The 111,824-nt window shown below is 67.7% G+C and carries 102 protein-coding genes, 1 tRNA gene and 2 pseudogenes (2 of these 105 only partly in view); 57 read left to right on the top strand and 48 right to left on the bottom strand.

The genetic code is table 11. The features are described from left to right. Both fabI and AC1Q7H_RS05505 read right to left on the bottom strand, forming a co-directional pair. Positions 1-363, bottom strand: the beginning of a protein-coding gene (fabI, locus tag AC1Q7H_RS05510) for an enoyl-ACP reductase FabI (protein ID WP_013955711.1). The gene continues 417 nt to the left of window position 1, outside the view; only the first 363 of its 780 coding nucleotides appear in the window; the start codon lies at positions 361-363; its stop codon lies beyond the left edge, outside the window. A 41-nt stretch (positions 364-404) separates the two neighbouring features. Continuing rightward, on the bottom strand, positions 405-2,789 hold the full coding sequence (locus AC1Q7H_RS05505) for a DUF3141 domain-containing protein (protein ID WP_211980765.1): 2,385 nt from the start codon (positions 2,787-2,789) through the stop codon (positions 405-407). A gap of 355 nt (positions 2,790-3,144) precedes the next feature. On the opposite strand from AC1Q7H_RS05505, the gene AC1Q7H_RS05500 reads away from it, so the two are divergent. Beyond that, on the top strand, positions 3,145-4,107 hold the full coding sequence (locus AC1Q7H_RS05500; protein ID WP_492381045.1) for a phosphate acetyltransferase: 963 nt from the start codon (positions 3,145-3,147) through the stop codon (positions 4,105-4,107). 47 nt (positions 4,108-4,154) lie between these two features. Further along, positions 4,155-5,390: an acetate/propionate family kinase gene (locus AC1Q7H_RS05495; protein WP_211980763.1), complete on the top strand. Its 1,236-nt coding sequence runs from the start codon at positions 4,155-4,157 to the stop codon at positions 5,388-5,390. A gap of 1 nt (position 5,391) precedes the next feature. On the opposite strand, the gene AC1Q7H_RS05490 is transcribed toward AC1Q7H_RS05495, so the two are convergent. Continuing rightward, the gene (locus AC1Q7H_RS05490) at positions 5,392-6,213 is read right to left on the bottom strand and encodes a tyrosine-protein phosphatase (RefSeq protein WP_492379755.1); all 822 of its coding nucleotides are present in this window, start codon (positions 6,211-6,213) and stop codon (positions 5,392-5,394) included. Between the two features lie 50 nt (positions 6,214-6,263). Next, positions 6,264-6,509: a hypothetical protein gene (locus AC1Q7H_RS05485; RefSeq protein WP_013955706.1), complete on the bottom strand. Its 246-nt coding sequence runs from the start codon at positions 6,507-6,509 to the stop codon at positions 6,264-6,266. Positions 6,510-6,945: 436 nt separating this feature from the next. Between AC1Q7H_RS05485 and AC1Q7H_RS05480 the strand changes: the two genes are divergently transcribed. From AC1Q7H_RS05480 to AC1Q7H_RS05470, 3 genes are read left to right on the top strand one after another with little or no spacing between them, the layout of a single operon-like run. After that, positions 6,946-8,469 (top strand): anion permease, encoded by a 1,524-nt coding sequence (locus tag AC1Q7H_RS05480; protein ID WP_492381028.1) that lies wholly within the window; start codon positions 6,946-6,948, stop codon positions 8,467-8,469. A 13-nt stretch (positions 8,470-8,482) separates the two neighbouring features. Beyond that, entirely contained in the window at positions 8,483-9,532 is a 1,050-nt protein-coding gene (locus AC1Q7H_RS05475; RefSeq protein ID WP_492381027.1) for an Ldh family oxidoreductase, read from the top strand. 56 nt (positions 9,533-9,588) lie between these two features. Further along, complete coding sequence (locus AC1Q7H_RS05470; RefSeq protein WP_492381026.1) at positions 9,589-10,284, top strand: transglycosylase domain-containing protein; 696 nt, start codon at positions 9,589-9,591, stop codon at positions 10,282-10,284. A gap of 54 nt (positions 10,285-10,338) precedes the next feature. Here the strand turns inward: AC1Q7H_RS05470 and AC1Q7H_RS05465 are convergent, their stop codons facing one another. Genes AC1Q7H_RS05465 through AC1Q7H_RS05445 form a run of 5 tightly spaced genes read right to left on the bottom strand, consistent with a single transcriptional unit; the run spans position 10,339 to position 16,443 of the window. Next, positions 10,339-10,563 (bottom strand): formate dehydrogenase subunit delta, encoded by a 225-nt coding sequence (locus tag AC1Q7H_RS05465; protein WP_010811246.1) that lies wholly within the window; start codon positions 10,561-10,563, stop codon positions 10,339-10,341. Continuing rightward, positions 10,560-11,426: a formate dehydrogenase accessory sulfurtransferase FdhD gene (gene fdhD / locus AC1Q7H_RS05460; RefSeq protein WP_492381025.1), complete on the bottom strand. Its 867-nt coding sequence runs from the start codon at positions 11,424-11,426 to the stop codon at positions 10,560-10,562. The genes AC1Q7H_RS05465 and fdhD overlap by 4 nt, the downstream gene beginning before the upstream one ends. A gap of 15 nt (positions 11,427-11,441) precedes the next feature. Continuing rightward, positions 11,442-14,321 carry a formate dehydrogenase subunit alpha gene (gene fdhF / locus AC1Q7H_RS05455; protein ID WP_492381024.1) on the bottom strand — a complete coding sequence of 960 codons (2,880 nt, stop codon included), beginning with the start codon at positions 14,319-14,321 and terminating at the stop codon, positions 11,442-11,444. 35 nt (positions 14,322-14,356) lie between these two features. Further along, entirely contained in the window at positions 14,357-15,919 is a 1,563-nt protein-coding gene (locus AC1Q7H_RS05450) for a formate dehydrogenase beta subunit (RefSeq protein ID WP_114131253.1), read from the bottom strand. Further along, positions 15,916-16,443: a formate dehydrogenase subunit gamma gene (locus tag AC1Q7H_RS05445; RefSeq protein ID WP_013955698.1), complete on the bottom strand. Its 528-nt coding sequence runs from the start codon at positions 16,441-16,443 to the stop codon at positions 15,916-15,918. The genes AC1Q7H_RS05450 and AC1Q7H_RS05445 overlap by 4 nt, the downstream gene beginning before the upstream one ends. 149 nt (positions 16,444-16,592) lie before the next feature. Here AC1Q7H_RS05445 and AC1Q7H_RS05440 point away from each other — a divergent pair, with 149 nt between their 5' ends. Beyond that, a complete protein-coding gene (locus AC1Q7H_RS05440; RefSeq protein ID WP_013955697.1) occupies positions 16,593-17,687 on the top strand; it encodes a substrate-binding domain-containing protein in 1,095 nt (364 codons plus the stop codon). Here AC1Q7H_RS05440 and fdxA read toward each other — a convergent pair. Beyond that, positions 17,684-18,013, bottom strand: a complete 330-nt coding sequence (fdxA, locus tag AC1Q7H_RS05435; RefSeq protein WP_211980758.1) for a ferredoxin FdxA — start codon at positions 18,011-18,013, stop codon at positions 17,684-17,686. The genes AC1Q7H_RS05440 and fdxA overlap by 4 nt on opposite strands. Here fdxA and AC1Q7H_RS05430 point away from each other — a divergent pair. Both AC1Q7H_RS05430 and AC1Q7H_RS05425 read left to right on the top strand, forming a co-directional pair. Continuing rightward, complete coding sequence (locus tag AC1Q7H_RS05430; RefSeq protein WP_492381023.1) at positions 17,985-18,548, top strand: tripartite tricarboxylate transporter substrate-binding protein; 564 nt, start codon at positions 17,985-17,987, stop codon at positions 18,546-18,548. The genes fdxA and AC1Q7H_RS05430 overlap by 29 nt on opposite strands. A gap of 291 nt (positions 18,549-18,839) precedes the next feature. Further along, positions 18,840-19,319 carry a GNAT family N-acetyltransferase gene (locus AC1Q7H_RS05425; protein ID WP_153955678.1) on the top strand — a complete coding sequence of 160 codons (480 nt, stop codon included), beginning with the start codon at positions 18,840-18,842 and terminating at the stop codon, positions 19,317-19,319. 65 nt (positions 19,320-19,384) lie between these two features. Here the strand turns inward: AC1Q7H_RS05425 and AC1Q7H_RS05420 are convergent, their stop codons facing one another. The 3 genes from AC1Q7H_RS05420 to xseA form a co-directional block, all read right to left on the bottom strand. Next, the gene (locus AC1Q7H_RS05420; protein ID WP_228772608.1) at positions 19,385-20,761 is read right to left on the bottom strand and encodes an alginate export family protein; all 1,377 of its coding nucleotides are present in this window, start codon (positions 20,759-20,761) and stop codon (positions 19,385-19,387) included. Positions 20,762-21,049: 288 nt separating this feature from the next. Continuing rightward, the gene (gene sodB, locus AC1Q7H_RS05415; protein WP_013955690.1) at positions 21,050-21,631 is read right to left on the bottom strand and encodes a superoxide dismutase [Fe]; all 582 of its coding nucleotides are present in this window, start codon (positions 21,629-21,631) and stop codon (positions 21,050-21,052) included. 211 nt (positions 21,632-21,842) lie between these two features. Next, the gene (xseA, locus tag AC1Q7H_RS05410) at positions 21,843-23,228 is read right to left on the bottom strand and encodes an exodeoxyribonuclease VII large subunit (protein WP_194946888.1); all 1,386 of its coding nucleotides are present in this window, start codon (positions 23,226-23,228) and stop codon (positions 21,843-21,845) included. Between the two features lie 1,062 nt (positions 23,229-24,290). Here xseA and AC1Q7H_RS05405 point away from each other — a divergent pair. The 7 genes from AC1Q7H_RS05405 to AC1Q7H_RS05375 all read left to right on the top strand — a co-directional run bounded on the left by AC1Q7H_RS05405 (position 24,291) and on the right by AC1Q7H_RS05375 (position 29,612). Further along, positions 24,291-24,911, top strand: coding sequence for a MotA/TolQ/ExbB proton channel family protein (locus tag AC1Q7H_RS05405; RefSeq protein WP_041228296.1), 621 nt, complete (start codon positions 24,291-24,293; stop codon positions 24,909-24,911). A 21-nt stretch (positions 24,912-24,932) separates the two neighbouring features. Further along, positions 24,933-25,364 carry an ExbD/TolR family protein gene (locus AC1Q7H_RS05400; RefSeq protein WP_013955686.1) on the top strand — a complete coding sequence of 144 codons (432 nt, stop codon included), beginning with the start codon at positions 24,933-24,935 and terminating at the stop codon, positions 25,362-25,364. A gap of 150 nt (positions 25,365-25,514) precedes the next feature. Next, positions 25,515-26,618: a tetraacyldisaccharide 4'-kinase gene (gene lpxK, locus AC1Q7H_RS05395; RefSeq protein WP_492381022.1), complete on the top strand. Its 1,104-nt coding sequence runs from the start codon at positions 25,515-25,517 to the stop codon at positions 26,616-26,618. Next, positions 26,599-26,805: a Trm112 family protein gene (locus tag AC1Q7H_RS05390; protein WP_013955684.1), complete on the top strand. Its 207-nt coding sequence runs from the start codon at positions 26,599-26,601 to the stop codon at positions 26,803-26,805. Before lpxK ends, AC1Q7H_RS05390 begins: the two co-directional genes overlap by 20 nt. 9 nt (positions 26,806-26,814) lie before the next feature. Further along, entirely contained in the window at positions 26,815-27,624 is an 810-nt protein-coding gene (gene kdsB, locus AC1Q7H_RS05385) for a 3-deoxy-manno-octulosonate cytidylyltransferase (RefSeq protein WP_153955662.1), read from the top strand. A 383-nt stretch (positions 27,625-28,007) separates the two neighbouring features. Then, complete coding sequence (gene adk / locus AC1Q7H_RS05380; RefSeq protein WP_211980755.1) at positions 28,008-28,673, top strand: adenylate kinase; 666 nt, start codon at positions 28,008-28,010, stop codon at positions 28,671-28,673. Positions 28,674-28,853: 180 nt separating this feature from the next. Next, a complete protein-coding gene (locus AC1Q7H_RS05375; RefSeq protein WP_492381021.1) occupies positions 28,854-29,612 on the top strand; it encodes a 3-hydroxyacyl-CoA dehydrogenase in 759 nt (252 codons plus the stop codon). An 18-nt stretch (positions 29,613-29,630) separates the two neighbouring features. Here the strand turns inward: AC1Q7H_RS05375 and AC1Q7H_RS05370 are convergent, their stop codons facing one another. Beyond that, complete coding sequence (locus AC1Q7H_RS05370) at positions 29,631-30,443, bottom strand: MmyB family transcriptional regulator (RefSeq protein WP_153955661.1); 813 nt, start codon at positions 30,441-30,443, stop codon at positions 29,631-29,633. Positions 30,444-30,595: 152 nt separating this feature from the next. On the opposite strand from AC1Q7H_RS05370, the gene AC1Q7H_RS05365 reads away from it, so the two are divergent. Together AC1Q7H_RS05365 and AC1Q7H_RS05360 are read left to right on the top strand one after the other, a co-directional pair. Next, entirely contained in the window at positions 30,596-31,375 is a 780-nt protein-coding gene (locus AC1Q7H_RS05365; protein WP_153955660.1) for a class I SAM-dependent methyltransferase, read from the top strand. A 235-nt stretch (positions 31,376-31,610) separates the two neighbouring features. Beyond that, a pseudogene (locus AC1Q7H_RS05360) lies at positions 31,611-31,877 on the top strand (helix-turn-helix domain-containing protein); the annotation flags it as partial. On the opposite strand, the gene AC1Q7H_RS05355 reads toward AC1Q7H_RS05360, so the two are convergent. Beyond that, entirely contained in the window at positions 31,877-32,794 is a 918-nt protein-coding gene (locus AC1Q7H_RS05355) for a LysR family transcriptional regulator (protein ID WP_013955677.1), read from the bottom strand. The pseudogene AC1Q7H_RS05360 and the gene AC1Q7H_RS05355 overlap by 1 nt on opposite strands. 103 nt (positions 32,795-32,897) lie before the next feature. Between AC1Q7H_RS05355 and AC1Q7H_RS05350 the strand changes: the two genes are divergently transcribed. Further along, complete coding sequence (locus AC1Q7H_RS05350) at positions 32,898-33,923, top strand: bile acid:sodium symporter family protein (protein ID WP_492381020.1); 1,026 nt, start codon at positions 32,898-32,900, stop codon at positions 33,921-33,923. A 57-nt stretch (positions 33,924-33,980) separates the two neighbouring features. On the opposite strand, the gene AC1Q7H_RS05345 is transcribed toward AC1Q7H_RS05350, so the two are convergent. Next, the gene (locus tag AC1Q7H_RS05345) at positions 33,981-35,483 is read right to left on the bottom strand and encodes an N-acetylmuramoyl-L-alanine amidase (RefSeq protein ID WP_013955675.1); all 1,503 of its coding nucleotides are present in this window, start codon (positions 35,481-35,483) and stop codon (positions 33,981-33,983) included. Next, complete coding sequence (gene tsaE / locus AC1Q7H_RS05340) at positions 35,477-35,989, bottom strand: tRNA (adenosine(37)-N6)-threonylcarbamoyltransferase complex ATPase subunit type 1 TsaE (protein WP_153955658.1); 513 nt, start codon at positions 35,987-35,989, stop codon at positions 35,477-35,479. The genes AC1Q7H_RS05345 and tsaE overlap by 7 nt, the downstream gene beginning before the upstream one ends. A 16-nt stretch (positions 35,990-36,005) precedes the next feature. On the opposite strand from tsaE, the gene queG reads away from it, so the two are divergent. Next, on the top strand, positions 36,006-37,217 hold the full coding sequence (gene queG, locus AC1Q7H_RS05335; RefSeq protein ID WP_041227760.1) for a tRNA epoxyqueuosine(34) reductase QueG: 1,212 nt from the start codon (positions 36,006-36,008) through the stop codon (positions 37,215-37,217). Here queG and AC1Q7H_RS05330 read toward each other — a convergent pair. Next, positions 37,210-38,103 carry an AEC family transporter gene (locus tag AC1Q7H_RS05330; RefSeq protein ID WP_010812244.1) on the bottom strand — a complete coding sequence of 298 codons (894 nt, stop codon included), beginning with the start codon at positions 38,101-38,103 and terminating at the stop codon, positions 37,210-37,212. The genes queG and AC1Q7H_RS05330 overlap by 8 nt on opposite strands. Before the next feature lie 186 nt (positions 38,104-38,289). Here AC1Q7H_RS05330 and AC1Q7H_RS05325 point away from each other — a divergent pair, with 186 nt between their 5' ends. The 6 genes from AC1Q7H_RS05325 to plsY all read left to right on the top strand — a co-directional run bounded on the left by AC1Q7H_RS05325 (position 38,290) and on the right by plsY (position 42,800). Then, the gene (locus AC1Q7H_RS05325; RefSeq protein ID WP_228772607.1) at positions 38,290-38,961 is read left to right on the top strand and encodes a chalcone isomerase family protein; all 672 of its coding nucleotides are present in this window, start codon (positions 38,290-38,292) and stop codon (positions 38,959-38,961) included. 103 nt (positions 38,962-39,064) lie between these two features. Beyond that, positions 39,065-40,033 carry a tripartite tricarboxylate transporter substrate binding protein BugE gene (locus AC1Q7H_RS05320; RefSeq protein WP_013955671.1) on the top strand — a complete coding sequence of 323 codons (969 nt, stop codon included), beginning with the start codon at positions 39,065-39,067 and terminating at the stop codon, positions 40,031-40,033. A 106-nt stretch (positions 40,034-40,139) separates the two neighbouring features. Further along, complete coding sequence (locus tag AC1Q7H_RS05315; protein WP_013955670.1) at positions 40,140-40,619, top strand: methylated-DNA--[protein]-cysteine S-methyltransferase; 480 nt, start codon at positions 40,140-40,142, stop codon at positions 40,617-40,619. After that, entirely contained in the window at positions 40,616-41,554 is a 939-nt protein-coding gene (gene xerD / locus AC1Q7H_RS05310; protein ID WP_492381019.1) for a site-specific tyrosine recombinase XerD, read from the top strand. Before AC1Q7H_RS05315 ends, xerD begins: the two co-directional genes overlap by 4 nt. Before the next feature lie 23 nt (positions 41,555-41,577). Next, positions 41,578-42,069 (top strand): aminoacyl-tRNA deacylase, encoded by a 492-nt coding sequence (locus AC1Q7H_RS05305; protein WP_153955656.1) that lies wholly within the window; start codon positions 41,578-41,580, stop codon positions 42,067-42,069. A gap of 122 nt (positions 42,070-42,191) precedes the next feature. After that, positions 42,192-42,800 (top strand): glycerol-3-phosphate 1-O-acyltransferase PlsY, encoded by a 609-nt coding sequence (plsY, locus tag AC1Q7H_RS05300; RefSeq protein WP_013955667.1) that lies wholly within the window; start codon positions 42,192-42,194, stop codon positions 42,798-42,800. 28 nt (positions 42,801-42,828) lie between these two features. Here the strand turns inward: plsY and AC1Q7H_RS05295 are convergent, their stop codons facing one another. Together AC1Q7H_RS05295 and AC1Q7H_RS05290 are read right to left on the bottom strand one after the other, a co-directional pair. Beyond that, positions 42,829-44,100, bottom strand: a complete 1,272-nt coding sequence (locus tag AC1Q7H_RS05295; RefSeq protein ID WP_013955666.1) for an ATP-binding protein — start codon at positions 44,098-44,100, stop codon at positions 42,829-42,831. A gap of 52 nt (positions 44,101-44,152) precedes the next feature. Continuing rightward, positions 44,153-44,896, bottom strand: coding sequence for a response regulator (locus AC1Q7H_RS05290; protein WP_013955665.1), 744 nt, complete (start codon positions 44,894-44,896; stop codon positions 44,153-44,155). A 339-nt stretch (positions 44,897-45,235) separates the two neighbouring features. Between AC1Q7H_RS05290 and AC1Q7H_RS05285 the strand changes: the two genes are divergently transcribed. Genes AC1Q7H_RS05285 through AC1Q7H_RS05270 form a run of 4 tightly spaced genes read left to right on the top strand, consistent with a single transcriptional unit; the run spans position 45,236 to position 54,617 of the window. Further along, the gene (locus tag AC1Q7H_RS05285) at positions 45,236-46,687 is read left to right on the top strand and encodes an MdtA/MuxA family multidrug efflux RND transporter periplasmic adaptor subunit (protein ID WP_153955654.1); all 1,452 of its coding nucleotides are present in this window, start codon (positions 45,236-45,238) and stop codon (positions 46,685-46,687) included. A gap of 9 nt (positions 46,688-46,696) precedes the next feature. Further along, on the top strand, positions 46,697-49,819 hold the full coding sequence (locus AC1Q7H_RS05280; protein WP_211980753.1) for an MdtB/MuxB family multidrug efflux RND transporter permease subunit: 3,123 nt from the start codon (positions 46,697-46,699) through the stop codon (positions 49,817-49,819). A gap of 2 nt (positions 49,820-49,821) precedes the next feature. Next, positions 49,822-53,121, top strand: a complete 3,300-nt coding sequence (locus AC1Q7H_RS05275) for an efflux RND transporter permease subunit (protein WP_211980752.1) — start codon at positions 49,822-49,824, stop codon at positions 53,119-53,121. Positions 53,122-53,138: 17 nt separating this feature from the next. After that, a complete protein-coding gene (locus tag AC1Q7H_RS05270) occupies positions 53,139-54,617 on the top strand; it encodes an efflux transporter outer membrane subunit (RefSeq protein ID WP_211980751.1) in 1,479 nt (492 codons plus the stop codon). Here AC1Q7H_RS05270 and AC1Q7H_RS05265 read toward each other — a convergent pair. Further along, entirely contained in the window at positions 54,604-55,509 is a 906-nt protein-coding gene (locus AC1Q7H_RS05265; RefSeq protein ID WP_013955660.1) for a LysR family transcriptional regulator, read from the bottom strand. The two genes, AC1Q7H_RS05270 and AC1Q7H_RS05265, sit on opposite strands and share 14 nt — an antisense overlap. A 111-nt stretch (positions 55,510-55,620) precedes the next feature. Between AC1Q7H_RS05265 and AC1Q7H_RS05260 the strand changes: the two genes are divergently transcribed. From AC1Q7H_RS05260 to AC1Q7H_RS05230, 7 genes are all read left to right on the top strand, one after another. After that, positions 55,621-56,073 (top strand): PACE efflux transporter, encoded by a 453-nt coding sequence (locus AC1Q7H_RS05260; protein ID WP_013955659.1) that lies wholly within the window; start codon positions 55,621-55,623, stop codon positions 56,071-56,073. 156 nt (positions 56,074-56,229) lie between these two features. Beyond that, positions 56,230-57,483 (top strand): flavin-dependent oxidoreductase, encoded by a 1,254-nt coding sequence (locus tag AC1Q7H_RS05255; RefSeq protein ID WP_492379740.1) that lies wholly within the window; start codon positions 56,230-56,232, stop codon positions 57,481-57,483. A 50-nt stretch (positions 57,484-57,533) separates the two neighbouring features. Next, positions 57,534-58,685, top strand: coding sequence for an ABC transporter substrate-binding protein (locus AC1Q7H_RS05250; protein WP_194946887.1), 1,152 nt, complete (start codon positions 57,534-57,536; stop codon positions 58,683-58,685). Beyond that, complete coding sequence (locus tag AC1Q7H_RS05245; protein ID WP_492381018.1) at positions 58,682-59,269, top strand: MarR family winged helix-turn-helix transcriptional regulator; 588 nt, start codon at positions 58,682-58,684, stop codon at positions 59,267-59,269. The genes AC1Q7H_RS05250 and AC1Q7H_RS05245 overlap by 4 nt, the downstream gene beginning before the upstream one ends. Positions 59,270-59,317: 48 nt before the next feature. Beyond that, positions 59,318-60,892: a D-alanyl-D-alanine carboxypeptidase/D-alanyl-D-alanine endopeptidase gene (dacB, locus tag AC1Q7H_RS05240; RefSeq protein ID WP_211980748.1), complete on the top strand. Its 1,575-nt coding sequence runs from the start codon at positions 59,318-59,320 to the stop codon at positions 60,890-60,892. A 189-nt stretch (positions 60,893-61,081) separates the two neighbouring features. Continuing rightward, positions 61,082-61,909, top strand: a complete 828-nt coding sequence (locus tag AC1Q7H_RS05235; RefSeq protein ID WP_153955647.1) for an AzlC family ABC transporter permease — start codon at positions 61,082-61,084, stop codon at positions 61,907-61,909. Further along, positions 61,906-62,232, top strand: coding sequence for an AzlD domain-containing protein (locus AC1Q7H_RS05230; RefSeq protein ID WP_013955653.1), 327 nt, complete (start codon positions 61,906-61,908; stop codon positions 62,230-62,232). The genes AC1Q7H_RS05235 and AC1Q7H_RS05230 overlap by 4 nt, the downstream gene beginning before the upstream one ends. A 7-nt stretch (positions 62,233-62,239) precedes the next feature. Here AC1Q7H_RS05230 and AC1Q7H_RS05225 read toward each other — a convergent pair whose 3' ends face one another. From AC1Q7H_RS05225 to AC1Q7H_RS05195, 7 genes are all read right to left on the bottom strand, one after another. Further along, the gene (locus AC1Q7H_RS05225) at positions 62,240-63,229 is read right to left on the bottom strand and encodes an L-threonylcarbamoyladenylate synthase (protein WP_013955652.1); all 990 of its coding nucleotides are present in this window, start codon (positions 63,227-63,229) and stop codon (positions 62,240-62,242) included. A gap of 22 nt (positions 63,230-63,251) precedes the next feature. Next, positions 63,252-64,496 carry a 5-(carboxyamino)imidazole ribonucleotide synthase gene (locus tag AC1Q7H_RS05220; protein WP_211980747.1) on the bottom strand — a complete coding sequence of 415 codons (1,245 nt, stop codon included), beginning with the start codon at positions 64,494-64,496 and terminating at the stop codon, positions 63,252-63,254. A gap of 28 nt (positions 64,497-64,524) precedes the next feature. Further along, on the bottom strand, positions 64,525-65,022 hold the full coding sequence (purE, locus tag AC1Q7H_RS05215; RefSeq protein WP_010812195.1) for a 5-(carboxyamino)imidazole ribonucleotide mutase: 498 nt from the start codon (positions 65,020-65,022) through the stop codon (positions 64,525-64,527). Between the two features lie 53 nt (positions 65,023-65,075). Then, positions 65,076-65,984: a phosphoribosylaminoimidazolesuccinocarboxamide synthase gene (locus AC1Q7H_RS05210; protein ID WP_211980746.1), complete on the bottom strand. Its 909-nt coding sequence runs from the start codon at positions 65,982-65,984 to the stop codon at positions 65,076-65,078. Positions 65,985-66,088: 104 nt separating this feature from the next. Further along, positions 66,089-67,153 (bottom strand): class II fructose-bisphosphate aldolase, encoded by a 1,065-nt coding sequence (gene fba / locus AC1Q7H_RS05205; protein WP_211980745.1) that lies wholly within the window; start codon positions 67,151-67,153, stop codon positions 66,089-66,091. Between the two features lie 168 nt (positions 67,154-67,321). Next, complete coding sequence (gene pyk / locus AC1Q7H_RS05200; RefSeq protein WP_211980744.1) at positions 67,322-68,758, bottom strand: pyruvate kinase; 1,437 nt, start codon at positions 68,756-68,758, stop codon at positions 67,322-67,324. 54 nt (positions 68,759-68,812) lie between these two features. Then, positions 68,813-70,009, bottom strand: coding sequence for a phosphoglycerate kinase (locus AC1Q7H_RS05195; protein WP_492381017.1), 1,197 nt, complete (start codon positions 70,007-70,009; stop codon positions 68,813-68,815). A 382-nt stretch (positions 70,010-70,391) separates the two neighbouring features. On the opposite strand from AC1Q7H_RS05195, the gene AC1Q7H_RS05190 reads away from it, so the two are divergent. Beyond that, positions 70,392-71,498 (top strand): helix-turn-helix transcriptional regulator, encoded by a 1,107-nt coding sequence (locus tag AC1Q7H_RS05190; protein WP_492381016.1) that lies wholly within the window; start codon positions 70,392-70,394, stop codon positions 71,496-71,498. A 101-nt stretch (positions 71,499-71,599) separates the two neighbouring features. After that, positions 71,600-72,742, top strand: a complete 1,143-nt coding sequence (locus tag AC1Q7H_RS05185) for a helix-turn-helix transcriptional regulator (RefSeq protein ID WP_492381015.1) — start codon at positions 71,600-71,602, stop codon at positions 72,740-72,742. A gap of 76 nt (positions 72,743-72,818) precedes the next feature. Here AC1Q7H_RS05185 and AC1Q7H_RS05180 read toward each other — a convergent pair whose 3' ends face one another. Together AC1Q7H_RS05180 and AC1Q7H_RS05175 are read right to left on the bottom strand one after the other, a co-directional pair. Continuing rightward, positions 72,819-73,838, bottom strand: a complete 1,020-nt coding sequence (locus AC1Q7H_RS05180) for a Bug family tripartite tricarboxylate transporter substrate binding protein (RefSeq protein ID WP_013955642.1) — start codon at positions 73,836-73,838, stop codon at positions 72,819-72,821. Positions 73,839-73,978: 140 nt separating this feature from the next. Further along, entirely contained in the window at positions 73,979-76,975 is a 2,997-nt protein-coding gene (locus AC1Q7H_RS05175; protein WP_492381014.1) for a DEAD/DEAH box helicase, read from the bottom strand. A gap of 182 nt (positions 76,976-77,157) precedes the next feature. On the opposite strand from AC1Q7H_RS05175, the gene AC1Q7H_RS05170 reads away from it, so the two are divergent. From AC1Q7H_RS05170 to AC1Q7H_RS05145, 6 genes are all read left to right on the top strand, one after another. Beyond that, positions 77,158-78,078, top strand: coding sequence for a branched-chain amino acid transaminase (locus AC1Q7H_RS05170; protein ID WP_013955640.1), 921 nt, complete (start codon positions 77,158-77,160; stop codon positions 78,076-78,078). Between the two features lie 97 nt (positions 78,079-78,175). Beyond that, positions 78,176-78,370 (top strand): zinc-finger domain-containing protein, encoded by a 195-nt coding sequence (locus tag AC1Q7H_RS05165; RefSeq protein WP_013955639.1) that lies wholly within the window; start codon positions 78,176-78,178, stop codon positions 78,368-78,370. 112 nt (positions 78,371-78,482) lie between these two features. After that, positions 78,483-79,505 carry a lipopolysaccharide heptosyltransferase II gene (waaF, locus tag AC1Q7H_RS05160; RefSeq protein WP_013955638.1) on the top strand — a complete coding sequence of 341 codons (1,023 nt, stop codon included), beginning with the start codon at positions 78,483-78,485 and terminating at the stop codon, positions 79,503-79,505. 31 nt (positions 79,506-79,536) lie between these two features. Then, on the top strand, positions 79,537-79,977 hold the full coding sequence (locus AC1Q7H_RS05155; RefSeq protein WP_013955637.1) for a YybH family protein: 441 nt from the start codon (positions 79,537-79,539) through the stop codon (positions 79,975-79,977). Positions 79,978-80,021: 44 nt separating this feature from the next. Beyond that, positions 80,022-81,116: a YheT family hydrolase gene (locus AC1Q7H_RS05150; protein WP_153955643.1), complete on the top strand. Its 1,095-nt coding sequence runs from the start codon at positions 80,022-80,024 to the stop codon at positions 81,114-81,116. A 48-nt stretch (positions 81,117-81,164) separates the two neighbouring features. Then, positions 81,165-81,746 carry a DUF2946 family protein gene (locus AC1Q7H_RS05145; protein ID WP_013955635.1) on the top strand — a complete coding sequence of 194 codons (582 nt, stop codon included), beginning with the start codon at positions 81,165-81,167 and terminating at the stop codon, positions 81,744-81,746. A 299-nt stretch (positions 81,747-82,045) separates the two neighbouring features. Here AC1Q7H_RS05145 and AC1Q7H_RS05140 read toward each other — a convergent pair. After that, positions 82,046-82,324, bottom strand: a pseudogene (locus tag AC1Q7H_RS05140) (transposase); the annotation flags it as partial. Beyond that, positions 82,234-82,476, bottom strand: coding sequence for a hypothetical protein (locus AC1Q7H_RS05135; protein ID WP_492381013.1), 243 nt, complete (start codon positions 82,474-82,476; stop codon positions 82,234-82,236). The gene AC1Q7H_RS05135 and the pseudogene AC1Q7H_RS05140, both read right to left, overlap by 91 nt. A gap of 311 nt (positions 82,477-82,787) precedes the next feature. Here AC1Q7H_RS05135 and AC1Q7H_RS05130 point away from each other — a divergent pair, with 311 nt between their 5' ends. Continuing rightward, positions 82,788-83,696 (top strand): AraC family transcriptional regulator, encoded by a 909-nt coding sequence (locus AC1Q7H_RS05130; RefSeq protein WP_492381012.1) that lies wholly within the window; start codon positions 82,788-82,790, stop codon positions 83,694-83,696. A gap of 80 nt (positions 83,697-83,776) precedes the next feature. On the opposite strand, the gene AC1Q7H_RS05125 is transcribed toward AC1Q7H_RS05130, so the two are convergent. After that, positions 83,777-85,615 carry a beta-barrel assembly-enhancing protease gene (locus AC1Q7H_RS05125; RefSeq protein WP_492381011.1) on the bottom strand — a complete coding sequence of 613 codons (1,839 nt, stop codon included), beginning with the start codon at positions 85,613-85,615 and terminating at the stop codon, positions 83,777-83,779. A gap of 97 nt (positions 85,616-85,712) precedes the next feature. Between AC1Q7H_RS05125 and moaC the strand changes: the two genes are divergently transcribed. The 3 genes from moaC to AC1Q7H_RS05110 all read left to right on the top strand — a co-directional run bounded on the left by moaC (position 85,713) and on the right by AC1Q7H_RS05110 (position 87,376). Beyond that, on the top strand, positions 85,713-86,192 hold the full coding sequence (gene moaC, locus AC1Q7H_RS05120) for a cyclic pyranopterin monophosphate synthase MoaC (RefSeq protein ID WP_492381010.1): 480 nt from the start codon (positions 85,713-85,715) through the stop codon (positions 86,190-86,192). A gap of 228 nt (positions 86,193-86,420) precedes the next feature. Beyond that, entirely contained in the window at positions 86,421-86,855 is a 435-nt protein-coding gene (locus tag AC1Q7H_RS05115) for a hypothetical protein (RefSeq protein ID WP_013955628.1), read from the top strand. A 14-nt stretch (positions 86,856-86,869) separates the two neighbouring features. Beyond that, the gene (locus tag AC1Q7H_RS05110; RefSeq protein ID WP_211980738.1) at positions 86,870-87,376 is read left to right on the top strand and encodes a hypothetical protein; all 507 of its coding nucleotides are present in this window, start codon (positions 86,870-86,872) and stop codon (positions 87,374-87,376) included. 1 nt (position 87,377) lies between these two features. On the opposite strand, the gene AC1Q7H_RS05105 is transcribed toward AC1Q7H_RS05110, so the two are convergent. From AC1Q7H_RS05105 to recA, 8 genes are all read right to left on the bottom strand, one after another. Beyond that, positions 87,378-89,180, bottom strand: a complete 1,803-nt coding sequence (locus tag AC1Q7H_RS05105; RefSeq protein ID WP_492381009.1) for a PglL family O-oligosaccharyltransferase — start codon at positions 89,178-89,180, stop codon at positions 87,378-87,380. 99 nt (positions 89,181-89,279) lie between these two features. Beyond that, positions 89,280-89,768, bottom strand: a complete 489-nt coding sequence (locus AC1Q7H_RS05100; RefSeq protein ID WP_492381008.1) for a pilin — start codon at positions 89,766-89,768, stop codon at positions 89,280-89,282. A 321-nt stretch (positions 89,769-90,089) separates the two neighbouring features. Then, positions 90,090-90,785: a TerC family protein gene (locus AC1Q7H_RS05095; protein WP_013955624.1), complete on the bottom strand. Its 696-nt coding sequence runs from the start codon at positions 90,783-90,785 to the stop codon at positions 90,090-90,092. Between the two features lie 246 nt (positions 90,786-91,031). Further along, positions 91,032-91,913 (bottom strand): succinate--CoA ligase subunit alpha, encoded by an 882-nt coding sequence (gene sucD / locus AC1Q7H_RS05090; RefSeq protein ID WP_011614568.1) that lies wholly within the window; start codon positions 91,911-91,913, stop codon positions 91,032-91,034. A 99-nt stretch (positions 91,914-92,012) separates the two neighbouring features. Beyond that, the gene (sucC, locus tag AC1Q7H_RS05085) at positions 92,013-93,179 is read right to left on the bottom strand and encodes an ADP-forming succinate--CoA ligase subunit beta (RefSeq protein WP_013955623.1); all 1,167 of its coding nucleotides are present in this window, start codon (positions 93,177-93,179) and stop codon (positions 92,013-92,015) included. 89 nt (positions 93,180-93,268) lie between these two features. Further along, entirely contained in the window at positions 93,269-93,964 is a 696-nt protein-coding gene (locus AC1Q7H_RS05080) for a DUF2889 domain-containing protein (RefSeq protein ID WP_011614567.1), read from the bottom strand. 311 nt (positions 93,965-94,275) lie between these two features. After that, complete coding sequence (gene recX / locus AC1Q7H_RS05075) at positions 94,276-94,743, bottom strand: recombination regulator RecX (RefSeq protein ID WP_211980735.1); 468 nt, start codon at positions 94,741-94,743, stop codon at positions 94,276-94,278. Between the two features lie 100 nt (positions 94,744-94,843). Continuing rightward, positions 94,844-95,908, bottom strand: a complete 1,065-nt coding sequence (recA, locus tag AC1Q7H_RS05070) for a recombinase RecA (protein WP_010812222.1) — start codon at positions 95,906-95,908, stop codon at positions 94,844-94,846. 226 nt (positions 95,909-96,134) lie between these two features. On the opposite strand from recA, the gene AC1Q7H_RS05065 reads away from it, so the two are divergent. From AC1Q7H_RS05065 to AC1Q7H_RS05045, 5 genes are all read left to right on the top strand, one after another. Next, a complete protein-coding gene (locus AC1Q7H_RS05065) occupies positions 96,135-96,824 on the top strand; it encodes a response regulator (protein ID WP_013955621.1) in 690 nt (229 codons plus the stop codon). A 55-nt stretch (positions 96,825-96,879) separates the two neighbouring features. Beyond that, positions 96,880-98,436, top strand: a complete 1,557-nt coding sequence (locus AC1Q7H_RS05060; protein ID WP_013955620.1) for a sensor histidine kinase — start codon at positions 96,880-96,882, stop codon at positions 98,434-98,436. Beyond that, on the top strand, positions 98,433-98,768 hold the full coding sequence (locus AC1Q7H_RS05055; RefSeq protein WP_153953254.1) for a DUF4212 domain-containing protein: 336 nt from the start codon (positions 98,433-98,435) through the stop codon (positions 98,766-98,768). Before AC1Q7H_RS05060 ends, AC1Q7H_RS05055 begins: the two co-directional genes overlap by 4 nt. 243 nt (positions 98,769-99,011) lie before the next feature. After that, entirely contained in the window at positions 99,012-100,712 is a 1,701-nt protein-coding gene (locus AC1Q7H_RS05050; protein ID WP_013955618.1) for an MFS transporter, read from the top strand. A gap of 133 nt (positions 100,713-100,845) precedes the next feature. Continuing rightward, positions 100,846-100,922 (top strand) — tRNA-Met (locus tag AC1Q7H_RS05045). 103 nt (positions 100,923-101,025) lie between these two features. Here AC1Q7H_RS05045 and mepK read toward each other — a convergent pair. The 5 genes from mepK to AC1Q7H_RS05020 all read right to left on the bottom strand — a co-directional run bounded on the left by mepK (position 101,026) and on the right by AC1Q7H_RS05020 (position 105,688). Then, complete coding sequence (gene mepK / locus AC1Q7H_RS05040) at positions 101,026-101,613, bottom strand: peptidoglycan L,D-endopeptidase MepK (RefSeq protein WP_211980732.1); 588 nt, start codon at positions 101,611-101,613, stop codon at positions 101,026-101,028. Positions 101,614-101,643: 30 nt separating this feature from the next. After that, positions 101,644-103,236 carry a L,D-transpeptidase family protein gene (locus AC1Q7H_RS05035; protein ID WP_153953251.1) on the bottom strand — a complete coding sequence of 531 codons (1,593 nt, stop codon included), beginning with the start codon at positions 103,234-103,236 and terminating at the stop codon, positions 101,644-101,646. Positions 103,237-103,321: 85 nt separating this feature from the next. Then, on the bottom strand, positions 103,322-103,954 hold the full coding sequence (locus AC1Q7H_RS05030; protein ID WP_492381007.1) for a LuxR C-terminal-related transcriptional regulator: 633 nt from the start codon (positions 103,952-103,954) through the stop codon (positions 103,322-103,324). Positions 103,955-104,117: 163 nt separating this feature from the next. Then, on the bottom strand, positions 104,118-104,528 hold the full coding sequence (locus AC1Q7H_RS05025; protein WP_492381006.1) for a carboxymuconolactone decarboxylase family protein: 411 nt from the start codon (positions 104,526-104,528) through the stop codon (positions 104,118-104,120). A gap of 92 nt (positions 104,529-104,620) precedes the next feature. Further along, complete coding sequence (locus AC1Q7H_RS05020; RefSeq protein ID WP_153953249.1) at positions 104,621-105,688, bottom strand: CaiB/BaiF CoA transferase family protein; 1,068 nt, start codon at positions 105,686-105,688, stop codon at positions 104,621-104,623. A 348-nt stretch (positions 105,689-106,036) separates the two neighbouring features. Here AC1Q7H_RS05020 and AC1Q7H_RS05015 point away from each other — a divergent pair, with 348 nt between their 5' ends. Continuing rightward, entirely contained in the window at positions 106,037-106,477 is a 441-nt protein-coding gene (locus AC1Q7H_RS05015; protein ID WP_153953248.1) for a universal stress protein, read from the top strand. A 47-nt stretch (positions 106,478-106,524) separates the two neighbouring features. On the opposite strand, the gene AC1Q7H_RS05010 is transcribed toward AC1Q7H_RS05015, so the two are convergent. Further along, positions 106,525-107,571 (bottom strand): serine/threonine protein kinase, encoded by a 1,047-nt coding sequence (locus AC1Q7H_RS05010; protein ID WP_114134900.1) that lies wholly within the window; start codon positions 107,569-107,571, stop codon positions 106,525-106,527. 19 nt (positions 107,572-107,590) lie between these two features. Further along, entirely contained in the window at positions 107,591-109,189 is a 1,599-nt protein-coding gene (locus AC1Q7H_RS05005) for a DEAD/DEAH box helicase (RefSeq protein WP_492381005.1), read from the bottom strand. A gap of 300 nt (positions 109,190-109,489) precedes the next feature. On the opposite strand from AC1Q7H_RS05005, the gene AC1Q7H_RS05000 reads away from it, so the two are divergent. The 3 genes from AC1Q7H_RS05000 to miaB all read left to right on the top strand — a co-directional run. Further along, a complete protein-coding gene (locus AC1Q7H_RS05000) occupies positions 109,490-111,175 on the top strand; it encodes a ClcB-like voltage-gated chloride channel protein (RefSeq protein ID WP_492381004.1) in 1,686 nt (561 codons plus the stop codon). A 114-nt stretch (positions 111,176-111,289) separates the two neighbouring features. After that, positions 111,290-111,691 carry a hypothetical protein gene (locus AC1Q7H_RS04995; RefSeq protein ID WP_013955608.1) on the top strand — a complete coding sequence of 134 codons (402 nt, stop codon included), beginning with the start codon at positions 111,290-111,292 and terminating at the stop codon, positions 111,689-111,691. An 89-nt stretch (positions 111,692-111,780) separates the two neighbouring features. Beyond that, a protein-coding gene (gene miaB, locus AC1Q7H_RS04990; protein WP_013955607.1) for a tRNA (N6-isopentenyl adenosine(37)-C2)-methylthiotransferase MiaB crosses the window boundary here: on the top strand, positions 111,781-111,824 show its 5' portion. 1,309 nt of this gene lie beyond the right edge of the window; the window shows 44 of its 1,353 coding nt (coding positions 1-44); it begins with the start codon at positions 111,781-111,783; its stop codon lies off the right edge, out of view.

Below are 111,824 nucleotides of genomic sequence, written 5' to 3'. Positions count from 1 at the left end.
CATGGCGCGCCCAAACCCCTCTGCCGACGAATTGAGCAGGCCGCCCTGCAGGTCGGCCTTGGGCGCGAACGCAATCGAATGGACTATCGAATCGAGACCGCCCCACACGCTCTCGATACGCGCAAAGAGCGCCGTCATCTGCTGCGCGTCTTCCACGTCCAGCGGCATCAGGATGGGCGCCTGAATGGCTTCGGCCAGCGGCGCCACGTGCGGGTAAGCCTTGTCGTTCAGGTAGGTCATGGCGACCTGTGCGCCCAGTTCATGGAACGCCCTGGCACAGCCCCACGCAATCGAATCGGCATTGGCCACGCCGGCCACCAGCACACGGGCGCCGGCAAGCGGCGGATTGGATACGTTGACCATGGCGGCTCCTGTTGGACCAAACCCGATGCGGTGCGCAAGCCTCAGCTGCGCGGCCGCGTGGCGCGCGGCGCGGCCTTGCGCTTGCCGGTGGTGCGCGCGGCCTGCGGCTTGCCGTTCCCAGCATGGCTGAGGGCAGACGCGGTATCGGCCGCGTCCACCGGCGCAACTGCGTCGGCAGCCTCGGGCGGATGACCCGTGCCCATTACTTCGGCGACTTCGCGATAGCGCCCCAGCCGCTCGCCTGACAGCGGGCCGCCGACCGTCATCACGCGATGCGCCGCCACCATCAGCTTGCGGCGGGTCTCGCGGTCCGGCACCAGGGCCGGCAGCGCCCGGATCGCGCGCTGCGGATCCAGCCTGACGATAAAGCTCTGCTGGCGCACTGCGGTCTTGAAGGCGGCCAGGTCGGCCTGGCCGCCGGATTGCTCGGTGGCTTGCTGCTGTTCGCGCGCAATGCGGCGCAGCAGGTTGAACGGCCGCTCCTCGATGGCGCTGGGGCGATCGGCCACGTAGGCCAGCACGCGCACAAAGGCCTCCAGTGTGCCGCCCTGCCCGATCGCCGCCTCGGCATCGTGCAGGCGCCGCTGCGCCAGTTCCTTGCGCAACGCCACGGTGACGGGCGACTCCACGTTGGCCGGTGGCAACTGCCCGCTCATGCCCACCAGCGCCGCCATCGCCGGCGAACCGTAGATTGCCTCGAAGGTCCGCTCGTACCACGCGTCGCGTACATCACGATACTGGTCGAGCGCGCTGACGATCTGCGCCGACGCGGCCTTCTCCATGGTCAGGAACGGATTGTCCGGCGCCACCGGCGCGCGATGCGCGCGCACCATCGGCGCCATCGCGCCGATCCACGCCATCCACGGATTCATGTCGGTCGCCAGCGAGCGCTCCAGCCGCGCCGGGTGCAGCGTGCGCATCCACTGCGCGCCCAGTTCATTGGACATCGCGCGCACCCATGGCGAGACGAAGGTGTCGTACATGTGCTGGTTGATCTCGGCCACGCGCCGCACCACCTCGAACGGGCGTTCGTCCTCGCGGCCGTCGTCCAGCGCCAGGATGTCGTTGACGCTGCGGCGCTCGAAGCGCACCAGGTAGCGCCCTTCGATCAGGTCCCGGTGTGGCAGGTCAGGCGCCACGTCCTCGATCTTGGCCTCGTACAGGCCCGGCGGCAGCACATCGATCAGGTCCAGCGCGCAGAACAGTTCGCTGTGTTCGCGGTTGGCGACGCCGGCGGAAACAAAGATGCCCAGGTGCCCCACGGTCTCGTGCAGGCAGTAGACGATCACTTGGTCGTTGGCGACCAGTTCCTCATCGGTGGGGTACAGGTCCGGGATCCAGTTCAGCGCCTGCTGCGGCGGCGTGATGTTGTCCCCCCAGGACGCGAAGACGACCACCGGCGAACGGATGTTGCGCAGGTCCACCACGGTCTTGCCGTCGCTGCTGCGCACCTCGCCCGCGGTCAGCCGGTTGCCGACGAACAGGTTCTGCACAATCCAGTCGATCTCCGCGCGGTTCATCAGGAAGTGGCCGCCCCACCAGCGCTCGAACTCCAGGAAGCGCGGGCCTTCCGTGTCCGCCTTGGCGTAGACGTCGTAGAGCTTCTTCCACAGCGTGTTGGCCGGATTGAGCTGCTCGAAGTTCTGCACGAGCCAGGCACCGTCGAAGCGGCCATTGCCCATGTCGGCGGTCAGCGAGGCCAGAAACGAGCCGCCCAGCAGCCCGCCGCTGTAGCGCATCGGGTTGCGCCCGCGCACGCCCGACCAGTACGCCAGCGGTGCGCCGGCCACCAGCAGCGGCCCGGTGCGCTCGGGCGCGACCGCGGCCAGGATCATCAGTGCCCAGCCGGCCTGGCAGTTGCCGATGACGAAGGGCTTGCCGGGTGCGTCCGGGTGCCGCTCGCCGACGATCTTGAGGAAGTCGGCCTCGGCGCGCGCCACCGATTCGATCGTCTGCCCCGGGCAGGGCTCCTGGAAGAAGGTGACGAAATAGCACGGATGCCCGGTGCGCAGCGCGATACCGATCTCGCTGTCGGCCTTGAAGCCACCGATGCCGGGGCCGTGGCCCGCGCGCGGGTCAATCACCACGAAGGGGCGCTTGGCAGGGTCGGTCGGGCTGTTGGCCGGCGGCACGATGCGCAGCAGCGCGTAGTTGACGGGCTCGGGCAGTTCGCGGCCGTCGGCCAGCAGTTCCTGCTCGAACACGAGCACAGGCGGCATGCCCTCGCGCTCATGCTCGGCGGTCTCGTTGCCGCGCTCGCGCAGGATGTCGAACAGCAGCACGGTGCGCTGCCAGGCGTCGGTGAAGTATTCCAACGCCGGCTGGCCGAGCGCCGCGAACGGATTGGCTGCTTCTGGGACCTGCGTGGTGGAGGGTGATGGGCCGGAACTGCCTTGCGGCGGCCTGGCGGGTATGCGTGCGGTCATTCCACTTTCCCCTGATTGGCGCCGCTGCCGGGCGCTGGCGCACTGTCAGCGCCACTGGAGTGACGCTTGTTGCATTGCAGCAAAAACAAGCCTAGCAGCCGCGGCGATGCCGTGCAACCCGCTGACCGGCACCCCCCAAAGCCTCGCCGCGCGCAGCATCCATCGGTCATCAACCCGACAAATTCGTCGCCTATACTGGCGCAGTGCGCTTGCGCACTGCAGCAAGGCGGTGCGCGGAGCACCCGGTGCGAGACCGACGGCCATCCCTCGACGCCACCGCGCCGGACCAGTATCCTTGCCCAGCATCCGCTCTCGGAACATCGCCATGACCGCTGCCTCGACTGCCACGTCTGCCATGTCCGGACTTGCCGCGCCCGCCGCCGAGGCGCCGGACAAGTACACCGCGCTGCTCGCGCGCTGCGCTGGGCTGCCGCCCATCCCCACCGCGGTGGCGCACCCGTGCGATGTCTCATCGCTGAGCGGCGCGCTCGAGGCCGCGAAGCTGGGCCTGATCGTACCGATCCTGGTCGGGCCCGCCGCGCGCATCCGGCAGGTCGCCGCCGAGCATGGACTTGCGCTGGGCGACACCCGGATCATCGACACCGCGCACAGCCATGCCTCGGCCGAGCGCGCGGTCGAAGGCGTGCGGGCCGGCGAGGCCGAGCTGCTGATGAAGGGCAGCCTGCACACCGACGAGTTGCTGCATGCGGTCACCGCCTCGGCCAGTGGCCTGCGCACCGGGCGGCGCCTGTCGCATGTATTCGCCATGAGCGTGCCGCGCTACCACAAGCCGCTGTTCATCACCGATGCAGCGGTCAACATCTTCCCCACGCTCAACGAGAAGGCAGATATCTGCCGCAATGCCATCGACCTGGTGCGCATGCTGGGCATCGAGCAGCCCAAGGTGGCGATCCTGTCGGCAGTGGAAACCGTCACCGACAAGATCCCCTCCACCATCGACGCCGCGGCGCTGTGCACCATGGCACGGCGCGGCCAGATCACCGGCGGCATGCTGGACGGCCCGCTCGCCTTCGACAACGCCATCAGCCGCGAAGCCGCCATCACCAAGGGCATCGACTCGGACGTGGCCGGCGACCCCGACATCCTGCTGGTGCCGGACCTGGAAGCCGGCAATATGCTGGCCAAGCAGCTGACCTTCCTGGCGGGCGCCGAAGCCGCCGGCATCGTGCTGGGCGCGCGCGTGCCCATCATCCTCACCAGCCGGGCCGACAGCGTGCGCGCGCGCATCGGCAGCTGCGCCATTGCCGTGCTGCTGGCGCACGCACGCCGCAACGCCGCAGCCGCGGCGCAGGTCTGAGCCGTGCCCGTGCGGCCCTTGCGCAACCACTTGGGAGTCCATCCAGCGTGACCGCCATCCATCCTGCCGTGCATCCCATCATCCTAGTTGTCAACGCCGGCTCGTCCAGCGTCAAGGTATCGGTCTACGCCGTGCCCGACGCCGCGCATGGCAATGCCGACATCAACCCGGTGTTGAGCGCGCACGGCCAGATCGAGGGCATCGGCGTGGCGCCGCGCCTGACCGCGCGCATGGCCGACGGGCGCGTGGTCGCCGAAGAGACCTTCCCGCAGGCCCAGGTGGCCGACCACGACGCCGCCTTCCGCCTGGTGCGCCTGGTGCTGAGCGTGGGCCTGCGCGACAACCCGCCGGTGGCGATCGGCCATCGCGTGGTGCATGGCGGCGCCGACTATGCGCAGGCCGTGCGCATCGACGACGAGGTGATCGCAAAGCTGGAGGCGCTGGTGCCGCTGGCGCCGCTGCACCAGCCGCACAACCTGACTGCCATCCGCGCGGTGCGCGAGGCCGTGCCGGACCTGCTGCAGGTGGCCTGCTTCGACACCGCCTTCCATGCTGGCCACGACGTGCTGGCGCAGCTGATGGCGCTGCCCTACGCGTACTACGAGCGCGGCATCCGGCGCTATGGCTTCCACGGGTTGTCGTACGAGTACATCGCGCGCCGGCTGCGCCAGGTCGCGCCCGACCTGGCCGAGGGCCGCGTGATCGTGGCGCACCTGGGCAACGGCGCCAGCCTGTGCGCCATGCGCGACGGCCGCAGCGTGGAAAGCACCATGGGCCTGACTGCGCTCGACGGCCTGCCCATGGGCACGCGCTGCGGCTCGGTCGATCCCGGCGCGCTGCTGTGGCTGGCGCAGCAGGGCATGAAGCCGGCCGAGATCCAGGCGATGCTGTACCAGGAATCCGGGCTGAAGGGACTGTCAGGCGTGAGCAGCGACATGCGCGCGCTGCTGGCCAGCGATGCACCGCGCGCGCGGCTGGCGGTGGACTTCTACACCTACCGCGCCGCGCAGGAGATCGGCAAGCTCGCCCCCACGCTGGGCGGCCTTGACGCGCTGGTGTTCACCGCGGGCATCGGCACCAACTCGCCGCCGGTGCGCGCACGCATCTGCGAACACCTGGCGGGCCTGTTCGGCATCGCGCTCGACGGTGGCGCCAACGGCGAGAACAGCCAGCGCATCAGCCGGGACGACAGCCGCGTGCCGGTGCTGGTGCTGCCGACCGATGAAGAAGGAATGATTGCGCTGAACACTGCCCGCATCCTGCGCGAATGCGGGCAGCTTTGAGTCAGCCTGCCAGGTAGTGCCCGCGCAGCTGCGCGACGTCCACTTCGAGCGCGTCGCGCAGGTAGTTGTCGACACTGCCCCAGCCTGCATCGATGGCCTGCATCGACGCATCGAGGTAGCTGGCGCGGACTTCCAGCAGCGGCGTCATCACCGCGGGAGCCACGCCAAGCTCGGCCATGCGCGCCAGCGCAGTCTGGTTGAACTGCGCATTGCGCTGGTTCGACTCCAGGTAGTTAGCCAGGATATCGTCCTGCGCCACGCCCAGCGCCGCCAGCAACAGCAGGGCGGCAAAGCCCGTGCGGTCCTTGCCGGCGGTGCAGTGGAACAGCAGCGTCTTGCCGTCCTGCGCGGTGCGCATGAAGCCGGCGAAGGCCTCGCGGTAGCGCACCGGGAAGTCGCCATAGACCTCCAGCATGAAGGCATCCATCTGTGCCGGCGTGCTGGCGCGCAGGCGCGGCATCAGCACGTCCATCGCCATGCTGCCCTCCAGCACCGGCGCCGCCACCCAGTGGAAGCGCTGGCCGAAGGCGGCCTCTTCGGGCGACTTCTCGCCGGGCGAACGGAAATCCACCACCATGTCGAGCCCGAGCGTCTGCAGCCGCTCCAGGTCCGCCGCGCTGGCCAGCGCGGGGTTGCCGCTGCGGTACAGGCGCCCCTGGCGCACGCGGCGTCCGCCCGCGCCGGCCAGGCCGCCAAGGTCGCGCGCATTGCTGATGGTGTCGAAGGCCAGGTCATGCCGGCCCTGGTCGCTGGCCGCGGCCGGAGCCTGCGGCACGACGGCATGCGCTGGCAGGCAGCCTGCGCGTTGAAGCCACTTGATCATTGTTCTTTCCTGATTGTCCTTGCGATACGGGCCGATGCCGTGCCGGCGCTTCAGCGCTCGCGGTACGCCGGCACATGCCAGCGCAGGTGGCAGCCGGCGATATAGCGCCGGTCCAGCCGCGCCACCAGCTTCCACACCGTCAGCGCACTGGCATCGATATCGACCCACGCCCACGGGTGCTTCGGGTCGCCCGCTTCCACCAGTTCCACCGAACGGATCTTCGCATACCGCGCCAGCGCCTCGCGCAGCGCCGCAGCGTCCAGCCCTGCTTTCAGTCCACGTACCAAAACCTTCATGGTCGGCTCCAATTATTTCAGATCACTTCCGCTCATGCATCACCCGGCCGGGGCCATGGTGGCGCGCTTGCGCACACACACCGCCGCCAGACCTTATGTGGCGAGCTTCTCACTGGTATGACGCCTGTGGCGGCCCGAGTATCCATTGATCACGCGTGGACTTGATCTTGCTCATGGCGGGCGGAAATAGCACGGAGTTGCCCTCGACAGGGCCGGCTGCCAGTCGGAAAATTCCTATCATGTCGAACGCGGCGGCCACGCCAGCAGCGAGGCCGCTCCGGACACACCGCACACGGATGCCGTCTCGCGACCGACACTTGCCTGTCCTGCCGGCCGTGCTGTCCCAGCGCCGGCGCGCCGCACTGTCCGCCGAGAGCCGTCCGAGCCAGGTGTCCCCGGGTACCGACCAGGATCACCAACCAACAGGATGCCGGCGATGACAGAGACTTCCGCCTCCCCCCCTTCCGCCCCCTCCGCCGCGGCTGCACAGGCTGTCGTGCCGACACCGAAACTCACGCTGCACTGGGGCCTGTTCGCCGCCGTCGGAGCGCTGCTCGTGGTGCTGGCGATCCCGCAGCCCGAGGGGCTGACCGTCGCCGGCCAGCGCATGCTGGCGATGCTCGCCTTCGCCATCGTGGTATGGATCACCGAGGCGGTGTCATATGAGACCAGTGCCATCATGATCACCTCACTGATGGCGGGGCTGATCGGCTTTGCGCCGACCGTCAACGACCCCTCGGTGCAGTACGGCACCTCGAAAGCGCTCGGCATGGCACTGGCGGGGTTCTCCAACACCGCGCTGGCACTGGTCGCCGCGGCGCTGTTTATCTCCGCAGCGATGACCGTGACCGGGCTAGACCGGCGCATCGCGCTGGTGACGCTGTCTGCCATCGGCACCAGCACGCGCCGCATCCTGATCGGCACGATCGCCGTCACCATCGCGCTGAGCCTGGTGGTGCCCAGCGCCACCGCGCGCAGCGCCTGCGTGGTGCCGATCATGATGGGCGTGATCGCCGCCTTCGGCGTCGACAAAAAGTCCAATATCGCCGCCGGCATCATGATCACGGTGGCGCAGGCCACCAGCATCTGGAACGTCGGCATCCAGACCGCCGCGGCGCAGAACCTGCTGACGGTGGGCTTCATGGACAAGCTGCTGGGCGAGCGCATCACCTGGCTGCAATGGCTGATCGCCGGCGCGCCGTGGGCCATCGCGATGTCGGTGGTGCTGTATTTCCTGGTGCGCTTCCTGCTGCCCGCCGAGACCGACGCCATCCCCGGCGGCAAGGAAGCCGTGCAGCGCGAGCTGTCGGCCCTCGGCCCGATGAGCGCGCCGCAGAAGCGGCTGGCCGCGGTATCGCTGGGACTGCTGCTATTCTGGGCCACCGAAGGCAAGCTGCACAGCTTCGATACCGCCACCGTGACCTTCGTCGGCCTGGTGATCCTGATGATGCCGCGCATCGGCGTGATGGACTGGAAGACCATGCAGCAACGCACGCCCTGGGGCACGCTGATCGTGTTCGGCGTCGGCATCAGCCTGGGCACGGCGCTGCTGTCCACCAACGCCGGCCAGTGGCTGGGGCAGTTCGTGGTCACGCATTCCGGGCTGGCGACGCACGGCGCGCTGCTGGTGTTTGCGATCCTGTCGGCCTTCCTGATCCTGATCCACCTGGGCTTTGCCAGCGCCACCGCGCTGACCGCGGCGCTGCTGCCGATCCTGATCGCGGTGCTGCAGACGCTGCCCGGCGACATCAACCGCGTGGGCATGACCATGCTGCTGGGCTTTACCGTCAGCTTCGGCTTTATCTTGCCGATCAACGCGCCGCAGAACATGGTGTGCCTGGGCACGGAAGCCTTCAACGGCCGCCAGTTCGCGCGCATCGGCATCCCCGTGACGATCATCGGCTACGCCATGATGCTGCTGTTCGCGGCCACCTACTGGCGCTGGCTCGGCTGGATCTGAGGAGATGGCTGCCATGAAGGTCTCCCTCACCAGCGCCCGCCAGCTTGCCCGCGACATCCTCGCCGCGCAGCAGGTACCCGCCGACATCGCCGACGACGTGGCCGAGCACCTGGTCGAATCCGACCGCTGCGGCTATATCAGCCACGGCCTGTTGATCCTGCCCAACTACCGCACGGCCCTCGACAGCCACAGCGTCAACCCGCAAGGCCGCGCCAAATGCGTGCTGGACCAGGGCACGCTGATGGTGTTCGACGGCGACGGCGGCTTCGGCCAGCACGTGGGCAAGTCCGTGATGCAGGCAGCGATCGAGCGCGTGCGCCAGCATGGCCACTGCATCGTCACGCTGCGCCGCTCGCACCATCTCGGCCGCATGGGCCACTACGGCGAGATGGTGGCAGCCGCCGGCTTTGTGCTGCTGAGCTTCACCAACGTGATCAACCGCGCGCCTGTGGTGGCCCCGTTCGGCGGCCGCGTGGCGCGGCTCACCACCAACCCGCTGTGCTTTGCCGGGCCGATGCCCAACGGGCGGCCGCCGCTGGTGATGGACATCGCCACCAGCGCGATTGCGATCAACAAGGCCCGTGTGCTGGCCGAGAAAGGCGAGGCGGCGCCAGAGCGCAGCATCATCGACGCCGACGGCAACCCCACCACCGACGCCTCCAGCATGTTCGGCGAACACCCCGGCGCGCTGCTGCCCTTCGGCGGCCACAAGGGCTATGCGCTGGGCGTGGTGGCCGAGTTGCTGGCGGGCGTGCTGTCCGGCGGCGGCACCATCCAGCCGGACAACCCGCGCGGCGGCGTGGCCACCAACAACCTGTTCGCGGTGCTGCTCAATCCTGCGCTGGACCTGGGCCTGGACTGGCAGAGCGCCGAGGTCGAGGCGTTCATCCGCTACCTGCACGACACGCCGCCAGCGCCGGGCGTCGACCGCGTGCAGTACCCCGGCGAGTACGAGGCCGCCAACCGGGCGCAGGCCGGCGACACGCTGGACATCAACCCGGCCATCTGGCGCAACCTTGAGCGCCTGGCACAGTCGCTCAACGTAGCCGTCCCCACGGCCTGAAGGCCGCCCGCGGCGGGGCTCGCGTCCTGCCGCGCGCGGCTGGCACAATACGTGCCATGAGAAGCCTCTGGTCCGCCTTCATCAAGCTGCTGGTGCTCGCCGTGATCGGCGGCGCGCTGCTAGCCGCCATCGCCATCCTGGCCGCCAACCGGCAGCTGCCGTCGCTCGACGCGCTTACCGCCTTCCGCCATACGCCCGACTATGTGCCCATCGGCAAGATCCCGCGCGAGCTGACCGACGCCGTGGTGGCGATCGAGGATGAGCGCTTCTACGTGCATGACGGCATTGACTACATCGGCGTCGTCCGTGCCGGCGTTGCCAACTTGTCGGACGAGCTGTCGCAGGGGGCATCGACCATCACCATGCAGGTGGCACGCAATTTCTACCTGTCGCGGGACAAGACCTATACCCGCAAGCTGTACGAGGTGCTGCTGTCCTACCGGATTGAAAAGGCGCTGACCAAGGACGAGATCCTGGAGCTGTATATGAACAAGATCTACCTGGGACAGGGGGCGTACGGCTTTGCCGATGCGGCGCGGGCTTACTTTGGCAAGCGGCTGGATCAGTTGACGCTGGCTGAGTGTGCGATGCTGGCCGGGTTGCCCAAGGCGCCTTCGGCTAACAATCCGGTGGCGAATCCCAGGCGGGCGCGGCAGCGGCAGGTTTATATCCTGCAGCGAATGCTGGAGCTTGGGCGGATCTCGCGGGGGGAGTATGACGGGGCGTTGCTGGAGCCGTTGAGGTTGAGGTGAGGTGGTGTTTCTGCTTGGCGCCGGAGGTGCCTGGCACCAAGCCCAACGCCTCCCTTACTCCAGCATCGCCCGATGCCGCCCCAGCGCCTCGCGCACGATATCCAACAGCCCGCTCCCTGCTTCGGCATCCACATGCCCCAGCAGCGCCTTGCGCATCCGCGGCTCCCAGAACCGCTTGATATGCCCCGCAATATCCGAGACAGCCTCTTCCCGATCCGGCATGGCCTCGAAGAAGCTGCCGATCTGGTTGGCCATGGTGATGAGGTTGTCGATCTTCATGCCAGACTCGCTTCGTGCTGCAAACGTTGGGGATGGGCATAGACCACGTGCGCGCCGGCGCGCACGAAGCCGGCCAGGGTGATGTTGGCCTGCTCGGCGAGGCGCACGGCCAGCGCCGTCGGTGCGGACACTGCGGCCAGCACGCCGGCGCCGATGGCGGCGGTCTTCAGCACCATTTCATAGCTCGCGCGACTGGTCACCAGCACCGCGCCGCTGGAGATGTCCTCGCCGCTGCGGGTAAGCGCGCCCGCCAGCTTGTCCAGCGCGTTGTGGCGACCCACGTCTTCGCGCACCAGCGATACATGGCCATCGGCACGCAGCCATGCGGCAGCGTGCGTCGCACCCGTGTGTTGCTGCAGCTCCTGTCGCAGTTGCAGTTGCACGAAGGCGGCCTGAATCACGTCGGTATGGAAGCTGGCTTCGCTGCGCACAGGTGCCGGCAGGCGCATCACCTGCTCCAGCGATTCAGTGCCGCACAGCCCGCAGCCGGTGCGCCCGGCCAGCGAGCGGCGGCGATCCTTGAGCCGCATGAAGGCTTCGGAGGCGATCTCCAGCTGCACGGCGATGCCGTGCTCGCGCATATCGATCTCGATGTCATAGACGTCGCTGGCACGGGTAACGATGCCCTCGCTCAGGCTGAACCCGATCGCAAAGTCCTCCAGGTCGGCCGGCGTCGCCAGCATCACCGCGTGCGAGATGCCGTTGTACACCAGCGCGACCGGCACTTCCTCGGCCACTTCATCGGGGCTCAGCATCAGCTCGCCGCGGCGCCAGCGGCTGACGGCGAAGGTGCTGTGGGTGGCGGGCACGGCGTCTTCCGCCGCGTCCGGATCAATTTCCGGTGACTGCATGCAGCGCATCATGGCGTGACCCTCCGCTCACCCTGCGGCCTGCGCCGGATCGGCGCTCGCGGCTTCCAGCAGTTGCAGCTGCTGGGTGTTGAACTCCTGGTACTCCCGCTGCCACGCCGAAGGCTGCGCCACCGGCAGCACCTGCACCGCGGTCACCTTGTATTCCGGGCAGTTGGTGGCCCAGTCGGAGTTGTCGGTGGTGATCACGTTGGCGCCGGATTCCGGGAAGTGGAAGGTGGTGTAGACCACGCCCGGCTGCATGCGCTCGCTGACAATCGCGCGCAGCACGGTGTCCCCTGCCCGGCTCTGCACCCCGACCCAGTCCCCGTCCTTGATGCCGCGCTCCTCGGCATCGTGCGGATGGATCTCGAGCCGGTCCTCGGCATGCCAGTAGACGTTGTCGGTGCGGCGCGTCTGCGCGCCGACGTTGTATTGCGACAGGATGCGGCCAGTGGTCAGGATCAGCGGGAAGGCGCGCGTGATCTTCTCGGTGGTGGGCACGTACTTGGTGATGATGAATTTGCCCTTGCCACGCACGAAGGCGTCGATATGCATGGTCGGCGTGCCTTCCGGCGCGTCGGCGTTGCACGGCCACTGGATGCTGCCCAGCTGGTCCAGGCGCTTGTAGCTGACGCCCGCGAAGGTCGGCGTCAGGCGCGCGATCTCGTCCATGATCTCCGACGGATGCTTGTACTCCATCGGATAGCCGAGCGCATTGGCCAGCAGGATGGTCGCTTCCCAGTCGGCATAGCGCGCCTTGGGCGGCATCACCTTGCGCACGCGCGAGATGCGGCGCTCGGCGTTGGTGAAGGTGCCGTCCTTTTCCAGGAAGGACGAGCCCGGCAGGAACACGTGCGCGTACTTGGCGGTCTCGTTGAGGAAGATGTCCTGCACCACAATGCATTCCATCGACGACAGCGCCTCGGACACGTGCTGCGTATTCGGGTCGGACTGGACGATGTCCTCGCCCTGGCAGTACAGGCCCTTGAAGCTGCCAGCCAGCGCGGCTTCGAACATATTGGGAATGCGCAGGCCCGGCTCGGGGCTGATCTCGACGTTCCACGCAGCTTCGAACAGGCCACGCGTGGTCGAGTCCGACACGTGGCGGTAGCCCGGCAGCTCATGCGGGAACGAGCCGATATCGCACGAGCCCTGCACGTTGTTCTGCCCACGCAGCGGGTTCACGCCCACGCCTTCGCGGCCGATATTGCCGGTGGCCATGGCCAGGTTGGCAATGCCCATCACGGTGGTGGAGCCTTGCGCATGCTCGGTCACGCCCAGGCCGTAGTAGATCGCTGCATTGCCGCCGGTAGCGTACAGGCGCGCGGCGCCGCGCAGCTGTTCCGCCGGAATGCCGGTGACGCATTCCATGGCCTCGGGCGAGTTCTCCGCCAACGAGACGAAATCGCGCCATTGCTGGAAGGCGCGGTCCTCGCAGCGCTCAGCGATGAAGGCTTCGTTGAGCAGGCCTTCGGTGACGATCACGTGGGCCAGCGAGGTCACCAGTGCCACGTTGGTGCCCGGGCGCAGCTGCAGGTGATAGTCGGCACGGATATGCGGCGAATCCACCAGGTCGATGCGGCGCGGATCGACCACGATCAGCTTCGCTCCGGCGCGCAGGCGCTTCTTCATGCGCGAGGCAAAGACCGGGTGTCCGTCGGTCGGGTTGGCGCCAATCACCATGATCACGTCGGCCTTCTCGACCGACTTGAAGGTCTGCGTGCCGGCCGATTCACCCAGGGTCTGCTTCAGGCCATAGCCGGTCGGCGAATGGCACACGCGCGCGCAGGTGTCGACGTTGTTGTTGCCGAAGGCGGCACGCACCAGTTTCTGGACCAGGTAGCCCTCTTCATTGGTGCAGCGCGACGACACGATGCCGCCGATCGAATCCTTGCCGTGCTCGGCCTGGATACGTTTGAACTGCGACGCGGCGTAGTCGATCGCCTCTTCCCACGACACCTCGCGCCACGGATCGGTGATCTTGGCGCGGATCATCGGCTTGAGAATGCGGTCCTTGTGCGTGGCGTAGCCCCAGGCAAAGCGGCCCTTGACGCAGGCGTGACCTTCATTGGCCTTGCCGTCCTTGTACGGCACCATGCGCACCACTTCATTGCCCTTCATCTCGGCCTTGAACGAACAGCCCACGCCGCAATAGGCACAGGTAGTCACGGTGCTGTGCGAGGGCTGGCCGAACTTGATCACCGAGGTCTCGGTCAGCGTCGCGGTCGGGCACGCCTGCACGCAGGCGCCGCACGAGACGCAGTCCGATTCCATGAACGACTGGCTGGTGCCGGGCGAGACGCGGGAATCGAAGCCGCGGCCGCTGATGGTCAGGGCGAAGGTACCCTGCGTTTCCTCGCAGGCACGCACGCAGCGGTTGCAGACGATGCACTTGGAGGGGTCATAGGTGAAGTAAGGATTGGATTCGTCCTTCTTCATCTGCGTGTGCGTCGCGATCGGCGCAGCTTCCGGGCCGCCGTCGTTGTAGCGCACTTCACGCAGGCCGACCACGCCGGCCATGTCCTGCAGTTCACAATTGCCGTTGGTCGGGCAGGTCAGGCAATCGAGCGGGTGGTCGGAGATATATAGCTCCATCACGCCGCGACGCAGGTCGGCCAGCTTGTCGCTCTGGGTCTTGACCTTCATGCCGGCTTCGACCGGCGTGGTGCACGATGCCGGATAGCCGCGGCGCCCTTCGATCTCGACCAGGCACAGCCGGCACGAGCCGAAGGCTTCGAGGCTGTCGGTGGCGCACAGCTTGGGGACGGCGATCTGCGCTTCCATCGCGGCGCGCATCACTGAGGTGCCGGCGGGCACGGTGACGCTGACGCCATCGACCTCCAGGGTGACCAGTTCAGTGGATGGGCTGGCAGGCGTGCCGAAATCGATCTCGTTGCGGGCGTTCATGGCGGTTTGTCTCCCGTGTCTCTGCTGGACCTGGCTCAGGCGGCCTTGGCTGGGTTGGAGGCGAGGCCGAAGTCCTCGGGGAATTCATTCAGCGCGGACAGCACCGGGTACGGTGTCATGCCGCCCATCGCGCACAGCGAGCCGTTAAGCATGGTGTCGCACAGGTCGCGCACCAGTGCGACATGCTTGACCGGCTGCTCGCCGGCAATGATGCGGTCCATCACTTCGACCCCGCGGGTCGAGCCGATCCGGCACGGGGTGCACTTGCCGCACGATTCGATCGCACAGAACTCCATCGCGTAGCGGGCCTGCTTTGCCATGTCGACGGTTTCATCGAACACCACGATGCCGCCGTGGCCGACCACGCCGCCGAACGCGGCATAGGCTTCATAGTCCAGCGGCACGTCGAAGCGCGACTCGGGCAGGTAGGCGCCCAGCGGCCCGCCCACCTGCACCGCGCGGATGGCGCGGCCGCTGCGCGTGCCGCCGCCGTAGTCGACCAGCAGCTCGCGCAGCGTGACGCCGAACGCTTTCTCCACCAGTCCGCCCCGCTTGATGTTTCCGGCCAGCTGGAACGGCAGCGTGCCGCGCGAACGGCCCATGCCGTAGTCGCGGTAGTACTGCGCGCCGCGCGCCAGGATCACCGGCACGGTGGCCAGCGAGATCACGTTGTTGATCACCGTGGGCTTGCCGAACAGCCCCTGCAGCGCCGGCAGCGGCGGCTTGGCGCGCACCACGCCGCGCCGTCCTTCCAGGCTTTCCAGCAGCGCGGTTTCCTCGCCGCAGACATAGGCGCCGGCGCCCTTGCGCACTTCCAGGTGGAAGCGCTTGCCGCTGCCGCGGATGTCGTCGCCGAGCCAGCCGGCGGCGTTGGCGATGCCGATCGCGCTTTCCAGCACGGCAATCGCGTGCGGGTATTCGGAACGGCAGTAGATGTAGCCCTGCTCAGCACCCACCGCCAGGGCGGCAATGGTCATGCCTTCGATCAGCATGAACGGGTCGTCTTCCATCACCATGCGGTCAGAGAACGTGCCCGAGTCGCCTTCGTCGGCATTGCAGACGATGTACTTGACCGCGGACTGCGCGCCCAGCACGGTCTTCCACTTGATGCCGGTCGGGAATGCCGCGCCGCCGCGGCCGCGCAGGCCGGAGTCGGTGACCTCCTGCACGATCTCGGCGGGCTGCATCGCCAGCGCGCGCTCCAGGCCGGCAAAGCCCTCATGCGCGCGGTAGTCGTCCAGCGACAGCGGATCGGTGATGCCGACGCGGGCGAAGGTCAGGCGCTCCTGCTGCTTCAGGAAGGGGATCTCTTCGGTCACGCCCTGCGACAGCGCGTGCTCGCCGCCTTGCAGCAGGCCAGCGTCGAACAATTCCGGCACGTCTGCGGCGCTGACCGGGCCATAGGCCACGCGGCCGGCTCCGGTCTGCACCTCGACCAGCGGCTCCAGCCAGAACATGCCGCGCGAGCCGTTGCGGACAATGCGCACGTGCTGGTTGCGCGCGGCGGCTTCGCGCGCAATGGCGCGCGCCACATCGTCGGCGCCCAGCGCCAGCGCGGTGGAGTCGCGCGGCACGAAGATGGTGGTGACCGTGATCATGCCTGTGCCTCCGCCGCTTCCGGGGTTTCTTTCGAAGACTCGCGCAGCGAGCGCACTAGCGCGTCGAAGCGTTTCGCGTCGACATAGCCGTGCAGTTGCTCGCCGACCATCACCGCCGGGCCGCAGGCGCACTGGCCCAGGCAATAAACCGGCTCCAGCGTCACCTGCCCGTCCGCGCTGGTTTCATGGAAGCCACAGCCAAGTGCGCGCTGCGCATGCTCGGCCAGCGCTTCGGCACCGACCGACTGGCAGGCTTCGGCGCGGCAGACCTGTACCACGTGGCGCCCGGCCGGCTGCTGGCGGAAGTGGTGGTAGAAGGTGATCACGCCATGCACCTCGGCGCGCGACAGGTTCAGCGCGCGGGCAATCACGGGCACGGCGGCGTCGGGAATATAGCCCTGTGTGTCCTGGATCTCATGCAGGATCGGCAGCAAGGCGCCCGGCATTTCCTGGCGTGCCGCCACGATGGCGGCGATGCGCGTGGCATCGGCGGATGCCGCTGCGTGGGGGGCAATTTCTGGCATAGCGTCTCCTGTGAGGCGTCGCCCAGATCGGCAGCGCGGCCTCTTATATGCTATTTTTTTCCTATTTACGGGCTGTGGCGTCGCCGTTTTTCCCGTTGGAAGGACTATATGGGAGTGACAGCGCCCCTTCAATAAGCTATTTTCTACATATGATCCGCATCTCGATTCACCCGCACCTGCAGATCCGGGACGAAGCCAGCCCCGGTGGCGAGGCCCTGGACGTGTCCCGGCTTGTCGCCCTGCTCGGTCATATCGAGGAATCCGGCAGCATCAGCCACTCGGCACAGGCGGTATCGCTGTCCTACCGCTACGCCTGGGGCATCCTGCGCGATGCCGAGGCGCTGTTCGGCGGCCCGCTGATCGACAAGACTCGCGGGCGCGGCAGCGCGCTGACGCCGCTGGCGCAGCAGCTGGTGTGGGCCAGCAAGCGGATCGGGGCGCGGCTGTCACCGACGCTGGACAGCCTGGCGTCCGAGCTGGAGATCGAGTTGAAGAAGCTGATGGACCAGCCCGAAGCCACGGCGCGGCTGCATGCCAGCCACGGCTTCGCGGTGGCGGCGCTGCGTGACTTCCTCGACGAGCAGCAGGTGCGGCACGACCTGAAGTACTGCGGCAGCGTCGAGGCCGTGGCGGCCCTGGCCGAAGGCGCCTGCGATATCGCCGGCTTCCATGTGCCGGTGGGCGAGTTCGAGCACGGCATGTGGCGGCATTTCACCACCTGGCTCAAACCGGACACCCACTGCCTGGTGCACCTGGCGGTGCGCAGCCAGGGGCTGTTCGTGCGGCCGGGCAACCCGCTTGGCATCCACACGCTGGAAGACCTGACCCGGCGCGAGGTGCGCTTCGTCAACCGCCAAGTGGGCTCGGGCACGCGCCTGCTGCTGGACCTGATGCTGGCCGCGCGCGGCATCGACACAGCCCGCATCGAGGGCTACAGCAATGGCGAGTTCACCCACGCCGCGGTAGCCGCGTATATCGGCAGCGGCATGGCCGACGTGGGCTTTGGCGTGGAAACCGCGGCGCGGCGCTTCGGGCTGGCGTTCGTGCCAGTGATCAAGGAGCGCTACTTCTTTGCGATCGAGCGTGCCAAGCTGCGCAGCGCGGCACTGGCCGGCGCGGTGGACGCGCTCACCAGCGAAGCCTTCCGCCAGCGCGTCAATGCACTGCCCGGCTACGACGGCACGCTGACCGGCACCGTGCTGACGCTGGAAGAAGCGTTCCCGGACTACACCGCGGGGCGCTAGCGCTCCAGCAACGACAGGCGGTCAGGATGACCGACCCATTGCTCATGGCCGGGGATCGGCCCCTTGGCCTTGAGCAACGGCAGCCAGTCCGCGCGCCGCGACAGTTCGGCATTGAGGGCAATGAAGTGGCGCTGGTCCTCGGGCAGGTCATGCTCCGAGTAGATCGCGCCAACCGGGCACAGCGGCACGCACATCGAGCAATCGATGCACTGGTCGGGGTCGATGGCGAGGAAGTTGGGCCCTTCGTGGAAGCACGACATCGGGCAGACTTCGACGCAATCGGTATGGCGGCACTGGATGCAGGCATCCGTCACGACAAAGGTCATGGGCAGTTGCGGTACGGCAGGTGATGACCCCATCATCGTAGCGTCCCGCCCGCGGGCGCGGGACGCGTCCCATTGTGCGACTCCTTCAAATCCGCTGAAGAGCCGCACCCGGCCTGGCCCGGGCGCAGGCGCAGGCGCGTCAGGCGGTCTCGCGCATCAGTTCTTCCTTGCGCGCCGCCATGGCCTGCGCCACGTCGCGCACCTGGTCAAGGCGGGGAAACTGCGCGGCCTCGCTGTCACCAGCCCCGCGCGATGGGGCGAGATCCCGGAGGTCCCGACCACGGCGCAAGCCGGCGTTGCGGGCTACCAGGTCTCGTCGTGGATCGGAGCCCTGGCACCGGCGGCGACGCCGGCAGCGGTTGTGGAGCGCCTGTCCGACGAACTGATCCGCATCGCCCAATCGCCCGCGTTCAAGGCGTTCTGCGCGCAGCAGTCGATGTACGTCGACATCGCGGATCGCCGCCAGTTTCTTGCCGAGCTGCCGAAGGAGGATGCGCGCTGGAAGCGGATCTCGCAGCTGGCGAAAGAATCCTGACTTCGCTCTCTGACTTCGCTCCCGATCGGAACGTAGCCAATTCCACGCCATCGATCTTCCATCGTGGATGGCATGCGAGGGTGGCTTTCCGAGGGATACTGCTCCACCCGACTGACGCCATCCGCACTGGTTCGTCCTCCAGTCGGTGGGTGCCTTGCAACCGGAAAATCAAGGACAATCTCGAAACGCGCCTTCTGCTGCTGCGGCGGCGCCTGGATGAACGAAATCTGCCGGTCAGGCGGATCCATGCGGGCCGTGGCCAGGTCAGTCGAACTCCCGAAAAGGAAAATGATGCAAGCGATCGATCCAGCCGCTGAACCGGTGAAGATCCGTGCCGTCGAGCCGGACGACTTCCCTGCGTGGAAAGTCCTCTGGGGCGGCTATAACGCATTCTACGGTCGGCACGGTGCCACTGCCTTGCCGGCGGAAATCACGCTCACGACCTGGTCACGCTTTTTCGACGCCTACGAGCCGATGTACGCGTTAGTTGCAGAGCAAGCGGGCGAGTTGATCGGGCTGGCGCATTTTCTGCTGCATCGAAGCACCATTCAACTCAGTCCGAACTGCTATTTGCAGGACCTCTTCACTGCCGAGGAAGCAAGGGGAAAAGGCGTCGCGCGTCGACTCATAGATCAGGTCTATGCACGTGCCAAAGCACTGGGCGTGGCAAGGGTGTACTGGCAGACCCACGAAACGAACACCACCGCCATGCGCCTTTACGACACCGTCGCTGAGAAGTCCGGATTCGTGGTGTACCGCAAGCAGCTTTGAACCGCGGCTGATGGAAATCAGGGATTGCGGTGCATGCATTCATGCGCCGCATGGCGCCCGCCGCATCAGAACGTATAGCCGAGTGCCAGGTAGAGAAAGCGCGTGTTGTGTCCGCCAACGGCCTTCAGCGTGCGGCTCTCGTCCACGTACACGGCGCCGCCATTGACCAGCACATGCCGGCTCGCCTGCCACGCAACGTCCACGGAGAGCTGGCTGCTGCTGTACTGGCCGGAGCGGCCCGCGGTGCCGGGAACCGGGATGCCCGCCGAGGTGTAGACCGCGTCGTGCGTGGTTGCCCGCCAGATGAAGTCACAAGCGAAGGTCAGCTTGATGCCGGCCGCGGGAATCAGCGTCAGCGACGGCTGGATATCCAGCACGTTGGAAGCGCCGATCAGGCCGGCCTGGTTGAAGTAGGCCAGCTTCGGAAACAAGCCGTTGTAGGTGCCGATGGTGCCGTCGTGCGGATTGCGGTCACCGCTGCCCATGGTCGCCTTGATGCCTGCGCGCGGGTGCCAGGCCGACGCCGCAAAGGTGTACCCGGTATCGGTCGAAAAGCCCCATGCGCGGATCTGTTGCGAGGCCAGGCTGCCGAACTGGAACAGCGCCTCCCAGTCCCAGTCCCAGCGGCCGTGACGGCCGAACAGACGGCCCCCGAGCGAATGCCGCCGCTCCGCGCCGCTGCCATCGCTGAACAGCGCGCGGTCATTCTCGAAACCGAGGTAGTAGAGATCGGCGGAGGTTGCCGGCAGGAAAGCCGCCGGCATCGTCGCATAGACGCCCCAGAAGCCCTGCGCCTGATTGGGCCGGTCGTCGAAGCTGCCGTCCTTGAGCAGCACCGGACGCGTGGCGAAGGCATCCACCCGTGCGCCGCCCAGGCTTGAGCCAAGCCTCAGTCCGTCGAAGGCGCGCCGCACATTGGGGGCATCGCGGATCGAAACCAGGCGCTGCGCGCCGAACGCCATCTCCTGCCGGCCCACGCGCACCAGCAGCGGGTCCTGCGCGGGCGCCGGGAGCGGCACGCGCAGGTCGACGAATGCCTGCTGCACATCGAGCTGGTCGACATAGGGCGGCGTGGTGACGTCCTTGCCCATGGCCAGCTGGTTGCCCAGCTGCACGAACGCGCGCAGGGATTCGCCGGCATGCAGGTCGGCGTGCAGCAGCGCCCGGTGCATCAGGTAGCCATCGCCACGCGGACCCGGCACGGCGAAATTGCTGGCCGAGTAGTCCTCAAAGCGCTCGCGGATCTCTCCGCCGAGGCTCAGGAACCAGCCAGGACTGCCGAGCGGCACATACTTGACCGGGCCCCAGAAATCCGTGCGCATGGCCGGATCGCGCAGGTAGCGATAGTCCTCGTCATAGCGCAACAGCTTGAACGGGGGCGGCACGCTCGGCGGGGACGGCAGCGGCTGCGCGCTCGCGCCGCCGACGGCGGTGACTAGCAAGAGCGCGACAGCCAGAGCAGCCCATGGACGGGGCGCGCGACAGGCACCGACGTGGCTGCAAGGGGAACATGCCTTCCATCGGGCCATCGGGCACCTGGCTGTGGGAAACGGCCGGCCTGCGAAGTGCACGATGACACGGAGCGCGCGCGGGCGCACCGGAAGCTGGTGGCCGGATACGGACAAATATGGACGATCCCGCAGGCAGATTCAAACCCAATCCCGCCCCGTGCGCGCCCAAAACAAAAAAGGGCCACATGGCCCTTTCTTGCTGCAAGGATGATCCGCGGATCAGCCAGCGAAGTTCTTGCCGGCGAAATCCCAGTTCACGACATTCCAGAATGCCTCGACGTACTTCGGGCGGGCATTGCGGTAGTCGATGTAGTAGGCGTGTTCCCACACGTCGCAGGTCAGCAGCGCCTTGGCGTCGGTGGTCAGCGGGGTGGCGGCGTTGGAGGTCGAGACCAGGTCCAGCGAGCCGTCGGTCTTCTTGACCAGCCAGGCCCAGCCCGAACCGAAGGTGCCCACGGCGGTCTTGGTGAACTCTTCCTTGAACTTGTCGAACGAGCCCCACTTGGCGTTGATGGCATCAGCCAGCGCGCCGGTCGGCTGGCCGCCGCCGTTGGGCTTCATCGAGTCCCAGTAGAAGGTGTGGTTCCACACCTGGGCAGCGTTGTTGAAGATGCCGCCCGACGACTTCTTGACGATCTCTTCCAGGGTCGAGTTCTCGAACTCGGTGCCCTTGATGAGGTTGTTCAGGTTGGTGACGTAGGTCTGGTGGTGCTTGTCATGATGGAACTCCAGCGTCTCCTTGGAGATGTGCGGAGCCAGGGCATCATGCGCGTACGGGAGCGGGGGGAGCTTGTGTTCCATTGTTCTGTCTCTGTGGGTTGGGGTTGTGGGTCCGGAATTGCCGATTGTAGGGGACTTGCAAGACCCGCGCAAACCGCGGGACAAAGCCCCCTGCTCCGATGTTAGTTTGTCCGGGCAAGGGTTTCCGGGGGGATTTCCGCCCGGCTTCCCGGAACGCTTCGGGCCCGCCGCGGCATCGCGAATGGGAGGCGTTCCCGGGCCGCGCAGGCGCTCAGAAATCCGGCAGCTTGGCCTGCACGCCGGCAATCGCCAGGTCGGCCACGCCCTCGGCCAGGTGCGCTTCGAGCACGCTGCCGGCGCGGATCTCGGCGGGCGAGCGCAGCGCGCGTCCGCGCTGGTCCAGCAGCACCGCATAGCCGCGTTCCAGCGTACGCTGCGGCGCCAGCAGCTCCAGCGCGCCGGCGCTGCGCGCCAGGCGCTGGCCGGCGCGCTCGTGCTGGCGTGCGGCGGCGGCCTGCAGGCGTTGCCACAGGCGGGCCACGTCGGCATGAGCGGCGCTGGCATCGGGGCGGCACGCGCTCCAGCGCATCGCCAGCAATTGGTGGCGGTGGCGCTGCGACACCACCGTGTCGCGCAATGCCGACCGCAAATGTCGGGCCAGATTGTCGACGCGCGCGCGCCGCTCCTGCAGTTGCGCCTGCGGGCTGCGCACGCGCCGCGCCAGCCAGTCCAGGTGCTGCGCGCGCAGGTCCAGCCCGCGCCGCATGCACTGCGTGAGCGCGTCGCGCGCACGCATCGCCTGCGCCAGCAGGTGCGCGCGATCCGGGCTGACCAGCTCGGCCGCGCCGGTCGGCGTGGGCGCACGCACGTCGGCGACAAAGTCGGCGATGGTGAAGTCGGTTTCGTGGCCCACGCCGGAGATGACCGGCAGCACGCAGCGCGCAATCGCCTGCGCCACCACCTCTTCGTTGAACGACCACAGGTCTTCGATGCTGCCCCCGCCGCGGCAAAGGATCAGCACGTCGCACTCGCGCCGCGCGCTGGCCGCATCGAGCATGTCGGCGATCTTCTGCGCCGCGCCAGCGCCCTGCACCGGTACCGGATAGACCACCACCGGCACATGCGGCGCACGCCGGCGCAAGGTGGTCAGCACATCGCGCAGCGCCGCCGCCTGCAGCGAGGTGACCACGCCGATGGTGCGCGGATGCGCCGGCACCGGGCGCTTGCGCTCTGGCGCGAACAGCCCCGCCTGCGCCAGCTTTTCCTTCAGGCGCAGGAAGGCTTCGTACAGGTTGCCCAGCCCCGCGCGGCGCATTGCCTCCACGCCCAGCTGCACCTCGCCGCGCGCCTCATACATGGTGACCACGGCGCGCACTTCCACCGCCTCGCCCTCGCGCGGCTGGAAGTCGACATGCTGGTTGCGCCCGCGGAACATCACGCAGCGGATCTGCGCGCGTGCATCCTTGAGCGAGAAATACCAGTGCCCGCTGGCGGCGCGCGTGAAATTGGAAATCTCGCCGCGCACCCAGGCCAGCGGAAAACTGCGTTCCAGCAGCCTGGCGATGGTGTGGTTCAGCTCACCGACAGGAATGACGTCGCGGCCGCTGCGCGGCGCGGTGGAGGAAGGGTCACGCGAAAAGTTCGGCAAGTCTGGCATGGCGCACGGATGGCAAGCGGCGTGAATGGGACATGTCCACAGCATAACCGCTATGTCAAGGGGGTAGCATTGATGCCGGCGCCCTGCCCCGAAAGGCGCATGGGTTCGTCCAACCCTTTGATTCTTATGAGTTTTACGAGCAAAACAAAAATTAGGCAATATAACCAATTCTCTTTTGCATCAATCACTTACATAGCGCCTGGCAGGCTTGTTCACAAAGTTATCCACAGCTTCTCTGGATAAAAGGCGCCGTAAACCACACTTTTCCGGCGCAAGTGGCCCCAAAACCGCTTGCTGCCCGATGGAAAGCGGCCGACCCGGCGCGTGGCGTATCAGAGCGCCGCTGGCCGTCCGGGGCGCAGCGTCCATGCTGCATTTGCACAATTTCTGGGCAGGGCGATGGGAGGTCATAAAAATCAATGGGTTAACCTGCTTCTCCCGGATTTGTCCACAGGCCGTCCACAATGCTCTCCCTGCGGAATGTGGAAAAACCCGGTTTCTGCCCTGCCTGACGCCACATCGGCCGCGGGCCGCACGGATACACCCGTTTGCCTGTTTTTTGAGCAGCCGATGGTGCCACCTTATAAATCAAAGACTTAGGTGACCTCTCAGGCAGCTTTCCACAAGCGCTCCACAATCCTGTCCCGGCGCTGTGTGGAAAGCCGCACAGGAATGCGTGCCAGCACACCGACGCGCCCGGCCAGGTTGTGGAAAGCGGTGCCTGGCGGCGTGCACCATGCGCCGCAGGGTCTGCGTCAGGCTTTTGCACAAAATTTAAGCAGTGATGTTTTTGCCCTTAAAGATCAATGTGTTAGCACGCTTGTCAGGTAGCTTTCCACAATCGATCCACAACACTGTCCCGCTTTGCTGTGGAAATGGGCGATGCGTGGCCGAGACAGCGTCGGGTGCCGTCTTGCCGTGCGACAGGGCGCAGGTTAGAGTGGCGCCTGATTTTTCAGAGCAATGCCGGAGCGCGCGCCGCCAGCGGCCAGACGCGCATCAAGGCATGCCGTCCAGGTGGTTTGGGGTTTTGTTATTCGGTTGTCGATCCCGGGGGTCCAATTGTTTTCCATCATTCAAGCGGCCGGCTGGCCGATCTGGCCGCTGTTGCTCGCCTCGGTCATCGCGCTGGCGCTGATCGTCGAACGTTTTCTCACTCTCAAGCGCAGCAAGGTCCTGCCCGCCAGGCTCTATGAAGAGGCGCTGGCGGCCGCGCAGCAACGCCGCGCGACGCCGGAAGTCGTCAACACGATTGAGCAGAACTCGCCGCTGGGCCGGGTGCTGGCCGCCGGGCTGCGCCACGTGGTGCTGCAGCCGCATACCTCGCGCGATGCCGCCAAAGACGTGGTCGAGGAAGCCGGCCGCGTGGTCGCGCATGAGCTGGAGCGCTACCTGAACGCGCTCGGCACGATCGCCTCGGTGGCGCCGCTGATGGGCCTGCTGGGCACGGTGATCGGCATGATCGAGATCTTCGGGAGCCAGGGCGGCACCGGCGCCAGCCCTGAACAACTGGCGCACGGCATCTCGGTGGCGCTGTACAACACTGCCTTCGGCCTGATCGTGGCAATCCCGGCGCTGATCTTCTGGCGCTACTTCCGCCGCCGCGTGGATGACTACGTGGCCGAGCTGGAATTTCGCGCCACGTCGTTCCTCGACGCGATCCTGCCGCAACGCCGCGCCTGATCGCCGAACAGAACGAACGCCATGCAATTCCGTTCCCGTCAGCGGCGCGAAGAGCCGGAGATCAACCTGATCCCGCTGATCGACGTGCTGCTCGTGATCCTGATCTTCCTGATGATCACGACCACCTATTCGCGCTTTACCGAGCTGCAGATCCAGCTGCCCACCGCCGACGCCGAGCGCGCCCAGCAGCGGCCGCGGGAGATCGTGGTGTCGGTGTCATCGCGCGGGGTCTACTCCGTCAACAAGCAGGTGATGGAGCAGAAGGACGTCACCAGCCTGGCCGACCAGCTGCGCGCCGCCTCGGGCACCGGTGCCGGCGGCCAGCCGCCGGTGGTGATCGTCAATGCCGACGCGCAGGCCAGCCACCAGGCCGTGATCAACGTGATGGAGGCCGCGCGGCTGGCCGGGCTGTCGCGCCTGACCTTCGCCACGCAGAGCGCACAGCCGCGCTGACTCCGGGCGCCCTGGCGCATGCGGCCGACGGGCTTGCCGCATGCGCTGTGCAATGCCCATAATGGTTGAGCCACCCGCGCCCCCAGGGGGCGAAGCCGCGGGCGCACTACAATCCCATCCCAACCACCGACTCCACCGCCCGCCGCGCCCATGCCCGTTCCCCGACATGCCCTTGCCGACTTCGTGACCGCCCAGTGGCAACGCCGCGGCTGGTTCGCGTGGGTGATGCTGCCGTTCTCGCTGCTGTTCGGGCTGATCGCGCGGGTGCGCCGCTATGGCTACCAGCGTGGCTGGTTCAAGTCGACACGCCTGCCGATGCCGGTGGTGGTGGTCGGCAACGTGACCGTGGGCGGCACGGGCAAGACGCCGGCGGTGATCGCGCTGGCACAAGCGCTGACCGAGGCGGGGCTGCGCCCCGGCGTGGTGTCGCGCGGCTACGGCGTGGAACTCAAGCACCCGCGCCGCGTGAAGCCGACCTCGAAGGCGTCCGACGTAGGCGATGAGCCGCTCCTGATCGCGCGCGCCACCGACGTGCCGGTCTGGGTCTTCCCCGACCGGGCGCTGTGCGCGCAGACCATGCTGGTATCGCACCCGGGCGTCAATGTGCTGCTGCTCGACGACGGCCTGCAGCACTACAAGCTGCAGCGCGACTTCGAGATCGTGATGTTCGACTCACGCATGGGCGGCAACGGCCTGCTGCTGCCAGCCGGCCCGCTGCGCGAGCCGCTTTCGCGCCCGCGCGACGCCACGCTGATCAACGACCCCACCTTCCGCGCCACGCCCGACCGCCCCGGCGTGTACGGCATGCGGCTGGAGCTGGACGACGCCTGGCAGCTGGCCGATCCCACCATGGCGCGGCCGGTCAGCGCCTTCGCCGGCCGGCGCGTGCTGGCCGCCGCCGGCATCGGCAACCCCGAACGCTTCTTCGCCAGCCTGCGTGGCGCAGGGCTGTCGCCGAAGACACTGCCGCTGCCCGACCACTATGACTTTGTCGCCGACCCGTTCGTCGACAATGTCGATGCGCTCGACGCCGACGTGATCCTGATCACCGAGAAGGATGCCGTAAAATGCGAGCGCTTCGACGACCCGCGCATCTGGGTCGTCCCCACCAGGCCCGTGATCGATACCGGCCTGATCGAAAAAATCCGCCGCGCCGTCCTGGCGCAAGTCAAACCCGCGCCGACCGCGCCGGCAACCACGCCGGGCGCCGCAGGGCGCAACGAGGAACACCGAGATGGACAACCGGCTGCTTGAAATCCTGGTCTGCCCGCTGTGCAAGGGCAAGCTGGAATACGACCGCGCCGCGCAGGAGCTGATCTGCCACGCCGACAAGCTGGCGTACCCGATCCGCGACGGCATCCCCGTGATGCTGGCCGACGAGGCCCGCCAGTCGGTGCCGGGCCGCGTGGTCAACCCGGACGCCCCTGCCGCCGGCAACTGAGCGCGCGCCATGACCGTCCCCGCGTTCACCGTCGTCATTCCCGCGCGGCTCGCCTCGACGCGCCTGCCTGACAAGCCCCTGGCCGATATCGGCGGGCGCCCGATGATCGTGCGCGTGGCCGAACGCGCGCATGCGTCGTCGGCGCGGCGCACCGTGGTCGCCACCGACGCGCCCGCGGTGGCGCAGGCCTGCGCCGCGCACGGCATCGAAGCCGTACTGACCCGCGCCGACCACCCTTCCGGCACCGACCGCCTGTCCGAAGTGGCCGCCCAGCTGGGCCTGGCCGACGACGCCATCGTGGTCAATGTGCAGGGCGACGAGCCGCTGATCGAACCGTCACTGATCGACGAGGTGGCACTGCATCTGGCGCACCACGCCGACTGTGCCATCGCCACCGCGGCGCATCCGCTGCAGGACATCGCCGAAGTCTTCAACCCCAATGTGGTCAAGGTGGTGTGCGACGCCGCCGGCCGCGCACTGTATTTCTCGCGCGCGCCGATCCCGTGGGCGCGCGATGCCTGGTCGGGCGTGCCGGCCGTGCCCGCGGCGCTGGCCCAGGTGCCGCTGCCCGGCATGCCGGTGCTGCGCCATATCGGGCTGTACGCCTATCGGGCGGGCTTTTTGCGCCGCTTCCCGACGCTGGCGGCGGCGCCGCTGGAGCAGACCGAGGCGCTGGAGCAACTGCGCGCCATGTGGCATGGCGAGCGCATTGCGGTGCTGCAGACCAGCGCCGCGCCGGCCCCCGGCGTCGACACCCCGGCCGACCTGGAACGGGTGCGCGCACTGTGGGCGCAGTCGATGGCCCAGGAAGGGCCCTGACAAAAACCGCCGGAAAATGACCCGCGCGGGCGCCTGCCCGTCCAGGTTCATACTGCTGCAACCTGAACCCGGGGGCGGATTTCGGGCCGATTTTGCGCCGCCTCATGGCATAATGCTTGCCGATACAGAGCCGCCCGGCCGGCATGCGCAAGCGTGCCGCCGGCCAAGGCTCGGTGGGGAGATAAAGATAGAGCCCGTCCGGTGTGCCGCGCCGCCATCCCCCTGGCAGCCGCCGCCGGCCGTACGCGTGGATACGCCTGAGCAGTGCCCGCGCTGAACGCAGTCAGAACGCATCAGGACCGCAGTAAGTCCTGCGTCAAGTTACGGCGTTACCCTCCTTCTGATCTCCCGCCATACAGATTAAATACTCTGAGGACCCGTAAATGCGTTTGATCCTGTTGGGCGCGCCTGGCGCCGGCAAAGGCACGCAAGCCAAGTTCATCTGCGAGAAGTTCGGCATTCCGCAAATCTCCACGGGCGACATGCTGCGCGCCGCGGTGAAGGCCGGCACCCCCTTGGGGGTGGAAGCCAAGAAGGTCATGGACGCGGGCGGACTGGTGTCGGACGACATCATCATCGGCCTAGTGAAGGACCGTCTGAAGGAAGACGACTGCAAGAACGGATACCTGTTCGACGGCTTCCCGCGCACCATTCCGCAGGCCGAGGCGATGAAGGAAGCGGGCGTGGCAATCGACTACGTGCTGGAAATCGACGTGCCGTTCGACGCCATCATTGAGCGCATGAGCGGCCGCCGCGTGCACGTGGCCTCGGGCCGCACCTACCACGTCAAGTACAACCCGCCCAAGACCGAGGGCGTGGACGACGAGACCGGCGAGGCGCTGATCCAGCGTGACGATGACAAGGAAGAGACGGTCAAGAAGCGTCTTGATGTCTATTCGCAGCAGACGCGTCCGCTGGTGGATTACTACTCGGACTGGGCTGCCAAGGGGGATGCTTCCGCCAAGGTGGCGCCGCCGAAGTACCGCAAGATCCTGGGCGTGGGCAATGTCGATGACATTACTGCGCGGGTGTTTGAGGCGTTGAAGTAATTCTTTCGCCTGCTCTGCCTGGTGTTGTGAAAGCGGCCTTTGGGCCGCTTTTGTTTTATGGGCGAATAGGTGGGGTGTGGCCCCCTTGCACATCCCCCACCACCCCGTAAAATACCGCCAATGAATTGACGTTTACGTAAACGGCAACAAAAAACCCCAATCCCAAGGAGACAACCCCAAATGCAAATCCACGGCAACGTATTCATCGTCACCGGCGGCGCCTCAGGCCTGGGTGCAGGCACCGCCCGCATGCTGTCCGAAGCCGGCGCCAAGGTCGTGATCGCCGACCTGAACGAGGCCACCGGCCAGGCCCTGGCAACAGAACTGGGCGGCCAGTTTATCCGCTGCGACGTCACCTCCGAAGCCGACGGCCAGGCGGTGGTGGCCGCCGCCCAGGCACTGGGCCGGCTCTCGGGTATCGTCAACTGCGCCGGCATCGCCACCGCCAACAAGACCGTCGGCAAGAACGGCCCCCATCCGCTCGACGCCTTCGACAAGACCATCCGCATCAACCTGGTCGGCACCTTCAACATGATCCGCCTGGCCGCCGCGGCCATGGTGCAAAACACCCCCGACAGCGAAGGCGAGCGCGGCGTGATCATCAATACTGCGTCGGTGGCGGCCTTTGACGGCCAGATCGGGCAGGCCGCCTATGCCGCGTCCAAAGGCGGCGTGGTGGCAATGACGCTGGCGATCGCGCGCGACCTGTCGCGCGACGGCGTGCGCTGCATGACCATCGCCCCGGGCATCTTCGAAACCCCGATGCTGCTGGGCATGCCGCAGGAGGTGCAGGACGCGCTCGGCAAGATGGTGCCGTTCCCGCCGCGCCTTGGCCGCCCGGCGGAGTACGCCAAGCTGGCGCGCTCGATCATCGAGAACACCATGCTCAACGGCGAAGTGATCCGCCTGGACGGCGCGATCCGGATGCAGCCCAAGTAATGCCCAGGCACTGCCCGCTCAGCCGGGCAGCAGCATCACAAGCATCAAACCCGGCGCCGCCGCCGGCACCAGCGTCAGCTGCTCGAACTGCAGCGCGCCCAGCATCGGGTGGCGAAAGCCGCGGCGGCCGCCCTCGCGGTCTTCCACGTCCTGCGACAGCCAGGCATCGCGGAAGGCCGCGCTCTCTGCCATCAGCCCCTCGATCAACGCACGCGTCGGCACCTCGTCCGCATGGCGGATGCTGTGCGCACGGAATTCCGCCACCAGCCGTGCCGCGCGGTGCGGCCAGTCTTCCACCAGCGCCATCAGCCCCGGCGACAGGAACATCGCGCGCAGCAGGTTGCGCTCGGCGCTGGCGGCATCGAGCCAGCCGATAAACAGGTCCGCGGCGGCATCGTTCCAGGCCAGCGCGGTCCATTGCCGGTCGAGCAGGTAGGCCGGCCCGCCGATGGCATGCACGCTGGCCAGCACCACCGGCGGCACGGTTTCGTCCGGGGCCTGCTGCGGGTCGCGGCGGCCCGCCAGTTCGAACAGGTAGGCGCGCTCGGCGCGCGACAGCCGCAGCGCGGCAGCCAGGCTGGCGAGCGCACGTGCCGACAGCGATACCGGCCGCCCCTGCTCCAGCCACGTCACCCAGGTCGCGCTTAAGCCCGCCAGTTGCGCAACTTCCTCGCGGCGCAGCCCTGGGGTGCGGCGGCGCCGGCCCGGTGCGAGCCCGACATCGGCCGGCGCCAGCCGTTCGCGGTGCGCGCGCAGGAAAGCGCCCAGCACGGATTCACGCGACGATGGCGATGCAGACTGGGCAACAGGGGGATCGGCAGATAAAGGCATGACAGGCTGGTGTCGCTTATACCAGGATAAATTGGTAACTTGTACCGGGAAAACTGCCCGCCTACAGTATGCCGAACCCGCCTCGCGGGCAAGTCCCCTCCCCCACAAGAAGGCCGCCCACGACCTGGGCGTGGCCCAAGGAGCCCAGCACCATGCAACAGCAGGAACTCGTCGCCGCCCAGTTCGGCGCCACCGCCAGCGCCTACCTCACCAGCACCGTCCACGCCAGCGGCGCGGACCTGCAGCAACTGAAAGACGAACTGGCCGCGCTGATCCCCGCGGCCAACCGCCCGCGCAGCCGCGTGCTGGACCTGGGCTGCGGCGCCGGCCATGCCAGCTTTGCCGCGGCAGCGGTTGCGGGCGAAGTGACGGCTTACGACCTGTCGGCGGACATGCTGGCCGTGGTCGAGGCCGCAGCGCGCGAGCGCGGGCTGGCCAATATCCGCACGCGCCAGGGCGCGGCCGAGCAGCTGCCGTTCGACGATGCAAGCTTCTGCGCGGTGGTCTCGCGCATGAGTGCGCACCACTGGCGCGACGTGCCGGCGGCGCTGGCGGAGATCCGCCGGGTGCTCAGGCCCGGCGGCAAAGTGGTGCTGATCGATATTGCCGGTGCGCCGGACCCGCTGCGCGATACCTGGCTGCAATCGGTGGAACTGCTGCGCGATCCCTCGCATGTGCGCGATTACACGCCGGCGGGCTGGCGGGCGATGTTCGAGGCGGCGGGCTTTGGCGCCGATGGCATCGCCGTATCGGACATCTGGCGCATCGGCATCGAGTTCGACAGCTGGGTCAGGCGCATGCGCACGGCACCGGTGGCCGTGGAGGCCATCCGCCACCTGTGGCAGATGGCGCCCGCGGAAGTTCGCGAGCACTATCGCGTGCAGGCCGACGGCAGCTTTGAACTGGAAGCGGTGATGGTCACCGCGCGTTGACCCGGTGCGCGGCAAGCCCCGTCTCTTCAGGGTACTCTTCAGGGCGGGGAAGAATAGCGCGGACGCCGCAGGCGTCCTTTCCGTTGGGTTTTCAGTGTGGCGTCTGTTGCTGCTCGATGTACTGGCGGATGATCGGCATGGGTGCGTCGCTGCGGCTGCCGGCATCAGAAGGACGCAATGCCTACCGTGCCGAATATCGTTTTCGCTGCTCATAGACCAAGGGTAAGATGGGCTCATGCAGCGACTTCAAGCCTTCAAATACGCATTGATGCCGACCGGCGAACAGCAGCGCAACATGCGCCGCTTCGCCGGGTCGTGCCGGTTCGTGTTCAACAAGGCGCTGGCGTTGCAGAAGGAGCGCTACGAGCAAGGCGAGAGGAAGCTCGGCTATGCCGGTCTGTGCAAGCTGCTCACCGTTTGGCGCAACGGTCCAGAGACGCCGTGGCTGAAGGAAGCGCCGACGCACCCGCTGCAACAGGCACTCAAGGACCTGGAGCGCGCCTAGGCCGCGGCGCTCATCGCGGGCGCCTCGGCGCGCACGGTCAGGCGGCGCACCAGGTCCCATACCGCCGCCGCGGCCGGCGACAGTGAACGGTCCTCGCGCCGGACCATGACGATGCTGCGCTCCTCGCGTGGCACCAGCGGCCGCCACACCAGCGGCGACGCCGCCGGCAGCGGCAGCGAGAACGACGGCAGCACCGAGGCGCCGATGCCGGCCTCGACCATGCCGAACACGCTGGCCGAGTGGCCCAGTTCCTGCACCACCAGGGGCACCACGCCATGCCGGCCGAACACGCGGTCGATCAGCGGCCGGCTGCCGGAGGCAAAGTCCAGCAGCACCAACTGCATCCCATGCAGCGCCGACCACGGCACCGAGGCCGACTGCGCCAGCGGATGGTCGCGCCGGCAGACAAAGCAGAACGGGTCGGTCGCCACCGGCTCTACTACCAGCCCGTCGCGCACCAGCGGATCGATCAGCACGCCAAAGTCCACGGCGCCGGCGCGCACCTGCTCCAGGCCGTCGGCCTGCACGTTGTCACGCACGATCAGGCGGATCTCAGGGTATTGGGCGGCGCAGGCGGCCACGTACAGCGGCATCAGTCGGGCCGAGATCGTCGGCGCACCGGCTATCACTACACGTCCGCGATAGCGTTCGCCGAGCTGGCGCGTCTCTTCCAGGGTGTCGTCGAGCTGCCCGAGCAGCCGCTCCAACGCCGGCGCCAGCGCGTGGCCGGCCTCGGTCAGCACCACCTCGCGCGTGGTGCGGTCGAGCAGGCGCACGCCAAGTGCCTCTTCCAGCTCAGCCACGCCGCGGCTGACCGCAGGCTGGGTCAGGCCGACCACATCGGCGGCCCGGCTGAAGCCGCCGGTATTGGCCACGGCCAGGAAGACGCGCAACTGGCGCAGTGTGTAATTCATGCAACGGCCGGATAAATAGATTCTATAAATGAATTTGCATTCTAGACTTGGCTGGCGTCCAATACTAGGCAAAACCCTAACATTGCAGGATCCACCCGCAGTCATGTCTCGTATTGTCCGCAAGCTCAAGAAACTTTATGACCTGATCGACGGCTTCGTTCTCGTCATGTTGACGGCCATCGCCATTGCGCTGGTCGCCCCTGAAATCGGCGCCGGCAACGGCCCGCTGCACCTGGGCGTGGTGACCAGCCTGGGCGTGGCGCTGGTGTTCTTTCTGCACGGCGCGGCGCTCTCGCGCGACAAGCTGGTGTCGGGCGCCAAGCACTGGCGCCTGCATGTCTTCGTGCAGACCTTCACCTACGTGGTGTTCCCGCTGGTGGGCGCGCTGCTGATGCTGTCGCTGCGCAATACGCTGCCGCCGGACCTGCTGCTGGGCGTGTTCTTCCTGTGCGCGCTGCCGTCGACGGTATCGTCGTCGGTGGCCATGACCTCGATGGCGCGCGGCAATGTGTCCGGCGCGATCTTCAACGCCACCGTCTCGGGCCTGATCGGCATGCTGGTCACGCCGCTGCTGATGGGGCTGGTGATCAGCGCCAGCGGCGCCTCGATGCCGCTGGGCAAGGCGCTCACCGGCGTGGCGCTGCAACTGCTGCTGCCGTTCGCGCTGGGCCAGTTGCTGCGCCCGCTGATCGGCAACTGGCTGACAAAGAAGAAGAACATCACCAACAAGATCGACCGTGGCGTGATCGTGCTGATCGTCTATTCGTCATTCTGCGACGCCACCGCAAAGGGCCTGTGGCACCAGTACCAGTGGCAGACCATCGGCGCCGTGATGCTGATCGCCGCGGTGCTGCTGTTCGTGGTGCTGGGCTTTACCACGCTGACCGCGCGCCGCCTTGGCTTCTCTGTCGAGGACGAGATCACGGCGGTGTTCTGCGGCTCCAAGAAGAGCCTGGCCAACGGCATCCCGATGGCCAAGATCCTGTTTGCCGGCCATCCGGCGCTGGGCCTGCTGGTGCTGCCGCTGATGGTCTATCACCAGCTGCAGCTGATTGTGTGCTCGGTGATTGCATCGCGCTATGCCGACCGCGATGCCTTGCTGGAGGACCAGGCCGCGGCGCGCGCCTGAGGCATGCAGCCATGAAAAAAACCGGGGCATGCCCCGGTTTCTTTGTGCCCGCCAGATTCACACGGACGGATTTTTCGACAGCGGCGGATTGCGCGCGAAGTAGGACCGGATCCCCTTCAGGATCGCATTGGCCAGCTGCTCCTGGTGTGCGTTGTCGTTGAGCTTGCGCTCTTCTTCCGGATTGCTGATGAAGGCCGTCTCGATCAGGATCGACGGAATATCCGGGGCCTTCAGCACCGCAAACCCGGCCTGCTCCACGCTGCCCTTGTGCAGCTTGTTGATGCCACCGATCTCGCCCAGCACGGCCTTGCCGACCTGCAGGCTGTCGTTGATCTGCGCGGTGGTGGACAGGTCCAGCAGCACGCGCGCGACCTGCGCATCCTTGTTGCCCATATTGGCGCCGCCGATCAGGTCGGCTGCGTTTTCCTTGTTGGCCAGCCAGCGTGCCGCGGTACTGGAAGCACCGCGCTCGGACAGCGCGAACACTGACGCGCCGCGCGCCTCTGGCGACAGGAAGGCATCGGCGTGGATCGACACGAACAGGTCGGCCTGCACCCGGCGCGCCTTCTGCACGCGCACGTTCAGCGGCACGAAGAAGTCGGCGTCGCGCGTCATCATCGCGCGCATATTGGGCTGGGCATCGATCTTGGCGCGCAGGCGGTGCGCGATCTGCAGCACCACGTCTTTCTCACGCGAGCCGGCGGCGCCGATCGCGCCCGGGTCTTCGCCGCCGTGGCCGGGATCGATCGCCACGGTCAGCAGGCGGCGCATCTTGAAGGGCCGTTCGGCAGTGGGATTGTCGCGTGCGACCGGCGGCACCACCGGGGCATTGGGGCTCGGCACCGGCGGTGCGGACGGCCTGGGCCGGGCCGAGGCCACCGGCGGCGGCAGCGGCGCGGTGGTGGGCGGCACCTCGCCCTTCTCGTCGAAGCGGCGCACCAGCGCGCCGATCGCGTCTTCCTCGGCACCAGCCGGCGCGCCGGCGATGCCATCGTTGCCCGGCGCCGGATCCGAGGTGGCGAAGCGGCGCTGCTTTTCCTCGGTGTCGCGCACCAGCTTCCACAGCGGATCGGGCGGATTGACCGGGTACAGGTCAAACACCAGCCGGTTGCGGTAGGTGCCGATCGGCGCCAGCGTGAACACCTGCGGCGCCACGTTTTCCTTCAGGTCGAACACCATGCGGACCACGCGCGGGCGGTTCTGGCCGACGCGCACGGTCTGGATATAGGGGTCGTTCGGGGTGATCTTGGCCACCAGCTCGCGCAGCGTGGGCGACAGGTCGAGGCCGTCGATGTCGACCACCAGCCGGTCGGGGTCGCGGATCATCTGGTGCACGGCGGCCAGCGGGGCATCGGATTCGATGGTGACGCGGGTGTAGTCCTCGGCCGGCCACACGCGCACCGCGACGATGCCGGCGCCAAACGCGATCTGCGGGCCGACCAGGGTCAGCACGGCCGTGCCCGCGCCCAGCTTCAGTGCCTGCGCCATCCATTTGCGGCGCGCCTGCAGCAGGCCGTCGGGTCCATCGGGGCGGTCAGTGGCAAGTCGCTTGATCAGCATGCGTTCAGCAGGGTAAGTCCAGTGTGAGTATAGGCGCGCATCGTCGCGATCCGCCGCTCGCCGGCGTCATCCGCCCCGGCCATGTCCGATTGGAGCAACATATGGAGATCCGGTTCCCCGAGCAGGCGGCCGGCCTTCTCCGGCCACTCGACCAGGTTGAAAGCCGGTTCGCCGAAGCAGTCGCGAAAACCCGCGTCGATCCACTCTTCGGGGTCGGCAAAGCGGTACAGGTCGAAGTGGTAGACGGTCAGCGGCGAGCCGTCGGCGCGGGCCACCTCGTAGGGCTCGCACAGCGTGTAGGTGGGGCTGCGGACCTTGCCCGCATGGCCGAGTGCGCGCAGGATCGCGCGCGTCAGCGTGGTCTTGCCGGCGCCCAGGTCGCCGGACAGCTGCACATGCACCGTGTGCGGCGGCATGGCCTGCACGGTGGCGGCCAGCGCGGCGCCCAGGCGCGCGGTGGCGGCTTCGTCGGGCAGCGTCAGGGTGCGTTCTTCGAGCAAGGGCATTGCGTACAATTCAGGGATGATCGACCGAGTCGCCCCAGGGCAGGCAGATGCGCCACCTACCCCCGTTTCCGGCACCCCCGGCCACCTGGCCGCGGGACCCGGGGAACTTGCGGCACTGGCCGCGTCGATCCGCACATGGGGCGCGGAACTGGGCTTTGCCTCCGTGCGCATCGCCGATGTCGACCTCAGTCATGCCGAGCCGGGGCTGATGGCGTGGCTGGCGCAGGGCTACCACGGCGACATGGATTATATGGCGAACCACGGCCTGCGGCGCGCCCGGCCGGCCGAACTGGTGCCCGGCACCGTGCGCGCGATCGTGGCGCGGATGCCTTACATTCCGGCCGCCGGCGCCCAGGCCGGCGCCACAGACTGGCGCCGCCACGAGCTGGCGCGGCTGGACGATCCGGCCACCGCGGTGGTGTCGCTGTATGCGCGCGGACGCGATTATCACAAGGTGCTGCGCAGCCGCCTGCAGCAACTGGCCAGCCGGATCGAAGCCGAAATCGGAAAATTCGGCTACCGCGTCTTTACCGATTCCGCACCCGTCATGGAAGTGGCGCTGGCCAGCCAGGGCGGGCTCGGCTGGCGCGGCAAGCATACGCTGCTGCTGGACCGCGACGGCGGCTCGATGTTCTTCCTGGGCGAGATCCTGGTCGACATCCCGCTGCCGGCCGACGCGCCCGAGTCCGGCCACTGCGGCAACTGCCACCGCTGCCTGGACATTTGCCCCACGCGTGCCATCCTGGCGCCGTACCGGCTGGATGCGCGCCGCTGCATCTCCTACCTGACCATCGAGCACAAGGGCCCGATCCCGGTGGAGTTCCGCGCGCCCATGGGCAACCGCGTCTATGGCTGCGACGACTGCCAGCTCGCCTGCCCGTGGAACAAGTTCGCGCATGTGGCCATGGTGCCGGACTTCGACGTGCGCAACGGGCTGGACGCGCCAGACATGGTGGCGCTGTTCCAGTGGACCGAAGCGGAATTCAACCAGCGGCTCGAAGGCAGCCCGATCCGCCGCATCGGCCATGAGCGCTGGCTGCGCAACCTGGCGGTGGGGCTGGGCAACAGCCTGCGCGCGGCGCGGTCGGGCACGCGCGCCGAAGATGCTGCCCTGGCCGCGCGCATCCGCGCAGCGCTGCTGGAGCGGCGCGAGAGCGCCACGCCGCTGGTGCGCGAGCATATCGACTGGGCCCTTGCCCAGGACGGCCCGCCGCCAGGCGCTAGCTGACCAGCGCCAGCCACAGCGGCGTGGTCACGATCGCCGCCACCGTCATCAGCGAAATCGTCGCTGCAACCATCGGCCCGTTACCGCCCATGCGCACCGCCAGGATATAGGCGCTGGAGGCCGTGGGCAGCGAGGCATACAGCACCACGATCTGGTACTGCAACGCGGTCAGCGGCAGGTGACGCCCCACCAGCCAGGCCACGCACGGCATCGCCAGCAGCTTGACCCCGGTCCACCAGGCCACCGGCCCCGCAGTGCCGGTGGCGCCGCTCATCTGCAGCCCGGCGCCCACCGTCATCAGCCCCAGCGCGGTCGAGGCCGAGCCCAGCCGGTTCAGTGTCATGCCCAGCACCTCGGGCGCATGCAGCCCCATCAGGTTGGTGAGCAGGCCGCCGGCAGTGGCCAGGATCAGCGGGTTGCGCGCCAGCTCCTTCCACAGCGCGGTCTGGCCGTGCCGCGCCAGCGCCCACACCGCCGCCACGTTGCACAGCGGCACCGTGCAGCCGACGATCACCGCCATCAGCGCCAGCCCCTCGGAGCCGCCCAGGCGCGATGCCAGCGCCAGCCCGATATAGGAATTGAAGCGGAACGCGGTCTGCAGGCCCGAGGCAAAGCTCAGCGCGTCCGGGCGCAACACCCATTTAACGGCGTAGCCGCCGGCCATGCCGGTGGCCATCACCAGCAGCGCCAGCCCCAGCATGGCCGAGGTCGAGGAGAAATCCAGCACCGCGGTATTGGTCGACTGCAGCAGCAGCGCCGGGAACAGCACGAAGTAGACCAGGCGCTCCACGCCGCCCCAGAAGGCACGGTCGAACGGGGTATAGCGCACCAGCAGCCAGCCGATGAGGATCAGGCTGAAGTCCGGGACCAGCAGGAGAGCAGAAGACATTTATCGTTGTTGTAGTGGCGGTGGCATGACGCGGCAGCTGCCCTGCGGGCCGTCGCGCGGGATTGCAGCGGCGGCGGCGGGGGTGGATAACGGCAAAAAACCGGAATGTGCAGACTAGGGCAGATACGGATAGGTATTTTTCCAGATTTAGGCCAGCATGGCATGCCAAGTTGTACGCCTGCCGCCATGTTGTCCCGCACCCGGTCCGCGCCGCCGCGCCCGGACACCCACCTCCGAGCCCCCTTCCGCCCTGGTCTGCACCCGGGCCGCTGCCTGCGCCTGGCCGCCGTGCTGGTGGCGCTGTGCGCCGCCACGGCCGCGGGCGCCGTGCCCATGCCGGCGCGCTCGGTGGAGATCGAAGGGATACGTTTTGACGATGCGGCACGCGTGGGCGGCAAGGAACTGCAGCTCAACGGCACCGCCCTGCGCGCGGGCTTCCTGGCCAAGGGCTACGTGGCCGCCCTGTACCTGCAGGAGAGGGCCCGCAACGCGGCCCTGGTGCTGGGCACGCCCGGCACCAAGCGGCTGCAGTTGCGCATGCTGCGCGAGGCCGAACCGCCGGCCCTCATGCGCGCCATCCGCCAGGGCATCCGCAACAACCACAGCGAGCAGCAGATGCAGGAACTGGCCACGCGGCTGGTACAGTTCGAGCGCACCCTGGGCGAGGTCGGCACCGCGCACAAGGGCGACGTGATCAACCTGGATTTTTCCCCGCAGACGGGGACCGTCGTCGCCATCAACGGCACACCTCGCGGCCGGCCGATCCCTGGCGAAGACTTCTACCAGGCCGTGCTGCGGGTCTTCCTGGGCGAGCGCCCGGTCGACGCCGAGGTCAAGCGCGGGCTGCTGGGCGGCTGACACAATTACGCTGCCGGCGCACGGCCCCACCTGTGGCACTGCGACGGTTTTTTTGCTTCCGGGCGGCATCCTGCCCGGATTTCCTGACGGGAGACATGATCTCATGCAAGCTGGCAAACTCGCACTGACCCTGGCCCTGGCCGCCGCCGCCACCGCGGCGCAGGCGCAGAGCTACCCCACCAAGCCGATCCGACTGATCATTCCGTTCGCACCCGGCGGCACTACCGACATCGTCGGCCGCGGCGCCGCGGACCAGATGAGCCGCATCCTGGGCCAGCCCGTAGTGGTGGAGAACCGCGCCGGCGGGGGTGGTTCGATCGGTGCCGACGCGATCGCCAAGGCCGCGCCGGACGGCTACACCATCGGCATCTCCACGGTCTCGACCATGGCCGTGAACCCGGCCTGCAACCCCAAGCTGTCGTACGACCCGATCAAGGACTTCAAGCCCATCACCAACCTGGCCAACGTGGCCAACGTGATCGCCGTGAACCCGAACTTCCCGGCCAAGGACTACAAGGAGTTCCTGGCCGTGCTGAAGGCCAACCCGGGCAAGTATTCGTACGCCTCGTCGGGCACCTGCGGCTTCGGCCACATGCTGGGCGAGCAGTTCAAGGTCTCGACCAAGACCTTCATGGTCCATATCCCGTACCGCGGCGCGGGCCCGGCGCTGAACGACGTGCTGGCCGGCCAGGTGCCGATCATGGTCGACAACCTGCCCTCTTCGATCCCCTACATCAAGGCCGGCAAGCTGCGCCCGATCGTGGTGGCCTGGAACAAGCGCCTGGAATCCATGCCCAACGTGCCGACCTTCGGCGAAATGGGCCTGAAGGAGCCGAACGACCCGGCCTGGTACGGCCTGGTGGCACCGGCCGGCACGCCTGACGACGTCATCAAGAAGCTCAACGAAGCCGCCGTCAAGGCCCTGCAGGACAAAGACTTCCAGCAGCGCCTGCGCACTGCCGGCGCCGAGCCGTCGGGCAACACGCCGGCGCAGCATGCGGCCGAGATCAAGAAGGAATTCGACAAGATGAAGAATCTTGTGAAGGTGCAGAACATCAAGCTGGAGCAATGATCCGGCTGGTGTGACGCCACCCGCAAAGGGCCGCCGCGAGGCGGCCCTTTATTCTTGCCCGCGCCAAAAAGCACTAAAATCCAGCATTCGCCCCAGCCTGACCGCCATGCCCGCCACCTATGACGCCATCCTCACCGCCCCCTTCGGCAAGATCGGGGTGCGCACGGACGGCGCGCGCATCCGGGCCATCGTGTACCTTCCCGAGCACGTCGAGACGCGCGCCCCGGCGGACGCGCTGACGCAACAGCTCGCGCAGCAGCTGGAGGCCTACTACGCCAATCCCGACGCCGCCTTCGACCTGCCGCTAGCCCCGGCCGGCAGCGACTTCCAGCAGCGCGTGTGGCAGGCCATCAGCGCAGTGCCGCGCGGCGCGGTGACCACCTATGGCACCATCGCCGAGGCCATCGGCGCGATGCCGCGCGCCGTGGGCCAGGCCTGCGGGCAGAACCCTTTCCCGATCGTGATCCCCTGCCATCGCGTGGTCTCGGCGCGCGGCATCGGCGGCTTCTCGCACCATGCCGAAGACGGCTTCTACCTCGACGTCAAACGCTGGCTGCTGCGCCATGAGGGCGCCATGCTGATATGAGCGGCGCCGCCCAGCCACCTGACATCGCCACCGCGCCCAGCGACGCCGACGTGGCACTGGTCAGCCGCTTCTGCGACGCGCTATGGCTGGAAGACGGCCTCTCGCGCAACACCATCGATGCCTACCGGCGCGACCTGACACTGCTGGCGCGCTGGCTGCAGCATGAGCACCGCGGCGAGTTGCTGGGCGCGGACGACGGCGCGCTGTCGGCCTACTTCAACGCGCGCCACACGCAGACCCGCGCCTCGTCGGCCAACCGGCGCCTGGCGGTGTTCCGCCGCTTCTACCAGTGGGCGCTGCGCGAACACCTGATCGAAGCCGACCCCTGCCTGCTGCTGCGCCCCGCCAAGCAGCCGCCGCGCTACCCCAAGACCCTGACCGAGTCCCAGGTCGACGCGCTGCTCGAAGCGCCCGACACCAACACGCCGCTGGGGCTGCGCGACCGCACCATGCTGGAGCTGATGTACGCCAGCGGGCTGCGCGTGTCGGAGCTCACGCAGATGAAGACCATCGAGATCGGCCTGAACGAAGGCGTGGCGCGCGTGGTCGGCGGCAAGGGCGACAAGGAGCGGCTGGTGCCGTTCGGCCAGCAGGCCGGCGACTGGCTGCGCTGTTACCTGGCCAGTGCGCGCCCCGAGCTGCTGGCCGGGCGCGCCTGCGACGCGCTCTTTGTCACGCAGCGCGGCGAAGGCATGACGCGGCAGGCGTTCTGGCACCTGATCAAGCGCCATGCGCGCGATGCCGGCGTGCACGCGCCGCTGTCGCCGCACACGCTGCGCCACGCCTTTGCCACGCACCTGCTCAACCACGGCGCCGACCTGCGCGTGGTGCAGCTGCTGCTGGGCCACGCCGATATTTCCACCACCCAGATCTATACGCACGTCGCCCGCGAACGCTTGCGCGAGCTGCACCAGCAGCACCATCCGCGCGGCTGAGCAAGCGGGCAGCGACCACTGTCATGAGCAAGACCAGGCACGTATCAGAAACCCCCGCCACGCAGTACCTGCGCAAGCATGGCGTCGCCTTCGGCGAGCATCCGTATGACTATGTCGAGCACGGCGGCACCGGCGAATCGGCGCGCCAGCTGGGCGTTCCCGAGCACGATGTGATCAAGACCCTGATCATGGAAGACGAGCGCGCGCAGCCGCTGGTGGTGCTGATGCACGGCGACTGCTCGGTCTCGACCAAGAACCTGGCGCGCCAGGCCGGCCGCAAGAGCGTGCAGCCGTGCAAGCCCGAGGTGGCGCAGCGCCACAGCGGCTACATGGTGGGCGGCACCTCGCCCTTCGGGACGCGCAAGCGCATGCCGGTCTACGTGGAAGCGACCGTGCTGGAGCTGGCGCGCATCTATATCAACGGCGGGCGCCGCGGCTACCTGGTCAGCCTGGACCCGACGCTGCTGGCCACGCTGGTGGACGCCCAGCCGGTGCAATGCGCACTGCCTGACTGAGCACATGACCGGGCGCCCCCGCGCAAACCGAGGGACGCTTCGATGCCAATCCGGGAAGTCACGGACGTAGCGAGGCCCCTGCCGCGCTACAATCGCGCCAGCCTGAAAACACCCCACTACACATGGCCAATCTGCTTTTCGCCCTTGCCGCCTACCTGATCGGCTCCGTTTCCTTCGCTGTAGTCGTCAGCAAGCTGATGGGATTGCCGGACCCGCACTCCTATGGCTCCGGCAATCCCGGCGCCACCAACGTGCTGCGCACCGGCAACAAGAAGGCCGCCATCCTGACGCTGATCGGCGATGCCCTGAAGGGCTGGCTGGCGGTATGGCTGGCCGCGCGCTTCGGGCCGGCCTACGGGCTGAACGAAACCGGACTGGCCATGGTGGCGCTGGCAGTCTTCCTGGGACACCTGTTCCCGGTGTACCACCGCTTTGCCGGCGGCAAGGGCGTGGCCACTGCGGCCGGGATCCTGCTGGCCATCGACCCGATCCTGGGCCTGGGCACGCTGGCCACGTGGCTGGTCATCGCGTTCTTCTTCCGCTACTCGTCGCTGGCGGCGCTGGTGGCGGCGATCTTCGCGCCGTTCTTCCATGTGCTGATGAACGGCGTGGATGTGATGACGGGGGCGATCTTCGTGATCAGCGTGCTGCTGATTGCGCGGCACCGGCAGAATATTGCGAAGCTGCTGGCCGGCAAGGAAAGCCGGATCGGCGAGAAGAAGAAGGTCTGAAAACAGCCTGGGCAGCCCTGACGCCGGCTCAGGCCTCGGCTGCCCCAAACAGCATCTCCACCCGGAACCCGCCGCCGTCGGCATTCACCAGGTTCAGCTTCCCGCCCGCCTGCCGCACCAGCCGGTCCACGATCGCCAGCCCCAGCCCGGAATGCGCATTGCCGCCCCGAGCCGGGTCCAGCCGCACAAAGGGCAGCGTAGCGCGATCCTTGTCATCCTCGGGAATGCCGGCGCCCTGGTCCTCCACCACCAGCAGGTAACCCTCCGGCGTGCGCGCGGTCGCAATGCACACCGGCGGCTTGCCATAGGCGTAGGCGTTGTCGACCAGGTTGCCGACGATGCGGTCCAGCTGCGTGGCGATCATGCGGAAGCCCTCGCCCGCGCCCAGCGACAGCACCACCTGGCGCTCCTGCTCGGCCAGCGACGCGGCCAGCTCATTGACGCGCCGGTCCACCGGCACCGGCCGCGCGGTCGACTCGCTGGTCTGCGCGAAGCTCAGGAACTGTTCGACGATGGCCGACATGGACTCCACGTCGCGCGTCACCCCCGCGGCGGCCTTGGGATCGGCCAGCATCTCGGCGCGCAGGCGCAGCCGCGCCAGCGGTGTCTTCAGGTCATGCGCGATGCCGGCCAGCATGGTGTTGCGCTCCTGGTCGATGCGCGCCAGGTCGGCCACCATGCGGTTGAAACGCTCGATCAGCTGGCGCAGCTCATGCGGGCCGCGCTCGCGCAGCGGCGGCACGGCGTGCTGGCGCGACAGCAGCTCTGCCGCATTGGCCATGTCGCGCACCGGCCGCTGAATCTGCCAGGCGATCAGCACGGCAAAGATGATGGCCACGCCCACCACCAGCATCACGCCCGGCACCAGCCGGTTGTCGGGCGGCGGATTGTGGACCCACAGGATCGGCATGGCGATCCAGCGGGCGCGGCTGGGCAGCTTGATCCAGATGCGCGGCGTGGTTTCGTCCTCCAGCCGGATCTCGGTGCCCTGCGGCAGCCTGCCGATGAACTGCTCGACCAGCCGGCGCGAGCGCCCGCCCTTGGGCACGGTGGCATGCTCTTCGGCGTCGGCCGTGTTGGCCGTCTCCACCAGGCTGGGCAGCTTCGCCGGCGGACGCGCGTCGAGCGCGCGCTCGATGCTGTCGAGCTGGAACAGCATCTGCTCGACGGAATAGTCCACCTGCTGCTGGCGGCGGTCCATGCGCAGGATGGCCAGCCATGAGAAATGGCTGATCACAAGCACGGCGGCGATCAGCAGCGCAATGCGGCCGAACAGGGTGTCGATACGTCGCAACTTCATCGCAAAGCAGGATCTGGTGGCAAGCGGCGCCAGGGGGCGGGCGCCGCGGCCATTATTCGGGGAGCCCCGCGGACATCTCTTCCGCTTCGTCGGGCACGAAGGTATAGCCGCGTCCGCGCACCGTCTGGATATAGCGCGGGCGCTGCGCGTCTTCATCGAGCAGCCGGCGCAGGCGCCAGATCTGCACGTCGATGCCGCGGTCGCTAATGCCGCTGGCGCTGCCGTACATCAGTTCGACGATGCGCTCGCGCGACAGCACTTCGAGCGGATGCATCAGCAGCAGCTTGAGCAGCGCAAACTCGGTATCGCTGATCGACAGCGTCTGGCCGGCACGGGTCAGCGTGCGCTGGCGGAAATTGACGCGGAACGGGCCGAAGGCGACCGATTCGCGGTCTTCGGGCGCCGCCGCCGGGCGCGCCAGCTTGCGCCGCAGTACGGCATTGATGCGCGCCAGCAGTTCGCGCGGCGAAAACGGCTTGCCAAGGTAGTCGTCGGCGCCGATCTCAAGCCCGACGATGCGGTCGATCTCGTCGCTGCGGGCCGTGAGCAGGATCACCGGGATATCGTCGTTCTTGGCGCGCAGGTTGCGCAGCGCGGTCAGGCCGTCGACCTTGGGCATCATCAGGTCCAGCACGATCAGCGCGGGGCGCTCGCGCTCCAGGCGCGCCTGCAGGCCGTCGCCGTCATGCATCACCGAGACGGCAAAACCCTGCTGGGTCAGGTACTCGCGCAGCAGGTCGCGAAGTTCGGGATCGTCGTCGACGACGAGGATCTGGGTAGGCTGGTTCGTTCGCATAGGCACATGATAGTCAGCCCCGGCGCCACACATGCCGGTTTGGCCGGGCGGTTTTGTTTCCGGAGGTTACACCCGGGGCGCTGGTAATCCGCTGTAATAAAAGCGCCGGGCGCCGAAATACGGGCGTCCGGGCCCGCACATTATCCTTGCGGCATGACGTGCCACCGGCGCCGCCGCATTGCGCGCCACACGGCACTTGCCGGCCTGCCGGCCACCCCGCGGCGTGCCCTCCCACGCGGCAGGCCGGCGCCCGTGGCGTTGCGGCATACTGCTGCATCGTCACTTGCCAGACCGAACATTGCCGGCGCGCCGCGCGCGCCGCCCCCAGGATTTGCGTACATGTCCAACCCCGAACAAGGCCAGCCTACCCCCACCCCGACCCCGTCTTCGCGTCCGCCCGAGGGCACTCCGCCGCGGCGCACCGGCCGGCGCCGGCTGACCGCCGGCGTGCTGGTGCTGCTGCTCGTGGGGGGCGCCTGGTACTGGTATGCCCATCGCGGCCAGGCGCCGCAGGAGGCGACCGGGGCGGCAGGCGCGCAGCGGGGTGCCAGCGGCCCGGGCGCGCGGGGTGGCGCCGGTGGCCCCGGCATGCCGCGCTCGCCCGTGGTGGTCGCCACCGTGGCCAAGCGCGATATGGACGTGGTGCTCAATGGCCTGGGCAATGTGACCCCGGTGTCCAACGTCACCGTGCGCGCGCAGGTGTCCGGCCCGCTGCTCAAGGTGCTGTTCAAGGAAGGCCAGATGGTCAGGGCCGGCGACGTGCTGGCCGAGATCGACCCGCGCCCGTTCCAGGCCGCGCTGGACCAGGCCGTGGGCCAGCTGGCGCGCGACCAGGCGCTGCTGCAGAACGCCAGGCTGGACCAGCAGCGCTACCGCACCCTGCTGGGCCAGGATTCGATCTCCAAGCAGCAGGTCGATACCCAGGACGCGCTGGTGCGCCAGTACGAGGGCGTGGTCAAGACCGACCAGGGCAATGTCGCCAACGCGCGCCTGCAGCTGGGCTACACCAGGATCGTGGCGCCGGTGTCGGGCCGCATCGGCCTGCGCCAGGTCGACCCGGGCAATATCGTCAATACCGGCGACACCAACGGCATCGCGCTGATCACGCAGATCCAGCCGATTGCCGTGATGTACACCATCCCCGAGGACAACCTGCCCTCGGTGCTGAAGAAGCTCAACGCCGGCGAAAAGCTGCCGGTGCAGGCCTGGGACCGCCAGGTGCGCAACCAGCTGGGCGAAGGCACGCTGCTGACCACCGACAACCAGATCGACACCACCACCGGCACGGTCAAGCTCAAGGCGGTCTTCCCCAATGAAGACGGCATGCTGTTCCCCAACCAGTTCGTCAACGTGCGCACGCGCGTCGATACCCTCAGGGACGCCACCGTGATCCCGGTGGCCGCAATCCAGCGCGGCCAGCAGGGCACCTTTGTCTACACCGTGGACGAGGCCAGCAAGGTCAAGGTGCAGGTGGTCACGCTCGGCCCGGGCGACGGCAGCCGCAACGCCGTGCTCAAGGGCCTGGAGCCCGGCCAGCGCGTGGTGGTGGACGGCGCCGACCGCCTCAAGGAAGGCATGACGGTGGAGGCCGTCGATCCGGCCGCGCGCGCCGCCGCGGTGGTGCCGGCCAGCCAGCCGCGCGGGCGCGGCCGACGCAACCGGGACGGCGGCGGTGCCAGCGGCGCGCACGCCGACGCCAGCGGGGCCGCAGCCTCCGGCGCGGCCGGCGAACATCGCCGCCACCGCGACGCCGGCGCCAGCGCCCCGCCCGCCAGCGGCGCGCAGCAGTAAGGACACCGCATGAACCCCTCACGCCTCTTCATCGAGCGCCCGGTCGCCACGGCGCTGCTGATGCTGGCCATCCTGCTGTCCGGGCTGGTGGCGTACCGGCTGCTGCCGCTGTCGGCGCTGCCCGAGGTCGACTACCCGACCATCCAGGTCACCACGCTTTACCCCGGTGCCAGCCCCGACGTGATGACCTCGTCGGTAACAGCGCCACTGGAGCGCCAGTTCGGCCAGATGCCGGGCCTGAAGCAGATGTCGTCGTCCTCGTCGGGCGGCGCCTCGGTGATCACGCTGCAGTTCGAGCTGACGCTGCCGCTGGACGTGGCCGAGCAGGAGGTGCAGGCCGCCATCAACGCCGGCAGCAACCTGCTGCCATCCGACCTGCCGATGCCGCCGGTCTACAGCAAGGTCAACCCGGCCGACGCGCCGATCATGACCATCGCCATGACCTCGGACACCATGCCGCTGCCCAAGCTGCAGGACATGGTCGACACGCGCGTGGCGCAGAAAATCTCGCAGATCCAGGGCGTGGGCCTGGTCACCATCAGCGGCGGTCAGCGCCCCGCGGTGCGCATCCAGGCCAACCCGACCGCGCTGGCCTCGCTGGGCATGTCGATCGACGACCTGCGCACCGCCATCGGCGCCTCCAACGTGAACGGCGCCAAGGGCAGCTTCGATGGCCCGGCACGCGCCTCCACCATCGATGCCAACGACCAGCTGCGCTCGGCCGACGAATATCGCCAGATCATCCTGGGCTACAAGAACGGCGCGCCGATCCGCATCACCGACGTGGCCGAGATCGTCGACGGCCCCGAGAACAGCCGCCTGGCGGCCTGGGCCAATGACAAGCCCGCGATCGTGCTGAACATCCAGCGCCAGCCGGGCGCCAACGTGATCGAAGTGGTGGACCGCATCAAGGCGCTGCTGCCGCAGCTGCAGAACGCGCTGCCGGCCTCGGTCCACGTGCAGCTACTGACCGACCGCACCACCACCATCCGCGCCTCGGTCGAGGATGTGCAGTTCGAGCTGCTGCTGGCGATCGCGCTGGTGGTGCTGGTGATCTTCCTGTTCCTGCGCAATATACCGGCGACCATCATCCCGGGCGTGGCGGTGCCGCTGTCGCTGGTGGGCACCTTCGGCGTGATGTACCTGGCCGGGTTCTCGATCAACAACCTGACGCTGATGGCACTGACCATCGCCACCGGCTTCGTGGTCGACGATGCGATCGTGATGATCGAGAACATCATGCGCTACATCGAGAAAGGCGATTCGCCGATGGCGGCGGCGCTCAAGGGTTCCAAGCAGATTGGCTTCACCATCATCTCGCTGACCTTCTCGCTGGTGGCAGTGCTGATCCCGCTGCTGTTCATGGGCGATGTGGTGGGGCGCCTGTTCCGCGAGTTCGCGATCACGCTGGCAGTGTCGATCCTGATCTCGGCGGTGGTATCGCTGACGCTCACGCCGATGATGTGCGCGCGCCTGCTGCACCACGTGCCGGAAGAGAAGCTGTCGCGCTTTCACCGCGCCAGCGGCCGCTTCTTCGACAACGTGATCGACCGCTACGGCCGCGCGCTGGAGTGGGTGCTGGACCGCCAGAAGGCCACGCTGGTGGTGGCCGTGGCCACGCTGGTGCTGACCGTGCTGCTGTACCTGCTGGTACCCAAGGGCTTCTTCCCGGTGCAGGACACCGGCGTTATCCAGGGTATTACGGAAGCCGCCCAGACCACCTCGTTCGACGCCATGGCGCGCCGGCAGCAGGCCGTGGCCAAGGTGGTGATGCAGGACCCGGCCGTGGCAAGCCTGTCGTCGTTTATCGGCGTGGACGGCACCAACACCACGCTCAACGCCGGGCGCATGCTGATCAACCTCAAGCCCAAGGGTGAACGCGATCCGATCGAGGTGGTCACACAGCGGCTGCAGCAGGCGGTGCATGACCTCGGCGGCGTGTCGCTGTTCACGCAGCCGGTGCAGGACCTGACCATCGAGGACAAGGTCTCGCGCACGCAGTACCAGTTCACCGTGGAGGATCCGGATCCCGAGACGCTGGCAACATGGGTGCCAAAACTGGTGGAACGCCTGCGCCAGGAACCCGAGCTGCGCGATGTCACCAGCGACCAGCAGAACAACGGCCTGCGCGCCTATGTCGATATCGACCGCGACGCCGCGGCGCGCTTCGGCATCACCACCGCGGTGATCGACAGCGCGCTGTACAGCGCCTTCGGCCAGCGGCTGGTGTCGACCATCTTCACGCAGGCGAGCCAGTACCGCGTGGTGCTGGAGACCATGCCGGAATTCCGCAAGAACCCGCAGTCGCTGGCCGACCTGCGCCTGCCCTCCTCTTCCGGCGGGCAAGTGCCGCTCGGCTCGTTTGCGCGCATCACGGAGCGCACCGGCCCGCTGGTGGTCAACCACCAGGGCCAGTTCCCGGCGGCGACGATCTCGTTCAACCTCGCGCACGGCGAATCGCTGGGCGCCGCGGTCGACAAGATCACCAAGGTGGAACACGAACTGGGCCTGCCGATCTCGATGCAGACCAGCTTCCAGGGCGCCGCGCTGGCCTTCCGCGCGTCGCTGTCGAACACGCTGTGGCTGATCCTGGCCGCGGTGGTGACGATGTATATTGTGCTGGGCGTGCTGTATGAAAGCACCATCCACCCGGTCACCATCCTGTCGACACTGCCGTCTGCCGGCGTGGGCGCGCTGCTGGCGCTGCTGGTGGCGGGCCAGGACCTGGGCATCATCGCGATCATCGGCATCATCCTGCTGATCGGCATCGTCAAGAAGAACGCGATCATGATGATCGACTTCGCGCTCGAGGCTGAGCGCGAGGGCGGCATGAAACCGCGCGACGCGATCTTCCAGGCCTGCCTGCTGCGCTTCCGCCCGATCCTGATGACCACCATGGCGGCCCTGCTGGCGGCGCTACCGCTGATGCTGGGCTCGGGCATCGGCAGCGAGCTGCGCCGGCCGCTGGGCGTGACCATGGTGGGCGGCCTGCTGGTCAGCCAGGTGCTGACGCTGTTCACCACGCCGGTGATCTACCTGGCCTTCGACCGCATCGCCACGCGCGTGAAGGGTTGGCGCAAGCGGCGCTTCGGCGATCCGGAGGAAGGCGGTACCGGCGAGGAGCCGGTGTAACGATGAATCTCTCGGCTGCCTTCATCCACCGCCCCGTCGCGACCGCGCTGCTGACGCTCGGCATCCTGCTGGCGGGACTGGCCGCGCTGCGGCTGCTGCCGGTGTCGCCGCTGCCGCAGGTGGATTTCCCGACCATCTCGGTATCGGCGTCGCTGCCGGGTGCGAGCCCGGAAACGATGGCCGCCACCGTGGCCACGCCGCTCGAGCGCGCGCTCGGCACCATCGCCGGCGTGACCGAGATCACGTCGAGCAGCTCGCTCGGCTCTACCCGGGTGACGCTGCAGTTCGACCTGTCGCGCAATATCGACGGCGCCGCGCGCGACGTGCAGGCGGCGATCAACGCCTCGCGCGCGACGCTGCCGACCAGCCTGCCCAACAACCCGACCTACCGCAAGGTCAACCCGGCCGACGCGCCGATCATGATCATCGCGCTGACCTCGCCGACCATGACGCGCGGGCAGCTGTACGACGCGGCCTCGACCATCCTGGCGCAGAAGCTGTCGCAGGTCGATGGCGTGGGCCAGGTCACCATCGGCGGGGCCTCGCTGCCGGCGGTGCGGGTGGAGCTGAACCCGACTGCGCTGAACCACTACGGCATCTCGCTGGAGGACGTGCGCAACACCATCAGCGCTACCAATGCCAACCGGCCGCTGGGCACGCTGGAGAACGCCGCCAACAACTGGCAGGTCTATGCCAACGACCAGGCGATGAAGGCGGAAGACTACATGCCGCTGATCATCCGCTATGCCACGCCAGGAACCTTCTCGTCGACGTCGGCGGGCGCGCTGATTGCCAGCACGGCCAACGCCGCCGCCAGCGGCGGCGTCAGCACCAAGGTGGTCAACGGCGTCACCGTGACCACGCTGACCACCAGCAGCGGCACCACCACCATCACCAGCGGCGCCACCGGCGGCACCAGTGCCACCAGCGGCCCCAACTCGTTCGCGGTGCCGGTGCGGCTGCACGACGTGGCCAATGTGGTCGACTCGGTGCAGGACATCCGCAATGCCGGCTCGGCCAACGGCAAGCCGTCGGTGCTGCTGGTGCTGAACCGCTCGCCCGGCGCCAACATCATCGAGACCGTCGACCGCGTCAACGAGATGCTGCCGAACCTGCAGAAGATGATCCCGGCGGCAATCTCGATGGACGTGATGATGGACCGCACGCCCACCATCCGCGCCTCGCTGCGCGAGGTCGAGCACACGCTGATGATCTCGGTGGCGCTGGTGATCATGGTGGTGTTCGTGTTCCTGCGCAATGTGCGCGCCACCTTGATCCCCAGCGTGGCGGTGCCGGTGTCGCTGATCGGCACGTTCTCGGTGATGTACCTGGCCGGGTTCTCGCTGAACAACCTGTCGCTGATGGCGCTGACGATTGCCACCGGCTTTGTGGTCGACGATGCCATCGTGGTGCTGGAAAACATCTCGCGCCATATCGAGGAAGGCATGAAGCCGCTCGCCGCCGCGCTGCGCGGTGCGCGCGAAGTGGGCTTCACGGTGCTGTCGATGAGCCTGTCGCTGATCGCGGTATTCATCCCGCTGCTGATGATGGGCGGCATTGTCGGCCGCCTGTTCCAGGAGTTCGCGATCACGCTGTCAGTGGCGATCCTGGTATCGCTGGTGGTGTCGCTGACCACCACGCCGATGATGTGCGCGCGCCTGCTGCGCCCGCCCGAGCCGGAGAAGCAGAGCCGCTTCTTCCGCGCCACCGAGCGCATGTTCCAGTGGCTGCACGACGGCTATGCGCGCTCGCTGTCCACGGCGCTGCGCTTCAGCCCGCTGGTGTGGCTGGTGCTGATCGCCACCATCGCGCTGAACGTGTACCTGTACGTGATCGTGCCCAAGGGCTTCTTCCCGCAGCAGGACACCGGCCGGCTGATCGGCTTTATCCGCGCCGACCAGGCCACCTCGTTCCAGGCCATGCGCGGCAAGCTCGACAACTTCATCACCATCGTGCGGTCGGATCCGGCGGTGGAGAACGTGACCGGCTTTACCGGCGGCTCGCAGCGCAATACCGGGCAGATGTTCGTCACGCTCAAGCCGCTGTCGGAGCGCAAGGAATCGGCCGACGCGATTATCGCGAGGCTGCGCGGCAAGCTGGCCAAGGAGCCAGGCGCGAGCCTGTTCCTGCAGTCGGTGCAGGACATCCGCATCGGCGGGCGGCAGAGCAGTTCGCAATACCAGTTCACGCTGCAGTCAGACGACCTGGAGGTGCTGCGCGCGTGGGAGCCCAAGGTGCGCGCCGCGTTGTCGAACTTGAAGGGGCTGGAGGATATCGACACCGATACCAACGACAAGGGCCTGCAGACCTCGGTGATCATCGACCGCGACGCGGCCTCGCGCCTGGGCGTGACCGCGCAGCAGGTGGATGCGGTGCTCAACGATGCCTTCGGCCAGCGGCTGGTGTCCACCATCTACCATCCGCTGAACCAGTACCGCGTGGTGATGGAGCTGAGCCAGGAGTACCTGCAGGGGCCGGATGCGCTCAAGGACATCTACGTGGTCACCGGCAACGGCAACCGCGTGCCGCTGGCGGCCTTCGCGCGCGTGACCCCGACCAGCACGCCGCTGGGCGTGAACCACCAGGGCCAGTTCGCGGCCTCGACGATCTCGTTCAACCTGGCCGAGGCCATGTCGCTGTCGCAGGCGACCGACGCGATCACGCGCGAGATGGCGCGCATCGGCGTGCCGGAGACGCTGCGCGCCAACTTCCAGGGCGGCGCCAAGGCGTTCCAGGACTCGCTCAAGAGCCAGCCGATCCTGATCCTGGCGGCGCTGATCACGATCTATATCGTGCTGGGCGTGCTGTATGAAAGCTACGTGCACCCGCTGACGATCCTGTCGACGCTGCCCTCGGCGGGCGTGGGCGCGCTGCTGGCGTTGCTGGCATCGAAGACCGACTTCAGCATCATCGCGCTGATCGGCGTGATCCTGCTGATCGGTATCGTCAAGAAGAACGCGATCATGATGATCGACTTTGCCATCGATGCCGAACGACGCGAGGGGCTGTCGCCGCGCGACGCGATCTACCGCGCCTGCCTGCTGCGTTTCCGCCCGATCCTGATGACCACCATGGCCGCGCTGCTGGGCGCGGTGCCGCTGGCGATCGGCCGCGGCGACGGCGCCGAGCTGCGCGCGCCGCTGGGCATCTCTATTGTCGGCGGGCTGGTGGTAAGCCAGCTGCTGACGCTGTACACCACGCCGGTGGTCTACCTGACGCTGGACCGCTGGCGCCTGAAGGTCAAGGCCTGGCGCCAGCGCCGCCGTGGTACTGGCACGCCGGACCAGCCGGCCACCGTCTAGATTTGCGAAGACTCGACATGACAGTTCTTTCCCGCTTCCTGACCCATGCCCTGCCGGTGCCGCTGGCCTGCGCCCTGCTGCTGGCCGGCTGCGCCGTCGGCCCCGACTACCAGCGCCCCGATGCGCCGGTCTCCGCATCCTTCAAGGAAGCCGATGCCGCCACCCCTGCCTGGAGCGGCGACTGGAAGCCCGCCGAGCCGCAGGATGCGCTGGCACGCGCCGACTGGTGGACCGTGTTCGGCGATGCGCAGCTCGACGCGCTGATGTCCGAGGTGCAGATCTCGAACCAGAACATCAAGGCCGCCGAGGCGCAGTACCGTCAGGCCGTGGCCGCGCTGCAGGCGGCGCGCGCCGGCTTCTTCCCGATCGTCGACGCGCAGGCCGGGGCGTCGCGCGCGCGCGGCGCCAGCGGCAATACGCTCAGCGGGCAGAGCGTGACGCTGGGCGCGACCTGGGAAATCGACGTGTGGGGCCGCGTGCGGCGCCAGGTAGAGAGCAGCGAGGCCAGCGCACAAGCCAGCCAGGCCGATCTGGCATCGACGCTGCTGTCGACGCAGGCGACGCTGGCGCAGAGCTATTTCCTGCTGCGCGTGGCCGATGCGCAGAAGGCGCTGCTGGACCGCACCGTGGCGGACTACGCGAAGTCCCTGCAGCTGGTGCAAAACCAGTACGCCGCCGGCACCGCGCAGCGCTCGGACGTGCTGCAGTCAGAGACCCAGCTCAAGAGCGCGCAGGCGCAGCAGATCGACATCCAGATCACGCGCGCGCAGCTGGAGCACGCCATTGCCGTGCTGGTGGGCAAGGCCCCCGCGGCGCTGACGCTGGGCGCCGACGACTTCCGCACCGCGCCGCCGCGCGTGCCGGCCGCGGTGCCGTCGCAACTGCTGGAGCGCCGCCCCGACATCGGCGCGGCCGAGCGCCGCATGGCCTCGGCTAATGCGCAGATCGGCGTGGCGCAGGCGGCCTACTACCCGACCCTGTCGCTGTCGGCCAGCGGCGGCCTGACCGCCAGCACGCTGGCGCGCTGGATGTCGCTGCCGGACCGGATCTGGTCGATCGGCGGCGGGCTGGCCGGCACGCTGTTCGACGGCGGCCTGCGCAGCGCGGCCAAGGCGCAGGCGGTGGCGGCCTACGACCAGACCGTGGCCAACTACCGCCAGACCGTGCTGGGCGCGTTCCAGGAAGTCGAGGACAACCTCGCCGCGCAGCGGCTGTTGGAACAGGAAGCGGTGGTGCAGAACGACGCGCTGCGCTCGGCGCGCGAGGCGCTGGCGCTGGTGAACAACCGCTACCGCGCCGGCACCGCTGGCCTGCTCGACGTGCTGACGGCGCAGACCAGCGCCTACACCGCCGAGCGCACCGCACTGTCGATCGCCGGCCGCCAGTACACGGCGGCGGTGGTGCTGATCAAGGCGCTGGGCGGCGGCTGGCATGCGCCCGGCGCGGAGGCTACGCCGGCACAGGCCGGTACGAACCAGGCCGTCAGCCAGCGCTAGCCGCCGGGGCGCGCGGCAGCGGCTGTTGGCAGATGCGCTCGCGCAGCCAGGTGGCGGCCTTGCCCAGCGGCCGCTGCTTGTGCCAGACCAGTTCCATCGCCACCGGCCAGTCCTGTTGCTGGAATGCCAGCGGCGGCGTCACCAGCCGCGCCGCGGCCGGTGAATTGGCCACCACGTGCCACGGCACGAAGGCCCAGCCCAGCCCGCGCTTGACCAGCTCCACGATCACCCACTGGCTTTCCACCCACCACACGTCCGCGGCCACGCGCAGGCGCATCTTCTCTTCGCTGTCTGAGCGGGTTGCGACCATCAGCTGGCGGTAGCGCTTCAGTTCCTCCCAGTCCACGCGCTGGCCGGCCAGCGGATGCTCGGGCGCGCACAGGATCTGCATCGGCACCCAGCCCAGCGCATGGAAGCCCAGCGCCGGCGGCAGCACCTCCTGCCGCCACATGATGCCGAGGTCGGCGCCGCCTTCCAGCACCAGTCGGCTGACGTCCTCCATCAACGGAAACAGCAGCTCAAGCTCCACCGCCGGGAAGCGGCTGGAAAATTCTTCCAGCAGCATGCCCAGCGTCTCTTCCGGATAAAGCTCGTCCACCGCCAGCACCAGCCGCGTCTCCACGCCCTCGCCCAGGCTCTTGGCCACGCCGCGGAAGTGTTCGCAGCGCTCCAGGATCACGCGCGCCTCGGCCAGCAGCCGCTCGCCCGCGGGAGTCAGTACCGGGTAACGGCCGGCGCGGTCGAACAGCGCGTTGCCGGCGTCGATTTCCAGGTTGGACACCGCCGCGCTGACCACCGACTGCGCCTTGCCCAGCCGGCGCGCGGCGGCCGAGAACGAACCGGTGTCAGCCGCCGCGACGAATGCCTGCAATTGCTCGATGGAGAGGCTCATAAATAACTTTCAATGTTTATCCATCTGTTTTGCAGATAGTATCCAACTTGGCAATCCCTACCCAGCAGATAGACTAGCTCCCATCGCGTTTGACACGCAAGGAGAGCAACGATGCGCAAGACCTGGGACCGGATTCGCCACGCCATCGGCTTCGAGGTGGTCGGCCTGCTGATTTTCGCGCCGGTGGCCAGCTGGGCTTTCGGCTATGAACTGCATGAGATGGGCGTGATCGGCGCGGTCGCCTCGCTGATCGCCACCGGCTGGAACTACCTGTACAACGTGCTGTTCGACAAGGGCATGCTGCGGTTCACCGGCCAGCTGCGCAAGTCGCTGCCGGTGCGCGTGCTGCACGCCGTGCTGTTCGAACTGGGCCTGCTGGTGGTGTTCCTGCCGTCGGTGGCCTGGTACCTGGGCATCAGCCTGTTCGACGCGCTCATCATGGACCTCGCCGTGGCCGGCTTCTACATGGTCTACGCGCTCGTGTACAACTGGCTGTACGACCTTGTCTTCCCGGTGCCTTCGCTGCAGGCACAAGCCAAGCCGGAAGGCGCCGCGCTCGGCTGAGCGCGGGTTTTTCCTGACCCCGGAGGCGTCACTCCGGGGACTTCCCCGTCTTGCCGCGACCGGTCGAATTGTTATACTCCATAACAAATCCAATTCGACCGGAGGCAGCGCGCCCGCGCTTGCGTACCGGCGCATCCTGCACGCGGGGGAGACAACATGAAGATCGCAATCGCCGGTGGCGGCATCGGCGGACTGACGCTGGCGCTGCTGTGCCAACGCCACGGCATCGAGGCCGAGGTCTGGGAGGCCAGCGAAACGCTGCGCCCGCTGGGCGTGGGCATCAACCTGCTGCCGCACGCCGTGCGCATCCTGTCCGAGCTGGGACTGCGCGACGCGCTGGCGGATATCGCCATCGAGACCTCGTCGCTCTCCTACTACAACAAGCGCGGCCAGCGCATCTGGCATGAGCCACGCGGGCTGGCGGCCGGTTATGACTGGCCGCAGTTCTCGATCCATCGCGGCGAATTCCAGATGCTGCTGCACCGTACCGTGGTGGAGCGCCTGGGCGCCAGCGCCGTGCATACCGGCCATAGCTTCGAGACCGTGCTGGACACCGGCACGGGCGGACAGGCGCGCTTTGGCCTGCGCCGCCGCAGCGACAATGCCGAGGTCGAAGCCAGCGCCGATGTGCTGGTCGGCGCCGATGGCATCCACTCGGCTGTGCGCCGCCACTTCTACCCCACCGGCGACCTGCCGCGTTTTTCGCGCCGCCTGCTGTGGCGCGCGGTCACCGAGGCGCCGCCCTACCTGGACGGGCGCTCGATGTTCATGGCCGGGCACCAGGACCAGAAGTTCGTGGCCTATCCGATCTCGGAACCGCTGCGCCGCCAGGGCCGCTCGCTGGTCAACTGGATCGCCGAGCTGCGCGTGCCCGACAGCGTTCCCGACACCCCGCCGCGCAGCGACTGGAACAAGCAGGTCGACAAATCCGTGTTCTGCGCCGCGTTTGCCGACTGGAAGTGGGACTGGATCGACATCCCCGCGCTGATCGACGGTGCCCAGGCGATCTACGAATTCCCGATGGTCGACAAGGACCCGCTGCCGCGCTGGACCTTCGACTGCGTCACGCTGCTGGGCGACGCCGCGCACCCGATGTACCCGATCGGCTCGAACGGCAGCGCCCAGGCCATCCTGGACGCGCGCTACCTGGTCGACAGCCTGCTCGGCACGCCCGACACCGGCTACGCGCTGCGCGAATACGAGGCCGAGCGCCTGCCGCGCACCGCCGGCATCGTGCTGCGCAACCGCATGAACGGACCCGAGCAAGTGATGCAGCTGGCCGAGGAACGTGCGCCGCAGGGCTTTGCCGACATCGACCAGGTGATCCCGCGCGCCGAACTGGAGGCGATTTCGCTGCGGTACAAGCAGCTGGCGGGATTCGACCGGCAGTCGATGCAAGGCAACCGGTAGGATCCGGCAGGTTTGACATGCAGAACAAGACCATCGAGAGAGGAGACACCATGGCGCCCCTGACCACCACCAAGCTGGCCCGCCTCGCGCTGGCCGCGGCCCTCGCCTTCAGCGCCGGCAGCGCGCTGGCCGACATCACCGTCGGCGTCAGCCTGTCCACCACCGGCCCATCGGCGTCGCTGGGCATCCCGCAGAAGAACTCGCTGGCCTACCTGCCGCAGAAGATCGGCGGCGAGGCGGTGCGCTACATCGTGCTGGACGATGCGTCGGACCCCACGCAGGGCGCCAAGGTGGCGCGCCGCTTTGTCTCCGAGGACAAGGTCGACATCATCCTGGGCTCGTCCGCGGTGGCGCCGTCGATCGCCATTGCCGAGGTGGCCGATGAAGCCCAGACTGTGCAGCTGGCGTTCTCGCCGATTGAGCTCAAGCCCGGGCGCGGCGCCTGGACCTTCCGGCTGGCGCAGCCGGTGCGGCTGATGGCCAATGCCGTGGCCGCCACCGCCAAGACCAACGGCGTCAAGACCATCGGCTTTATCGGCTTCGCCGATGCCTACGGCGAGACCTGGCTGAAGGACTTCACCGCCGCCGCCAGTGCCAACGGCATCCGCCTGATCGCCACCGAGCGCTATGGCCGCGCCGATACCAGCGTGACCGCGCAGGCCATCAAGCTGATTGCCGCCAAACCCGACGCCATCCTGATCGCCGGCGCCGGCACCGGCGCCGCGCTGCCGCACACCACGCTGCGCGAGCGCGGCTACGGCGGCACCATCTACCACACCCACGGCGCGGCCACCAAGGACCTGATCCGCATCGGCGGGCGCATGGTCAATGGCGCAATCCTGCCGGCCGGGCCGGTGATCGTGCCGGAGCAATTGCCCGCGGGCGACCCGGTGCGCAAGCCGGGGCTGGACTACGTCACCCGATATGAGAAGCAGTACGGCGCCGACAGCCGCACCCAGTTCGGCGCCCATGCCTACGACGCCGGGCTGGTGCTGGAGCGCATCGTGCCGGTGGCGCTCAAGCATGCCAAGCCGGGGACGCCGGCGTTCCGCCAGGCGCTGCGGCAGGCGCTGGAGACCGAGCGCGACATCGTGGTCTCGCACGGCGTGCTGAATTACAGTGGGCAAGACCACTATGGCTTCGACCAGCGCGGGCGGGTTATGCTGACCATCGACAACGGCAACTGGAAACTGCTGAAATGAATCCCGACGCATCCGGCACACCGCCCGCCGCGCCCCCGCGCCCGCGCAGCACCACCGCCGCGTCCGCGCGGCGCAAGGCGCCGGACCTGCTCGCGCCGGATCCGGCCGCAAGCGCCGGTGCCGATGCCGGTTTCGACCCGCATGTGCCGAATATCGACTATGGCGTGCTCGACAACCTGATCGGCTACGCCATCCGCCGCGCGCAGATCCGCATCTATGAAGACTTCGTGCTGTCACTGGCGCAGTGGCAGATCACGCCACCGCGCTTTTCGGCGCTGATCATCATCTCGCGCAACCCGCACCTGAAGCTGACCGAGCTGGCGCAGATCCTCGGCATCGCCCGCTCCGGGGCAGTGCTTCTGGTCGACGCGCTGGAAGAGATGAACCTGGTGGCGCGCCGCCCGGCAGCCGGGGATCGCCGCGCCTACAGCCTGGTGCTGACGGCCGCCGGCCGCCGCACGCTGGAAGCCGCCACGCAGGCGGTGGTGGCGCACGACGCGCACGTCGGCTCGGCGCTGACCGGAGCCGAGCAGGCCACGTTGAAGTCGCTGCTGGCACGGCTGGCGCCGCCGCGCGCCGGCTGAGAGCGACCGGCAAGACTGTCACCCGCCTGCCAGCGGCCATGCGTTAACATGGCCGCCATGCCAAGACCAATCGCCGCGCCTACTGCATCGCGACCCGGCGCCCTGCTGCGCCGCCTGTCGCCACTGCTCTCGCCCATCCTTGCCGCCGTGTTGCTGGCCGGCGGTCCCGCACTCACCCCGGCGCAAGCCAAAGCGCCCGCCAAGGCGGCCACCGCCGCGAAAACCGCTGCCGATCCCGCACTGGTGAGCGCCGGCGTGCCGGCCCCGGTGGCCGCGGCGCTGCGCCGCGCCGGCGTGCCGGCCTCGGCCGCCAGCTTCTACGTGGTCAGGCTGGGCGCGGGCACCGCCCGCGCCAGCTGGAATGCGCAGCAGCCGATGAATCCGGCCTCGACCATGAAGCTGGTCACCACCTTTGCCGGGCTGCAGCTGCTGGGGCCCGACTACCGCTGGCAGACCTCGCTCTACGCCGATGCCCAGCCCGGCTTCGACGGCACCGTCAACGGCAATGTCTACCTGCGCGGCCACGGCGACCCCAAGCTGGTGCCCGAGGAAATGGCTAAGCTGGTGGCGAAGGCACGCGCCGCGGGCGCCACAGGCATCAACGGCGACCTGGTGCTGGACCGCAGCTACTTTGCCGATGGCCTGGACGGCAACGGCACCATCGACGGCGAGGTGCAGCGCGCCTACAACGTCGGCCCGGATGCACTGCTCTATGCGTTCAAGACGCTGTCATTCACGCTGACGCCGGACCCGGCCAGCCAGACCGTGGCAGTCAGCGTCACGCCCGAGCTGGCCCAGCTCAAGCTGGACAACCGGCTGACGCTGACCAACGGCCGCTGCGGCGACTGGCAGTCCAGCGCCAGCCCGAGCGTGCTGCCGCAGGCGGACGGCACCGTGCTGGCGTCGTTCTCGGGCAACTATGCCAGCGACTGCGGCGAGCACGTGCTCAATATCGCCACGCTGTCGCACGCGGAATTCACCTGGGGCGGCTTCGTCGCCGAGTGGCAGCGCGCCGGCGGGCGCTTTGCCCATCTGCCCGGGCTGCGCAGCGGCAAGGTGCCGCGCGGCGCGGTGCTGCTGGCGCGCCACTACGGCCTGCCGCTGGCGGACATCGTGCGCGACATCAACAAGTTCTCGAACAACGTGATGGCACGCCAGCTGTTCCTGACCATCGGCGCCGAAATGGACCGCGGCGGCCCGGCCAGCACGGCCCGCTCGACCCGCGTGGTGCAGCGCTGGCTGGCGCGCCAGGGGCTGGACATGCCCGGCCTGGTGCTGGACAACGGCTCGGGCCTGTCGCGCGAGGAACGCATCAGCGCCTATGACATGGCGCGCCTGCTGCAGCAGGCCGCGGCCAGCAACGTGGGGCCGGTGCTGATCGATTCGCTGCCGGTGCTGGGCGTCGACGGCACGCTGCGCAACCGCCTGACGCGCGCCAACGCGGCCGGCAACGGCTACCTGAAGACCGGCACGCTGGCCGACGTGCGCGCGCTGGCCGGCTATGTGGATGCTGCCGACGGCGGCCGCTACGTGGTGGTCAGCATGATCAACGATCCCAACGCCGCGCAGGCGCTGGAAGCACACGACGCCCTGCTGCAATGGGTGTACCGCGGCGCACCCTGAGTCCGCGCCGGGCGGGCTGCGGCGCGGCGCCGTGGCCTGGCGCCAACGCCGCGGCCGCATTTTGTTAAGCGGACACTTACCAGCGCCCGATCCGCCCCTATAATGCCAGGGTGCCGGCCGCGTCCTGCGGCGGCAGCCTTCCGGGCCGGCCCTCGGCCCCGGGCCTGCATTGCCCCCTCGCCCTCTGACATGACTTCCCGACAACCCCCGGTGTGGTTGCGCCTCTGGCATCGCTTCGCACCCGCCGAACGCGCCGGCTTTATCGACGGCGCGCGCTACTTTGCCCCGTCCCTGCCCGCGGTCTTCTCCTGGGGCCTGGTGACCGGCGTGGCGATGAGCAAATCCGTGATGACCGTGCCCGAAGCCATCGGCATGTCGCTGCTGGTCTACGCCGGCTCGGCGCAGTTGGCGGTGCTGCCGCTGTTCGCCGCGGGCCTGCCGCTGTGGACCATCTGGCTGACCGCGGCCGTGGTCAACCTGCGCTTCGTGATCTTCAGCGCCGGCATGCAGCCGCACTTCAGCTACATGCCGCTATGGCGGCGCACCATCCTGGGCTCGTTCAACGGCGACCTGCACTTCGTCTACTTCCTGCAGAAATACAGCACGCCCGGCTACGAACCCGGCAAGGAAGGCTACTTCTGGGGCATGGCGCTGACCAACTTCTGCATGTGGCAGCTGTCGTCGATCATCGGCATCGTGCTGGCCAGCCTGTTCCCCGACAGCTGGGGGCTGGGGCTGGCGGGCACCATGGCGCTGATCCCGGTGATGATCGCCACCATCAACTCGCGCTCGACGCTGCTGGCAGTGGTGGTGTCGGCGGTACTGGCACTGCTGTGCTTTGACTTGCCGTACCGCCTCAGCCTGGTGGTGGCAGTGGTGGGCGCGATCGCCGCCGGCATGGCCAGTGACGACCTGGCCGCGCGCGCGGCGCTGCGCGGCATCCGCCGGCGCAAACCCAAGGTACCCGAGGTCACCAACGCCGCCGCGCCGGAAACGCCACCGGGAGACCGCGCATGAGCCATCTTGAAATCTGGATTGCCATCCTTGGCATGGCGGTCGTCACCATCGTCACGCGCGCGCTGTTCCTGATGGCCGGCGAGCATGTCACCGTGCCGGACCGCATCGCGCGGGCGCTGCGCTATGCGCCGGCCGCGGCGCTGGCGGCGATCATCCTGCCGGACCTGATGACCTGGCAGGGGCATTTCACGGTGGCGTTTTCCAACGACAAGCTGATGGCCGGGATTGCGGCCACGTTGTTCTACCTGCTGACCCGGAAGATGGTGGGGATGATTATGGTGGGGATGGCCGTGTATACGGCGTTGCGCTTGCTGGGGGGGTAAGGGACCCTCACCCCTCGAACGCCGCCGCCGCCCGCTCCAGCCGATCCCGCACCCCGGCCCAATCCTGCCCTACAGGCAGCACCTCGAACATCAGCTGCGTATAGCCCTGCTTGTCGAGCTTGCGCAGCAAGCGGTAAAGCTCACGCGCGTAAGCCGCCGCATCCGCAGGCGCCTGCACCCAGGTGCACCGCTGGTCCACCAGCGGCGCCCGGCCGACCCACACCACGCGTGCATCGTCCGGCAGCGAGGCCAGCTGCGCCGAAGCCGCTTGCGCATCGGCCAGTAACAGCGGTGTGTGCGGCGCGTAGTGGGCCTTGAGCGTGCCTGAGGCCCGCGGCGCAGCCGCATCAGGCGGCAGCGGGGCCGCGCCCAGTACCTGCGCCATCATCGCCGCGGTAATCGCGCCCGGCCGCAACAGCACCGGGCCGATGCCCTGGTCCAGCCGCGACAGGTCGACGATGGTCGATTCGATACCGACCTCCACGCCATCGCCTTCCAGTACATAGACCGCATCGCCGAATTCATCGCGCACATGCTGCGCGGTGGTCGGGCTGACCTGGCCGAACTTGTTGGCCGACGGCGCGGCAATGCCGCCGCGGCCGCGCTTGAAGCGCGCCAGCAGCGCCTGCGCCACGGGGTGAGACGGGCAACGCACGCCGATGCTGTCCTGGCCGCCGGCGACGGCCGAATGGATATGCGCGGCGCGCTTCAGGATCAGCGTCAGCGGGCCGGGCCAGAAGGCGTCGATCAACTGCTGCGCGGCCTCGGGGACCTCGTCGGTCCAGTAGCCGATATCGGCACCGTCCACCACGTGGACAATCACCGGATGGTTCGACGGCCGGCCCTTCAGCGCGAAGATGCGGGCGACCGCCTCGGGGTTCTCGGCGTCCGCACCGAGCCCGTAGACGGTTTCGGTGGGAAAGGCGACCAGTTGCCCGGCCTCGAGCAGGCGGACGGCTTCGTCCAGTTCAGCGGCCGTGGGCATTCGCGGCGACATCGTGTTCCTTGGAGCTATGGCTTCAGAGCGGGATATGCAGCGCCCGCGCGGCGGCGGCAAAGGCGGCGGCAGCCGCTTCGGCATGCTCGCCCACGCAGTTGACGTGGCCCATCTTGCGCGACGGGCGCGCATCGCCCTTGCCGTAAAGGTGCAGCTTGGCACCAGGTTGCGCCACCACCTCGTCCCACGACGGCGTGCGCTCCAGGCCGAACTCGAACCACACGTCGCCCAGCAGGTTCAGCATCTTGCCGGCCGAGTGCTGGCGCGTGCTGCCCAGCGGCAGCCGCGCCATGGCGCGCACCTGCTGTTCGAACTGGCTGGTCTCGCACGCATCCATGGTGATATGGCCGGAGTTGTGCGGGCGCGGCGCCATCTCGTTGGCGACCAGCGAGCCGTCGGTCAGCACGAAGAACTCGATGCACAGCACGCCGACGTAGCCCATCTCGGTGGCGATGGCAGCGGCTGCGGCACGCGCGCGGTCGGCGATCTCAGGCGACACGCTGGTCGACGGCATTTCCGTCGAGAACAGGATGCCGTCGCGGTGCACGTTCTCGGCCAGCGGCCAGGTGGCAGTGGAGCCGTTCGCGGCACGCGCGGCCAGCACCGAGACCTCATAGGCCAGCGGCAGCATCTGCTCCAGCACGCACGGCACGTGCTGCATGGCGTTCCAGGCGGCGCGCACGTCGTCGCGCGTCTTCACGCGCGCCTGGCCCTTGCCGTCATAGCCCATGCGCGCGGTCTTGAGGATGCCGGGCAGCACGTGGTCGGGCAGCTGGTCGACATCGGCATCGTGCTGGATTACCCAGTGAGGGGCCGGCGACACGCCGGTGCGCTCGGCGCACGCGGCAAAGAACTTCTTCTCGCCGATGCGGTTCTGCGCAATCGACACACAGTAGCCGCGCGGCGCGACAAAGGCGCCGAGTTGCTCGAGCCGGTCCAGCGACAGCGACGGCACGTTCTCGAACTCGGTGCTTACCGCCTGGCACAGCTTGCCCATCTCGGCGAGCGCGGCCTCGTCGGTGTATTGCGCACAGATATGCTTGTCCGCCACCGAGCCGGCCGGGCTGTCCTGGTCCGGATCGAGCACGCATACGCGATAGCCCATCGCCTGCGCCGCATGCGTGAACATGCGGCCGAGCTGGCCGCCGCCCAGCATGCCGAGCCACGCGCCGGGCAGGATGGGCGCGTCGGGACGGTCGACGCCGAACTCGGCGCGCGATTCCGGCGTGTGGGCTTCGGAGAGGTAGGGATGGATATCGGTAGGCATTGCTAGGTTCCGTGGGATGTCCGGATGATTACAGCGGCAGCGTCATCGCGCGCGCGGCTTCGGTCTGCTTCGCGCGGAACGCTTCCAGCGCGCCGGCCAGCGCCTCGTCGGTGGTGGCCAGCGTGGCGATCGCGTGCAGCGCGGCATTGGCGGCACCGGCCTCGCCGATGGCAAAGGTGGCTACGGGCACGCCCTTGGGCATCTGCACGATCGACAGCAGGGAATCCTCGCCGCGCAGGTACTTGGACGGCACCGGCACGCCGAACACCGGCACGATGGTCTTGGCGGCGATCATGCCGGGCAGGTGCGCGGCGCCGCCGGCCCCGGCGATGATGGCGCGGATGCCGCGGCTGCGCGCGCTCTCGGCATAGCGGAACATGTCATCCGCCATGCGGTGCGCGGACACCACCTGGGCTTCGAACGGCACGCCGAAATCCTTCAGCATGGCCACTGCGTGCTGCATCACGTCCCAGTCGGAACTGCTGCCCATCACCACGCCGACCAGCGGCTTGTCTTGCTTGCTCACTTTGTCTGTTCCTTCGTTGGCCGTTCCCGCACGCGCGGGAACGGCGCCCTGCATTACTGCAGTTCTTCGCCCGTCAGGCGCGTCAGCGCATCACGGTACTTGGCGGCGGTCTTTTCGATCACGTCGTCCGGCAGTTGTGGCGCCGGCGCGGTCTTGGGCCAGGGCTTGCCGTCGATGCGCACGGCTTCCAGCCAGTCACGCACGAACTGCTTGTCGAACGACGGCGGGTTGGTGCCCACCTGGTACGAATCGGCCGGCCAGAAGCGCGACGAATCGGCGGTCAGCACTTCGTCCATCAGCGTCAGCACGCCATTGTCGTCCAGGCCGAACTCGAACTTGGTATCGGCGATGATGATGCCGCGCGTGGCGGCAAACTCGGCCGCTTCCTTGTACAGGCGGATCGAGATCTCGCGCATCTGGCGCGCCAGCGCGATGCCGATGCGGGCCTCGACTTCGCCGAACGAGATGTTCTCGTCGTGCTCGCCCATCTCGGCCTTGGCGGCCGGGGTGAAGATCGGCTCGGGCAGCTTCTGCGCGTTCTGCAGGCCGGCGGGCAGTTCGATCCCGCACACCTTGCCGGTGGCCTGGTAGTCCTTCCAGCCGCTGCCGGCGAGGTAGCCGCGCACCACGGCTTCGACCAGGATCGGCTTCAGGCGCTTGACCACCACGGCGCGGCCCTTGACCTGCTCCACTTCCTCCGGCGCGACCACGGTCTCGGGCGCGATGCCGGTCTCGTGGTTCGGCACGATGTGCGCGAGCTTGCGGAACCAGAAGTTCGCCATCTGGTTCAGAACGCGGCCCTTGTCAGGGATCGGCTCGCCCATGATGACGTCGAACGCCGACAGGCGGTCGGTGGTGACGATCAGCAGCTTGTCATTGCCGACGGCATAGTTGTCGCGCACTTTGCCGTGGCCCAGCAGCGGCAGCGAGTTGATGGAGGACTGGTAGAGAGCGTTGGACATGTTGGTTCCGATAAAACGGCGAAGCCGCCGGGCGCTGGATGCGTGCCGCGGCGGCCGGAACTGCAATCCGCCTTCCCCTTGCGCGGAAGGCGGACTAGGGACATTTACTGCACGACCTGCGACAGCTTGCCCGCCTTGTACTGCTGCGCGATGTCGGTCAGGCCGATCGGCTTGATCTTGCTGGCCTGGCCTTCGCAGCCGAAGGCGATGTAGCGCGCCTTGCACACCTGCTTGGCGGCTTCGCGGGCCGGCTTCAGGTATTCGCGCGGGTCAAACTTGCTCGGGTTCTCGGCGAAGAAGCGGCGGATCGCGCCGGTCATGGCCAGGCGGATGTCGGTGTCGATGTTGATCTTGCGCACGCCGTACTTGATCGCTTCCTGGATTTCCTCGACCGGCACGCCGTAGGTTTCCTTCATGTCGCCGCCGAACTTGCGGATCTCTTCCAGCAGCTCTTGCGGAACGGACGACGAGCCGTGCATCACCAGGTGGGTGTTGGGGATGCGAGCGTGGATTTCCTTGATGCGGCTGATCGCCAGAATGTCGCCGGTGGGCTTGCGCGTGAACTTGTAGGCGCCGTGCGAGGTGCCGATGGCGATGGCCAGGGCGTCCAGCTGGGTGGCCTTGACGAAATCGGCGGCCTGCTCCGGATCGGTCAGCAGCATGGAGTGATCCAGCACGCCGACGGCGCCGATGCCGTCTTCTTCGCCGGCTTCACCGGTTTCCAGCGAACCCAGGCAGCCCAGTTCGCCTTCCACGGTCACGCCGACGGCGTGGGCCAGCTGCACCACCTTGCGGGTGACGTCGATGTTGTAGTCGTACTCGGCCGGGGTCTTGCCGTCTTCGCGCAGCGAGCCGTCCATCATCACCGACGAGAAGCCCAGGTCGATCGCGCCCTGGCAGATCGCCGGCGACTGGCCGTGGTCCTGGTGCATCACGACCGGAATATGGGGATAAGCCTCAACGGCGGCTTCGATCAGGTGGCGCAGGAAATGCTCACCGGCGTATTTGCGCGCGCCGGCCGAGGCTTGCATGATCACCGGTGCGTTGACCTCGTCAGCGGCCTGCATGATGGCCTGCACTTGCTCGAGATTGTTGACGTTGAAGGCCGGCAGGCCGTAGCTGTTCTCGGCCGCGTGGTCCAGCAGCTGGCGCATCGATACGAGTGGCATGTCTAACTCCTAATAAAAAATGGGGTGTCTTCCGCGTATTCTTCTAATCGGCGCTTACGCAGTGAATCGACTTACGTAGCGCATCGCCCGTGCCTGCCGGCGCCGTCAGCCCTGCGCATTCCGCGCTGGCGCTCCGTCCGGCATGGCACGCATTGCCTCATCTCACTTTCAGCTGCCCACCCTGACGATTTTCAGGGTATTGGTGCCGCCCGGCTGGCCCATCGGCTCGCCAATGGTCAGCACGATGAAATCGCCGCGCTGCACCACGCCCTGGGCCAGCAGCAGTTCTTCTGCCTGCTCCAGCGCGGTGTCGCGGTCGGCGCTGGACTGCAGCGGCAGCGGCACCACGTTGCGGTACAGCTGCATCTTGCGCTGCGAGGCCAGGTTGGGCGTCATCGCATAGATCGGCACATGGATACGGTGACGGCTCATCCACAATGCGGTGGCGCCGGAATCGGTCAGCGCGGCAATCGCCTTCACCTGCAAATGATAGGCCGTGAACAGCGCACCCATCGCCACCGACTGGTCGATGCGCGAAAAGGTCTGGTTCAGGAAATCGGTGTCGAGCTGCACCACCTCGGACTTCTCGGCTTCGATGCAGACCGCGGCCATGGCCTCGACCGTCTCCACGGGGTAGCGGCCCGCCGCAGTTTCGGCCGACAGCATCACCGCGTCGGTGCCGTCCAGCACGGCGTTGGCCACGTCCGAGACCTCGGCACGCGTGGGCACAGGGTTGATGATCATGCTCTCCATCATCTGGGTGGCGGTGATGGTCAGCTTGTTGGCCTCGCGCGCCAGCTTGATCATGCGCTTCTGCAGCGCCGGCACGGCGGCATTGCCCACCTCCACGGCCAGGTCGCCACGCGCCACCATGATGCCGTCGGACGCCTGCAGGATCTCTTCCAGCACGCCCGGGCGGATTGCCTCGGCGCGTTCGATCTTGGCGATCATGCGGGCCTTGTGGCCGTGCGGCTGGCCGGCCACGGCGGCCAGCTGGCGCGCCATTTCCATGTCAGTGGCGTTCTTGGGAAAGCTGACGGCGACGTAGTCGGCGCCCAGGGCCATGGCGGTCTTGATATCGTCCATGTCCTTGGCTGTCAGCGCCGGCGCCGACAGCCCGCCACCCTGGCGGTTGATGCCCTTGTTGTTGGACAGCTCGCCGCCCACGCGCACGGTGGTGAAGATCTCGCTGCCGAGCACGCGGTCCACCACCAGCACGATCAGGCCGTCGTTGAGCAGCAGCAGGTCGCCCGGGCCGACGTCGCGCGGCAGGTCCTGGTAGTCCAGGCCGGCGCGCTGCTCGTTGCCGAGCTGGCAGCTCGAATCCAGGATGAACGGGTCGCCCGCCTTGAGCGTAATCTTGCCGTGCTCGAACTTGCCGACGCGGATCTTGGGACCCTGCAGGTCGGCCATGATGGCGACCTCGCGCCCGCATGCCTGCGCGGCTTCACGCACCAGGCGGGCGCGGTCGAGATGGTCCTGGGCGGTGCCGTGCGAAAAATTCAGCCGCACCACGTCGACCCCCGCCGCGATCATGCGGGTCAGGATTTCCAGCGAGCTGGAGGCGGGGCCGATGGTGGCGACGATCTTGGTGGAACGAGTCATGCGCGGATTTCCTGGTTCAGGGCCCCGGCAACACCGCCGGGCCCGGCGGATGCGTCAGCCTGCGGCGCGCTGCTCCAGCACTTCGAATGCGGGCAGCTTCTTGCCTTCCAGGAACTCCAGGAACGCGCCGCCGCCCGTGGAGATATAGCCCACGCGGTCGGCGATGCCGTACTTGGCAATGGCCGCCAGCGTGTCGCCACCGCCGGCGATCGAGAACGCCTTCGATTCAGCGATGGCCTGGGCCAGCACCTTGGTGCCGTTGCCGAACTGGTCGAATTCGAACACGCCCACCGGGCCGTTCCAGACGATGGTGCCGGCGGCCTTGAGCTGCTCGGCCAGCATCGCGGCGGTCTTGGGGCCGATGTCCAGGATCATGTCGTCGTCGGCCACGTCCTTGACGTCCTTGACGGTGGCCGCGGCGGTGGCGCTGAATTCCTTGGCGCACACCACGTCGACCGGGATCGGCACCGAGGCGCCGCGGGCGGCCATGATGTCGATGATGGTCTTGGCGTCGCCGACCAGGTCGGCTTCAGCCAGCGACTTGCCGATCTTCAGGCCGGCTGCCAGCATGAAGGTATTGGCAATGCCGCCGCCGACGACCAGGTTGTCGACCTTGTCGGCCAGCGACTTCAGGATGGTCAGCTTGGTCGAGACCTTGGAGCCGGCCACGATTGCCACCAGCGGACGCGCCGGCTGGCCCAGCGCCTTGCCCAGCGCGTCGATCTCGGCGGCCAGCAGCGGGCCGGCGCAGGCGATCGGGGCGTACTTGGCGATGCCATGCGTGGTGGCTTCGGCGCGGTGGGCGGTGCCGAAGGCATCGTTCACGTAGACGTCACACAGCTTGGCCATCTTCTGGGCCAGTTCGTCGCTGTTCTTCTTTTCGCCCTTGTTCACGCGGCAGTTTTCCAGCAGCACCACCTGGCCCGGCGCCACCTCGATGCCGTCGACCCAGTTCTGCACCAGCTTGACCGGCTTGCCCAGCAGCTCGGACAGGCGCGTGGCGATCGGCGCCAGCGAGTCTTCGGGCTTGAACTCGCCCTCGGTCGGGCGGCCCAGGTGGGAGGTGACCATCACCGCGGCGCCGCCAGCCAGGCAGGCCTCGATGGCCGGCACCGAGGCGCGGATGCGGGTGTCCTCGGTGATGTTGCCGGCGTCGTCCTGCGGCACGTTCAGGTCGGCGCGGATAAACACCCGCTTGCCGGAGATTTTGCCTTGGGAAATCAGCTCGGAAAGACGCAGGACAGAGGTCATGGCGATGGATGGCGCGAGATTTCGCTGGAATTCGGGGAAACGGGCATTTTACCTGATCGTGGTCAACGCTTTGCCGATTCCGGACCGTTACGCACTTGTGATATGTACCTTGCATCACATTCAGTGCAACCCCACAGGGAGCTGGTGACATACTTCCCCACGAAAGAAGGGTCAGCTCCATGCCCCTGTTGACCCCCGAGTGCGGTAATGTATGCAACGTCTGCTACAACAGACACGCAAAAAGCGCCAGAGCCGGTCTTGAAACGGCCATGACAACAGGCGGCCAAAATAACAAGCAGCCAAAAAGAATGCAGCCGGTGTGCGATCAGACGCACCGCCGGCGCCGCGCATTTCCTTGTCGCGAATGCAGGGGGTGAGTCAGATGAAAGAAGCCGACATGCACGGAGCGATCCGTGGCTTGTACGAGGGCATTCTCGATCCCGGTGCCTGGCAGCAGAGCCTGCGCACCCTGACGGAACTGGCGGGCACGGCACACGCCTCGATGATGGTCTGGGACACCGTCCGCGACCAGGTCACCGTCAATGAGATCGTCAATCCGGTGGTGGAACTGTTTTCCGAGTATGAATCGGACTACCAGGCCATCGATCCGGCCAAGCAGTTCGCGCCGCGCCTGCGGCCGGGCGACTGGTATATCGACGCGCGCGAACTGGGCGAAGGCACCATGGCCCGCCATCCGTTCTACCGCGACTTCTTCCACCGCTATGACCTGCGCTCCTACGTGGCCTGCCTGGTCGAGCGCCAGCCCCACTACGAAGTCTATTTCTCGATGCAGCGCGCGCGCACGCAGCCGCTGTTCTCGCCCGACGACACCCGCAGCATGGACTGGATCATCCCGCATATGCGCAGCGCCATGGCCATGCGCGACCGCACGCTGGGGCTGACAGTGCTGGCGCGGCTGTCGACGCAGCTGGTGGAACGGCTCAATTTTGCGCTGCTGGTGTTCTCGCCGCAGCGCCACGTGCTGCTCAGCAACCGCGCCGGCGAGCGCTGGGCGCGGCGCCTGGACCCGGCCGGCAAGGTGTCGGACTGGACCCTGTCGCGCCCGTTCGCCGACATGGTGCAGGCCGCCTGCGACCCGCAACGCGCGGTCGCGGCGCAGGCCGCCCGCGCCACCGACGGCAGCGGCGCCGGCGCGCAGGTGATCGTGCTGCCGCTGCCGCCCTCGCACGCCTTTGCCGCGCAATGGCAGGAACCGGCGGCGCTGGTGATCGTGCATGAGCAGGACAGCGCGCCGCTGTTGCTGGCGCCGGTGCTGCGCGACCTGTACGGACTCACCCCGGCGGAGACCCGGCTGACCAACCAGCTGGCCACCGGCCAGGGCCTGCCAGAAGCCAGCCAGCAGCTGAACATCCGCCACGAAACCGCGCGCACCCAGCTCAAGGCCGTGTTCCACAAGACCGGCTGCAACAGCCAGGCCCAGCTGACGCATCTGCTCTCGCGCCTCGGCGCAGCGCTGGACGAGGCCTGAACACCACCGCGCCCGGCATCGGGCCAGCGCCGCGCCTGCGGCCCGCCCGTTGCCCCGCGAAGAAAGTGCTAAAAATACAAGAAGTAAAAAGAAGGGAAGCCATGAGCGATACACAGATGCACGACACCATTCGCGCGCTGTACGAGGGGATCTTCGATGCCGACGCCTGGCAGCGCAGCCTGGGCGCGCTGTGCCAGGCCAGCGGCAGCACGCATGCCCATCTGCTGGTGCTCGACACGGTCAACGAGCGCGTGCTGGTGAACCAGGAGGTCAACCCAATGCCGGAGGCGGTGGCCGCCTACAGCGAACAGTACGTGGCCATCGACCCGGCCCTGCCGTTCGCCAGGCGCATGTCGGTGGGCAACTGGTATATCGATTCACGCGAGCTGGGCGTGCCGGCGATGCGCAGGTCGCCCTTCTATGGCGAGTTCCTGCGGGAATTCGAGCAGTCGTCGGTGATGGCCTGCCTGATCGAGCGCCAGCCGCACTACGACGTGTTCCTGTCGCTGCAGCGCCCGCATGGCCACGACCACTATTCGCCCGAAGACGCGCGCGCGCTCGACTGGGCCATCCCGCACGTGCGCCAAGCGATGGCGCTGCGCGACCGCACCCACCAGGTGTCGGCACTGGCGCATGCGTCGGCGCAGCTGATGGAGCGGCTGCCGTTCGGCGTGATCGTGTTCCGCGATGACGGCAAGCCGCTGCTGGCCAACAGCATCGGCGAGGCCTGGGTGCGCCGGCTGCTGCCGGCGGCGTCGATCGAAACCAGCGCCGTGGCGCCGCCTGCCGCGGCCGTGCGCGAGGAAGCCGACTGGCAGCTGTCGCGCCCGTTTGCCGAAGCGCTGCGGGCGGCATGCAACCCCGCCAACCCGCAGCCGGCACAGGCGCTGCGCGCCGCCGACAGCGCCGGCCGCCAGGCCCAGGTCGTCCTGCTGCCGCTGCCACCCGCGCACCATCTGGCGATGGACTGGCAGCGCCCCAGCGTGCTGGTGGCGATCCACGAGCCCGGCACCGCGCCGATGACACTGCCGGCGGTTCTGCGCGACCTCTACGGCCTCACGCCGGCCGAGACCCGGCTGGCCTTGCAGCTGTCATCGGGCATCGGCCTGCCCGAGGCGTGCGAGCTGATCGGCATCCGGCGCGAGACTGGGCGCACGCAGTTGAAGGCTATTTTTACCAAGACGGCTACGGGGACGCAGGCGCAGTTGGCGCATTTGTTGACTCGGTTGGGGGTAAGAGCTTAGGGGCGGGGCTTGGGGGGGCGCTTGCCGCTTCTCGTGGATGCAGGCTCTGCGATAGCCAACCACCCCCCAACCACCCTCAATCCACCGACGCCCCCACAGTCTTAACCACCCCCGCCCACTTCTGCCGATCCCCCTTCACCGTCGCCTTGAACTGATCCACAGTCTCGACCCGCGGCGTGTTGCCCGCATCGATCAGCTTCTGCCGGATCGCCGGCGTTTCCAGCGCCACCTTCACCGCATCGTTGACCTTGCGCGCGATCTTCGGATCCAGCCCCTTCGGCCCGAAGAAGCCGAACCAGATGGTGCTGTTGAAGCCGGGCAGGCCGCTCTCGGCAATGGTCGGCACGTCGGGAATCACTTGCACCCGCTGCCTGGTGGTCACGCCCAGCAGGCGCACCTTACCGGCGCGGTACTGCGGCAGCACGCTCTGCACTTGGTTGAAGATGCAGCAGACCTCTCCCTTCACCACCGCCTGTAGCGCGTCCGGGCCGCCCTTGTAGGGCACGTGGACCATGTCCAGGCCGGCGCGCGCATTGAACTCGGCAAAGGCCAGGTGCGTGCCGGTGCCGTTGCCGGTGGACGCGAAGTTGTACTTGCCCGGGTTGGCCTTGACCTTCTCGATAAACTCCTTGACCGACTTCACGTCGATCACCGCCGGGTTGACGGTCAGCACGTTGGAGACCTCGACCAGCGGCGCGATCGGAGTGAAATCGGCCTCGGCGTCGAACGGCAGGCTCTTGTACAGCGCCGGGTTGATGCCGTGCGTGGCGGCGGTGCCCAGCAGCAGCGTGTAGCCATCCGGCCTGGCATGCGCCACTGCTTCGGAGGCGACGTTGCCGCCGGCGCCCGGCCGGTAGTCGTAGATGATGGTGGTCTTCAGCGACTTCTGCAGCGATTCCTGCAGCGTGCGGCCGACGATGTCGACGCCGGAGCCGGCGGTGAAGCCCATCAGGATCGTCACCGGCTGCGTCGGCCACTCCCCTTGCGCGCGGGCGGGCATGCTGACCGTGCTGATGGCAGCGGCGGCGCACAGCACGGCCAGGCCGGTCGCGGGACGGAAGGACAAGCGCGGAAGCAGGCGGGACGAAGTAGGCATGGGGGCACCGTCGGTAAGTTTAATGACCGGGATCTGAGCCCCGGGCCAGCGCCACACGATAGCAAGGTTCCTGCCAAAACCAAACGACCGAGTTGGTTTGAAGGTATGCCGTGCGGGCATATGGTGCTGCCCGGTGCCGCTCAGCGCCGCAGCAGGCCCACCAGTTCATCCACGTCCGGCAGCGGCGCGCCGGTTCCCGCGGTGCTGTCGTCGTCGGCCTCCAGCAGCCCGTCGGCCAGCGCGCGCTTGTCGCGGTGCAGGTCGACGATGCGCTCTTCGATGGTGCCCGCATTGATCAGCCGGTACACCGTCACGGGGCGCTGTTGGCCGATGCGGTGCGCGCGGCCCATGGCCTGGTCTTCGGCGGCGGGGTTCCACCAGGGGTCGGCAATGATCACGTAGTCGGCCGCGGTCAGGTTCAGGCCGAAGCCGCCGGCCTTCAGGCTGATCAGGAAGACATCGCCCTCGCCCGCCTGGAAGGCGGCCACGCGGCGAGTGCGCTCGGCCGCGGGGGTGGCGCCGTCCAAGTACTGCAGCGCCAGCCCGGCCCGCTCCAGCCCCTGGCGCAGCAGCTGCAGGAAATCGACAAACTGGCTGAACACCAGGGTCTTGTGGCCGCTCGCGGCAAGCTCGCTGGCCAGCTCGACAAAGGCGCGCACCTTGGCGCCTTCGGACAGCTGGCCGCTGAGTTCCGGCGTGACCAGGCGCGGATCGCACGCGGCGCGCCGCAGCCGCATCAGCTGCGCCAGCACGTGGATGCGCGCCTGCGCCTGGTGCTGGGCCTGCGCCAGGGCGCGCGCACGGGCCCCGGCAGGCGCGCCTTTGGTGGCCTTGCGTGCCGCTTCCACGCGCGCCAGCGCGGCCTCGGCCTCGGTCTGGGCCTGGCGGCGCAGGGCCTCGTAGTGCGCGGCTTCGACCGGCTCGGGCTCGACCCGGATCACCAGCTCCGTGCGCGGCGGCAGTTCGTCCAGCACCTGCGCCTTGGTCCGGCGCAGCACGAACGGCGCGATCATGCGGCGCAGCCGCTGGCGCGCCTCACGCACGCCGCCGCGCTCGATCGGGTTGGCAAAGTGTTCGTTGAAGCGGGCCAGCGAGCCCAGCAAGCCCGGATTGCAGAACCGCATCACCGACCAGAGTTCCGCCAGCCGGTTCTCCACCGGCGTGCCGGTCAGCGCCATGCGGAAGCCCGACGGCAGCGCGAACATCGCCTGCGCCCGCCGCGTGACCGCGTTCTTGAAGGCCTGCGCCTCGTCCGCGACCACGGTATGCCATTCGCGCGCGCAGAACGCCTTGCTGGCCTGCTGCAGCAGCGTGTACGAGACGATCACCAGGTCATGCGGCCCGGCCTGCGCCAGCAGCGTCTCACGATCGCCCTCGGCATAGACATGGACGTTGAGCGTGGGCGCAAAGCGCCGCGCCTCGGCCGCCCAGTTGCCGCACACCGAGGTCGGCGCGATCACCAGCGCGGCGCCGCCGCCGGCGCGCGCCACCAGCACCGCCAGCGCCTGCAGGGTCTTGCCCAAGCCCATGTCGTCGGCCAGGCAGGCGCCCAGGCCCGAGGCCGCCAGCGTCATGGCCCAGCGGTAGCCGGCCTCCTGGTAGGGCCGCAGCTCAGCCGCCAGCGTGGCAGGCAGCGCGATGTCAGCTTCGCGCGCGGCGCGCAGCCGGGCGATGCGCTGGCGGAAATGCGCGTCGGGATCGACGCCCGCGCCGGCCAGCACGTCGTCCAGCCACGGCGTGGCCATCTGCGGGACGCGAATGCCGTCGGGCACATGCTCACCGACGCCGGCCAGGTCGCGCAGCCGGCCGCGCAGCGCGCGCGTCAGCGCCACGTAGACGCCCTGCCCCATCGGCACGAAGCGCCCGGCGTGGCTGCCGGTCCAGTCGATCAGCTTGCCCAGCTCCAGCACCAGCCCCTCGGCCACGCGCAGTTCGCCGGCCAGCCGGTACCACGCGCCGCGGCTCTCGATCTGCACCCCCAGCTGCGGCAGGTCGGCCGGCAGCACGCGGATCTCCTTGCCGCGCGGCCATTCCACGGCCTGCACGGCGGGCAGGCCGGGCAGTGCCTCGACCACGGCGAGCGCGTCCTCCGGATCGTCCAGTGTCCAGGTGTACTCGCCGCCGGGCGGCGACTGGGTCACCAGCACAGGCAGCGCGGCGAAGACCTCGGCCACGCTCGCCAGCTCGGCCTCGAGGTCGCGCTGCGTGGCCAGGGTCTCGCCGCGCACCGCGGCCATCAGGCGCTCGCGCCCGACGCCGGGCGCGAGCCGCGGCCCGAGCGGCCCCAGCGGCGTCACCACCAGCCGCAGCGAGATGCCGCGGGCCACCGGCGCCACCTCGGCGCGCAGCCGTGTCTCGGCCTCCACCGCGCGTGTGCCGACGGCCTGGTCGGCATGGACCTGGAAGTGGCCGGCCAGCGCGCGCAGGGTCTGGTCGAGCTGCGCCTGGCCGTCCTCCGGGATCGCCAGACCGTCGCCGACCAGCCGCGCGGCATCGAACTGCGCCGGGGTGTAGCGGATCACCCGCAGCCGGTGCGGGCCGTCGCGCACCACTGTGACCTGGCGCAGCGCCTCGGCTTCCTGGCGCGCGGCGGCGGGCAGCAAGGCTTCCATCGTCGGCGCCTCGCGCACCGGCGGGAAGATGCGCAGCACATAACGGCCGGCGCTGTGGACCGCTTCCAGCGCGGGGGCGTCCTCGACCACCTCCAGCGTCTGCGATGGCGCATGTGTCAGCACCACGCCCGGGTGGCCCACCAACGCCATCACCGCGGCGGCGCGGTCCAGCACGTAGCGCCGGTTATGCGACTGGTCGCGGCGGATGGTGCGCGCCACGCGGGCATCCCACGGCTCGAGCCGGTCGTCCTCGGCGACCCGGGCCAGCGGCACCGGCTTCGGCTTGCCCCAGCCGCGCGCGCCGCGCACCTGCTCGAGCGGCTCGATCGTGCCCGGCACGCCGTCGGCGTCCAGCGTCAGCGCCCACAGCAGGCGCCGGGCCTCGGCGCCGGCGGCGGGTTCGGCGCCGGCCAGTGCACGCAGTGCTGCCAGCACCTGCTGCCAGTCCGGGCCCGGCGCGGGGCTGGCGCCGTCCTCGCCGGGTTCAGGCAGGTCGTCATGGCCGGGATGTGTGGTCAAAGGCACGGCGGCTCTGGGATAGGGAAACGTGCAACAAGGGGGGAACAGCAGGAAATGGCGTCCGAAATTCGGCAAACGCCCGGAAAAGAGGATTCTAGACCGCCGCAACGCCTGCATCGCGTTGTGACCCATGCCCCCGCGGCTTACAATGGCGTTTTTGCTAATTTGACGGCGCTGGGAGAAAAGACATGTCGATGGCTGATCGCGACGGCAAGATTTGGATGGACGGCAAGCTGATCGAATGGCGCGACGCCAAGATCCATGTGCTGACGCATACGCTGCACTACGGCATGGGCGTGTTCGAAGGCGTGCGCGCCTACAAGACGCCCGAAGGCACCGCCATCTTCCGCCTGCACGAGCACACCCGGCGCCTGTTCAACTCGGCCAAGATCTTCCAGATGGTCATGCCTTTCGACGAGGCCACGCTGGAAGCGGCGCAGCGCGAAGTGGTGCGCGCCAACAAGCTGGAATCCTGCTACATCCGCCCGATCGTGTGGGTCGGCGACGAGAAACTGGGCGTCTCGGCCAAGGGCAACACCATCCACGTGGCGATCGCGGCCTGGCCGTGGGGCGCCTACCTGGGCGAGGAAGGCATGGAGCGCGGCATCCGCGTGAAGACCTCGTCGTTCACGCGCCACCACGTCAACGTGTCGCTGGTGCGCGCCAAGGCCAGCGGCTACTACATCAACTCGATCCTGGCCAACCAGGAAGCCACCGGCCTGGGCTACGACGAAGCGCTGCTGCTGGATACCGAAGGCTATGTCAGCGAAGGCTCGGGCGAGAACGTCTTCATCGTGCGCAACGGCGTGATCTACACGCCGGACCTGGCCTCGTGCCTGGACGGCATCACCCGCGACGCCACCCTGGCCATCGCCCGCGACCTGGGCATCGAGGTGCGTGAAAAGCGCATCACCCGCGACGAGATGTACTGCGCCGACGAAGCCTTCTTCACCGGCACCGCCGCCGAAGTCACGCCGATCCGCGAACTGGACGACCGCGTCATCGGCGAAGGCCGCCGCGGCCCGGTGACCAAGCAGATCCAGGACACGTTCTTTGCCGCCGTGGGCGGCACCAACGAAAAGTACAAGAAGTGGCTGACGCTGGTCTGAGCACCGGCTGCCAGCCCCTTCTGCGCGCGCCCGGTACTGCCGGGCGCGGCACACCCGCTGTTTTCATCGAACAATAAGCATCACTCCCTGCAACACCATGACGCAAACCGCCACCATCATCGAAATCGGCGCTGAAGACATTCCGCTGCACTGCCCGACCGCCAGCACCCCGGCATGGAACTACCATCCGCGCGTGTTCCTCGACGTGGCAGACACCGGCGAAGCCAAGTGCCCCTACTGCGGCACCGTCTACAAGCTCAAGCCGGGCACCGTGCTGAAGGGCCACCACTGACCCGAGCCGCCCGCATTCGCACGATCCTGACGCTCCGGGCCGCTTGCAGGCGCCCCGGAGCGTCGGCGTTCCCGGCGTCCGCGCCGGCGTGCCGGCTCCAAGCGCCCCGCCCATGAAGAAAGCCCTCGTCATCGCCCCCAACTGGATCGGCGACGCCCTGATGGCGCAGCCGCTCTTTGCGCTGCTCAAGGCGCGCCATCCGCGCCTGGTCATCGACGCACTCGCGCCCAAGTGGGTCGCGCCCGTGCTCGCGCGCATGCCGGAGATCGGCCGCGTGTTCCCGTCCGACCTCGCGCACGGCAAGCTGCAGCTGTCGGCACGGCTGATGTTCGCGCAGCAGCTCAAGAACGAAGGCTACGACCTCGCCTACGTGCTGCCGAACTCGCTCAAGTCGGCACTGGTCCCCTGGCTGGCTGGCATCCCGCTGCGCATCGGCTACCGCGGCGAAGCCCGCTTCGGCCTGCTCAACGTGCGCCACGCCAACCCGCCGCGCGACAAGCGCCCGCCGATGGTGGAGCACTACGCCCGCCTGGCGCTCAGGCCCGGCGCGCGCCTGCCCGAAGACCTGCCAGAGCCGCGTCTGCGCGTCGACCCGACGCGCATGGCGGCCACCGCCGAGCGCTTTGGCATCGCCCCGCACACGCGCGTGATCGCGTTCTGCCCGGGTGCCGAGTTCGGCCCGGCCAAGCGCTGGCCGGCCGGACATTTCGCCAGGCTCGCGCAGATGCTGCGGCGTTCCTACCCGTATGCGCAGATGATCACGCTGGGCTCGGCCAAGGACGCCGAGATCGCCGCCGAGATAGTCAGCGAGGCCCCGTTCGTGCGCAACCTGTGCGGCCAGACCTCGCTGGATGACGCCGTGGACCTGCTGGCGCTGTCCGAAGCCGCGGTCTGCAACGACTCCGGCCTGATGCACGTCACCGCGGCGCTGAACCGGCCCCAGGTGGCGGTGTTTGGCTCGAGCGACCCGCGCCACACGCCGCCGTTGTCACAGGCAGCGAGTATCATGTGGCTGCAGCTGGAGTGCAGTCCCTGCTTCAAGCGCGAATGCCCGCTGGGCCACCTGCGCTGCCTGAAAGAGATCGAACCTGAAATGGTGTTCGTCGAGCTGCGCAAGCTGCTGCACCGGCCCTGATTTCACCGCCCTCGCCACTTCTACTGCCACCATGCCTCGCTTTGCCCGCCTGTTCGATTCCGCCGAAGACATCGTCGAAGCCTTTCGCGAAGCACTGAAGCTGCGCGACGCCGACGGCGCGCTGCGCCTGTGGCTAGACGAAGACTCGATCACCTGCGTGCTGCCCGACGGCCAGCGCCTGATCGGCCACGAACAGCTGCGCCAGGCCTTCCTGCAGTTGCTGGAAGAACAACCGGTGCTGGTCGATGCGATCGAGACCAGCAGTCATGCGTCGATGGCCGTGGCGATCTTCGACGTGACCGAGGCACTGCGCTTCGGCGGCGACCGCGTCGAGGCCGACCTGTACGTGCACACCACCTATGTGCTGATGCAGAACCACGAAGGCTGGCGCCTGGCACATATCCACTGCAGCCCGGCCAACGCGGTGCAGGTTGCCGCCGTGGCCGCCGCGCCGGGGCAGGCGCTGCACTGAACCCCGCATGGCCGCGCCGCGGCCTGCTGCAACACCACGCCGGCATGACGCAGCTTCCGCACCACCGCCTTCCCCAGGTCGTCAACGCCGCCCAGGCTGATCCCGCCACGGCACCCGGCCATGGCTACGGCGAAGGCGTGCCGATGCCCTGGTGGCTGCGCGGCGGCCATGCCCAGACCATCATCCCCGCGCGCTTCACGCGCCGCCCGCCGCGCGTGAGCTTCCGCCGCGAACGCTGGGACACCCCCGACCAGGACTTCATCGACCTCGACTGGACCACCCACCCGGTGCGCCCGGACACGCCGCTGGTGGTGATGTTCCACGGCCTGGAGGGCGATTCCGGCAGCCATTACGCGCAGGCGCTGATGCATGCGCTGTCCCTGCGCGGCTGGCAGGGCGTGGTCCCGCATTTCCGCGGCTGCTCGGGCGAGCTCAACCTGGCCCCGCGCTTCTACCATTCGGGCGATTCGGCCGAGATCCGCTGGGTGCTGGAGCGCATGCGCCAGCGCCATTGCGCCAACGGGCGCAAGCTGCTGGTGGTGGGGATCTCGCTGGGCGGCAACGCGCTGCTGCGCTTCCTGGGCGAAGACGGCGCCGGCGCCGGCCACGTGCATGCGGCCGCGGCGATCTCCGCGCCGCTGGACCTGGCTGCCGGCGGCGCGGCGCTGTCGGCCGGCTTCAACCTGGTCTACACGCGCATGTTCCTGCAGACGCTCAAGCGCAAGTCGCTGGCCAAGCTGGGGCAGTTCCCGGGGCTGTTCGACCGCGACACGATGCTGGCCAGCCGCGACCTGTACGCCTTCGACAACGTCGTCACCGCGCCGCTGCATGGCTTTATCGATACCGACGACTACTGGCGCCGCGCCGCCAGCAAACCTGTGCTGCGCGACATCGCCGTGCCCACGCTGGTGCTCAATGCGCGCAACGATCCCTTCCTGCCGGCCCGGCACCTGCCCGGCCCGGCCGACGCCAGCCCCCAGGTATGGCTGGAACAGCCCGAGCACGGCGGCCATGTCGGCTTCATGACCCCGCCCGAGGGCTGGCGCCGGCACCTGCCGCTGCTGCCCGACGGGCGCTTCAGCGGAGATATCGAATGGCTGCCGGCACGGATCCTGGGTTTTTTTGACCGCATGATGTAGGGCGGGTGCAGCGGCACGATAAGCCACCGGCCCCCCGAGGAGACAGACATGGACGAGATCGTCAGGCAAGCCATGGCACGCTGGCCCAACGTGCCCAATGCCTACGGCTGGCTGGCACTGGACCGCCGCGGGCAGTGGCGCCTGCGCAATGAATACGCCCAGCAGCACGGGCTGTCGGGCGACCCCATCCGCCATGAAGCGCTGATCGGCTTTATCGAACGCAACTACCTGTGCGACGAGCGCGGCGCCTGGTACTTCCAGAACGGTCCGCAACGGGTGTTCGTATCGCTGGGCTATGCGCCGTGGGTCGTGCGGCTGCATGAAGGCGCGTTGCGCACCACCACGCAGCAGCCCTTCACGCTGCAGGCCTGCTTCGCCGACGAGCACGGCAATGTGGTGCTGGCCGGCACGGTCGAAGGCATGGCGCAAGGCAGCCTGCCGGCACAGCAGGGCGCCCTGCTGCACGACCACGACCTGGAACTGTTCAGCGGCGCCAGCACCTGGCATGGCGAAGCCTGCGGCACGGACCTGGGCGTATTCCATCACGATGGCCGCGACATCCCGATCGAGCCGATTGCCGAGAGCGAGGTGCCCAAGCGCTTTGGCTTCGTGCGCCAGCCGGCGGCCTGACGCAACCGCCCCCTTGACATCCTTATATGAACACCGCCCGGATGCCAAGGTAAATTGAAGGGCTTTGGCTTGTAGGTATGGGTTGCTGTCTTATATCCGACCTTGCTGCAGGAACGTGCCTGCGGGCCTTGATGGAATCAGCCGGGAACGTCCCCATCTCCCACGACGGGCTGTAAGCCGCTTGGATGTCATCGGGTTTGCGTTCCCGCGGTCCGACCTAGTTTGCCATCACACCTTATCTCCTTACCCTGTGCAACCCTGAAGGTATTCGTTTGTGCCCTGCTGTGGTCGTGCTTTCGCTACGCAGGCCGTGCGCTGACATAGCCGGGTTCATAGACGCGGCGATGGGCAAGCAATGCCCAGGCGGTGCGCGCCATCTTGTTGGCTAGCGCGACGATGGCAACATTGGTCGGGCGCCTGACCAGCAGGGCCTCAGCCCAGCACGGGCGCCGCTTCGAGCGGGTCAGCACGATGCGTGCGCCATGGATCAGCAGTTTGCGCAAATAGGGATCGCCACGTTTGCTGATATGGCCGAGGTGAACCTTGCCGCCGGTGCCACTCTGGGTTGGTACGCCTCCAGTACGAACTTGCCGGGGGTGCGATTGCTCAGAAAGGAAATCAGTTGGGTCTTGCTGAGGCGCCGGCTGTGCGTCTCGCCCGTCTCTGGGTCGACCCAGTAGAGTTGGAAGATCGACTTTGCAAGATCCAGCCCATATGTCGTAGCATTCATTTGGGCTCTCCTTACCTCAAGTGATGGTTCGGATCTTCACTTTGGCACATCGATGCCGTCGGTCAAGCGAGAGCCCCTCATCGTCGAACCCCCGCTAGCGTTACTGGCGGGCGGTGTCCCTCTCCCCGTCCTCAGCCTTCGGCTGCCGCCTTACGGCGGAAAGGACGAGGATTCCTACGGCGCTACGTGATGCTCTACATAGTCACTTCGGTGGGTTCCTGCTTCGTAGAGCGGCTTGACTACGCCGACTCTCCACAGGCTGCAACGCGGTGCCCCCGCGCCAAAATGTTGATCGCGCCGACCACGTCGGCGTGATTCGCATAGCCGCATGCCACACAGGCGAAGCTCGCCTGCAGATACATGCCCGCAACAAGGGCGAAGGTGCCGGCGCCCAGTTTATCCACTGCACCAGCTCGGTCGTTCGCACCTGGCTGACACCGCAGCGCGTGCGCAGCACCGACGAGCACATCGCCATCTGCCTGCTTGACCGCGGCGAGTACCGGGTGGAGCAGAAGGACGGCATGCGCACCGTCGTGCGTGCCGGCGAACTCTTCATGTTCGATTGCGGCCAGCCGATGTCATCGGACTGGACCGAGTCCTCCACCTGCTACCTGCGCCTGCCGCGCGAGACCGTGCGCCAGGCGCTTGGCCACGATCCCGCGAATCCGGGCCGTATCGCCACGCTGCTGACGGCGTCCTCGCTTGCCCCGTTTGTTTCCATGCAGCTGCGCATGCTTGCCGCTCACGGTCCCCGGCTTGACCGCGCCGCCCTTGGCGTGGTCATGGAGAGTACAGTCGGCATGGCGTTGCAGCTTATCGCTACGCATCCGGACATCGCCAGAGCGGATGCCGGGAATGCCCGGTGGCGCTCCGGCAAGCTGCAACTGCAGGCCGCGTATCGCTTCATGGAGCAGCATGCGCACGAGCACGACCTCACGCCCGACCGGATTGCCGCGTTCCTGCACTGCTCGCGCGCACAGTTGTACCGGCTGTTCGAGGGAGAGCCCCTGCGCGTCATGGCGGCCCTGCGCGAGATTCGCCTGCGCCGCAGCCGCGAATACCTGCAGCGGGCCGGCCAGTCCGCGCACATCGGCGCGATCGCGCATGCCTGCGGCTTTGCCGATCCGTCGGCGTTCGGCAAATTGTTCCGGGAGCGTTTCGGCATGACACCGCGGCAGGCACTGGCCGGAGACATCGGGCCGGCCAAGCTTGCAGAGTGAATGGAAGAGGGAGTCCCCGGCTGCATGCGGGGACGACGCTGGTGCTCTCGATGACTTCGTGACAACAAGTGCAGCGTGCCTCAGTTAGGCATGCCCTTGCTGTCCTGCTTGTCCTCGCGGTACTGGCGCTCCAGCTGGTGCAGGCGCGCATCGACCTCGGACAGCGTGTAGAAGTCGCCGTCGCCGGCCTTGCGCGCGATCTGCAGTTGCTCGATCGCGGCCTGGTAGGCGCCGTCCATCGCATACTTTTCGGCCAGCGCCTGGTGCTGCTGCAAGCGCTTGCCCTGGCCCGCGTAGGCGCGCGCCAGCAGCTCCCACCAATCGCTGCGGCTGGTCTCCTGGCGCGTGCGGTCGCGCAGGAAGCGCACGGCCTCTTCATAGCGGCCTGAGCCGACCAGGGTATCGGCATAGGCAATCGCCACCGCATGCGACAGCGGGAACGCCTTCATCGAGGCAGTGGCCTGGGACAGCGCCTCGGGCACGCGGGCCTGGGCGCGCGCCAGTTCCACTGTCATCACGTCCAGCATGGGGCTGCCCGAGGTGGCGCCGGGGATATTGCCGTAGAGGCGGCGCGCCTCGGCCAGCTCCTGCTCGGCGGCCGGGTAGCGGCCCAGCCGCTGCTCGGTAAAGGCAAGGCCGTAGTGCAGCGCCGGAGCGCGCAGTACCGTTGCTCCCGGCAGTTGCGTGCGCAGGGCCGCGCGCAGGTTCTGCAGGTCGCTGGGCGACGATTCCTGGATCACGCGGGCCCGCATCCGCGCAAACTCGTATTCGGGCGTATTGGCGACCTTGCGCTTGCTGGCATGGCTGACACGATCCTGCATGTCGGCAATCCGCTCGGAGGTCAGCGGGTGGGTCCGCACATAGGACGGCACCGAGTTTTCCGCAGTCCCTGATGCGCGCTGCAGCCGCATGAAGAAATCGGGCATGCCCTGCGGGTCAAACCCCGCCGCGGTCAGTATCTGGAAGCCGACCCGGTCGGCCTCGCGCTCGGCGCCGCGCGAGAACGACAGCTGGTTGGCGATGGCCGCGCCCTGCCCGCCCATCGCCAGCGCCGCCGCCGCATCCGGGCTGCGCGTGGCGGCCAGGCCCGCCAGCACCATCGAGGCCAGCGCGATCCACATCGACTGGTCCTGCGAGGTGATGCCGCGCGCGATATGCCGCTGCATCACGTGGCCGATTTCATGGCCCAGCACCGAAGCCAACTCCGATTCCGTATCGGACTGCACCAGCAGCCCCGTATGCACGCCGATATAGCCGCCCGGCAGCGCAAACGCGTTGATGCTGCGGTCACGCACCGCGAACAGGTCGAAGCCGGTGGCAAAGGTGCCCGCGCCGGTCGAACCGGAGATATTCTGGCGCCGCGCCGCCTGCACCAGCCCGTAGCCCAGCGCGTTCAGGTAATCGGACAGCAGCGGATCCGGCACGTATAGCGGGTCGCGGCGGATATCGCGCATTATGCGGTCGCCCAGGCGCTTTTCCATGTCGGGCGACAGCGACGCCGTGGACGGGTCGCCCAGGTCCGGCAGTTGCACGCCGCCGGCCTCCACCACCGCGTTGTTGGTGCGCAGGCCGAACTCGGACTTCTGGCCCGCCTTCACGCTGCGGTTCAGGTTGTCATAGACCTGGTCGCTGGCCTCGCCCGAGATGGCGGGCACCGGCTGCGGCGGCCTGGCCACGGGTGCAGCCGCCACCGGCGTGGCTGGCGCCGTGGTCGGGCGCGGCGTACCCTGGGGCCAGGCCGGCGCCGCCAACGTCAGCGCCAGCAACGCCGCCAGTGGCCGCCGCCATGGCATCCATGCGCCGCCAGCGCGGCAATGGCTGTCGTCGCCGCGATGTGACGCCGAACCGGCAGGAACAGCGTCCGCCACGGCGCCAGGGCCGCGTGCTGCAGACCTGCGAAGCGATGGGTGTTTTGACATGTTGCTATGATAGCGGCCTCCCGTGGCCGTTCCCATCGGATGCTTCCCAGGGACGCTGGCGGCCACCTGCACGCAGTTCGCACTGAAGCTCACGATCATGACCCAGCTCACCCATTTCGATACCGCCGGACAGGCCCACATGGTCGACGTCGGCGACAAGGCCAGCTCCCACCGCGTCGCCGTGGCCACGGGCACCATCACCATGGAGCCCGCCACCTTCGCGCTGGTGCGCGACGGCAGCGCAAAAAAAGGCGACGTGATCGGCATCGCCCGCGTGGCAGCGATCATGGCCACCAAGCGCACCGCCGACCTGATCCCGCTATGCCACCCGATCGGCCTGACCAAGGTGGCGGTCGAGTTCGCACTGGACGAGGCCACCGCCACCGTCGCCTGCACCGTGCGCACCGAAACCCGCGGCCAGACCGGCGTGGAGATGGAAGCGCTGACCGGCGTGCAGGTGGCGCTGCTGACGATCTACGACATGTGCAAGGCAGTGGACCGCGGCATGGTAATCGGCAATGTGAAGTTGCTGGAAAAGCATGGGGGCAAGTCGGGGGATTGGGTGGCGGCCGGCTGACCTCCACACGTGACGCCTGCAACACGCGCCGCGATGGGCCCTGTCACGACGTCTTACGCCAACGTCGTTCCCCGGTAATAAAGGTAACGCCGCATTTCCAGCCGCGCCGCCGTGGCGCCGGCGCGGGACAATTTGGTATTCAATACGATTGCAGGCCCACGCTGGTTGCAGCCTGCTGACCCTGTCCGTGGCGTGCCATGCGGTGCGCGCGGGGAAGAGGTGGATACCATGAACGGGCGCATGCTCTGCCAGATCGCCCTGGCACTGGCGGCCACGGCCGCAAGCGGCGCCGCCCTCGCCGGGCGGGCCGATCTCCACGATGCCGCTTTGCACGATAGCGACGCACGCGGCGGCTTTATCAAGACGCGCACAAGCGTCGGCGTGGGCCTCTATTTCGGGCCCGGCGTGTTCTACGGCGGCTACCCGTATGGCTACCCCGCCCCGTACTACTACCCGCCCGCCGTGGTCACCGCACCCGCGGCGCCGCCGCAGTACATCGAACAGGGACCGAACGGCCCCGTGCCGGTCCCCGGCCCGGACGGCGTAGCGCCGCAGCAGGGCTGGTGGTACCACTGCGACCAGCCCGAAGGCTACTACCCCTATGTGCAGTCCTGTCCCGGCGGCTGGCAGCGCATACCGGCACAGCCGCCGGCCAACTCCTGATGCGGGGTGACACCATGCATGCCCTGACCCGCGCCACGCTGGCCGTGGCCACCCTGACCCTCGGCGCGTGCGCCGTGATGCCTGCCGGCCCCAGCGTGATGGTGCTGCCGGGCACCGGCAAGAGCTTCGAACAGTTCCGCGCCGACGACTACAACTGCCGCCAGTTCGCCTTCGGGCGGGTGGGCGGTGTCTCATCCTCGCAGGCCGCCAACAATGCGGCCGTCGGCAGCGCCGTAGTCGGCACCGCGCTGGGCGCAGCGGCGGGTGCGGCCTTTAATGGCGGTTCGGGTGCGGCGGTGGGTGCGGGCGTAGGCCTGCTGACTGGCGCGGCGGTCGGCGCGGGCAATGCCCAGTACGCGGGTTACGGCACGCAACAGCAATACGATGCCGCCTACGTACAGTGCATGTACGCCAGCGGCAACCGCGTGCCCGCCCCCGGACGCGTCGCCGCTGCGCCGCGGTATTACTACAATCCGCCGCCTCCGCCACCGGTATATTACAGCCCGTATCCGTACTATTAGGTCAGCCCCGGGGCCATTCGGAGTACCGACGCGAACGGTCGCCAACCCATGCGCAGAATGCCTGCGGGCGTTCATCTGGCGTCAGGTCGCGGCATGCCTTCGCAATCTCAGCGTATTGCGCGACTTCATCGCCAAGGTAGTACCAGCGCAGCCGTTCCATCCACTGGCGACCTTGCGCAGGATCGCCGGTCAGCGCCAGCAGCCATGCGGTGCGCGCGATCATGGTCGGCGTAGGCAGCAGGTGGACGGCGGCGATGTGGGCGGGCAACAACTCTGCCGCATTGGCCGGCGTGATGGTGGCCTGGCCGGCAGCGTCGGCCTGCGCGTGCTGGCGGAACCAGAAGCGCGGCATCGGCAAGGCATTGCGGTGGCCTTCGCTGCTGGCGTATTCGCGGGCTTCGGCGCGGCGGTAGTCTTGCCACATGGTGGCCAGCACGGCCGCGGCCACCACGACAAACGCGATCGCCAGCGCCCGTGCCACTGGCATCGGCACGCGCCAACGCCCGAAGCCTGACGGCTCCAGCCAACCGAGCATGAAGCAGAACGGCAGGAAGAAATAGAGGTAATGCAGCGGGTATTCGAGCATCGAATGCGCGCACAGCATCGCCAGCCAGGTAAGAACCAGCACGGTCTGCTTGCGCTCTTCGCTATCGCCGTGCCACAGGCGAACGCGAACCACGCGCCATAGCCACGCCAGCAGGATCAGGCCTACGCCGGCGGCGCCGACGATGCCCGTCTTCGCCAGCAAGTCGAGGATGGCGTTGTGGGCGTGCAGGGACATCTCCACCTTCACGCCGACTTGCTGCATTTGCTGGAACTGCGCCCAGCCGAACTCGCCCCAGCCGACGCCGAACCAGGGGTGGGAGCGGAACATTGCCAGCGCGTGGGTCCACAGCGCGCCGCGCGCGGACATCTGGTCTTCTGCTTCGAGTTGGGCGATGGTGTCGAACAGGCGCCAGTCGAAGGCTTGCCCTGCCGCGCGGATCGCGGGCTGCAGGATCAGCAGCATCGCCACCATTGCTACTGCTGCGACGAGCAGACCGACCGGTCGCTGCATTGGATCCGAGTCGCGCCGCCCGCCTCGTGCGAGCCACGCTGCGACCAGTGCATAGACCGCAGCCAGGCCAACATGCAGCACGCCGGTGCGCGAACCGGACAGCACGACGCCGCTTTCCAGCAAGGCCACCGCGGCGAGCCACATCGGGAAACGCAAGCGGCCACGCGAGGCCAGCCACACTGACGCCACCAACGCTAGGCCTTCAACGGTGGCCTGGTGGTTGGGTTGGTTCAGGTTGCCCCAGAGGCGGCGGTTGGCGTCGTAGAAGTAGGTGGAGACTAGACCGAAGGCGCGGGGTTCAAGGTGGAACAGTTGTACCCACTGCGTCACGACACCAAGCAGGCCAGCGATGAGGAAAGCCGTAGCGAGGGTGTCAGCAATGTCACGATTGGACGCTGGCAATGCGCGGCAGTACCCCCAGGATGCACGCGTCACCATCGCGCCAAGGAGCAGCGTGAGAACAGTGACGAGGCTGCTGCCGGTGATATCAGAGTTGCCGGTGACGCTGAGTACAAGGCTGACAGCGACCAGCCAGACAAACAGCAGCGATATCCACGGCATCGACACGGAACGCGATGCAGTTGGCTGTCGGACTGCATGGATCGCGATGACGGCGGTGGCGCAGAGTGCGGCTGTCCATTCGCCGTAAAAGGTGGCTAGCGGCAGGGTGTGCCGGGAAACTAGCAGCGGAAAGGCAATCGTTAGGACAACGGCTATCGCCGGAATGACAGTCCTGGACGGCAGCATGAGAACGCCTTGTTGGAGAAAAGGCGCATGATAGCTTGGACGAAGGGGATAGAAAAAGGCGCCCGAAGGCGCCCTTCCCCCCAAAGATTCTCAACCAGATTAGACGCCGGTCTTGGATTTGGTACAAGCCGCTGCACCGCCTGCGCCGGCTGCGTTTGCAACAACAAAAGCAACAGAAGTTGCCGAGGGCGTCGGCGTGACCGTTACAACACAGTTTCCTGCGGCAGCCGTACCCGTGAGGGTGATCACGCCGGCGGCATAAGTCACTGTGGCATTCGTGGGAGTAGGAACGCCCGCCGTGTAGCCGCCACCATTGGCGCTGGGCAGGCCCGTTGCGGTAACGTCATTGCAAGGCGCTGCAATTGCCGTCTGAGCGTTGTTTTGAACGCATTCCGCGATCGCCTGTTTCAGGGGAGCAATAGAAGTGATGTTGTCCGACCAACGCGAGCGCGTCACGTAATCCTGATACTGCGGAATCGCAATCGCCGCCAAAATACCAATGATCGCCACCACGATCATCAGTTCGATCAGCGTAAAGCCCTTCTGGACACGACGGCCCAGTTTCTTCAGTTGTTGTACCCGTTGCATGATTTGACCCCTCGAAGAGATTTTAGTTGAGCGTTGCACGTCTTCGGTTTCGTGACGCGGGGACTATTGAGCAGTAAGCGTGCCAGCGGCATCCCCCATCCGCAGGGGGTAAAAAAACGACAAATTTCGTCACCCGTCAGGGGGATGCTTGCCGGATGCGCCAAAATTTGTCACTTGCGCCCCCCTACCACCGCGCCCAACCGACAAAATGTGCGATCACTCACATGAGTTAGTTGGCCAAGGCACCGACGACCGCCTTGCCGGCGCGCCAACGAAAAAGGGCGGCCAGTTGGCCGCCCTTCTCGCCTGGGCGGAACCTCGTCAGGCGGTCTGTGCCGACCGGCGGCTCAGCAGCTTGCCCATAAGCACCACCAGGATCGCGCCGGCGGCGCCGAATACCAGGTGGGCGTGCGGCACGTGGACTTCGAACCAGGCGGCGTCGACCGGGTCGCTGACCAGCATCTCACCCGCCAGGTAGCCGAGCAGCGCGGCGCCCAGCACGATGATGACCGGGAAGCGCTCCATGACCTTGAGCAGCAGCGTGCTGCCAAACACGATCAGCGGGATCGACAGGCCCAGACCGATGATCAGCAGCATCAGCTGGCTGCCTTCGGGGCCCTTCTGCGCAGCGGCGGCCACGGCCACCACGTTGTCGAGCGACATCACCAGGTCGGCGATCAGGATGGTGCGGATGGCGGCCCAGATATTGTCCTTGCCATCGTGCCCTTCCTCGTCGTCATCGCCGGTCAGCAGCTGCACGCCGATGTAGACCAGCAGCACGGCGCCGACGATCTTCAGGTACGGCAGGCTCAGCAGCTTGACCGCGGCCACGGTCAGCACCACGCGCATGATGATGGCGGCGGCGCTGCCCCAGAAGATGGCCTTCTTCTGCTGGGCGGGCGGCAGGTTGCGCGAGGCGAGCGCGATCACCACCGCGTTGTCGCCGGACAGGACGATATTGGTCAGGATGATCGATCCCAACGCAATCCAGAAAGTGGTGGAAGACAGCAGTTCCACGGGGAGGCTCCTCGAGTTCTATCTATAGGTCCGACCCGTCATATGACGGCAATTCGGATGTCTGAAAACACAGACATGACTGTTTAACGCACGAACCTTACGATTCGGTTTCAATTCCGGCTGGTGCCGCTTGGGAGATACCCTAGTAAGTGTCCCACCAGAATGACATTGCCCCCGCACGCGGCGGGGGCAATGTCTTATCATTTCCGCGCAGGCGGAAACGACGTACTGAACATCGTCAGCAAATTACAGCATCGCCTTCAGCAGGCGGCCCATCTCCGACGGGTTCTTGGTCACCTTGATGCCGCAGGCTTCCATGATTTCCAGCTTGGCCTGGGCGGTATCGGCACCGCCCGAGATCAGCGCGCCGGCGTGGCCCATGCGCTTGCCCGGAGGCGCGGTCACGCCAGCGATGAAGCCAACCACCGGCTTCTTCATGTTTTCCTTGATCCAGTAAGCCGCGTTGGCCTCGTCCGGACCGCCGATCTCACCGATCATGACCACGGCGTCCGTTTCCGGATCGTCGTTGAACATCTTCATCACGTCGATGTGCTTCAGGCCGTTGATGGGGTCGCCACCAATGCCGACAGCCGACGACTGGCCCAGGCCCAGCGCGGTCAGCTGGCCCACGGCTTCGTACGTCAGCGTGCCCGAGCGCGACACCACGCCGATGCGGCCCTTCTTGTGGATGTGGCCCGGCATGATGCCGATCTTGATTTCGTCCGGCGTGATCAGGCCCGGGCAGTTCGGTCCCAGCAGCAGGGTCTTCTTCTTCTCGCGGCGCATGCGGTCCTTGACTTCCATCATGTCGCGCACGGGGATGCCTTCGGTAATGCAGACCACCAGGTCCAGGTCGGCGTCAACAGCTTCCCAGATCGCGGCAGCGGCGCCTGCGGGCGGCACGTAGATGACCGACACGGTGGCGCCGGTCTGGGCCTTGGCGTCCTTGACGCTGGCGTAGATGGGAATGCCTTCGAAGTCTTCACCGGCCTTCTTCGGGTTCACGCCCGCGACGAAGCAGTTCTTGCCGTTGGCGTAGTCGCGGCAGCCACGGGTGTGGAACTGGCCGGTCTTGCCGGTGATGCCCTGGGTGATGACCTTGGTGTCTTTGTTGATCAGAATCGACATGCTGTAATCCTTTGCTTGGCTACGAGCGGCGCGCGCGAGGGCGCATCAAAGCGCCTGCGCACCGCCCGCGTTCGCGTATGGTTGCGTTCGTGCGACGGCTTACTTGCCAGCGGCAGCGGCCACCACCTTCTGGGCGGCTTCTTCCATCGTGTCGGCCGAGATGATGGGCAGGCCCGAGTCGGCCAGCATCTTCTTGCCGAGGTCTTCGTTGGTGCCCTTCATGCGCACGACCAGCGGCACCGTCAGGTGCACGGCCTTGGAAGCGGAGATCACGCCTTCGGCGATCACGTCGCAACGCATGATGCCGCCGAAGATGTTGACCAGGATGGCCTCCACGTTCGGGTTGCTCAGCATCAGCTTGAAGGCTTCGGTCACCTTCTCGGTGGTGGCACCGCCGCCCACGTCGAGGAAGTTGGCCGGCTCGCCGCCGAACAGCTTGATGGTGTCCATGGTGGCCATGGCCAGGCCGGCGCCGTTCACCAGGCAGCCGATGTTGCCGTCCAGCGAGATGTAGGCCAGGTCGAACTTCGAGGCTTCGATTTCGTTGGCGTCTTCTTCATCCAGGTCGCGGTAGGCAACGATTTCCGGGTGACGGAACAGCGCGTTCGAGTCGAAGTTGAACTTGGCGTCCAGCGCGATGACCTTGCCGTCGCCGGTCAGGATCAGCGGGTTGATTTCAGCCAGCGAAGCGTCGGTTTCATAGAACGCCTTGTACAGGCCTTGCAGGGCCTGGCGGGCTTGCGCCACGCTCGCGTCGGGCACGCCGATCTTGCGGGCGATGTCGTCGGCTTCAGCGTCGGTCAGGCCGACCGACGGCTCGATGATCAGGGTGTGGATCTTTTCCGGGCTGTGGGCAGCGACTTCTTCGATGTCCATGCCGCCTTCGCTCGAGGCCATCAGCGCGACCTTCTGCGAAACACGGTCCACCACCAGCGAAACGTACAGTTCCTTCTTGATGTCGGCGCCTTCTTCGATCAACAGGCGGTTGACCTTCTTGCCTTCCGGGCCGGTCTGGTGCGTGACCAGCTGCATGCCCAGGATGTTCGAGGCGTAGGTCTTGACGTCGTCGATGCTCTTGGCAACCTTCACGCCGCCGCCCTTGCCGCGGCCACCCGCATGAATCTGGGCCTTGACGACCCACACCGGGCCGCCGAGCGTTTCTGCGGCCTTCAGGGCCTCGTCAACCGAGAACGCGGGGATGCCGCGCGGAACCGGCACATTGTATTTGCGCAGGATTTCCTTGCCTTGATACTCATGGATATTCATGCGTGTTTCCTTTCGGGTAGGCGTAAAAGGTAGAAGGGAAGAATCTGAAAGAAGACGAACTCTCTCGTCAGGCTGGCCAATCCTGAGAATCAGCCGGAGGTGCCGGTCGGCCGCTCGGCCGGGACAGCGTCGTTGCCATCATTGCCGCGGTCGCCATTGGCCGCGGGCGGCGCCTGAGGCGCAGTCGCGACGGCAGGTGCTGCCTCGGCCCGTACCTTGGGCGTCGGCTGGTGACCATACCAGCGCGGGTAAAACTGACGAACCACCTCGCCATCGAAACGCAGGGCGTGGCAGCCGTTCAACTGATAGGGCGGCTCCGGATTCGGGTCGTCCTCGCCGTTGTCGCGGATATTGATGACTTCACCGGCAAAGGCCTGGATCGCCGTGCTGGGCAGCACGCCCGCGGCCTCGGTCAGGTGCGAGCAGCCGTGCATGCCGCCCAGGCGCTCACGCACGGCCTTGCGAAAGCCCTTGCGCAGGTTCAGGCCGATCAGCTTGCGGTAAGCCGGGCCGATCGTGTCGCAATGGGACGGGTACGGCACCCAGTCCGAGCAGGCCTCGGCATCCAGCACCGTCATTTCCTCATTGATCGTGACGCGCAGCCACAGGTCGTGCAGGGGCTGGCCTACCGGCCGGACGCGGTCGCCGGCCAGTTCGATGTCGCGAGGTTTGGTGTCGGTCAGGCGCACCTCGATATCCCACAAGCCGTCCTCTCTCTGGTACGCCTCGGCCGTAATGGCGCGACGGTGACGCTGGGAGCGGTTGACGGGCTGGGACAGAGGCATGGCCAGGCTGGAAATACGGGGGACTGGGGAACGGCGGTGCCGGAGCACCGAATAACCCGGGGAGTTTAACATGCCGCGCCACGTTGACCGGGAACATCCTTGCGCAGCAACTGTCGCGGCGCGATTGTCGGCCGACCATGGCACCCGGCATGACACAGCGGCTTGGCGCAACGCACCAGCAAACACGGGCTCAGCGATGGCAACAAAATCGTCTGCAGTCCAATCGGGAGATGACGCAATGCAGCGAATTTACCCTGATGGCAGTGCAGGTACTCCGGGTGAAAAATGGCGCTTGCGCCATACGCCGGTACTTAACCCTCGTCGCCATAGTCTTCGTCCGCACCCTGGATGATCTTGCTGACGACCGAACGCGAGAACCCGCGCGCCACCATGAAGCGGATCTGCTTGGCCCGCGCCTCGGGTGTGTCGGGCGGAGTGCCGAAGCGCTTGCGCCAGACCTCACGGGCGCGCTCCACTTCCGTGGCGCGCAGCCGCTCTTGTAGATCACCCAGCTGCTCGCTGCCGAGCTTGTGGGTCTTGGCCTCCTGCATCACGCGCGCGGTGCCGTAGCGGGCGCCGCGGCGGTGCACCAGGCTGTCGGCAAAGCGCTGGTTCGACAGCCAGTTCTCGCGCTCCAGCGCGTCCAGCAACTGCTCCAGCTGCTCGGCCGACTCGGCATGCGGCGCCAGCTTGCGCGCCAGTTCGGCACGGCTGTGCTCGCGGCGCGACAGGTAGCCGACGGCGCGGGCCTTCAGCGAGAGCGGGGGACGGGTTGCCATGGGTTACCGAATTCTGTGGATGGGGACCCGCGCCAAGCAAAAAGGCCGGGGCATCGGCGATGCCCCGGCCTTCCGGATGGCGCAATGGCCGCTGGCGCGGTCAGTCTTCGACCGCTACCGGCGTGGCAGCCGCCGTGGGGTTCATGGCCACCACGCCCAGCGCCGCGCGCACCTTGTTTTCGATCTCGTCGGCAATGTCCGGGTTCTCGCGCAGGTATTCGCGCGCGTTGTCCTTCCCCTGGCCGATCTTGTCGCCGTTGTAGCTGTACCAGGCGCCGGACTTCTCGACGATCTTGGCGTCCACGCCCAGGTCGATGATCTCGCCCTGGCGCGAGATGCCCTGGCCATAGAGGATGTCGAAGAAGGCTTCGCGGAACGGCGGCGACACCTTGTTCTTGACCACCTTGACCTTGGTCTCGTTGCCGATCACGTCGTCGCCCTTCTTGATCGAGCCGATGCGGCGGATATCCAGTCGCACCGAGGCGTAGAACTTCAGCGCGTTGCCACCAGTGGTGGTTTCCGGCGAGCCGAACATCACGCCGATCTTCATGCGGATCTGGTTGATGAAGATCACCAGGCAGTTGGTGCGCTTGATGGTGCCGGTCAGCTTGCGCAGCGCCTGGCTCATCAGGCGGGCCTGCAGGCCCGGCAGCGAGTCGCCCATTTCGCCTTCGATTTCGGCCTTGGGCACCAGCGCCGCCACCGAGTCGATCACGATCAGGTCGATCGAGCCCGAGCGCACCAGCGCGTCGGTGATTTCCAGCGCCTGCTCACCGGTGTCCGGCTGCGAGATCAGCAGGTCGCCGACATTGACGCCCAGCTTGTTGGCGTAGCTGACGTCCAGCGCGTGCTCGGCGTCGATAAAGGCGCAGGTGCCGCCCAGCTTCTGCATCTCGGCCACGACCTGCAGCGTCAGCGTGGTCTTGCCCGACGATTCCGGACCATAGATCTCGACCACGCGGCCGCGCGGCAGGCCGCCGACGCCAAGCGCGATGTCCAGGCCGAGCGAACCGGTGGATACCACCTGGATGTCCTTCTCGACCTCGCCGTCGCCCAGGCGCATGATCGAGCCCTTGCCGAACTGCTTCTCGATCTGGGAGAGCGCGGCGGCAAGCGCCTTCTGCTTCTCGGCGCTCACGCCGGCACCTGCCTTCTTGTCGTCCATGGTCGTCCTTGAATCAATGGTGTATAAATAGGCCGCATGTGGCGCGGCACCGGCATTTTCCGGCGCCAGCGCCGGCCCGGCTGTCTGCGCGGCCGCTCTCCAGGGGGTCTCCCCGGGCAGCCCCAGCGGAACGTGCGGGTACTGTATAAAAAAACAGTATGCTTGGCAAGCCCCATCGCGCCCCATTCCGCCGGCGCCGGCTATGCCGGCCAGGGTGGAGACAACCATGCGCATTCTGATCGCCGAAGATGACGACGTGCTGGCCGACGGCCTGACGCGCTCGCTACGCCACTCGGGCTATGCCGTCGACCACGTCACCAATGGCCTGGAAGCCGATTCCGCGCTGTCGACCCAGACCTTCGACCTGCTGATCCTGGACCTGGGCCTGCCGCGCATGTCCGGGCTGGAAGTGCTCAAGCGCCTGCGCGCGCGCGGCGCCATGCTGCCGGTGCTGATCCTGACCGCCGCCGACAGCGTCGACGAGCGCGTCAAGGGCCTGGACCTTGGGGCCGACGACTATATGGCCAAGCCCTTTGCCCTGTCCGAACTGGAAGCGCGCGTACGCGCGCTGGTGCGGCGCGGCGCCGGCGGCGGCGCCACGCTGATGCGGCACGGGCCGCTGGCCTACGACCAGGTCGGGCGCATCGCCTATATCAACGACCAGATGCTCGACCTGTCCGCGCGCGAGATCGGGTTGCTGGAGATCCTGCTGACACGCAGCGGCCGCCTGGTATCGAAAGAGCAGTTGGTGGACCACCTGTGCGAGTGGGGCGAGGAAGTCAGCAACAACGCCATCGAGGTCTACGTGCACCGACTGCGCAAGAAGATCGAAGTCGGCGGCATCCGCATCGCCACTGTACGCGGGCTTGGCTACTGCCTGGAGAAATTCCAGCCGGCGGTGGCCACGCACCACTGATCCCCACCCGACGCAACCGCAGGCCAAGCGACCGACCTGAGCGCAAACCGCCGAGATGAGCCTGCTGCGACTGCCTTGGCGGCGCGCGCCCCGCGCCGCGCCACCCCCTCCTTCCACCGCCCCGGCCCCGGACGCCGCCGACCAGGACCTGGCCGACGCACTGCCGCACCTGGAGGAAAGCACCGCGCATCCGTCGCCGCGCTCATTGTTCGGCGAGATCCTCGACTGGATGCTGGCGCCGCTGCTGCTGCTCTGGCCGATGAGCATCGCGGTGACCTACCTGGTGGCCAAGTCGATCGCCAACGGGCCCTTCGACCGCGCGCTGGAGGCCAGCGCCATCGTGCTGTCGCAGCAGGTGCGCGAGGTCAACGGGCGCATCACGCTGCAGCTGCCGCTGTCGGCGCGCGAGATCCTGCGCGCCGACGAGACCGACAACATCTATTACCAGGTGGTCGGCAAGCGCGGCGAGTATATCGCCGGCGACCACGACCTGCCGCTGCCGTCCGAGGAAGACCAGGGCCATGCGGGCCTGGTGTCCCTGCGCGATGACCACGTGGCCGGCAACGACGTGCGCGTGGCCTACACCTATATCGACCTGAAGCAGGTCAGCGGCACCCAGCCGGTGCTGGTGCAGGTGGCCGAGACCCTGGACAAGCGCGCGCGCCTGGCCAACGAAATCATCAAGGGCGTGATCCTGCCGCAGTTCGTGATCCTGCCGCTGGCGGTGGTGCTGGTGTGGTTCGGGCTGTCGCGCGGGCTGGCGCCGCTGACCGCGATCCAGCAGCGCATCCGCGCGCGCAACCCCGGCGATACCAGCCCGATCGACGAACGCGCCGCACCGCAGGAAATCACGCCGCTGGTGGGTTCGTTCAACGACCTGCTGGCGCGCCTGGACCAGTCGGTGCAGACCCAGAAGCGCTTTATCGCCGATGCCGCGCACCAGATGAAGACACCACTGGCGGGCCTGCGCATGCAGGCCGAGCTGGCGCAGCGCGAGCAGTCGCCGGAAGAGCTGCGGCGCTCGCTGGCGCAGATCGCCGGCAGCTCTGAGCGCACCGCGCACCTGGTCACGCAGCTGCTGTCGCTTGCGCGCATGGAAAACCTGGCGGGCACCGGCGGCATGGCGGCGCTGGACCTGGCGGCGCTCGCGCGCGAGGTGGTCAAGGACTGGCTGCCGCAGGCCTGGGCGCGCGACATCGACCTGGGACTGGATGCGGACGACCATCCGGTGATGGTGCAGGGCAACCGCCTGATGCTGACCGAGATGCTGAACAACCTGCTCGACAACGCCATCCGCTACACGCCGCGCGGCGGGCATGCCACGGTGCGCGTCAGCGCCGACGCCTTCGAGCCGTTCGCCTACCTGGATGTGGAAGACACCGGCCCGGGCATTGCGCCGGCCGAGCGCGAGCGCGTGATGGAGCGCTTCTACCGCGTGCTCGGCACCAATACTGAAGGCAGCGGCCTGGGCCTGGCGATCGTGCGCGAGATCGTGCAGCAGCACGGCGGCGACGTCCAGATTTCCGACCATGTCTACCAGCAATCGCCACGGCTGGCCGGCGCGCATTTCCGCGTGACGCTGCGCCGGCCCGACTACCTCCCGCCCGCATGAACGACAGCCCCGCCCCCGATAGTGCCGAAGCCCGCCAGCGCCAGGCCTGGCGGCGCAACCTGCGCTGGATCTGCGGACTGCTCGCGATCTGGTTCACCGTCACCTTCGTGGTGGCATGGTTTGCGCGCGACCTGCGCTTCGACTTCTTCGGCTGGCCGTTCTCGTTCTGGGTCGGCGCGCAAGGCGCGCTGGTGGTGTACGTGCTGATGGCCGCGCTCTACGCCTGGCGCATGAACCGCGCCGACGGCGAAACCGACACCGACAGCCTGGCCGCGCCCGCCCCGGCGCCTTCGCAGGGCGCGTCGCGCGGCACGGGCGCCGATGCTGCATAGCCGCACCCCTGCAAAGCGCGCCATTGCGCCACACAAGCACATCGCCCTCCGCAGCGCAGCATCCAGCCGCCCGCCGGCGGCTAGCGTATACCCCGACATTCTTTGACGATTCCGTGCCCGGTTCTGTCAGAACGCAGTAAGTTTCGCCACCCACAATCCTCTGCAACTCAGGCATAGCGGCCAGCCGCGCGGTCTTTTCCGCGCCACGCCCACCCGAGATCCATTCCAGACGGAGGAGACGATATGGCAAACGTGCAAAACGTTGCGGTGCCCGGAGGGGGCGCGCAGAACGCACCGATGACAGCCGAAGAGCGCAAGGTGATCTTTGCCTCATCGCTGGGCACGGTGTTCGAGTGGTACGATTTTTATCTCTACGGCTCGCTGGCGGCAATCATTGCCAAGCAGTTCTTCGCCGGACTGGATCCCACCTCGGCCTTCATCTTCGCGCTGCTCGCATTCGCCGCCGGCTTTATCGTGCGGCCGTTCGGCGCGCTGGTGTTCGGCCGCCTGGGGGACATGATCGGGCGCAAGTACACCTTCCTGGTGACGATCCTGATCATGGGCCTGTCGACCTTCATCGTCGGCCTGCTGCCGGGCTATGCCACCATCGGCTGGGCTGCGCCGATCATCCTGATCGCCCTGCGCATGCTGCAGGGCCTGGCGCTCGGCGGCGAGTACGGCGGTGCCGCCACCTACGTGGCCGAGCACGCACCGCACGGCAAGCGCGGCGCCTATACCTCGTGGATCCAGACCACGGCCACGCTGGGCCTGTTCCTGTCGCTGATCGTGATCCTGCTGTGCCGCGAAATGACCGGGCCCAACTTCGAGACCTGGGGCTGGCGCATCCCGTTCCTGGTGTCGATCCTGCTGCTGGGCGTGTCGGTGTATATCCGCCTGTCGATGAGCGAATCCCCGGCGTTCCAGCGCATGAAGGCAGAGGGCAAGACCTCCAAGGCCCCGCTGACCGAATCCTTCGGCCAGTGGCGCAACCTGAAGATCGTGATCCTGGCGCTGGTCGGCCTGACCGCCGGGCAGGCCGTGGTGTGGTACACCGGCCAGTTCTACACGCTGTTCTTCCTCACCCAGGTGCTGAAGGTCGACGCCAAGACCGCCAACCTGCTGATCGCCGGCGCGCTGGTGCTGGGCACCCCCTTCTTCGTGTTCTTCGGTTCGCTGTCCGACAAGATCGGCCGCAAGTGGATCATCATGGCCGGTTGCGCGCTGGCAGTGCTGACCTACTTCCCCATCTTCAAGGGCCTGACCCACTACGCCAACCCCTCGCTCGAGCGCGCCCAGCAAAGCGCACAGATCGTCGTCACCGCCGATCCGAAGCAGTGCTCCTTCCAGGGCAGCCCGATCGCCCGCGAGATCGACTTCCGCAGCTCGTGCGACATCGTCAAGCGCACCCTGGCCCAGGCATCGGCCAGCTATGAAGTCGTCGACGCGCCCGCCGGCACCACCGCCACGGTAAAGATCGGCGACACGGAGATCCCCTCCTTCAACGCCAGCCTGGTCCCCGCCGGCCACAGCTTCGACGACGCCAGCAAGAAGCAGATTGCCAGCTTCAAGAAGCAAGTGGCGGACTCCATGGCCGCCGCCGGCTACCCGACCAAGGCGGACCCGGCACAGATGAACACGATCATGGTGCTGGTGCTGCTGACCATCCTGGTGATCTACGTCACCATGGTCTACGGCCCGATCGCCGCCATGCTGGTGGAACTGTTCCCGACCCGCATCCGCTACACCTCGATGTCGCTGCCCTACCATATCGGCAACGGCTGGTTCGGCGGCCTGCTGCCCACCATCTCCTTTGCGCTGGTGGCCCAGAACGGCAACATCTACTACGGGCTCTGGTATCCGATCATCATCGCAGCCATCACCTTCGTGATCGGCGCGCTGTTCATCCGCGAGACCAAGGACGTGAACATCTACGCCAACGACTGAGCGGTCGTCCGGCACTAACGGAAACGGCAGGCCATCCGGCCTGCCGTTTTTTTATGCATGGGCCCTTCATGCAAAATCTTCGCAGCAAGGTGTTGACAGCCTCGAAAGCCCAGGTATAATCTCAGTCTTCGTTGGCGAATTAGCTCAGTCGGTTAGAGCGACGGAATCATAATCCGCAGGTCCGGGGTTCGAGTCCCTGATTCGCCACCATCTATTTTAAAAGCCGCGATCCCGCATGGGTTCGCGGCTTTTTTCTTTGGGTCGTTACCAGGGCGCAAGCGAGCCGCCCATCATGGGCGGCCACAGACAACGCTTACCAGTAACGCACGCGCCCGGTATCGATGTGCACGAACTGGTCAGACTCATAGAAGCCGACACCCCCGCCCTGCAATGACTTGGCCGCGTCGCGCACGTCCGCCAGCGGCACGCCGGCCAGGCGGATGTCGATGGCCTTGCCGTCCATGTGCAGGCTGTGCCTGGCCACGCCGCCGCCGCGCGTGTTGCGCAGGCGCGAGTTGGTGGCGGGGCTGCGGTAGCCGGAAATGACCTGGAACGGCTGGTCGGTGCCAAGCTCGCGGCGGACCTGGAACAGCAGGTCGAACAGCTGCGGGTCGATCATGCCGACCTTGCCGGAGTAGTGGTCGCGCAGGAAGCCGTTGAGCGTGGTCAGCGCTTCGGGCACGAAGCGGTCGCCAACGGCATAGACCAACGACACGCGCTCGCCGGTGTGGGTGTGGTCGAAGGCCAGCGTGCGGGCGTCCGGCAGGCCTGCCAGGGCCTGGTTTGCAGGCAGGCTGGCCAGCGCCTGGCGCGGCGTCAACGGCATCAGGCCGGCGGCAAGGGCCAGGCCTCCGGTGGTATGAAGAAAGCGGCGGCGTGCCTTGCGCGTCGCATCAGTCATGGTACTTCCTCTGAATGTGCCAGTGGCGCCTCAGTGGGTGGTGCCGGAGGCGCTTGCAATAGCTGGTTGCTGGGGCCGTCCGTTGCGTTGCCGCAGTGCCTTGTCCAGCAATTTGTCGTGACCGTAGATGTCAGGCAAGAAGGATACACGACCATCGGCGCGCGCAATGACCGTGCCGTAGGCCAGCACCACCGGCAAGGGCTGCTGCAGGCGCACCGTATTGGACTTGCCACGCGTCATCGCTTCGCGGATCCGGGTCTCGTTCCAGTCCGGCATATCCTGCAACACGAACTGGGCCAATGCTACTGGGGCTTCCACGCGGATGCAGCCGTGGCTGAAGTCGCGCCGGTCGCGCTTGAACAGCTGTGGCGAGGGCGTGTGGTGCAGGTAGATGTTCTCATTGTTGGGAAACACGAACTTGATATCGCCCAGCGCGTTCAGCGGGCCCGGCCGCTGGCGGATGCGCATGCGGCCGTTCAGCACGGCGTCGAGATTCTCGTCGGACAGCGTGGTCACGGCCTTGCCGTCGCCACTAACGAACTCCAGGCCCTGCCGGTTGAAGTAAGCCGGATCGCTGCGCAGGTGCGGCACGGTCTCGCGGCGCGCGATCGAGGGCGGGATGTTCCAGTACGGGCTGAACTCGATGTAGCGCATATCCTCCTCGAACAGCGGCGTGCGCGTATCCAGTGCCTTGCCGACGATCACCTTCATCTCGAGCTTGATGTCGAGCTTGCCGTCGCGGATCTCATAGGCGCGCAGCATGAACTCCGGCACATTCACCACGATCATGCGCGGACCGTCCAGCGGCGTCCAGCGCAGCCGCTCCATGGTCAGTTCGATTTGCCGCACACGGCTGGCGATGGGCAGGTTGAGTTGTGCCAGCGTGCCCGCGCCGATCACGCCGTCGGCCTCCAGGCCGTGGCGCGACTGGAACGCCTTGACGCCGCCGACCAGGGCGCCTTCGTAGCGGGCCGGCGCCTGGGTGCCGGCGGGCAGGTCGCCCAGCGCGACCAGGCGTGCAGTCAGCGCCGCGGCACCGGCCCAGGGCTGGCCCGGCGTCAGCTTGCTCCCCGGCAACGGTGGCAGCGGCTGCCCCCAGGCCGGCTGCTTCGCGATCTCGCGGTACCGCGCCAGGGCCTCCCGCAGCGTGCCATAGAGCGGGAAGGTGGGCGCTGCCTGGCGGATGGCGTCGGGCAGCCGCTGCTGCGTGACGGCATCGCGCAGCCACGTGGCGGCATCGAAGGGCCGTTCCGCCTGCGGGGCAAAGTTGGCATGGACCGCGCGCGGGTTGACGCGTCCGCCGTGCAGGTCTGCCAGCATCCGCTCCATCGCGGCGCTCAGCGCGGCATCCACGCGTGCGGCCGCGTCCGGCGGCAGGGCTGGCCCGCTGGCGGCCTGGACCACGGCCTGGCGCAAGGCGTCGGCATCGTAGTCGCGCGGATCGAGGCCGTCGGCCGCGGCCGCGGCCAGCGCATCGACGGCCTGGCGCGCAGCCGGCACCGGACGGCCCTGCGCAAACCACATCGGCTCATTGGCGAAGGCAGGCATGGCCAGGCACGCGGCGGCACAGGCAAGCACGACAGCGCCCAGGCGGCGCGCGGCGGCATTCAGGGTCGGAGGCATCGGGCGGAAAGCTCGGATTCGTCACACACGCCCACAGTCTACCCGCGATGGCGGCATGGTGCGGCAAGCCGCCCCAGGGTGCGCGTCACCACACCAGCTGATGCCGGCGCGCGTAGTCCGCCATTTCGACCAGGGAGCCGACATTGAGCTTGGCCATGATGTTGGCCTTGTGGGTGCTGACCGTCTTGCTGCTGATTACCAGTTGCTCCGCGATCGACTTGTTGGAATGGCCGCGCGCCAGATACTGCAGGACGGTGATTTCGCGGTTGCTCAGCCGCGCGAAGCCCGATTCCCGCTGCTCGCCGATCTGGCGCACGGTCTCCAGCGTATGCATGGGAAATACCAGGTAGCCGCACAGCACGCCGCGCACCGCGTGCATCACCTCGGCCAGCCCACGCTGCTTGACCACAAAGCCACGGGCGCCCGCGCGCTGCGCCCGCACCAACGCCAGCGTGGCGTCGGTGTCGGTGTCGGACAGTACCAGCAAGGGCACGGCGGGCAGCGTCGCCGAGACGCGCCGGACAAAGTCGATGCCGGGATTGCCGAAGCGGTCGACATCGACCAGCACCAGCCCCGGCCGGTGCTCGCGGACCAGCCGGAACGCTTCCCGCATGCCGTCCATTTCCAGTACTTCACCGGCGCCCAGCTCAGCGCCGAGTTCAGCGGACAGCGTGGTGTGGAACTGGGAAGGTTCGTCGACGATCAGCGTGAGATGCAATTTGAGGCTCCTTAACGACTGGCATGGCTTGGCCTGCTGCCAAAGTTAAGGAGCCGGAGAGGTCCTGACGCGCCGAATCCTCTCCGCGCAGATGCAGCAGAATCTGCATCAGAGTCAGTCTTTTCTGCGTCGCGCTGTTTTCGTATCGATGCCGCGGTCGGCGTTACCCGTTGGCAGCGTCGAGGACTTCAGTCAGCTTGCGGCTGGCATCCAGCGCCGCGGGGAACCCGCAGTAGACCGCGCTGTGCACCATCAGCTCGCGCAGTTCCTGCGGCGTCACGCCGTTGGCGAGCGCGCCGCGCAGGTGCCCGGCCAGCTCCTGCGGCCGGTTCAGCGCAATCAGCATCGACACCGTGGCCAGGCTGCGCTGCTTGCGGTGCAGGCCGTCGCGGGTCCAGACCGTGCCCCAGGCGAACTCCGTCACCAGTTGCTGCAGGCTGGTGTCGCCCTGCTGCGCGGCGGCGTCCAGCGCGCGCCGGACGTGCTCGGGGCCGAGCACTTCGGTGCGCACGTCAAGACCGGCCTCGAAGGCCGGCGTGGGGGTATAGGCGGGAAGTTGGCTGGGTTCGGCCATGGCATGGGCCTCCGGTTTGGGTCGATGCCGCATGGTAGCCGAACCGATCAGACAGATTCGAGAGGCCGCGGCATCTGTGCCGCGGCCCCAGGTCATTCCGTGCCGGCGCGCAGGAAGCGCGGCGCCGGCGCCGAACGCGGCACCTCGCGCTCGCCCTGCTGGTACAGCCGATACGTGCCGCGTGCCTGGTTGTGTGGATGGCGCGCGGCCTCGTCCAGAGTCAGCACGCGCGCAAAGCACACGTCGGTGCCGCCCAGCACCGCCTCCCAGTGGGTGCTGGGCTTGCCTGCGATGCACGCGGCAATGCGCGCCTTCACCGCGGGCCACTGGGCGCGGTCATACTGCGCGGCGGGGTCGATGTCGGTCAGTTCGAGCCGCTCGAGCAGCTCGCGGTAGAACTGCGGCTCAAGTGCGCCCAGCGTGATGGCGCGACCGTCGGCACAAGGGAAGACGTCATAGAACGGCGAATCGTGGAAGGGGCTGGGTTGCGGGCCGCCCAGCGTGCCGGCTGCGCGCGACACCTGCACCAGCGAGCCCAGCATGGCGACGATATCGGTGATGGCCGCATCCACCACGCAGCCCTCGCCGCTGGCGCGCGCGCTCAGGATGGCGCTAGTGATGCCGAATGCCAGGCCAAGCGCGCCGGTGGCATCGCCCACCACGGTCGGCGGCACCATCGGCAGTGAGCCTTCGCGCGCGGCCATCGACAAGAGGCCGGTCAGTGCGATGTAGTTAAGGTCGTGGCCGGCGCTCTGCGACAGCGGGCCGGTCTGGCCCCAGCCGGTCATGCGGCCGTAGACCAGGCGCGGATTGCGTGCATGGCACACCTTCGGGCCCAGGCCGAGGCGCTCCATCGCGCCCGGGCGCAACCCTTCGATCAGCGCGTCGGCGCCGGCCACCAAGTCCAGCGCGGCGGCCACGTCTTGCGGCGACTTCAGGTTCAGTTGCACCACGCGCTTGCCGTGCTCCAGCTCCATCTCAGGGGGCACGGGCTGGCCGCGCAGGATGCGGCGGGCATCCGGCGCGACCGGGCGGGTCACCAGCGTGACCTCGGCGCCAAGGCCGGCCAGCATCGCGCCGCACAACGGGCCGGGGCCGATGCCTTCGAATTCCACTACCTTGATACCGCGCAGGGGCAGCAGGTTGCCACGCTCACTCATGATCGTCGTCTCCGGAATCGCCGCCCGCCCGCGCCATGGCCGGGGGCAGCTGCATTGAATTAGTCTGGGATGGGCCGTGCCTGCGGCAGCGCGGGCGTGCCAATGCCTGCCACGGGGCTCGGGAGCATGCTACGCGCCACCGCGTTGACGGGGCAATGGCCAAATGCTTCAGCCGGATTGACGGAATCCGTCGGCCGGCCGGCTATCGCACGGTCGGATCGGATAAATCCGATCCGACTTGATCTAAATCGGGTCCTGGCAGGACACTAGGTGCCATGATGGTTCCAGTGGCGGTGCCGCCTCATGGCGCACCGCCTGCCGACAGCCCCCACCCAGGAGATTCCCAACATGACCAATATCGTGCTCGCCACCGACGGCTCGGCCTTCAGCGACGCCGCGGCTCGTTTTATCGCCGAAGGCAAGCTGCTGCAGAGCGGCTTTACCGTGCATGTCGTGCATGTGGCGCCGGAAGTGAGCGGCCAGGTGCGCGCCTTTGTCAGCAAGGAAACCATCGACGACTGGCACAAGGAGGCCAGCGACAAGGCCATGGCGGCGGTCTGCGACATCCTGTCCGCAGCCAAGGTGCCATTCGAGCGGCACCCGCTGCATGGCTTCGCGCCGGAGCGCATCGTCGCCTGTGCGCGCTCGGTCGACGCCGCGGCCATCGTGATGGGCACGCATGGCCGGGGTTCGTTCTTCGATGCGGTGATCGGTTCAGTCGCGGGCCGCGTGCTGGCGCAGGCCGAGTGCCCGGTGCTGCTGGTCAAGGCGCCGGAAAAGAAGGCTTGAGCAAAGTAGTAGAAAACCGGCGCCCTGGCGGCGCCGTCCGGTAGACCTCAGGCGCCCCACAGGGGCGCTTCGTCCATCAGCGCCACCTGTTCGCGCAGCTCCAGGATGCGGTCCTGCCAGTAGCGCGCGGTGCCGAACCACGGGAACGCGGCCGGAAAGGCCGGGTCGGCCCAGCGGCTGGCCAGCCAGGCGCTGTAGTGCAGCAGCCGCAGCGTGCGCAGCGCTTCCACCAGCCACAGTTCGCGCGGCTGGAATTCGGCGAAGTCTTCATAGCCGGCAACGATGTCGGCCAGCTGGTCCTGCATGGCCGCGCGGTCGCCCTCCAGCAGCATCCAGATGTCCTGGATCGCCGGCGCCATGCGGCTGTCGTCGAAATCCACGAAGTGCGGGCCCGGCGCGCCATGGGTGCCGCCGCGCGCGTCGTCCTCGTCGATCCACAGCACATTGCCGCGATGGCAGTCGCCGTGGGTGCGCAGCAGGCGCACCTCGCCGGCGCGCTCATAGCAGCGGCGCACGCCGTCCAGCGCCAGGTCCGTCACCGATTGCCACGCGGGCAGCAGGTCGGCCGGAATGCAGCCGCTGGCGAGCAGCCAGTCGCGCGGGGCAACGCCGAAGGTTTCCAGATCCAGCGCCGGGCGCGCCTGGTAGGGTTGCGTCGCCCCCAGCGCGTGGATGCGGCCGATAAAGCGGCCGAGCCAGGTCAGCGTATCGGAACGGTCCAGCGCGGGCTCGCGGCCGCCGCAGCGGGGGAATACCGCGAAGCGGAAGCCGGCGTGATGCAGCAGCGTGCCAGACTCGCCCGGTGCCAGCACCATGGCCGGCACGGCCGGGATCTCGGCATCGGCCAGCTGCTGCACAAAGGCGTGTTCTTCCAGGATGGCCGCGTCGGTCCAGCGGCCCGGACGGTAGAACTTGGCGATGACGGGCGGGGCATCCTCGATGCCCAGCTGCCAGACGCGGTTCTCATAGCTGTTGAGCGCCAGCAGGCGCCCGTCGGGGCGCAGGCCGGCGCCTTCCAGCGCGTCCAGCATCAGCTCCGGCGTCAGGCCGGCGTAGGGAACGCCGGGGTCGGCCGGGGCGTCGGACGCGTGCATGGTGTCAGCCCTGATCCGCTCAGCGCGCCGGCTTGCGGTTGCCGCCGAGCAGCGCGGCCTGCGGCGCCGGACGGCGATTGCGCGCCGGTGCCGGTGCCGGTGCCGCGTCGTGCGGCTGGCGTGCGGGTTGCGCCGCGGTCCGCTGCTGGCGCGCCGGCTCCTGGCCGTCGCGGCGCGGTGCGGGATTGCGCGCGCCGCCGGCGGGCTGGCCGCCACGGTTGCCGTTGGCCGCGCCGTTGCCGCGCTGGCCGCCTTCGGCAGCGCGCGTGCGCGGCTGGCCGCCCTGGGCCTGGCGCGGCGCAGCCTGCGCTTCGCGCGCCGGGCGCTGGCGCTGGGCGCCCTCGCCTTCGTTGCCGGCCGGACGCGCCTGGGCGCGTCCGCGGCCCTGGCTTTGTCCTTGCCCCTGGCCACCACCGCCACGCTGTTGGCGGCCTTTCTGGATCGGCTCGGGCGCGATGCTCGGGTCGACCTCGAAGCCCGGCAGCACGGTCTGTTCGAGCTTGCGCTTGATCAGGCGTTCGATATCGCGCAGCAGCGCAATCTCGTCCACGCAGACCAGCGAGATCGCTTCGCCCTCGGCGCCGGCGCGGCCGGTACGGCCGATGCGGTGCACATAGTCCTCGGGCACGTTGGGCAGGTCGAAGTTGACCACGTGCGGCAGCTGGTCGATGTCGATGCCGCGCGCGGCGATATCGGTTGCCACCAGCAGCCGCAGCGTGCCCGACTTGAATTCCGACAGCGCGCGCGTGCGCGCCGACTGGCTCTTGTTGCCATGGATCGCCAGTGCCGACAGGCCGTCCTTGGTCAGCTGCTCGGCCAGGCGGTTGGCGCCGTGCTTGGTTCGCGTAAATACCAGCACCTGGTGCCAGTCATGCTGGCGCACCAGGTGAGCCAGCAGCTCACGCTTGCGCTCGCGGTCCACCGGGTAGACGCGCTGGTCCACGGTCTCGGCCGTGGTGTTGCGCCGCGCCACCTCGATCGAGGCCGGGTTGTTCAGCAGGCGGTCGGCCAGCGCGCGGATATCGTCCGAGAATGTCGCCGAGAACAGCAGGTTCTGGCGCTTGGCCGGCAGCACGTTGAGGATCTTGCGGATATCGTGGATGAAGCCCATGTCGAGCATGCGGTCGGCTTCATCGAGCACCAGCAGTTCCACCTGCGACAGGTCGATGGTGCGCTGGGACACGTGGTCCAGCAGGCGGCCGGGCGTGGCCACGACGATCTCGACGCCGCGCTTGAGCTGCTCGATCTGCGGGTTGATGCCGACGCCGCCGAACATCACCATGGAACGCAGGCGCAGGTACTTGCCGTAGTTGCGCACGCTCTCTTCGACCTGGGCGGCCAGCTCGCGCGTGGGCGTCAGCACCAGTGCGCGCACCGGCAGGCGGGCCGGACGCTGCGCGCCATTGGCGCCGCGCGCCGCGGAGTCGGACAACATCTGCAGCATCGGCAGCGTAAAGCCGGCGGTCTTGCCGGTGCCGGTCTGCGCGCCGGCGAGCAGGTCACCGCCCTTGAGAATGGCGGGGATTGCCTGGGCCTGGATGGGAGTCGGCGTGGTGTAGCCCTGTTCGGCCACGGCACGCACAATCTTGTCGGACAAGCCGAGTTCAGAAAAAGACATGTATTGCTGCTTGGGCCATCGCTGCGCACGCGGTGCGCCAAACGCCGGATGGCTCCTGGTAATCGGATCGGAATCGGAACGCGAACGCCGGGAAGCCGGCATGGCAGGGCACCGGCCCGCCCGCGAAGGAAAGAGCGGTAGTGTACCAGTCCGTGACAAGCGGGTTCTGCACCGGGCGCGGCCCCGCATGCGCGCCGGCGCACATCGGGTCTGCGCGGGTGGCGCTGCGCTATCATGACAGCCTCTGCCCGCCCCCTCTCCGGCTCCGCACCCGCGCCACATTTGCCCCGGAAAGCCGCCATGCGCTTGCGTTTCCTCGAAGACCAGGAAGTCACCCTGTTCGCGGCCATCCCGGTCGGGATCGTCGCGGCCATTGCCACCACACTGTTCAAGGAAGCGCTGGAGGGCGCCGGCGTCGTGCTGTTTTCCAGCCATGCCGACGTGGTGGCCGTATTCGCCACGCTGGCGCTGGCGTGGCGCGTGGTGGTGCCGGCCGCGGGCGGCGCGCTGGCGGGCGGCCTGCTGGTGCTGGCCAATCGCCTGGCCGGCAGCCACAGCGGCGCCACCGACTACATGGAAGCGGTGGCCAACGGCAGCGGCCGCCTGCCGGTGCGGATCACCTTGCTGCGCGCGCTCTCATCGTTTTTCTCGATCGTCAGCGGCAGCTCGGTCGGCAAGGAAGGCGCAATGATCCAGCTGGCGGCGCTGTGCGGCTCGCTGTTCCCGTCGACCCGACTGGAACGCGGCGGCGGCTCGAACATGCGCCGCATGCTGACCGCCTGCGGGGCCGCGGCCGGCCTTGCCACCGTCTATCACACCCCCTTCTCCGCCGCCGTCTTCGTTGCCGAAGTGGTGTTCGGGGCGCTCGCGGTGCAGCGCCTGATGCCGCTCTTCCTGGCTTCGGTGGCCGGCGCCATGGTCAGCCAGTGGCACGGCGGCCTGCAGCCGCTCTACCCGGGCCTGGATATCGCCCCCGACCTGCGCCCGCACATCCTGCTGGCCGCGGCGGCGCTGGGCGTGGCCGCCGGCATCGCGGGCGCGCTGTTCATGCGCGCGGCCGGCTTTGCGCGCAGCCGCTTTGCCGCCGTGCCGGGCGGGCCAGCGGCACGGCTGACGCTGGGCGGCGCGCTGGTCGGCGTGCTGGCGATGGCGGTGCCCGAGGTGGTTGGCAACGGCTATTCCACCATCCAGACCATCCTGCAGGAACAGCCGCTGAGCGTGCCGGTGGCCGGCGTGCTGCTGGCCAAGCTGGTGGCAACGGTGATCAGCATGGGCTCGGGGGCGGTCGGCGGCGTGTTCACGCCGTCGCTGTTCGTGGGGGCGGCGCTCGGGCAGTTGCTGGCCATCGGCATGCAGGGCACGGCGGCCGGTGCGGCGCCGCTGCTACCGCTGGTGGGCATGAGTGCGTTCCTGGCGGCCACCAGTCAGGCGCCGCTGATGTCGGTGCTGATGGTGTTCGAGATGACGCTGGCGCCCGCGCTGCTGCTGCCGTCGATGATCGGCGCGGTGGCGGCGTACTACACGGCGTCACGCTGCCAGACGCTGTCGCTGTACAGCGTGATCGCCGAGCGCGCGCAGGCCTCGGCCGCGGCCGAACATGCCCGCACGCTGACGCTGGCGGGCCTGTGCGACCCGACCGATACCGTGCTCGACCCGAACGCTACCCTGGCGGTGGCAGCCGACAAGTTTGCCGAGACCGGCACACGCTACCTCTATCTGGTCGAAGCAGATGGCCGCCTGCTGGGCGCGCTGTCGATCCACGCGCTGCAGCGCGCCCAGCGCGAGGGCGCCGCGGACGACGTGCTGGCGCTGGCCGAGCGCGACTTCCCCGCACTGACCCCGGATTCGCGCCTGCGCGACGCCCTGGCGGTGTTTGCCGGGCACGGCATCAACCGCATTCCGCTGGTGCGCGACAGCGCCAGCCGCGAACTGATGGGCACGGTGTCCAAGCAACGTGTGCTGCAAGAGGCATCCTGCCTGTTCTGAGCTCGCCTGCATCGCCGACCCGGCCAGGCCGCCAGCGGGGTAAAATGACCGGTTGCGCCCGTCTTTGGGCCATTCCCGCCAACGCGTCGTCCCATTTGTCGGAGTTCTCCCCCCATGCCAGCAGGTCGTGATGCGCGCCGCGAGGCGCCGGAGTCTGTCCAACCCAGGCGCGCCCGCAGGCTGCTGCCAACGCTGGCCTGCGCCGCCGCCCTGCTGCTCGGTGCGGCAAGCGCGATGGCCCAGCCGGTGCGGGTGATCCCGGACGATGCGCAGGCGGCCAGGCTCGTTATCGCCACGCCGTCTGCCGGTGCGCCCCAAACGGCCACGCTCGATGGCAAGACCGTCGGCGTGGCACCGGGCCTGCGCCTGTTCGGCACCGACAACCAGCTGCTGGCCAGCGCCGCGGTGGCCGGCCAGAAGCTGCCGGTGCGGTACAAGCTGGACCTGTACGGCCAGCTGCTGACCGCCTGGGTGCTGAGCGAGCCGGAACAGAAGGCGCTGAAGAAGAAATCGTAGTCCCCCGGAAGTGCGACCGGCGTGCCCCACGCGCCGGCCGTGTTGTTGCAACACCCTGATGCCCCCAGGTCAACCACTGAGATCGGCATATGAAGAAAGTTTTCGTCAAGACGTACGGCTGCCAGATGAACGA

The organism is Cupriavidus sp. GW823-FHT06D04 (genome assembly GCF_058795055.1).
Note: the sequence above shows the minus strand (reverse complement) of the source record. Positions and strands in the feature narration are given on the sequence as shown.

Bases quoted from the DNA above. Each gene is read 5' to 3' on its own strand.
- AC1Q7H_RS05440 (WP_013955697.1), top strand. From the start codon at position 16,593: ATGATCCGCATCTCGATTCACCCGCACCTGCAGATCCGGGACGAAGCC.
- AC1Q7H_RS05390 (WP_013955684.1), top strand. From the start codon at position 26,599: ATGGACAACCGGCTGCTTGAAATCCTGGTCTGCCCGCTGTGCAAGGGC.
- AC1Q7H_RS05110 (WP_211980738.1), top strand. From the start codon at position 86,870: ATGCATGCCCTGACCCGCGCCACGCTGGCCGTGGCCACCCTGACCCTC.
- AC1Q7H_RS05370 (WP_153955661.1), bottom strand. From the start codon at position 30,443: ATGCCTTTATCTGCCGATCCCCCTGTTGCCCAGTCTGCATCGCCATCG.
- AC1Q7H_RS05345 (WP_013955675.1), bottom strand. From the start codon at position 35,483: ATGCTGATCAAGCGACTTGCCACTGACCGCCCCGATGGACCCGACGGC.
- AC1Q7H_RS05210 (WP_211980746.1), bottom strand. From the start codon at position 65,984: ATGTCCAACGCTCTCTACCAGTCCTCCATCAACTCGCTGCCGCTGCTG.
- AC1Q7H_RS05005 (WP_492381005.1), bottom strand. From the start codon at position 109,189: ATGTCTTTTTCTGAACTCGGCTTGTCCGACAAGATTGTGCGTGCCGTG.
- AC1Q7H_RS05350 (WP_492381020.1), top strand. From the start codon at position 32,898: ATGTCTCGTATTGTCCGCAAGCTCAAGAAACTTTATGACCTGATCGAC.
- AC1Q7H_RS05250 (WP_194946887.1), top strand. From the start codon at position 57,534: ATGGCGCCCCTGACCACCACCAAGCTGGCCCGCCTCGCGCTGGCCGCG.
- tsaE (WP_153955658.1), bottom strand. From the start codon at position 35,989: ATGCCCTTGCTCGAAGAACGCACCCTGACGCTGCCCGACGAAGCCGCC.
- AC1Q7H_RS05245 (WP_492381018.1), top strand. From the start codon at position 58,682: ATGAATCCCGACGCATCCGGCACACCGCCCGCCGCGCCCCCGCGCCCG.
- xerD (WP_492381019.1), top strand. From the start codon at position 40,616: ATGAGCGGCGCCGCCCAGCCACCTGACATCGCCACCGCGCCCAGCGAC.
- kdsB (WP_153955662.1), top strand. From the start codon at position 26,815: ATGACCGTCCCCGCGTTCACCGTCGTCATTCCCGCGCGGCTCGCCTCG.
- AC1Q7H_RS05305 (WP_153955656.1), top strand. From the start codon at position 41,578: ATGAGCAAGACCAGGCACGTATCAGAAACCCCCGCCACGCAGTACCTG.
- AC1Q7H_RS05330 (WP_010812244.1), bottom strand. From the start codon at position 38,103: ATGTCTTCTGCTCTCCTGCTGGTCCCGGACTTCAGCCTGATCCTCATC.
- AC1Q7H_RS05135 (WP_492381013.1), bottom strand. From the start codon at position 82,476: ATGAATGCTACGACATATGGGCTGGATCTTGCAAAGTCGATCTTCCAA.
- sucD (WP_011614568.1), bottom strand. From the start codon at position 91,913: ATGTCGATTCTGATCAACAAAGACACCAAGGTCATCACCCAGGGCATC.
- AC1Q7H_RS05115 (WP_013955628.1), top strand. From the start codon at position 86,421: ATGAACGGGCGCATGCTCTGCCAGATCGCCCTGGCACTGGCGGCCACG.
- dacB (WP_211980748.1), top strand. From the start codon at position 59,318: ATGGCCGCCATGCCAAGACCAATCGCCGCGCCTACTGCATCGCGACCC.
- AC1Q7H_RS05500 (WP_492381045.1), top strand. From the start codon at position 3,145: ATGTCCGGACTTGCCGCGCCCGCCGCCGAGGCGCCGGACAAGTACACC.
- AC1Q7H_RS05490 (WP_492379755.1), bottom strand. From the start codon at position 6,213: ATGATCAAGTGGCTTCAACGCGCAGGCTGCCTGCCAGCGCATGCCGTC.
- mepK (WP_211980732.1), bottom strand. From the start codon at position 101,613: ATGACTGATGCGACGCGCAAGGCACGCCGCCGCTTTCTTCATACCACC.
- AC1Q7H_RS05105 (WP_492381009.1), bottom strand. From the start codon at position 89,180: ATGCTGCCGTCCAGGACTGTCATTCCGGCGATAGCCGTTGTCCTAACG.
- AC1Q7H_RS05225 (WP_013955652.1), bottom strand. From the start codon at position 63,229: ATGTCGCCGCGAATGCCCACGGCCGCTGAACTGGACGAAGCCGTCCGC.
- plsY (WP_013955667.1), top strand. From the start codon at position 42,192: ATGGCCAATCTGCTTTTCGCCCTTGCCGCCTACCTGATCGGCTCCGTT.
- AC1Q7H_RS05485 (WP_013955706.1), bottom strand. From the start codon at position 6,509: ATGAAGGTTTTGGTACGTGGACTGAAAGCAGGGCTGGACGCTGCGGCG.
- AC1Q7H_RS05025 (WP_492381006.1), bottom strand. From the start codon at position 104,528: ATGGCCGAACCCAGCCAACTTCCCGCCTATACCCCCACGCCGGCCTTC.
- AC1Q7H_RS05280 (WP_211980753.1), top strand. From the start codon at position 46,697: ATGAACCCCTCACGCCTCTTCATCGAGCGCCCGGTCGCCACGGCGCTG.
- AC1Q7H_RS05150 (WP_153955643.1), top strand. From the start codon at position 80,022: ATGACGCAGCTTCCGCACCACCGCCTTCCCCAGGTCGTCAACGCCGCC.
- AC1Q7H_RS05315 (WP_013955670.1), top strand. From the start codon at position 40,140: ATGCCCGCCACCTATGACGCCATCCTCACCGCCCCCTTCGGCAAGATC.
- AC1Q7H_RS05145 (WP_013955635.1), top strand. From the start codon at position 81,165: ATGGACGAGATCGTCAGGCAAGCCATGGCACGCTGGCCCAACGTGCCC.
- sodB (WP_013955690.1), bottom strand. From the start codon at position 21,631: ATGGAACACAAGCTCCCCCCGCTCCCGTACGCGCATGATGCCCTGGCT.
- queG (WP_041227760.1), top strand. From the start codon at position 36,006: ATGATCGACCGAGTCGCCCCAGGGCAGGCAGATGCGCCACCTACCCCC.
- AC1Q7H_RS05220 (WP_211980747.1), bottom strand. From the start codon at position 64,496: ATGCCTACCGATATCCATCCCTACCTCTCCGAAGCCCACACGCCGGAA.
- AC1Q7H_RS05480 (WP_492381028.1), top strand. From the start codon at position 6,946: ATGACAGAGACTTCCGCCTCCCCCCCTTCCGCCCCCTCCGCCGCGGCT.
- AC1Q7H_RS05255 (WP_492379740.1), top strand. From the start codon at position 56,230: ATGAAGATCGCAATCGCCGGTGGCGGCATCGGCGGACTGACGCTGGCG.
- recA (WP_010812222.1), bottom strand. From the start codon at position 95,908: ATGGACGACAAGAAGGCAGGTGCCGGCGTGAGCGCCGAGAAGCAGAAG.
- AC1Q7H_RS05000 (WP_492381004.1), top strand. From the start codon at position 109,490: ATGCGCTTGCGTTTCCTCGAAGACCAGGAAGTCACCCTGTTCGCGGCC.
- AC1Q7H_RS05195 (WP_492381017.1), bottom strand. From the start codon at position 70,009: ATGACCTCTGTCCTGCGTCTTTCCGAGCTGATTTCCCAAGGCAAAATC.
- AC1Q7H_RS05185 (WP_492381015.1), top strand. From the start codon at position 71,600: ATGAGCGATACACAGATGCACGACACCATTCGCGCGCTGTACGAGGGG.
- AC1Q7H_RS05125 (WP_492381011.1), bottom strand. From the start codon at position 85,615: ATGTCAAAACACCCATCGCTTCGCAGGTCTGCAGCACGCGGCCCTGGC.
- lpxK (WP_492381022.1), top strand. From the start codon at position 25,515: ATGCCCGTTCCCCGACATGCCCTTGCCGACTTCGTGACCGCCCAGTGG.
- AC1Q7H_RS05165 (WP_013955639.1), top strand. From the start codon at position 78,176: ATGACGCAAACCGCCACCATCATCGAAATCGGCGCTGAAGACATTCCG.
- AC1Q7H_RS05450 (WP_114131253.1), bottom strand. From the start codon at position 15,919: ATGATCACGGTCACCACCATCTTCGTGCCGCGCGACTCCACCGCGCTG.
- adk (WP_211980755.1), top strand. From the start codon at position 28,008: ATGCGTTTGATCCTGTTGGGCGCGCCTGGCGCCGGCAAAGGCACGCAA.
- AC1Q7H_RS05190 (WP_492381016.1), top strand. From the start codon at position 70,392: ATGAAAGAAGCCGACATGCACGGAGCGATCCGTGGCTTGTACGAGGGC.
- AC1Q7H_RS05020 (WP_153953249.1), bottom strand. From the start codon at position 105,688: ATGAGTGAGCGTGGCAACCTGCTGCCCCTGCGCGGTATCAAGGTAGTG.
- sucC (WP_013955623.1), bottom strand. From the start codon at position 93,179: ATGAATATCCATGAGTATCAAGGCAAGGAAATCCTGCGCAAATACAAT.
- AC1Q7H_RS05470 (WP_492381026.1), top strand. From the start codon at position 9,589: ATGAGAAGCCTCTGGTCCGCCTTCATCAAGCTGCTGGTGCTCGCCGTG.
- xseA (WP_194946888.1), bottom strand. From the start codon at position 23,228: ATGCCAGACTTGCCGAACTTTTCGCGTGACCCTTCCTCCACCGCGCCG.
- AC1Q7H_RS05015 (WP_153953248.1), top strand. From the start codon at position 106,037: ATGACCAATATCGTGCTCGCCACCGACGGCTCGGCCTTCAGCGACGCC.
- AC1Q7H_RS05445 (WP_013955698.1), bottom strand. From the start codon at position 16,443: ATGCCAGAAATTGCCCCCCACGCAGCGGCATCCGCCGATGCCACGCGC.
- AC1Q7H_RS05050 (WP_013955618.1), top strand. From the start codon at position 99,012: ATGGCAAACGTGCAAAACGTTGCGGTGCCCGGAGGGGGCGCGCAGAAC.
- AC1Q7H_RS05275 (WP_211980752.1), top strand. From the start codon at position 49,822: ATGAATCTCTCGGCTGCCTTCATCCACCGCCCCGTCGCGACCGCGCTG.
- AC1Q7H_RS05065 (WP_013955621.1), top strand. From the start codon at position 96,135: ATGCGCATTCTGATCGCCGAAGATGACGACGTGCTGGCCGACGGCCTG.
- AC1Q7H_RS05170 (WP_013955640.1), top strand. From the start codon at position 77,158: ATGTCGATGGCTGATCGCGACGGCAAGATTTGGATGGACGGCAAGCTG.
- AC1Q7H_RS05100 (WP_492381008.1), bottom strand. From the start codon at position 89,768: ATGCAACGGGTACAACAACTGAAGAAACTGGGCCGTCGTGTCCAGAAG.
- AC1Q7H_RS05155 (WP_013955637.1), top strand. From the start codon at position 79,537: ATGCCTCGCTTTGCCCGCCTGTTCGATTCCGCCGAAGACATCGTCGAA.
- AC1Q7H_RS05355 (WP_013955677.1), bottom strand. From the start codon at position 32,794: ATGAATTACACACTGCGCCAGTTGCGCGTCTTCCTGGCCGTGGCCAAT.
- fdxA (WP_211980758.1), bottom strand. From the start codon at position 18,013: ATGACCTTTGTCGTGACGGATGCCTGCATCCAGTGCCGCCATACCGAT.
- moaC (WP_492381010.1), top strand. From the start codon at position 85,713: ATGACCCAGCTCACCCATTTCGATACCGCCGGACAGGCCCACATGGTC.
- AC1Q7H_RS05375 (WP_492381021.1), top strand. From the start codon at position 28,854: ATGCAAATCCACGGCAACGTATTCATCGTCACCGGCGGCGCCTCAGGC.
- AC1Q7H_RS05230 (WP_013955653.1), top strand. From the start codon at position 61,906: ATGAGCCATCTTGAAATCTGGATTGCCATCCTTGGCATGGCGGTCGTC.
- AC1Q7H_RS05285 (WP_153955654.1), top strand. From the start codon at position 45,236: ATGTCCAACCCCGAACAAGGCCAGCCTACCCCCACCCCGACCCCGTCT.
- fdhF (WP_492381024.1), bottom strand. From the start codon at position 14,321: ATGAACGCCCGCAACGAGATCGATTTCGGCACGCCTGCCAGCCCATCC.
- AC1Q7H_RS05060 (WP_013955620.1), top strand. From the start codon at position 96,880: ATGAGCCTGCTGCGACTGCCTTGGCGGCGCGCGCCCCGCGCCGCGCCA.
- AC1Q7H_RS05505 (WP_211980765.1), bottom strand. From the start codon at position 2,789: ATGACCGCACGCATACCCGCCAGGCCGCCGCAAGGCAGTTCCGGCCCA.
- waaF (WP_013955638.1), top strand. From the start codon at position 78,483: ATGAAGAAAGCCCTCGTCATCGCCCCCAACTGGATCGGCGACGCCCTG.
- AC1Q7H_RS05400 (WP_013955686.1), top strand. From the start codon at position 24,933: ATGCAATTCCGTTCCCGTCAGCGGCGCGAAGAGCCGGAGATCAACCTG.
- AC1Q7H_RS05425 (WP_153955678.1), top strand. From the start codon at position 18,840: ATGCAAGCGATCGATCCAGCCGCTGAACCGGTGAAGATCCGTGCCGTC.
- AC1Q7H_RS05365 (WP_153955660.1), top strand. From the start codon at position 30,596: ATGCAACAGCAGGAACTCGTCGCCGCCCAGTTCGGCGCCACCGCCAGC.
- fdhD (WP_492381025.1), bottom strand. From the start codon at position 11,426: ATGATGCGCTGCATGCAGTCACCGGAAATTGATCCGGACGCGGCGGAA.
- AC1Q7H_RS05265 (WP_013955660.1), bottom strand. From the start codon at position 55,509: ATGAGCCTCTCCATCGAGCAATTGCAGGCATTCGTCGCGGCGGCTGAC.
- AC1Q7H_RS05080 (WP_011614567.1), bottom strand. From the start codon at position 93,964: ATGCCTCTGTCCCAGCCCGTCAACCGCTCCCAGCGTCACCGTCGCGCC.
- AC1Q7H_RS05320 (WP_013955671.1), top strand. From the start codon at position 39,065: ATGCAAGCTGGCAAACTCGCACTGACCCTGGCCCTGGCCGCCGCCGCC.
- AC1Q7H_RS05430 (WP_492381023.1), top strand. From the start codon at position 17,985: ATGCAGGCATCCGTCACGACAAAGGTCATGGGCAGTTGCGGTACGGCA.
- AC1Q7H_RS05055 (WP_153953254.1), top strand. From the start codon at position 98,433: ATGAACGACAGCCCCGCCCCCGATAGTGCCGAAGCCCGCCAGCGCCAG.
- AC1Q7H_RS05180 (WP_013955642.1), bottom strand. From the start codon at position 73,838: ATGCCTACTTCGTCCCGCCTGCTTCCGCGCTTGTCCTTCCGTCCCGCG.
- fba (WP_211980745.1), bottom strand. From the start codon at position 67,153: ATGCCACTCGTATCGATGCGCCAGCTGCTGGACCACGCGGCCGAGAAC.
- AC1Q7H_RS05035 (WP_153953251.1), bottom strand. From the start codon at position 103,236: ATGCCTCCGACCCTGAATGCCGCCGCGCGCCGCCTGGGCGCTGTCGTG.
- AC1Q7H_RS05325 (WP_228772607.1), top strand. From the start codon at position 38,290: ATGTTGTCCCGCACCCGGTCCGCGCCGCCGCGCCCGGACACCCACCTC.
- AC1Q7H_RS05475 (WP_492381027.1), top strand. From the start codon at position 8,483: ATGAAGGTCTCCCTCACCAGCGCCCGCCAGCTTGCCCGCGACATCCTC.
- AC1Q7H_RS04995 (WP_013955608.1), top strand. From the start codon at position 111,290: ATGCCAGCAGGTCGTGATGCGCGCCGCGAGGCGCCGGAGTCTGTCCAA.
- AC1Q7H_RS05260 (WP_013955659.1), top strand. From the start codon at position 55,621: ATGCGCAAGACCTGGGACCGGATTCGCCACGCCATCGGCTTCGAGGTG.
- AC1Q7H_RS05465 (WP_010811246.1), bottom strand. From the start codon at position 10,563: ATGAAGATCGACAACCTCATCACCATGGCCAACCAGATCGGCAGCTTC.
- AC1Q7H_RS05290 (WP_013955665.1), bottom strand. From the start codon at position 44,896: ATGCGAACGAACCAGCCTACCCAGATCCTCGTCGTCGACGACGATCCC.
- AC1Q7H_RS05270 (WP_211980751.1), top strand. From the start codon at position 53,139: ATGACAGTTCTTTCCCGCTTCCTGACCCATGCCCTGCCGGTGCCGCTG.
- AC1Q7H_RS05010 (WP_114134900.1), bottom strand. From the start codon at position 107,571: ATGCACGCGTCCGACGCCCCGGCCGACCCCGGCGTTCCCTACGCCGGC.
- AC1Q7H_RS05235 (WP_153955647.1), top strand. From the start codon at position 61,082: ATGACTTCCCGACAACCCCCGGTGTGGTTGCGCCTCTGGCATCGCTTC.
- AC1Q7H_RS05295 (WP_013955666.1), bottom strand. From the start codon at position 44,100: ATGAAGTTGCGACGTATCGACACCCTGTTCGGCCGCATTGCGCTGCTG.
- pyk (WP_211980744.1), bottom strand. From the start codon at position 68,758: ATGACTCGTTCCACCAAGATCGTCGCCACCATCGGCCCCGCCTCCAGC.
- recX (WP_211980735.1), bottom strand. From the start codon at position 94,743: ATGGCAACCCGTCCCCCGCTCTCGCTGAAGGCCCGCGCCGTCGGCTAC.